Source organism: Streptomyces atriruber (genome assembly GCF_001418325.1).
GTDB classification, from domain to species: Bacteria; Actinomycetota; Actinomycetes; order Streptomycetales; family Streptomycetaceae; genus Streptomyces; species Streptomyces atriruber.
In genome coordinates, this window is the sequence record NZ_LIPN01000060.1 from 1 (window position 1) to 92767 (window position 92767).

The 92767-nt window shown below is 71.4% G+C and carries 68 protein-coding genes; 37 read left to right on the forward strand and 31 right to left on the reverse strand.

Annotated elements, in window-relative coordinates; translation table 11 throughout:
• Nucleotides 1-967, forward strand: a 967-nt coding sequence (locus AOK03_RS06675) for a glycosyl hydrolase family 18 protein (protein WP_055564234.1), incomplete at its 5' end; no start/stop codon positions are given.
• A 47-nt stretch (nucleotides 968-1014) separates the two neighbouring features.
• Here AOK03_RS06675 and AOK03_RS06680 read toward each other — a convergent pair.
• Nucleotides 1015-2442, reverse strand: a complete 1428-nt coding sequence (locus AOK03_RS06680) for an amidase (protein WP_055564235.1) — start codon at nucleotides 2440-2442, stop codon at nucleotides 1015-1017.
• Between the two features lie 171 nt (nucleotides 2443-2613).
• Here AOK03_RS06680 and AOK03_RS06685 point away from each other — a divergent pair, with 171 nt between their 5' ends.
• Nucleotides 2614-3648, forward strand: a complete 1035-nt coding sequence (locus tag AOK03_RS06685; RefSeq protein ID WP_055564236.1) for a LacI family DNA-binding transcriptional regulator — start codon at nucleotides 2614-2616, stop codon at nucleotides 3646-3648.
• 10 nt (nucleotides 3649-3658) lie between these two features.
• Here the strand turns inward: AOK03_RS06685 and trxA are convergent, their stop codons facing one another.
• Nucleotides 3659-4042, reverse strand: a complete 384-nt coding sequence (trxA, locus tag AOK03_RS06690) for a thioredoxin (RefSeq protein ID WP_055564237.1) — start codon at nucleotides 4040-4042, stop codon at nucleotides 3659-3661.
• A 165-nt stretch (nucleotides 4043-4207) separates the two neighbouring features.
• On the opposite strand from trxA, the gene AOK03_RS06695 reads away from it, so the two are divergent.
• A complete protein-coding gene (locus AOK03_RS06695; RefSeq protein WP_055564238.1) occupies nucleotides 4208-5632 on the forward strand; it encodes a dihydrolipoyl dehydrogenase family protein in 1425 nt (474 codons plus the stop codon).
• 47 nt (nucleotides 5633-5679) lie between these two features.
• Here AOK03_RS06695 and rph read toward each other — a convergent pair whose 3' ends face one another.
• On the reverse strand, nucleotides 5680-8313 hold the full coding sequence (gene rph / locus AOK03_RS06700) for a rifamycin-inactivating phosphotransferase (protein WP_055564239.1): 2634 nt from the start codon (nucleotides 8311-8313) through the stop codon (nucleotides 5680-5682).
• Between the two features lie 139 nt (nucleotides 8314-8452).
• Here rph and AOK03_RS06705 point away from each other — a divergent pair, with 139 nt between their 5' ends.
• Nucleotides 8453-8797 (forward strand): hypothetical protein, encoded by a 345-nt coding sequence (locus AOK03_RS06705; RefSeq protein WP_157868874.1) that lies wholly within the window; start codon nucleotides 8453-8455, stop codon nucleotides 8795-8797.
• On the forward strand, nucleotides 8798-9037 hold the full coding sequence (locus tag AOK03_RS06710) for a hypothetical protein (protein ID WP_055564241.1): 240 nt from the start codon (nucleotides 8798-8800) through the stop codon (nucleotides 9035-9037).
• Here AOK03_RS06710 and AOK03_RS06715 read toward each other — a convergent pair.
• Nucleotides 9016-9891, reverse strand: a complete 876-nt coding sequence (locus AOK03_RS06715; RefSeq protein ID WP_157868875.1) for an alpha/beta hydrolase — start codon at nucleotides 9889-9891, stop codon at nucleotides 9016-9018. The two genes, AOK03_RS06710 and AOK03_RS06715, sit on opposite strands and share 22 nt — an antisense overlap.
• Before the next feature lie 201 nt (nucleotides 9892-10092).
• Nucleotides 10093-13368 (reverse strand): bifunctional cytochrome P450/NADPH--P450 reductase, encoded by a 3276-nt coding sequence (locus AOK03_RS06720; RefSeq protein ID WP_055564243.1) that lies wholly within the window; start codon nucleotides 13366-13368, stop codon nucleotides 10093-10095.
• Nucleotides 13369-13574: 206 nt separating this feature from the next.
• Between AOK03_RS06720 and AOK03_RS06725 the strand changes: the two genes are divergently transcribed.
• The 5 genes from AOK03_RS06725 to crcB (AOK03_RS06745) all read left to right on the forward strand — a co-directional run bounded on the left by AOK03_RS06725 (nucleotide 13575) and on the right by crcB (AOK03_RS06745) (nucleotide 17703).
• Entirely contained in the window at nucleotides 13575-14384 is an 810-nt protein-coding gene (locus AOK03_RS06725) for a PAS domain-containing protein (protein ID WP_244177508.1), read from the forward strand.
• Between the two features lie 49 nt (nucleotides 14385-14433).
• Nucleotides 14434-15507: a M20 family metallopeptidase gene (locus tag AOK03_RS06730; RefSeq protein WP_079074534.1), complete on the forward strand. Its 1074-nt coding sequence runs from the start codon at nucleotides 14434-14436 to the stop codon at nucleotides 15505-15507.
• A gap of 75 nt (nucleotides 15508-15582) precedes the next feature.
• Nucleotides 15583-16695 carry a carboxylate-amine ligase gene (locus AOK03_RS06735; protein ID WP_055564246.1) on the forward strand — a complete coding sequence of 371 codons (1113 nt, stop codon included), beginning with the start codon at nucleotides 15583-15585 and terminating at the stop codon, nucleotides 16693-16695.
• A 217-nt stretch (nucleotides 16696-16912) separates the two neighbouring features.
• Nucleotides 16913-17332: a fluoride efflux transporter CrcB gene (gene crcB, locus AOK03_RS06740; RefSeq protein WP_055564247.1), complete on the forward strand. Its 420-nt coding sequence runs from the start codon at nucleotides 16913-16915 to the stop codon at nucleotides 17330-17332.
• The gene (gene crcB, locus AOK03_RS06745) at nucleotides 17329-17703 is read left to right on the forward strand and encodes a fluoride efflux transporter CrcB (RefSeq protein WP_055564296.1); all 375 of its coding nucleotides are present in this window, start codon (nucleotides 17329-17331) and stop codon (nucleotides 17701-17703) included. Before crcB (AOK03_RS06740) ends, crcB (AOK03_RS06745) begins: the two co-directional genes overlap by 4 nt.
• Nucleotides 17704-17733: 30 nt before the next feature.
• On the opposite strand, the gene AOK03_RS06750 is transcribed toward crcB (AOK03_RS06745), so the two are convergent.
• From AOK03_RS06750 to AOK03_RS06760, 3 genes are all read right to left on the reverse strand, one after another.
• Nucleotides 17734-18663 (reverse strand): glycosyl hydrolase family 18 protein, encoded by a 930-nt coding sequence (locus tag AOK03_RS06750; RefSeq protein ID WP_055564248.1) that lies wholly within the window; start codon nucleotides 18661-18663, stop codon nucleotides 17734-17736.
• Nucleotides 18664-18748: 85 nt separating this feature from the next.
• Nucleotides 18749-19312, reverse strand: coding sequence for a dihydrofolate reductase family protein (locus AOK03_RS06755; RefSeq protein WP_055564249.1), 564 nt, complete (start codon nucleotides 19310-19312; stop codon nucleotides 18749-18751).
• Between the two features lie 98 nt (nucleotides 19313-19410).
• The gene (locus AOK03_RS06760) at nucleotides 19411-19758 is read right to left on the reverse strand and encodes a tetratricopeptide repeat protein (protein ID WP_055564297.1); all 348 of its coding nucleotides are present in this window, start codon (nucleotides 19756-19758) and stop codon (nucleotides 19411-19413) included.
• Nucleotides 19759-19963: 205 nt separating this feature from the next.
• Between AOK03_RS06760 and AOK03_RS06765 the strand changes: the two genes are divergently transcribed.
• Entirely contained in the window at nucleotides 19964-20929 is a 966-nt protein-coding gene (locus AOK03_RS06765; RefSeq protein ID WP_055564250.1) for a pirin family protein, read from the forward strand.
• Nucleotides 20930-20963: 34 nt separating this feature from the next.
• On the opposite strand, the gene AOK03_RS06770 is transcribed toward AOK03_RS06765, so the two are convergent.
• Nucleotides 20964-21302 carry a thioredoxin family protein gene (locus AOK03_RS06770; protein WP_055564251.1) on the reverse strand — a complete coding sequence of 113 codons (339 nt, stop codon included), beginning with the start codon at nucleotides 21300-21302 and terminating at the stop codon, nucleotides 20964-20966.
• A 38-nt stretch (nucleotides 21303-21340) separates the two neighbouring features.
• Nucleotides 21341-22504 (reverse strand): PucR family transcriptional regulator, encoded by a 1164-nt coding sequence (locus tag AOK03_RS06775; RefSeq protein WP_055564252.1) that lies wholly within the window; start codon nucleotides 22502-22504, stop codon nucleotides 21341-21343.
• A gap of 87 nt (nucleotides 22505-22591) precedes the next feature.
• Between AOK03_RS06775 and AOK03_RS06780 the strand changes: the two genes are divergently transcribed.
• Both AOK03_RS06780 and AOK03_RS06785 read left to right on the forward strand, forming a co-directional pair.
• On the forward strand, nucleotides 22592-23647 hold the full coding sequence (locus AOK03_RS06780) for a ferredoxin reductase (RefSeq protein ID WP_055564253.1): 1056 nt from the start codon (nucleotides 22592-22594) through the stop codon (nucleotides 23645-23647).
• Nucleotides 23648-23654: 7 nt separating this feature from the next.
• On the forward strand, nucleotides 23655-24773 hold the full coding sequence (locus AOK03_RS06785) for a fatty acid desaturase family protein (protein ID WP_055564254.1): 1119 nt from the start codon (nucleotides 23655-23657) through the stop codon (nucleotides 24771-24773).
• A gap of 28 nt (nucleotides 24774-24801) precedes the next feature.
• Here the strand turns inward: AOK03_RS06785 and AOK03_RS06790 are convergent, their stop codons facing one another.
• Complete coding sequence (locus AOK03_RS06790; protein WP_055564255.1) at nucleotides 24802-26253, reverse strand: short-chain fatty acyl-CoA regulator family protein; 1452 nt, start codon at nucleotides 26251-26253, stop codon at nucleotides 24802-24804.
• Nucleotides 26254-26486: 233 nt separating this feature from the next.
• On the opposite strand from AOK03_RS06790, the gene AOK03_RS06795 reads away from it, so the two are divergent.
• From AOK03_RS06795 to AOK03_RS06805, 3 genes are all read left to right on the forward strand, one after another.
• On the forward strand, nucleotides 26487-28007 hold the full coding sequence (locus AOK03_RS06795; protein WP_055564256.1) for an MmgE/PrpD family protein: 1521 nt from the start codon (nucleotides 26487-26489) through the stop codon (nucleotides 28005-28007).
• Nucleotides 28007-28912, forward strand: a complete 906-nt coding sequence (gene prpB, locus AOK03_RS06800) for a methylisocitrate lyase (protein WP_055564257.1) — start codon at nucleotides 28007-28009, stop codon at nucleotides 28910-28912. The genes AOK03_RS06795 and prpB overlap by 1 nt, the downstream gene beginning before the upstream one ends.
• Nucleotides 28913-28982: 70 nt before the next feature.
• On the forward strand, nucleotides 28983-30125 hold the full coding sequence (locus tag AOK03_RS06805) for a bifunctional 2-methylcitrate synthase/citrate synthase (RefSeq protein WP_055564258.1): 1143 nt from the start codon (nucleotides 28983-28985) through the stop codon (nucleotides 30123-30125).
• A 31-nt stretch (nucleotides 30126-30156) separates the two neighbouring features.
• Here the strand turns inward: AOK03_RS06805 and AOK03_RS06810 are convergent, their stop codons facing one another.
• Nucleotides 30157-31668, reverse strand: coding sequence for an alpha/beta hydrolase (locus AOK03_RS06810; protein WP_055564259.1), 1512 nt, complete (start codon nucleotides 31666-31668; stop codon nucleotides 30157-30159).
• A gap of 208 nt (nucleotides 31669-31876) precedes the next feature.
• Between AOK03_RS06810 and AOK03_RS06815 the strand changes: the two genes are divergently transcribed.
• Both AOK03_RS06815 and AOK03_RS06820 read left to right on the forward strand, forming a co-directional pair.
• Entirely contained in the window at nucleotides 31877-33064 is a 1188-nt protein-coding gene (locus AOK03_RS06815) for a sensor histidine kinase (protein ID WP_055564260.1), read from the forward strand.
• Nucleotides 33065-33742, forward strand: a complete 678-nt coding sequence (locus AOK03_RS06820; RefSeq protein WP_055564261.1) for a response regulator transcription factor — start codon at nucleotides 33065-33067, stop codon at nucleotides 33740-33742.
• An 18-nt stretch (nucleotides 33743-33760) separates the two neighbouring features.
• Here AOK03_RS06820 and AOK03_RS06825 read toward each other — a convergent pair whose 3' ends face one another.
• From AOK03_RS06825 to AOK03_RS06855, 7 genes are all read right to left on the reverse strand, one after another.
• A complete protein-coding gene (locus AOK03_RS06825) occupies nucleotides 33761-35575 on the reverse strand; it encodes a hypothetical protein (RefSeq protein WP_055564262.1) in 1815 nt (604 codons plus the stop codon).
• The gene (locus AOK03_RS06830; RefSeq protein WP_055564263.1) at nucleotides 35568-40829 is read right to left on the reverse strand and encodes a hypothetical protein; all 5262 of its coding nucleotides are present in this window, start codon (nucleotides 40827-40829) and stop codon (nucleotides 35568-35570) included. Before AOK03_RS06830 ends, AOK03_RS06825 begins: the two co-directional genes overlap by 8 nt.
• Complete coding sequence (locus AOK03_RS06835; protein ID WP_055564264.1) at nucleotides 40826-44032, reverse strand: hypothetical protein; 3207 nt, start codon at nucleotides 44030-44032, stop codon at nucleotides 40826-40828. The genes AOK03_RS06830 and AOK03_RS06835 overlap by 4 nt, the downstream gene beginning before the upstream one ends.
• A complete protein-coding gene (locus AOK03_RS06840) occupies nucleotides 44029-45198 on the reverse strand; it encodes a Kelch repeat-containing protein (RefSeq protein WP_055564265.1) in 1170 nt (389 codons plus the stop codon). The genes AOK03_RS06835 and AOK03_RS06840 overlap by 4 nt, the downstream gene beginning before the upstream one ends.
• Before the next feature lie 82 nt (nucleotides 45199-45280).
• The gene (locus AOK03_RS06845; RefSeq protein WP_055564266.1) at nucleotides 45281-50053 is read right to left on the reverse strand and encodes a kelch repeat-containing protein; all 4773 of its coding nucleotides are present in this window, start codon (nucleotides 50051-50053) and stop codon (nucleotides 45281-45283) included.
• Nucleotide 50054: 1 nt separating this feature from the next.
• Nucleotides 50055-52649, reverse strand: coding sequence for a M64 family metallopeptidase (locus tag AOK03_RS06850; protein ID WP_055564267.1), 2595 nt, complete (start codon nucleotides 52647-52649; stop codon nucleotides 50055-50057).
• A 272-nt stretch (nucleotides 52650-52921) separates the two neighbouring features.
• Nucleotides 52922-53770, reverse strand: coding sequence for a LysR family transcriptional regulator (locus tag AOK03_RS06855; RefSeq protein WP_055564268.1), 849 nt, complete (start codon nucleotides 53768-53770; stop codon nucleotides 52922-52924).
• Between the two features lie 69 nt (nucleotides 53771-53839).
• Between AOK03_RS06855 and AOK03_RS06860 the strand changes: the two genes are divergently transcribed.
• Complete coding sequence (locus tag AOK03_RS06860) at nucleotides 53840-54157, forward strand: hypothetical protein (RefSeq protein WP_055564269.1); 318 nt, start codon at nucleotides 53840-53842, stop codon at nucleotides 54155-54157.
• Nucleotides 54158-54263: 106 nt separating this feature from the next.
• A complete protein-coding gene (locus tag AOK03_RS06865; protein ID WP_055564270.1) occupies nucleotides 54264-54680 on the forward strand; it encodes a hypothetical protein in 417 nt (138 codons plus the stop codon).
• Nucleotides 54681-54688: 8 nt separating this feature from the next.
• Here the strand turns inward: AOK03_RS06865 and AOK03_RS06870 are convergent, their stop codons facing one another.
• Genes AOK03_RS06870 through AOK03_RS06880 form a run of 3 tightly spaced genes read right to left on the reverse strand, consistent with a single transcriptional unit; the run spans nucleotide 54689 to nucleotide 57950 of the window.
• Nucleotides 54689-55135, reverse strand: coding sequence for an HIT family protein (locus AOK03_RS06870; RefSeq protein WP_055564271.1), 447 nt, complete (start codon nucleotides 55133-55135; stop codon nucleotides 54689-54691).
• A gap of 35 nt (nucleotides 55136-55170) precedes the next feature.
• Nucleotides 55171-56865, reverse strand: coding sequence for a TIR domain-containing protein (locus tag AOK03_RS06875; RefSeq protein WP_157868876.1), 1695 nt, complete (start codon nucleotides 56863-56865; stop codon nucleotides 55171-55173).
• Nucleotides 56862-57950, reverse strand: coding sequence for a toll/interleukin-1 receptor domain-containing protein (locus tag AOK03_RS06880; protein ID WP_055564273.1), 1089 nt, complete (start codon nucleotides 57948-57950; stop codon nucleotides 56862-56864). Before AOK03_RS06880 ends, AOK03_RS06875 begins: the two co-directional genes overlap by 4 nt.
• Before the next feature lie 532 nt (nucleotides 57951-58482).
• Here AOK03_RS06880 and AOK03_RS06885 point away from each other — a divergent pair.
• The 6 genes from AOK03_RS06885 to AOK03_RS06910 all read left to right on the forward strand — a co-directional run bounded on the left by AOK03_RS06885 (nucleotide 58483) and on the right by AOK03_RS06910 (nucleotide 67743).
• Nucleotides 58483-59694 (forward strand): FxsB family cyclophane-forming radical SAM/SPASM peptide maturase, encoded by a 1212-nt coding sequence (locus AOK03_RS06885; RefSeq protein WP_063792434.1) that lies wholly within the window; start codon nucleotides 58483-58485, stop codon nucleotides 59692-59694.
• The gene (locus AOK03_RS06890) at nucleotides 59691-60470 is read left to right on the forward strand and encodes a hypothetical protein (RefSeq protein ID WP_157868877.1); all 780 of its coding nucleotides are present in this window, start codon (nucleotides 59691-59693) and stop codon (nucleotides 60468-60470) included. Before AOK03_RS06885 ends, AOK03_RS06890 begins: the two co-directional genes overlap by 4 nt.
• A gap of 24 nt (nucleotides 60471-60494) precedes the next feature.
• Nucleotides 60495-64418, forward strand: coding sequence for an FxSxx-COOH system tetratricopeptide repeat protein (gene fxsT / locus AOK03_RS06895; protein WP_055564275.1), 3924 nt, complete (start codon nucleotides 60495-60497; stop codon nucleotides 64416-64418).
• Nucleotides 64419-64446: 28 nt separating this feature from the next.
• Nucleotides 64447-65274 (forward strand): CpaE/TadZ family protein, encoded by an 828-nt coding sequence (locus AOK03_RS06900; protein ID WP_055564276.1) that lies wholly within the window; start codon nucleotides 64447-64449, stop codon nucleotides 65272-65274.
• Complete coding sequence (locus AOK03_RS42445) at nucleotides 65271-66368, forward strand: hypothetical protein (protein WP_157868878.1); 1098 nt, start codon at nucleotides 65271-65273, stop codon at nucleotides 66366-66368. Before AOK03_RS06900 ends, AOK03_RS42445 begins: the two co-directional genes overlap by 4 nt.
• 133 nt (nucleotides 66369-66501) lie before the next feature.
• Nucleotides 66502-67743, forward strand: coding sequence for a cation:proton antiporter family protein (locus AOK03_RS06910; RefSeq protein WP_157868879.1), 1242 nt, complete (start codon nucleotides 66502-66504; stop codon nucleotides 67741-67743).
• Here the strand turns inward: AOK03_RS06910 and AOK03_RS40575 are convergent.
• The 3 genes from AOK03_RS40575 to AOK03_RS06920 form a co-directional block, all read right to left on the reverse strand.
• Entirely contained in the window at nucleotides 67672-67905 is a 234-nt protein-coding gene (locus AOK03_RS40575; RefSeq protein WP_079074531.1) for a helix-turn-helix domain-containing protein, read from the reverse strand. The genes AOK03_RS06910 and AOK03_RS40575 overlap by 72 nt on opposite strands.
• Nucleotides 67905-68453 (reverse strand): DUF2975 domain-containing protein, encoded by a 549-nt coding sequence (locus AOK03_RS06915; protein WP_244177511.1) that lies wholly within the window; start codon nucleotides 68451-68453, stop codon nucleotides 67905-67907. The genes AOK03_RS40575 and AOK03_RS06915 overlap by 1 nt, the downstream gene beginning before the upstream one ends.
• Before the next feature lie 448 nt (nucleotides 68454-68901).
• Complete coding sequence (locus AOK03_RS06920; RefSeq protein WP_055564280.1) at nucleotides 68902-69831, reverse strand: LysR family transcriptional regulator; 930 nt, start codon at nucleotides 69829-69831, stop codon at nucleotides 68902-68904.
• 189 nt (nucleotides 69832-70020) lie between these two features.
• Here AOK03_RS06920 and AOK03_RS06925 point away from each other — a divergent pair, with 189 nt between their 5' ends.
• Complete coding sequence (locus AOK03_RS06925) at nucleotides 70021-70926, forward strand: NmrA family NAD(P)-binding protein (RefSeq protein ID WP_055564281.1); 906 nt, start codon at nucleotides 70021-70023, stop codon at nucleotides 70924-70926.
• A 106-nt stretch (nucleotides 70927-71032) separates the two neighbouring features.
• Here AOK03_RS06925 and AOK03_RS06930 read toward each other — a convergent pair whose 3' ends face one another.
• Nucleotides 71033-72697: an amidase family protein gene (locus AOK03_RS06930; RefSeq protein WP_055564282.1), complete on the reverse strand. Its 1665-nt coding sequence runs from the start codon at nucleotides 72695-72697 to the stop codon at nucleotides 71033-71035.
• A gap of 552 nt (nucleotides 72698-73249) precedes the next feature.
• Here AOK03_RS06930 and AOK03_RS06935 point away from each other — a divergent pair.
• A complete protein-coding gene (locus AOK03_RS06935) occupies nucleotides 73250-74860 on the forward strand; it encodes a class I adenylate-forming enzyme family protein (RefSeq protein ID WP_244177509.1) in 1611 nt (536 codons plus the stop codon).
• 195 nt (nucleotides 74861-75055) lie between these two features.
• On the opposite strand, the gene AOK03_RS06940 is transcribed toward AOK03_RS06935, so the two are convergent.
• A complete protein-coding gene (locus AOK03_RS06940) occupies nucleotides 75056-75985 on the reverse strand; it encodes an NADP-dependent oxidoreductase (protein WP_055564284.1) in 930 nt (309 codons plus the stop codon).
• A gap of 102 nt (nucleotides 75986-76087) precedes the next feature.
• On the opposite strand from AOK03_RS06940, the gene AOK03_RS06945 reads away from it, so the two are divergent.
• The 3 genes from AOK03_RS06945 to AOK03_RS06955 all read left to right on the forward strand — a co-directional run bounded on the left by AOK03_RS06945 (nucleotide 76088) and on the right by AOK03_RS06955 (nucleotide 78320).
• A complete protein-coding gene (locus AOK03_RS06945) occupies nucleotides 76088-76465 on the forward strand; it encodes a winged helix-turn-helix transcriptional regulator (RefSeq protein ID WP_055564298.1) in 378 nt (125 codons plus the stop codon).
• Nucleotides 76466-76745: 280 nt separating this feature from the next.
• Complete coding sequence (locus AOK03_RS06950) at nucleotides 76746-77645, forward strand: GNAT family N-acetyltransferase (RefSeq protein WP_055564285.1); 900 nt, start codon at nucleotides 76746-76748, stop codon at nucleotides 77643-77645.
• Between the two features lie 171 nt (nucleotides 77646-77816).
• Nucleotides 77817-78320, forward strand: a complete 504-nt coding sequence (locus AOK03_RS06955) for a GNAT family N-acetyltransferase (RefSeq protein ID WP_167355583.1) — start codon at nucleotides 77817-77819, stop codon at nucleotides 78318-78320.
• A gap of 47 nt (nucleotides 78321-78367) precedes the next feature.
• Here the strand turns inward: AOK03_RS06955 and AOK03_RS06960 are convergent, their stop codons facing one another.
• The gene (locus AOK03_RS06960; protein ID WP_063792435.1) at nucleotides 78368-79873 is read right to left on the reverse strand and encodes an MFS transporter; all 1506 of its coding nucleotides are present in this window, start codon (nucleotides 79871-79873) and stop codon (nucleotides 78368-78370) included.
• Between the two features lie 125 nt (nucleotides 79874-79998).
• Here AOK03_RS06960 and AOK03_RS06965 point away from each other — a divergent pair, with 125 nt between their 5' ends.
• Nucleotides 79999-80736, forward strand: coding sequence for a TetR/AcrR family transcriptional regulator (locus AOK03_RS06965; RefSeq protein ID WP_244177510.1), 738 nt, complete (start codon nucleotides 79999-80001; stop codon nucleotides 80734-80736).
• 162 nt (nucleotides 80737-80898) lie between these two features.
• Entirely contained in the window at nucleotides 80899-83178 is a 2280-nt protein-coding gene (locus AOK03_RS40245) for a tetratricopeptide repeat protein (RefSeq protein WP_063792436.1), read from the forward strand.
• A 37-nt stretch (nucleotides 83179-83215) separates the two neighbouring features.
• On the opposite strand, the gene AOK03_RS06980 is transcribed toward AOK03_RS40245, so the two are convergent.
• On the reverse strand, nucleotides 83216-83770 hold the full coding sequence (locus tag AOK03_RS06980) for a TetR/AcrR family transcriptional regulator (RefSeq protein WP_055564290.1): 555 nt from the start codon (nucleotides 83768-83770) through the stop codon (nucleotides 83216-83218).
• Nucleotides 83771-83895: 125 nt separating this feature from the next.
• Here AOK03_RS06980 and AOK03_RS06985 point away from each other — a divergent pair, with 125 nt between their 5' ends.
• Together AOK03_RS06985 and AOK03_RS06990 are read left to right on the forward strand one after the other, a co-directional pair.
• Complete coding sequence (locus AOK03_RS06985) at nucleotides 83896-85077, forward strand: 4-hydroxybenzoate 3-monooxygenase (protein ID WP_055564291.1); 1182 nt, start codon at nucleotides 83896-83898, stop codon at nucleotides 85075-85077.
• Nucleotides 85078-85282: 205 nt separating this feature from the next.
• On the forward strand, nucleotides 85283-85930 hold the full coding sequence (locus tag AOK03_RS06990) for a hypothetical protein (RefSeq protein ID WP_157868880.1): 648 nt from the start codon (nucleotides 85283-85285) through the stop codon (nucleotides 85928-85930).
• Between the two features lie 102 nt (nucleotides 85931-86032).
• On the opposite strand, the gene AOK03_RS06995 is transcribed toward AOK03_RS06990, so the two are convergent.
• Nucleotides 86033-87394 carry an SLC13 family permease gene (locus AOK03_RS06995; protein WP_055564293.1) on the reverse strand — a complete coding sequence of 454 codons (1362 nt, stop codon included), beginning with the start codon at nucleotides 87392-87394 and terminating at the stop codon, nucleotides 86033-86035.
• A 278-nt stretch (nucleotides 87395-87672) separates the two neighbouring features.
• A complete protein-coding gene (locus AOK03_RS07000) occupies nucleotides 87673-88452 on the reverse strand; it encodes an IclR family transcriptional regulator (protein ID WP_055564294.1) in 780 nt (259 codons plus the stop codon).
• Between the two features lie 96 nt (nucleotides 88453-88548).
• Here AOK03_RS07000 and AOK03_RS07005 point away from each other — a divergent pair, with 96 nt between their 5' ends.
• Both AOK03_RS07005 and AOK03_RS07010 read left to right on the forward strand, forming a co-directional pair.
• Nucleotides 88549-89715 carry a pyridoxal-phosphate-dependent aminotransferase family protein gene (locus tag AOK03_RS07005; RefSeq protein ID WP_055564295.1) on the forward strand — a complete coding sequence of 389 codons (1167 nt, stop codon included), beginning with the start codon at nucleotides 88549-88551 and terminating at the stop codon, nucleotides 89713-89715.
• A 52-nt stretch (nucleotides 89716-89767) separates the two neighbouring features.
• On the forward strand, nucleotides 89768-92767 hold a 3000-nt coding region (locus AOK03_RS07010), incomplete at its 3' end, for an FAD-binding and (Fe-S)-binding domain-containing protein (RefSeq protein ID WP_079074532.1).

Consider the following 92767-nt stretch of genomic DNA (forward strand, 5'->3'; position numbering starts at 1 on the left):
CCGCTCCCCCGCGCCACCGCCCCGCACCGTCTCCGCCTGGCTCCCGTACTGGGACCAGGAAGCCGCGTACAAGAACGCCCTGCGCCACGCCGACCAGCTGCACACCGTCAGCCCGTTCTGGTACCGGACGCGGTCGGCCGGGCGTGTCGACCCGCACACCGGCGCGGGGGAGCGGCGGATCGTCGACGGGCTGCACCGGGCGGGCATCAAGGTCGTGCCGACCGTCATGGAGACCCTGCCGCGCGGCGAGCTCGCCGCCGTGGTGACCGACCCCGGCCGCCGCGCCACACACATCGAGGCCCTGCTCCGCACCGCCCGCAGCCGCGCCTACGACGGCCTCGACCTCGACTACGAAACGATCGCGCCGACCGGCGACGCCGCCTACGAGAAGGTCCGGGACGGCTACGCCACGCTGGTCACCGACCTCTGCCGTCGGCTCCACGCCCTGCGCAAGCAATGCGTCGTCACCGTCTCCCCGAAGACTGCGGGCACCGGACGCGTCTGGGACTACGAGCGGCTCGGCGCGGCCGTCGACCGGCTGCGCGTCATGGCCTACAACCTGCACTGGGCCGAGGGCACGCCCGGCCCGCTCTCCACCCCGGCCTGGTACGACGAGATCCTGCGCCGCGCCACCGCCGAAGTGCCCAGGCACAAGCTGGAGACGGGACTGCCCGCCTACGGCTGGGACTGGGCCGTCGGCAAGCGCGAAAGGGCCCGGCACGTGACCTCGCGGGAGGCCGAGGCGCTGCGCCGCAAGGTCGGCGCCCCCTACCGCATCGACCCCCGCTCCAGCACGCCCCACTTCACGTACAAGGACGGGCGGACGAGCCGGACCGTCTGGTACCAGGACGCCCGCGGAACCGCCGCGCACCTGCCCGTGCTGCGGCGGCACGGGGTGCGCAACACCGTGCTGTGGGCGCTCGGTTTCGAGGACCCCGGTCTGTGGCGGGAGTTGGCACGCTCATGAGCGAGCCGCAATCGTGCGCCCGCCATCGCCGCGAGCCCCCCCCGCGATCACGAGACCGCCACGTCCGGCAGGGACGTCGGCCACCGCTCGTACCACCGCTGGTCCGCCTCCAACTGCGCCGCCAGGGACACCAGGAGCGGCTCGCTTCCCGCGGGCCCGAGCAACTGCGCGCCGACGGGCAGCCCACCCGGTGTGCGCCCCGCGGGCACGTTGACGCCCGGCCAGCCGAGGACGTTCCAGGGCCACGCGTAGGGGCAGGCGGCGATCATCGCCCGGTCGGTCCGCCAGCCGCTCATCGCGGCGAGCGTGCCGACGCGCGGCGGCGGTGCGGCCGTCGTCGGGGCGATCACCACGTCGTACGTCGAGAAGACCGCCCCGACCCTGCGGTGCAGCGCGGCCTCCGCGCGGCGCGCCAGCCGCAGCGGCGCGCCGCCCAACAGCCGCCCCATGCGCGCCGCTTCCCGCGTCCGCCGGTCCAGGAGCGAGAAGTCGGGCACCTGCCGGGTCCACTCGGCGATACCGGCCGTCGCGCGCGGCACGAACGCAAGGCCGATCTGGCCGTAGCGCGGGTCGGCCTCCTCGACGTCGTGGCCGAGCGCGGCGAGCCGGTCGGCGAGCGCCACCACCCGGTCCCGCACCACGGGATGCAGCTGCTTGGGCGTCGCCGTGAACGGCATCCGCAAGGACAGGGCGATGCGCAGCCGCCCGGGATCACGGGTCGCGGCCCGCGCCGCCCGCACGGGTACCGGCCGGTGCAGGTCACCCTCGTGGCCGCCGCTCGCCGCGTCGAGGAGCAGCGCCGCGTCCGCGACCGTCCTCGCGAGCGGGCCGTTGACGGTGATGCCTTGGAAGGCCTCGGGCCACGGCCACGTCGATATCCGCCCGCGCTGCGGCTTGATCCCGACGAGATGGGTCCAGGCGGCGGGGATCCGCACCGAGCCCGCGCCGTCCGACCCCAGCGCCGCGGGGACGAGACCCGCCGCGACTGCGGCCGCCGAACCGCCCGACGACCCGCCGGGCGTGTGCCCCGGGTTCCACGGGTTGCGGGTGTCGCCGAAGCCCGGCCCCTCCGTGAACGGCCACTGCCCCAGCTCGCACGTGTTGGTCTTGCCGACGATCACGGCCCCGGCCGCCCGGAGCCGACGGACGGCCTCGGAGTCCGCCGTCTTCGGCGGGAAGTCGCCCCGGCACCCGAACGCGGTCGGCTCACCCGCCACGTCCATGTCGTCCTTCACCGCGAGCGGCACCCCGAGCAGCGGCCGCCCGGAGCCGGCCGCGCCCGCCGCGAGCTCCCGGTCGGCGGCGTCCGCCTCGGCGAGCGCGGCCTCGGCCCGCACCAGCTTGAAGGCGTTGAGCACGGGCTGTGCGGCCTCGATCCTGGCCAGCGTCCGCTCGGTCAGCGCACGCGAGGTCACCTCTCCCTCGGCGAGCGCGCGGGCGGTGCGCGCCAGGCCTTCGGCACGGTCGGCAGTCATGTGGGGGACACCTTCGCTCGACGACGGGTGTCCGAACGTTAACCGGCGAGTAGCTCGGCACGGAACGGCACCAACGCCGAACGACGGCAGGGAAGTTCACGCCACGGGCACGGCCCGGCTCCACCGCCCGCCTCCGGCCCCTCCGCCGCCGTCTGCAAAGATGCCCCTGTCATGGTGCAGATACCGAAGCAGCAGCCCACGCAGCGCTCCGTGCCGACGAGCGCCGACGTCGCCCGCCTGGCGGGGGTCTCCCGCGCGACCGTCTCGTACGTCCTCAACAACACCAGCGCCGTCCGGATCAGCGAACCCACCCGCCGCCGCGTCCACGAAGCGGCCAGGGAGCTCGGCTACGTCCCGCACGCAGCCGCCCGCAGCCTCCGCGCCGGGCACAGCCGCATGGTCCTCATGCCCACGTCGGAGATCCCGATGGGCCCGCTCTTCAGCCGGTTCTTCAACGAACTGCAGTGGGCACTCAGCAGCTTCGACTACACCGTCGTCCAGTACGCCAGCCTCGGCCTGACCGGCGAGGACGCGGCCCGCGCCTGGGCCGAACTGCGCCCCGTGGCGGTCCTGGCGCCCGACGCGTCCGCGCTCAACCCGCGCGGGGTGACGGTCCTGAAGCGGTCCGGCGCCAAAGCCGTCTTCACGCTCGGACCGCACCGCGTCGAGGGTGCGCACGCCCTGCTCATGGACGGCCGCAGGGTCGGCGAGGCCGCGGCCCTGCACTTCCTCGCCCGCGGCCGACGCGCCATCGGCGTCGTCGTGCCCGAGGAGGGCGGCCTTGAGCACTTCTCGCAGCCACGCCTCGAAGGGGTCCACCAAGCGGTGGAGAGGGCGCGGACCACCGGCGCGTCGGTCACCGAGCTGCCCCTCGCCTACGACGAGGAATCCGCCGCCCGGCTCGCCGCACGCTGCCGCGCCGAGGGCATCGACGCCGTCTTCGCCTACAACGACGAGTACGCGATGCTCCTGATGCGCGCCCTGCAGGACGAGGGCATCGACGTCCCCGGGGACACCGCCGTGATCGGCTCGGACGACCTGATGCTGGGCAGGCTGCTGCGCCCCCGCCTCAGCACCGTCCGCATCGAGCTGCCGTCCGGCCGCGGCCTCGCCGAGCTGGTCGACCGCGTGGTCCGGGACCCGGGCGCGGAACCCGAGGTGCACGACGTGCTCGGTGCGGACGTCGTGCACCGCGAGTCCAGCTAGGGTCCGTCTCCTACTGCCCCTGCTGCTTGGCCTGCTCCTCGGCGACCTGCCGACGGACCTCGTCCATGTCCAGGTTCCTGGCCTGACCGATGACGTCCGTGAGCGCGGCCTCGGGCAGCGCACCCGGCTGGGAGAACACCGCCACCTGGTCGCGGACGATCATCAGCGTCGGGATGGACTGGATGTTGAAGGCCTGGGCCAGCTCGGGCTGGGCCTCCGTGTCGACCTTGGCGAACACCAGGTCGGGGTTGGCCTCGGCCGCCTTCTCGTAGACGGGGGCGAACTGCTTGCAGGGCCCGCACCACTCCGCCCAGAAGTCGATCAGGACGAATCCGTTGTCCGTGACCGTCTGGTCGAAGTTCTCCTTGGTGAGCTCCACGGTGGCGCTGCTCATGGTGTGTCCCTACTTCCATGTATGGGGCGTGGCCGCTGTGCACAACGGCCGATCGTGCGGACGTATTCCGCCTGGTCGCACGCGCGGACGGGCCGCGCGTGCAGCGGCGTGTCTCGCGCGCGTACCCGTGTGGCCACGGCGCACACCTACCGACACACTGTCCTCATGACGGATGCCATCACGTACGACGTTGTAGTCATCGGAGCGGGCCCCGTGGGGGAGAACGTGGCGGACCGCGCCCGCGCCGCGGGACTGAGTGCCGCGATCGTGGAGAGCGAGCTCGTCGGGGGCGAGTGCTCCTACTGGGCCTGCATGCCCAGCAAGGCCCTCCTGCGCCCCGTCATCGCCCGCGCCGACGCCCGCCACGTCCCGGGCCTGCGCGACTCCGTGCAGGGCCCACTGGACGTCTCCGCGGTCCTCGCGCACCGCGACGACTACACCTCGCACTGGAAGGACGACGGCCAGGTCGGCTGGCTGGAGGGGGTCGGCGTCGACCTGTACCGGGGCCACGGCCGCATCGCGGGCCCCCGCGAGGTCACGGTCACCGGCACGGACGGCACCGGGCACACGCTCCGCGCCCGCCACGCGGTCGCCGTCTGCACCGGCACCCGCGCGGCCCTGCCCGACCTGCCGGGCCTCGCCGACGTCAAGCCGTGGACCAGCCGCGAGGCCACCAGTGCCGACCACGCCCCCGGCCGCCTCCTCGTCGTGGGCGGCGGCGTCGTCGCCGTCGAGATGGCGACCGCCTGGCAGGCGCTGGGGTCGCAGGTCACGGTCCTCGTGCGCGGCGGGGGCCTGCTGCCCCGCATGGAGCCGTTCGCCGGGGAGCTGGTGCGGGAGGCGCTCACCGAGGCGGGCGCCGAGATCCGCTCGGGCGTCTCGGTCACCGCGGTGCGCCGCGAGAACGGCACCGTGACGGCGACCCTGGACGACGGCTCCACGCTGGAGGCCGACGAGATCCTCTTCGCCACCGGCCGCGCCCCGCGCACCGACGACATCGGCCTGGAGACCGTCGGCCTGCGGCCCGGCTCGTACCTCCAGGTCGACGACAGCCTCCGCGTCGAGGGCAGCGACTGGCTCTACGCGGTCGGCGACGCGAACCGCCGCGCGCTCCTCACCCATCAGGGCAAGTACCAGGCCCGCATCGCGGGCGCCGCCATCGCCGCCCGCGCCCAGGGCGTCCCGATCCTGGAGACCGACCGCTGGGGCGCCCACGCCGCCACCGCCGACCACGCCGCGGTCCCGCAGGTCGTCTTCACCGACCCCGAGGCCGCCTCCGCGGGCCTGACCCTCGCGGAGGCGGAAGCGGCGGGCCACCGCGTCCGCGCCGTCGACTACGACATGTCCGGAGTCGCCGGAGCGGGCCTCTACGCCGACGGCTACCGCGGCCGCGCCCGCATGATCGTGGACCTGGACCGCGAGATCCTCCTCGGCGTCACGTTCGTCGGCCCCGGAGTGGGCGAACTCATCCACTCGGCGACGATGGCGATCGCGGGCGAGATCCCCCTGAGCCGCCTGTGGCACGCGGTCCCCGCGTATCCGACGATCAGCGAGGTGTGGTTGCGGCTGCTGGAGACGTACAGGGGCTGACCGCGCCCGCGCACATCGAGCCGTCGCCCGGATCGCCAGTCGCACGGTCAGTCGAGGATCTCCACGTACCCGTCGATCCCGTGCACCCGGATCCGCTGGCCGTCCCGGATGCGGCGCGTGGCGCCGTCCACGCCCACGACGGCCGGGAGGCCGTACTCGCGGGCGATCACCGCGCCGTGGGTCATCAGGCCGCCCGCCTCCGTCACCAGCCCCGCGACCGCCACGAACAGGGGCGACCAGCTGGGGTCGGTGAAGGCGGTGACCAGGATGTCGCCCGCCTCCAGGTCGGCCTCCGCGATGTCGTGGATGACACGGGCCCTGCCCTCGACCGTCCCCGCGGAGACGGGCAGGCCCACCAGGGCGCCGTCCGGCACGCCGTCGCGGCGGTACGCCCCGGTGATGGCCTCGCCGTCCGAGGTGAGCACCCGGGGCGGGGTGAGCGCCTCGTAGGAACGGAAGTCGTCCTTGCGCCGCCGGATGAGCCCCTCGTCCACCTGCTGCGAGACCGCGACCTGGTGGACCTCCTGGAAGGTGAGGTAGTAGATGTCCTCCCGCTCGGCGAGCACGCCCGCCCGCACGAGGCGGTCGGCCTCCTTCAACAGCGCCTGCTTGTAGACGAAGTAGCGGCTGACGATGTTGTACTTCGGGTACTCCCGGTAGCCGACGAAGGTGCGGACCCGGTCGATCATCCGCTTGGTCTCGTCGGCCTTCCGCTCCCCGTCCGGCAGCAGCCGCAGGCGGGCCAGCACGTCCTGTTCCTTCTTGTACGCCTCCTGCCGCCCCTGCTCGAAGCGGCGCTCGGCGGCACCGGGCCCGAAGTTCCTGACGTTGTCGAGGATGACGGGCACGAGCGCGGCGGGCCGCTCGCTCCAGCGCGGCCTCGTGATGTCGATCTCGCCGACGCAGCGCATGCCGTAGTGGTCGAGGTACGACTCGATGGCGTCGCGCGCCGCCGTCCCGCCCGGCAGTCCCGCCATGCGCTCCAGGAAGCCGATGCCCTCGGCGTCCCCGACGTTCCGCAGGAACGCGACCACCTCCGGGTGCGGGCGGACGGCGTCGGCGACGTCCAGCAGCGCGAGGCCCATCTCCGACGTGATGTTGTCGGGGGCCGAGAGCGTCAGCGTGTCAGCCGCGTTCTTCTCGCCCAGCCACTCCTGCAGGTTGTCGTTGAGCCACCACGTGGCCTCCATCCCCGCCATGATCGCCTGCATGCTCAGCGGATCGCCCAGCACCCGCTTGTGCTCATCGAAGGCCTCCAGCAGGTACGCGAACAGCGCGGGCCCGGACTTCGACCGGATGTCGCGCCGCAGGGCGTCGAGGGACGTCCGGCTGCGTTCGATCAGTTCGGTGACGACGGCGGAATCGGTGGGAATGGGGGCGGGTGCGCCACCGGGCCGCGGGCCGCCGGAGCCTTCGTCCGGGAGCGAGGGGACGAAGTCGCCGCGGTCGAGGACGGTTTCCAGCGCGTCCCGGATCAGCGGATCCCCCTTCCCGATGAGATCCAGGAGACCGGCACGGCTCGCGGGCGAGCCCAGGCGCCGGATGACGTCGACGAACAGCCGTCCGCCCGCGTGGTGCATCGGCACCATGGCCGTCAGCTGCCACATGGAGAGCCCCAACGGCTTCATGGCGTCGGTCATCATCTGCTGGTGGCCGGTGGAGACGTACAGGTGGTTGTCCTGGTCGTCGGTCTCGGGCACGGGGAACAGCGTCGTGATCGGCCGGCTCTGCACGATCCGGAACCCGGCGTCGGCACCGTCGCCGTCACCGTCGTCCCCATCGACCAGGCACCATTCGATGTCCTGCGGCCGCCCGAAGTGCGCCTCGATCCGCCGCCCGAGCCGCACGAGCTCCACGACCTGCGCGTCGGTGAGCGCAGGCTTCTCCTGCTGCTCCGCGTCGACGGCCGCTTCCCGCGTTCCCCCGGCCGGCAGGGCGTACAGGGCGCGCTCCTTCGCGGCGATCGTCCGCTCGACGATCTCACCGTCGCGCACCCGGTGGACGTCCGGGTTCACCAGGCCGGAGACCAGGGCCTCACCGAGACCGAATCCGGCGTCCACGGTGGCGACCTTCCGGTTGCCCGAGACGGGGTCGGCGGTGAACAGGATGCCGGAGGCGTACGGGGTGACCATGCGCTGCACGACCACGGCCATGTGGACCGCGTGGTGGTCGATGCCGTTGCGCCGGCGGTAGGTCACGGCCCGCTCGGTGAACAGCGAGGCCCAACACCGGCTGATGTGCCGGAGGATCGCCTCGGGTCCGATGACGTTCAGGTAGGTGTCCTGCTGACCGGCGAAGGAGGCCGTCGGCAGGTCCTCGGCCGTCGCACTGGAACGGACGGCGTAGGCGCCCCGCTCGCCGAGGCGGGTGATCTCGGCGGTGATCACTGCCGCGAGATCCTGCGGGACCGCGACCGCCTCGATGATCCGGCGGATCTCCGCGCTGAGCGTGCGGATCCCCTCCCGGTCGTCCGGGTCCAGCCGCGCCAGCCGGTCGAGGTGGTCGTCGAGGCGGGCCTGCGCCATGATCCGCCGGAAGGCGTCCGTCGTCACGCAGAAGGCGTCCGGCACCCGGATGCCCTCGATGCGCGACAGCCCGCCCAGGTTCGCGCCTTTTCCGCCGACTACCGCGAGCCGCGTCTCGTCGATGTCCTGCAGACCCACCACGTACCGCTCGGTCACTGAGCAACTCCCCATGCGTTCTTTTTGCACCACACTCACCGGTTGTGGCCTCGGCCGAGGATTGTGCGTCACGACCGGGGCCTTGCCGCAAGGCCCCCACCGCGCTATAAGTTAAGAGTGGCAAGGAGAGCAATTCTCCTTGCCTTCGTTGTTTTGCGGCCCGATCCGCCCGACCGGCCGTCACTGGTACGTCACCGTGGCCGTGACCGCCGTCCCGCTGATCGTGCTGGGCGTGGTCATCGCGGTGCAGCGGCTCGACAGCGCGATCGACGCGGTGGACACCGGCCACCCGTTCGCCGACGGTGACACCGTGACCCTGCGGCTGGAGCCGGAGAGCGAAAAGGCGATCTGGATCAAGGACCGGGGCCCGTCCGCCACCCAGGACTGCAAGATCACCGGCTCGGGCGCCCCCGCTCTCACCGATCCGGGAATCGACGTGTTTCTCACCCGCGACGAGACCTGGAACCCGCTCCGCACCATCTAGGTGTCACGGGCGGGCGAGTACGAGATCACCTGCTCGTCCCAGGGCCCGTCGCGGTACGCCATCGGGCATCCCGAAGGTCACGTCACCTTTGCGGGCGGGGTGGTGCTGGCCGTGCTTCTCTCGATCCCGGGGATCGCCGTCGGCACGGCCATCGTTCTGGTCACTGCCGTTCGCCGCCACGGTCATCGCAAGCGGCTGCTCGCGGACCGGTCACGCTCCTACCACTTCTCGCACCAGTAGAGGGCGTTCATCGCGACGCGGGCGGGAGCCGCGCCGGTCCGGTCGTGTCCGGGCCGTTCGGGCACGTTCTGGTACCACTGCGGATAGACCCCGGTGGTTATCTCGTTGAGATTCTCGTGGGTCCAGCCGTCGGTGGCGTCGGTTTCGGGATACCAGACCCGATGGTCCGCCGACATCGCCAGGGCGGACCATTTGATCTTCCAGTCTGATTCCGCTCCGATGAGGGTCCAGTCGGTTCCCTGAGCGGACTGCGGGTTGTCGTTCGTCCAGTCGAGGAAGCCGGAGCCCGGCCTCATCTCACGGCACTGGGTGGTCGGCTCGAACGGGTCGCAGGCGTAGGCGAACGTGGTTCCGCCGTGCGGCCCGGCGACGCTGGCCACGTCCTCGACGTAGATGTAGGGCGGCCATCCGGTCTCGTGACGCTCGACCCCGGTGATGGCCGCCTGCGCGATCAGCCCGCCCATGGAGTGGGAGACGATGTCCACGGACTGACCGACCTGGGAGTACGAGCGATAGATCTCCCAGGCGAGCGCCTTGCCCAGTTCCTTGAGGGAGGTGTTCTTGGTGCCTCCGTCGAGAAGCGGGGTATTGCAATTCTTGTCGCCGGCGTAATACCCGACGAAGTGGCGCGGACCGGTCCAGTCCGCCTCGTCGAAGAGTTTGTCGGCGGGGCCCCAGGCATCCATGCAATCGCTGCCCGTCGCATCCGACGACGCGCCGAGGTAACCCTTGAGGAAGTAGACCGGCTCATCGGACGTGTCGTTCCGAGGCGGCACCGCGGCCGCCTTCCCCGGGGCGTTGCCGGACAACGCGGTCGCTGCCGTCGCCCCGCCGATGGCCAGTGCTGTCAGCACGGCCAACAGCACGGATATCAGGCGCGGTAATCTGTGAGCTCTCACTGAATTCCCCCTGTGCTTGTGACGGACACGGTCGCCGCCGACGGTATTGCGGCGAGTAACAAGGCCGCATCCAACGGGCGTTTGAGCCCGGAGCCAACCCAGCGCGGTAGCGGGTAAACCAGCGTGGTATTCGGGGGATCTTCTGTACCGTCGCGGTCAGGCGCTCACGTAGACGTCCTCCACGTACCTCCCCTCGGCGACGAGCCCCTGCCACCAGGCCTCGGCCCGTTCAGGCGAGTCATCGCCCGAGTGCTTCACGTGGAGCTGCCGGAAGGCCTCGCGGACGCCGGGGGCCATGCGGGCGCCGTCGCCGCAGACGTAGACCCGGGCTCCGGACTCCAGGAGGTGCCAGATCTCCTGGGCCTCGGCCGCGATGCGGTGCTGGACGAAGAGGAGTTCGCCCTCGGGGGCCCGGGAGTACGTCGGGCGCATCGACACCGCTCCCGCACGCTCCGCCGCTTCGAGTTCCGCGCGGTGGAGGTAGTCGACGTCGGGGTGGTCGCAGCCGAAATAGCAGAGGGCGGGGGCGAGCGGGGTGCCGTTGCGGAGGAGTGCCACGCGGTCGGCGACGGCGCCGCGGAAGGGGGCGAGACCCGTGCCCGCGCCGATCATGATGACGGGGGTCCGTGCGTCCGCGGGGATCCGGAAGACGTCACGGCAGGGCTGTACGCGCGCGTGGAGCGTGTCGCCGGGCCGCAGGCGGTGGAGGTGCGAGGAACCGGTGCCGCGGTACGTGCCGCGGCCCGAGCGGTCCGGTGCCGAGAGGAGCGACACCATCAGGTCGGCACGGCCCGGCGCGGCGGCGGGCGACGACGAGATCGAGTAGTGGCGGGCGCGGATCGGCGGCAGCAGTTCGAGCAGGACGGGCCAGGGGAGTTGCCCGCGCAGGGCCGGATGGTCCTCGACCAGGTCGAGGAGGTTCCCGGGCCGCGCGCCCAAGGCCCCTGGGTCGGCTGCCAGTTGCTCCAGGGCGGCGCGCTCGGGCGGGCACGGGTTGTGCTCGGCGAGCAGGGCGACCTGGGCGGCTGTCGGGGCGTCCCGCAACTCGACGTAGCGGCCGAGGAGTTCACGGACGGCCACGGGCCGGTCCAGCGGCAGGGTGGTGCGGCCGGGCCGGTGCGCCCGGATGTTGAGCACCGCGTCCGGGTCGACGCCGAACAGCGACGCCGCGCGCTCGACCGACTCTGGGGCGTTGACCGGCAGTACCGCGAGGTGGTCGGCGGTGCGATAGGTGACGCCGTCGGGGAGCGCCACCCGCAGGAACCGCTTGGCGCGGGCGAGCGGATGGGTGAGGTCGACGAGGTCGGACGCCTCCGTGACCGTCATCGGCACCGTGCCGTGCCGGGCGTCCAGCGCGTCCAGCGGCCCGCCGGAGACCTCCACGACGTCGTAGCCCCTGGTGGCCGGTGCGGGGGCGGTGGTCCCGGCGCTCTCCGGGTCGCCGTACTGCCGCAGCAGCGTGTGCCGCAGCGTTGCGGTGAAGCGCTCCACCGACCCTGCGAGGTCCCCGGAGGCGTCGGCCTCGGCGCGCTCCAGGAGGCGGATCGCGCCTGCGGCGGCGAGCCCGTCGTCGATGAGCGTGGGCACCCGCTGATAGGTCGCCGCCCAGTTGCGGTCGCCGACGCCGAGGACCGCGTACCGCACACCGGCGGCCGCGTCCGGCGCGGCCCGGGTCAGCCAGGAGACGAACTCGCCCGCGTCGTCGGTGGGCCTGCCGTTGTAGGACGCGGTGACGATCACGACGGGGGAGTCGGCGGGCAGTGCGCGCAGCGCACCGGCGGCGTCGTCGAGCGGGGCGACGCGTGCGTCGAAGCCGAGGTCGGCAGCGAGGTCCGCGAGCTGCTCGGCGTATCCCCGGCAGGTCCCGAAGTTGGAACCGTGGAGCAGCGTGAGGGCGGTGCCCGGCATCGCGCGGGTGGGGAGGCCGTCCTCAGGCCGACCGGCATCCGGGCGTGACGTCCGGGAGAGCTGTGCGGTGCCGCCGAACGCGCCCCCGGCACCGGCCCTGCCGCGCGCACGGTCCGCGGCGGTCCGCGCCGCCAGCGTCATCGTGAAGCCCTCGGGCTTGAGGGTGAGGGTCTCCTTGACCTTCAGGCGGTAGTCGGCGCGGTCGATGAACCGGTAGCGGTGCACCAGCATGCCGAGCAGCATCGTGGCCTCGTGCAGCGCGAACTGCCGCCCGATGCAGGCGCGTTCACCGGTTCCGAACGGCTTGTACGCGTGCGCGGAGCGGGCCGCCTCCGTCTCCGGGGCGAAGCGGTCGGGGTCGAACTCCTCGACGTTGTCGCCCCAGACCGGGTCCCGGTGCAGCATCGGGGTCAGCACCACCACGTACTGTCCCGCCTCGATCGGATGCCCGCCGAGAGTCGTGTCGGCGCGGGCCCTGCGCTGGAACGCGGGCGCGGTGGGCCACAGCCGCAGCGCCTCGTTGAGCACCTGGCGCACGTAACGCAGCTTGCCCACGTCTTCGTACGTCGGTTCGGGGTCGGGATCGTCGCCCCACAGGGCGTCGACCTCGGCCTGGGCGAGGTGCAGGACCGCCGGGTTCTTCATCAGGTGGTGGAGGGCGAAGGCGAGCGTGCCGGACGTCGTCTCGTGCCCGGCGATGAGGAACGTGATGACCTGGTTGCGGATGTTCGCCTCGTCCAGGGTCTCTCCGCTGCCGGGGTGCGGGGAGTTGAGCATCAGGCCGAGCAGGTCGTCGGCGGTCGTGTCGCCCGATGCCTTGCGGGTCTCGATGACCTCGTCGACGACCCGGGCGAGGAAGGCGGCGTCGGCCTCGAACGCCGCGTCGTCGGCGGCGTAGTCCCCGGCGGGATCCCGGGCCAGCTTCGCCTGACTGTGTGCCAGGCCCCGTACGAGAGCCTGTACGAAGGGGTGCGGATCGGTGCGGCCGAACGACTCGAAGTCGTAGCCGAAGCCGGACAGGCCGATGGTGTCCAGCGTCATCCTGGTCATGTCCTCGGAGACCTCCACCGGCGCGGACTCGGCCGCGCCCGGCGCGAACCGGCCGTCCCAGGAGGCGATGAGGCGCCGGGCCACGCGCAGCATGTGCGGGTGGTACGTCCGCATCGAGTTCATGGCGAACGCGGGGAGCAGGATGTCGTGCGCCTTGGCCCAGTTGGGCTCGTCGTCGTACGCCGTGAACAGGCCGTCGCCCGCGATGCCGCGGACGTTCTGCAGCGCGGGGCCGACCCCCTTGGCGAACCGCGTCTCGTCCGACAGCTCCTCGACCAGTTCCAGGGAACCGGCCCAGACGGTCTCGCGCCCGTGGTACCTGCGGACGTACAAGGGCCCGTGCACCCGCGCGAGCTCCACGGCCTGCTGGATCGGAGTGGCGGTCGGCCCGGCCGCCGTCACGTCGACGGTGGGCAGTACGAGGTCCGGGTGGTCCTGGAGACCACAGACCTCGACGGTGTGTTCTTCGCTCATGGCGGCAGTGCCCCTTCCCTTGGACACGAGGGAGTCGAGCGCCCGGCAGGTGGGGCGCGGTATCCACGGTGGCCTTCGTCGAGGGGCCGCTTCGGGCGAGAACTACATAATCTTGTAGGGGGCTTTTCCGCCCCGGCGCTTGCGCGGTGGGCACGAGTGCTGTGGGTGCGACGGACGAGGGCGCGAACGTGAAGGGAGCGAGGTGCGTGGGCGGGGAAATGGAGCGCGGCGGTGAAGAAGTCGGGGACGAGGCGGGGAAGGCGAGAGAGGCGGACGCGGCGGGCAAGGCGAAGGAGGCGGACGCCGCCGTGTGGCGCGGCCGTTTCCTCACCCTGCTGGACCGCTCCCCGACGCCGACCGCGATCGCCGGTACGAACGGCCTCGTCTCCGTCGCCAACCCGGCCTTCGCCAGTGCGCTGGGGCTCCAGCCGGGCCGGGTGGCGAACCGGCTCCTGCTCGACCTGCTCACCCCCACCAACAGCGATCAACTCCGCAAACTCGACGAGGCCATGCGCTCCGGCCGCCGGTCCCGCTACCCGGTCGAGGCGTGCTGGGCGGCAGGCGGCACGACCCGCCACGGACAGGTCACCGTCGAGCCCGTCACCGACCCGTTGGAGGACACCCCGCCCCTGATGGTGACCCTGCGCGTGGCGGAGGAGCGCGATGGGCCCACGAGGAACGGAGCCGCCGCCCGCACCGGCGGCCCGCGAGCGGTGGACGCGGGGGAGGAGCTCGCCCACCCCGCCCTGAACGCCCAGGAGGCCCGCATCCTGCGGCTGGTCGCGGGCGGCGCCACGACGTCGGTCGTCGCGCGCACCGTCGGCATCGGCGTGGACGGGGTCAACTACCACCTCACGCGGCTCTGCCGCCGCCTGCACGTCCCCAACCGGACGGCGCTGGTGGCTCGGGCCTACGTACTCGGACTGCTGGACGCGCAGGCGTGGCCGCCGCAGGTGTCGGGCCCGGCCGGGCGCCGCGGAGGTCCCGCCAGGGGCGGTTCCGGAGCGCGCACGTAACCTTGCGGGCGTGACGAAGCGCGAGCCGGTCGACGTGAGTGTCGACGCGATGGTCGAGGACCTCAGGACACTGGTCGAGGTGGAGTCGCCGTCGCGCGATCTCGACGCCCTCACGGAGTCGGCGAAAACCGTCGCCGGGGTCGTCGAGAACCGGCTCGGCGGACACGCCGTGCTCGTCGCGAGCGAGGCGGGCCCGCACGTCCACTGGTCGGCCGGCGGCGACCCCCGCGTACTGATCCTCGGCCACCACGACACGGTGTTCCCGCTCGGCACCCTCGCCCGCCGCCCCTTCGCGGTCGCGGACGGGCGTGCGACCGGCCCCGGCGTCTTCGACATGCTGGGCGGTCTGGTGCAGGCCGTGCACGGTCTGGCGGCGCTCGACGACCTGTCGGGCGTCGAGATCCTGGTGACCGCGGACGAAGAGGTCGGCTCCCGCTCCTCCCGCGCCCTCATCGAGGAGCGCGCCCGTGCCTGCGGCGCGGTCCTGGTGTTCGAGGGCGCCGCAGACGGCGGGGGAGTGAAGACCGCCCGAAAGGGCTGCGGCACGTTCGAGGTCGCCATCACGGGCCGCGCCTCGCACGCGGGCCTCGAACCGGAGGCCGGGATCAACGCCCTGGTCGAAGCGGCGCACCAGGTCCTGGCCATCGCCGCGCTCGGCCGCCCCGACATCGGCACGACCGTCACCCCGACCGTCGCGTCCGCGGGCACCCTGGACAACGTCGTCCCCGCGGAGGCGACCGTCGTCGTCGACGTCCGGGTCGAGTTGCCCGAGGAGAAGGAACGCGTCGAATCCGCGTTCGCCGCGCTCCGCCCCCGCCTCGCGGGGGCGGAGATCACCGTCCGGGGTGGCGTCGGGCGCCCGCCGATGCCCGAGTCGGCGGCGGCCGGGCTCTTCGCGATGGCCCAGCAGCTCATCCCCGGCCTGGAGGGCAAGGCGGTCGGCGGGGGCAGCGACGGCAACTTCACGGCCGCGCTCGGCGTGCCGACGCTCGACGGCCTAGGGGCGGTCGGGGGCGGCGCGCACGCCGATCACGAGTACGTGGTGGTCGAGGCGATGGCCGAGCGCGCGCGCCTGGTGACCGGCCTGGTGCGCGCGATCCGGAACGCCGGGGTCGCGTCCTAGCCGGTCGGCCCGGATCTTCGGCCGTTTCGTGCGGCCCGGCGGAGCCGTGCCGCCCACCGTGAGAAGCTCGCGTCCATGACGGGTGAGCGGCGGCTGTCCGTAGGGGTGGAGGAGGAGTACCTCGTCGTCGATCCCGTGTCGCGGACGGTGCGCCCGTACGGCGAGCAGGTGGCCGCGGCGGCCGCCGAGCGGCTCGGCAAGGAGCGGGTGGGCGATGAGATCACCCGATTGCAGGTCGAGGCGAGAACGGAGCCGCACACCTGTCTCGGCGAACTCGCCGACGACATCGCCGCGATGCGTGGCGCGGTCGCGGACGCGGCCGGGCGCCAAGGGCTCGCGGTCGTCTCGTCCGGGTCGCCGGTGCTCGGGGAGGTGTCGCCGTTCCCCCTCACCCCCGGCCCGCGCTACGCCGCCAGTCTGGCGGCGTTCCGTGCCCTGGACGACGAGCAGTGCACGGCCGCCTGCCACGTCCACCTGGGCATCGCGGACCGGGCGCTGGCCCTGAAGGTGAGCAACCGGTTGCGCCCGTGGCTGCCGGTGCTGGTGTCGCTCACCGTGAACTCCCCCTACTGGGCCGGTCGGTGGACGGGGTACGCGAGCTGGCGGACCCTGTCCTGGGCGCGCTGGCCGGTGGCCGGACCACCGCCGTACTTCGAGTCCGTGGCGCACTTCGAGGAACTGGTGGGCCACCTGCACACGGCCGGGGCGGTCATGGACCCGGGCGGCCTGTACTGGGACGTACGCCCCTCGTCCCATGTGCCGACGCTGGAGATCCGCGTGGCCGACGCACAGATGACCGCCGGGGAGACGGTCCTGCACGCGGCGCTCGTGCGCGCGTTGGCGCAGACGGAGCTGCGCGCCGTCCGGGCCGGTGAGCCGGTCGTGAACCCCGCGCCGGAGGTGCTGCGGGCCGCGTACTGGCGGGCGGCCCGTGACGGCCTGCGCGGCCACGGCCTCGATGCGCACACCCAGCGGCTCCGACCGGCTCCGGTCCTGGCCGAGCGGCTCTATGCGCACGTCAGCGCGGCCCTGGAGGACAACGGCGACGGGGCGCGGGTCCGGGCGGCCTGGGCGCGGCTCCTGGCCCGCGGCACGGGCGCCGAGCGGCAGCGGGCCGCCCACCACAAGGACAACCGCCTGGCGGACACGGTGGACGCTCTGACCGGCTGTTTCGACGGCGTGGGGTGATCCGCGGCGGCGCCCGCACCGGCTTGGCACCAGGCAGACGACGCGGCGACCGGCCGCGCCGGTTAACCTGGGGGCAGCGGTGATCTTCCGGGCGGCCCCGGACGCGCCGCACGGCGGTGGGGCTCGCCGTACCCGAACCGCGGCGACGGACGCCGCCAACGGTCCCTACTTGCGATCGAGTGCGCCCTGCGACGGGCGACGGCGAGTAGGAGGAACGTTGACGCGGGACGAAGGCAAGACCGTCGCTGTGGTGGCCGCGGGCGGCGGCATCGGCGCGGTGGCCCGGTACGCGGCAGCCGTGGAGTGGCCGGCCGCCTCCGACGGATTCCCCTGGACGACCCTCGTGGTGAACGCCGCGGGCTGCGCCGCGATCGGCGTCCTCATGGTGCTGGTCACGGAGGTCGGGACGGCCCACCCCCTGGTGCGGCCCTTTCTCGGCACGGGCGTCCTCGGCGGCTTCACCACGTTCTCGACCTACGCGGTGGACATCGAACGCCTCGTGCGCGGCGGCCACGCCCGCACGGGCCTGGCCTACCTGGCCCTGACCCTGGTCGCGGCGCTCGCCGCGGTGTGGGCCGCGGCATGGACGACGCGCCGGGTGGCGGCCGCCCGCACGGCCACCGGGAGGCGGGCATGAACTGGCTGCTCGTGGTCGTCGGCGGCATGATCGGCGCCCCGCTGCGCCACCTGACCGACCAGACCCTGCGGAAGCGGTACGGAACCGACTTCCCCTGGGGCATCCTCACCGTCAACGTCGTGGGCTGTCTGATCCTCGGCGCGCTGACCGGAGCGGTCACGGCGGGCGCCGCGTCGTCGCACACCCAGCTGTTCCTCGGCACGGGCCTGTGCGGGGCTCTGACGACGTACTCGACCTTCTCGTACGAGACACTGCGGCTCGCCGAGGGCGGCATGCGGTTCCACGCGGTGGCCAACGCGCTGGGGAGCGTCGTCGCGGGCCTCGGCGCGGCCTTTGTGGGGGTGGCCGTCGCCGAGGCCCTGTGGCTGTGACGTCTCCGGGGCGGTCGCTTGGGCGCGGCGTCAGCGCTTGAGCGCCGCCGACACCTCGGCCGCCCACTTCCAGGGCGCGGACGTGCCGCTGGGCTCGGAGTTGAAGTACTCCCAGCCGGCGACACCCCCGAACCCGGGGTGCTTCGAGGCGAGCGCGCCCAGCGTCGACTTGAGGGTCGCCATGTCGACGAATCCACTGCCGCCGTTGGCCGGGGAGGTCAGCGCGCCCGCGACCACCTTGTCCGCGGGAATGAGCCCCCGGGCGATGATGGCGTCGTAGTCGGTCGTCGCGTTCATCTCGCCCCAGCCGTTGTAGAACTGGGCGTTGAACCACGAGATGTCACCGCCCCGGCTCCGGTAAAGGGCGTCGTAGTCGAAACCGGAGAGATTTCCGCCGCCGCTGAGCGCGCTGCCCACCGGCGCGAGCGTAATGAGGAAATCGGCGCCGAAATCGGCGCGCAGCGCGCTGATGACACGCTCGATTCCCGCGAGCGACATGCTCTCCTCGACGTCCAGGTCGACGCCGTCGAGTTCGTGGTCGCGGATGAAGTCCCGCAACAGCGGGTAATACGTGTCGAATTCGGTGTCGAGCCGTGTGAAGCTGCCGGGTGCCGCGCCGCCGACCATCGCCAGCACGTGCACGCCCTGGCCGCGCAGGGTCTTGAGGTCGCGCCACAGCTGCTCGTACTTGGCCGCGTTCGGCGGGTCGTCGTTCAAGTGGATCGGGGCGTGCGGGCCGTTGAGGTCGTTGATGTGCACGGCGGCCACCAGCACGTCCGTCACGCCGGTCCGGTTCTCGGTGAGCGCCAGCGGCGACACGTATGCGTCGTTCGCGTACTGCGTCTGGTAATAGACGACCACGCGCTTTCCTGCCGCCGCCGATTTCCGTGCCGCCATGGCCGGACCGCCCGACGCGGCGGTGAGCGCCAGTGCCGCGAGCAGGACGCTGCGCCTCTTCATGCTCATCTCTCCCCTGGATCGAAGTCGCCGCAATTCTTACGGGGGGCGACCGGGAATGGCTAGGGAGAGTCGGCACTAATGCGCATTAGTTCGTGAGCTCGTAGCGGAGCAGGACGACGCCGTTGCCGAACGTCCGGGTCGCGGCGAGCCTGAGGTCGGCGGTGACGTCCGACGCCTGGAACATGGCCTTGCCCCGGCCGATCACGACCGGATGGACGTAGACGTGGATCTCGTCGATGAGGCCGAGCCGCAGGAAGGTCGCCGCGAGATCGGCGCCGCCGACGCCGAGGTCCCCGTTCGCCGCCTCCTTGAGTGCCCGGATCTCCTCGGGCACCACGTCGCGCAGGATGGTGGTGTTCCAGCCGGCCTGCTCCAGCGTCCGCGAGAACACGTACTTGGGCATGGACCGCCAGATCCCGGCGAACTCCCGCACCGGCCCGGGGCTCGACGGATCGGCGTCGGCATCCGGCCAGAACGACGCCATGAGCTCCCAGCTGACCCGCCCGTCCAGGAACGCGCCCATGGCGGCCGCCTGCTCATTGAAGTGACGGTGCAGCTCGTCGTCGACCAGATGCCAGCCGATCTCGCGACGCGGCCCCTCCATGTAGCCGTCCAGGGACATGGACATCGCCCAGATGATCTTCCGCATCGCGATCCTCGCCGTCATGGGGGTGGCTTGAGTGGCTTGAGGCAGGGGGCACCCCTACGACGGGGTGCCCCCTTCTCTGCCTACCACCGATCGCGCGCTCAAAGCTGCGCGAACTCCCCGTTCAGCGCGGCGGCCATGCGCAGATGGGGCGCCGCGTCGTCGGCGCGGTTCTGCCGCTGGAGCGTGCGCCCGAGCATGAGCCGGGCGTAGCTCTCGACCGGGTCGAGCTCGATCACCCTGCGCAACGCGCTCTCGGCGCGCAGCAGTTGGGCCGAGTGGTAGTAGGCGCGGGCGAGCAGCAGGCGCGGGGCGACCTGCTCGGGCACCTCGTCGGCCAGGGCGTCGAGGATGCGCGCCGCCGTGGCGTACTCCTTGGCCTCGAAGAACAGCCGCGCGCGCTCCCAGCGCTCCGCCACCGTCCCGTGGTCGAAGTAGACCGTGTCCACGTTCTGCGCCACGTCGTTCTGCTGCTCCACCTTGTTCTGCTCCACTGTCTGCCTCCTTCGGGGCCTGTAACGAGGTCATGTAGTTGAATATTCCACGACTGGGATTTCGTGACTCTCGTACGGGGCACGTCCGGCCGGTGGCGAATGGGCCGGTGGCGGATAGCCGACTGCCCTCCGAAGGGTCCACAGGGCTAGGTTGTGCGGCATGAGCAATCTTGATCGCGAAGCGGTTCCCTCCCTGTGCGGTGGCCGGGGCTTCGTCGTCGCGGAACCGGTACGGGAACTCCTCAGCCCGCGGCGGGTGAAACTCGGCGAGTCCACCGAGGTCCGCCGTCTGCTCCCGAACCTCGGACGCCGCATGGTCGGCGCCTGGTGCTTCGTCGATCACTACGGTCCCGACGACATCGCCGACGAGCCCGGCATGCAGGTCCCGCCCCACCCGCACATGGGTCTGCAGACCGTCAGCTGGCTGCACGACGGCGAGGTGCTGCACCGCGACTCCACCGGCAGCCTGCAGACGATCCGCCCGCGCGAGCTGGGCCTGATGACATCGGGCCGCGCGATCTCCCACTCCGAGGAGAGCCCGCGGTCGCACGCCCGCTTCCTGCACGGCGCGCAGCTGTGGGTGGCCCTGCCCGACAGCGACCGGCACACGGCCCCGCACTTCGAGCACCACGCGGACCTGCCCCAGGTCACGGCACCGGGCCTGACCGCGACGCTCCTCCTGGGCGACCTGGACGGCTCGACCTCGCCCGGCACGACGTACACGCCCATCGTCGGCGCGGACCTCGCACTCGCCCGCGGCGCGGACCTGCGCCTCCCGCTGGTGCCGGACTTCGAGTACGCGGTCCTGTCCATGTCCGGCGAGGCGCACGTCGACGGCGTGCCCGTGCTGCCCGGCTCGATGCTCTACCTCGGCTGCGGCCGCACGGAGCTCGCGCTGCGCGCGGAGTCGGATGCGGGCCTGATGCTCCTGGGCGGCGAGCCGTTCGAGGAGGAGCTGGTGATGTGGTGGAACTTCGTGGGCCGCACGCACGACGAGATCGCGACGGCCCGCCGCGACTGGGCGGAGAGCACCCGCTTCGGCGAGGTGAAGGGCTACGACGGAGCGCCGCTGCGGGCCCCTGAGCTGCCGCCGGGGGCGTTGAAGGCGCGGGGGAGGGTGCGCTGAGCCGGGCGTCGCGGCCACGTGCCGCAGCGGCCGCTCAAAGGTGGTCGGCCAGGAGCTTCCGCACCTCGGCGGCGGTCACCGGCCCCGTGCCGTGGGCCACCGCCTCTCCCTCCTTCAGCAGGACGTAGGAGGGGGCTCCGGTGATCCCGTATCGCCCGGTCGCGGCCGGACAGCGCGTGATGTCGGCGCGGACGGCCGTCAGGCGGCCCGTGTAGTCGTCGGCGATGCCGCCCACGACGAGGTCCATCACCCGGCAGGGCTCGATCGCCTTGGGCCATGTCCCGGTGAAGTAGGCGAGGACCGGCACCTGGCTCATCCCGAGGATGAAGTCGAACTCCGCGTCCTCACGGGGTCGGTGCACCCGCTTCGCCATGGCAGCTCCTGCTCTCGCGGTCCGTCGTTCCGTCCCCATCATCCCTCGTGCGGTGTGCCGGGCCGGCCGGTCCGGAGACCGAGCGCCAGCGTCAGTTCAAGGACCCGTTGCGGCGATGCGAGATCCGGAAAGAGGTCCCGCAGCTGCGACATCCGGTACCGGACCGTCTGGGGATGGACGAACAGCGCGGCCGCCGCCTCGTCGCGCCTGCCCTGGTGCAGGAGCCACGCCCGCAACGTCTCCTCCAGCCGCTGTGCGGTCGCGACGGGCAAGGCGCGCAACGGTGCGAGGGCCCGGGCGCGCAGGTCCGCGAACGCGTCCGCGTCGGCGCTCAGCACCAGCTCGGGCAGGTGGTCCTCGGTGTCGCGGATGTCGGCGGAGAGGGAGCGCGCGCGTACGGCTCGTGCGTACGAGGCGGACGCGCGAGCCCATGGCCGGGCCGGGCCGACCACGGCGGCACGGTCGGTCAGCTGCCGCAGGAGACGTGATCGGTCGGCATCGGGGACGAGCAGCACGCCGGTGGCGTCCGGCAGATCGTCGAGGACGAGGGTGCTCGGGTCGAGCGCGCGGTAGGTGGGCCGGGCCTGGGCGGCGGGGAGCAGGACCGCGGTCAGCGAAACCGGAGGCTGCCACCCGGCGCGTTGCACAGAGGCCACCAGCACGTCCGGGCTCGCGCCGGCGAGGAGGTCGCGGGCCAGGTGTTCCAGATGGAGCTCGTGGGCCCTGCCCCGGGCGGCCAGCTCGTCGGCGTGGCCCGCGGCGCTCGCGGCGGAGAGCTCGTCGATGTAGGCGAAGGTCAGCTCGGCGAACTTGGCGACCTCGGCGGCGGGCAGACCTGCGGGCACGGCACCCGCCGCCAGGCATCGCCAGGCCACACGGGCGCCGACGCGGTAGGCGCTGAGCAGGGCGTCCATCGAACGGCCGTCGCGCACCTCGCCGCGGCCCAGCTCGTAGGCCGCGTCACCCGCGTCGCCGCCCGTGGCGTTCCCGCTCGCGAGGTCCAGGTAGTGCCCCAGGGCGGTGCGGACGGCTCGGCGGATGGTGCCGCCCATGCGGCCCGAAAGGGCGTTGGCGTAGGAAGGGACCTCGTCGATGATCGCCTGGACGATCTCGTCGGCGGTGGTCTTCAGCGCGGCCCGAAGCGCGGTGACCGTCGTCTCGTCCAGGGCCAGCTCGCTGACCCTCCGGATTGCATGACTCACGTTTTTGTTCCCTGCGAACAATTCAGTCGACCAGATTTACGTCCTGCGGTCAGGACTTTACGCCCTGAGGCGCAGCAAGCTGGGGTCATGACGAGTACAGCCCTCCGCAGCAGGGCGTGGAAACTGCTGGAGATGGTCACGACGCCGCTGCTGCCGTCGGACTACCTCGACCTGGTCAGCCCGCTGCGTGCGGGCGCCGACCTGCGTGGGCGCATCGAGGCCGTGCACCCCGAGACGGGCGACGCCGCGACCGTCGTGATCAGGCCGGGACGGGGCTGGCGCGGCCACACGGCCGGTCAGTACGTGCGGATCGGGGTCGACGTCGACGGGGTGCGCCTGTGGCGTGCCTACTCCCTCACCTCGCCGACGGACCGCCGGGACGGCCGCGTCACGATCACCGTGAAGGCGATCCCGGACGGCAAGGTCAGCAACCATCTGGTCCGCAGGGCGCAACCGGGCACGCTGATCCAGCTCGACCACCCGACCGGTGACTTCGTGCTGCCGCGGGCCAAGCCCGCCAAGGTGCTCTACCTGACGGCCGGCAGCGGCATCACTCCCGTGATGGGCATGCTGCGCGACACCGAGTTCGACGACGTCGTCATGGTCCACAGCGCGCCACGGCCGCAAGACGTGATCTTCCGCGACGAACTGCACGACCTGGTCGCGGACAAGAAGCTGCGGCTCACCGAGGTGCACACCGACACGGACGGCATGCTCGACGTCGCCCGTCTCGACGAACTCGTGCCCGACTGGGCCGAGCGCGAGACGTGGGCCTGCGGACCCGCGGGCCTGCTCGACGCCGCCGAAGAGCACTGGACAGGGCACGGCGTACCAGAGCGCCTGCACACCGAACGCTTCCGCCCCGCCATCGTCGTCACCGGCGACGGCGGCGAGGTCACGTTCAGCGCCACCGGCAAGGCCGTCGACGCGGACGGCGCCACGCCGCTGCTGGACGTCGGCGAGGAAGCCGGCGTGCTCATGCCCTCCGGGTGCCGCATGGGCATCTGCTTCGGCTGCGTCACGCCGCTCAAGGCGGGCGCCGTCCGCGACCTGCGCACCGGCGAGATCACCGAGGCCGAGCCGGGCGTCCTCATCCAGACCTGCGTGTCCGCCGCGGCGGGCCCCTGCGACATCGAACGGTAGGAGCACCTTGACCGCCATCGACCCCACCGCCCACCTGACCGCGGAGCAGATCGAGGAGCTCGGCCGCGAGCTGGACGCGATCCGCGACGAGGTGATCGCCGGCCGCGGCGAGAAGGACGCCGCGTACATCCGCAAGGTCATCTCGGCGCAGCGCAAGCTCGAGCTGGTCAGCAGGGGCGTGCTGCTGTTCTCGATCTTCCCGCCCGCCTGGCTGATCGGCACCGCCGGGCTGTCCGTGGCGAAGATCATGGACAACATGGAGATCGGTCACAACATCCTGCACGGCCAGTGGGACTGGATGCGGGACCCGAAGATCCACTCCACCACCTGGGAGTGGGACCACGTCTCGCCCTCCGACCAGTGGAAGCACTCGCACAACGAGCTGCATCACACGTACACCAACGTGATCGGCAAGGACAACGACCTCGGCTACGGCATCATGCGCGTCGACGAGGACCAGAAGTGGCACCCGTTCCACCTCGGCCAGCCGCTGTGGAACTTCATCAACGCCTGCTTCTTCGAGTACGGCATCGCGGCGTACGACCTGGAGCTCGGCAAGAACCTCAGCAAGCGCCGCCGCAAGAACCCGGAGTTCCGCGCGCGGGCCAAGGCCGTGGGCCGCAAGATCCGCAAGCAGGTGCTCAAGGACTACGTGGTCCACCCGCTGCTGTCGGGCCCGTCCTTCCTCCCCACGCTCGCCGCCACGTTCACCGCGAACCTGGTCCGCAACATCTGGTCCCACTCGGTGATCATGTGCGGGCACTTCCCCGAGGGCGTGCAGGTCTTCGAGCGCCGGTCGATCAAGGGCGAGACGCGCGGTCAGTGGTACCTGCGCCAGATGATGGGCTCGGCGAACATCAGCGGCAGCAAGGCCATGCACTTCATGACCGGCAACCTGTCGCACCAGATCGAGCACCATCTGTTCCCGGACCTGCCGAGCAACCGGTACGCCGAGGTCGCGGTGAAGGTGCGCGCGCTGTTCGAGAAGTACGAGCTGGACTACGTCACCGGGCCGCTGCCCAAGCAGGTGTTCTCCGCGTGGCACAAGGTCTTCCGGCTCTCGCTGCCGAACAAGAAGCCGAAGTTCAAGACGCCGGACCGCGAGCGGGAGCTCGTCGCGGCCTGATTCCCCGTTCGCGGTACGCCGTCATCTGCTAGCCGCCCGAAGCGTCCACCGGGTAGGGGACGTAGGTGCGTCGGTCGGGGTCGACGGCGAGTCGTCCGCCGGCCGGCGGACGGGCCCGCTGGGCGCAGTCGCGGCGCTCACAGATGCGGCAGCCCAGGCCGATCGGGGTCGCGGCCCGCGGGTCGTCCAGGGCGATGCCCTCCGCGTAGACCAGGCGGTGGGCGTGGCGCAGTTCGCACCCCAGGGCGACGGCGAATTCGGCGCGCGGCGCATGATGCCCGGCGCCGCCCCGGGTGACGGTGCGGGCCACCCAGAAGTACCGCTTGCCGTCGGGCATTTCGGCGACTTGGGTGAGGATGCGGCCGGGGGCGGAGAACGCCGCGTACACCGTCCACAGCGGGCAGCTGCCGCCGAGGCGGCTGAAGTGGAAGTCGGTGGCGGACTGCCGCTTGGAGACGTTGCCCGCGCGGTCCACGCGGAGGAAGGAGAAGGGCACTCCGCGCCGCCCCGAGCGCTGGAGCGTGCTGAGGCGGTGGCAGACCGTCTCGAAGCCGACGCCGAAGCGCGCCTGCAGCAGTTCGATGTCGTAGTGCAGCTCTTCGGCGGCGGACTGGAACGCCGTGTACGGCATCAGCAGGGCCCCGGCGAAGTAGTTCGCAAGCCCGATGCGGGCCAGGGCCGCGGCCTGCGCGGAGGTCAGACCGGCCGCTTCGACCAGCGTGTCGAGCAGCGGGCCGCACTCCAGGAGGGCGATCTGCGTGGCGAGTTGGAAGGCCCGCTGGCCCTCCGTCAGCCACGGGGACAAGAACAGCAGACGGCTCTTCGAGTCGAAGCGGCGGGCATCGGCCGAGCGCTCGGGCGCCGCCTGCACCACCGTGACCTTGTGGTGGTCGGCGAGCCTCTGCCGCAGGATGTCCGCCGTCGGGCGCGCCGAGCCGAGGCCCCAGTCCAGCGCGGCGTGCTCCGCCGCGCTGTCGAGCGGCTCGATGTGGTTGTGATGGGCGTAGAAGAAGTCGCGCACCTCGTCGTGCGGTTCAGCCGGCGGCAGGGTGGACGCCAGAGCTGCGGGAGTGTCGGCGGAGGCGGACGCCAGCGCGGCGACCTGCTCGGAAGCGTCCCGGTAGCGGTGGTGCAGGGCCACCAGGGCGCGGGCCACGTCGGGATGGTCGCGGGCCACCTCCACCGCCTCCGCCATCGAGGCGGACACGCCGGTGGCCTCGTCGCCGAGGGCCGCACGCAGGTCGGTCGCGAGACGCTCCTCGTCGGCCTCGGAGAAGAACTCCGGGTCCACGCCGAGGACTTCGGCGATGCGGAGCAGGACTGAGGCCGTCAGAGGGCGCTGGCTGTGCTCGATCTGGTTGAGGTAGCTCGTCGAGATGCCGAGCGAGCGCGCCAGCTCGACCTGGTTCAGGCCGTGTTCGGTGCGCAGCCTCCGCAGCTTGGCGTGTGCGTAGATCTTCCGCCCTGGAGACCGTGCCATGGGTACTGCGCCCTCCGTCCCGTTTCCGCTCTGTTCGGGTCCGCCCGGACCCGTGGCTGCGAAGTTACCATCCGCACATTTTGCAGGTTTCGCAGTTTTACAGCTTCTGACGGTGCGGATTTCGCAGATTGGAGCCGTCGCCGACGGGCCCGGCGGTGGGAATGATCGATGCCGAAGGCGCGAGACCTCCGGCGAGGGAGGCCGTCGCTCGTCCGCACACCGCGAGGAGTCCCGTGATCGACCACCAACTGCGCGTCCACCCCAGCACCGACCGGCTGCCCCGCGAGGAGCAGCTCGCCTGGAAACTCGCCACCGTGGCCACCGGCACCCAGGAAGCGGCCGAGCTGGACCCGGCGGCGGCCGCCATGGCAGCGAACCGGGTGATCGACAACGCCTCGGTCGCACTCGCCTCGCTGCGCCGCCGCCCGGTCGCGGTGGCCCGCGCGCAAGCCCTCGCGCACTCGACCGGGACCGGTGCCTCGGTCTTCGGCACGCGGCCGGGGCTGCGGGTGTCGCCCGAGTGGGCTGCCTGGGCCAACGGAACGGCGGTGCGCGAACTCGACTTCCACGACACCTACTTGGCGGCCGACTACTCCCACCCGGGCGACAACATCCCACCCCTGCTGGCCGTTGCCCAGCACACGGGATGCTCCGGCGCCGACCTGCTGCGCGGCATCATCGCCGCCTACGAGATCCACGTCGCTCTCGTGAAGGGCATCTGCCTGCACGAGCACCGCATCGACCACGTGGCGCACCTGAGCGCTGCCACCGCCTGCGGGCTCGGCGCGATGCTGCGCCTGCCGACGGAGACGGTGCACCAGGCCGTCGGGCAGGCGGTGCACACCACCACCGCGACCCGGCAGTCCCGCAAGGGCGAGATCTCCAGCTGGAAGGCGTTCGCCCCGGCCTTCGCGGGCAAGGCGGCGATCGAGGCCGTGGACCGGGCGATGCGCGGCGAAGGCGCGCCGGCACCGATCTACGAGGGCGAGGACGGCTTCCTCGCCTGGCTGCTCGACGGCCCCCAGGCGTCGTACACCGTCTCGCTGCCGGAGCCGGGCGAGGTGCGCCGGGCGATCCTCGACACGTACACGAAGGAGCACTCCGCCGAGTACCAGGCCCAGGCGATCATCGACCTGGCGCGGGGGCTGCGCGACAAGACCGGCCCCTTGGACCGGGTGAGGTCCATCGTGCTCCACACCAGCCACCACACCCACCACGTCATCGGTTCCGGCGCGAACGACCCGCAGAAGTACGACCCCACCGCCAGCCGGGAAACCCTCGACCACTCCGTGCCGTACATCCTCGCCGTGGCCCTGGAGGACGGCACCTGGCACCACGAGCGTTCCTACGTTCCCGAGCGCGCCGGGCGGCCAGGGACCGTGGCGCTGTGGCAGAAGATCTCCACGGTGGAGGACCCGGAGTGGACCCGCCGCTACCACGACCCCGACCCCCGGCGCCGTGCCTTCGGGGGCCGGGCCGTGGTCACCCTCGACGACGGCACGGTCATCGAGGACGAGCTCGCCGTCGCCGACGCCCACCCGGCCGGTGCCCGCCCCTTCGGGCGCGACGGTTACACGGCCAAGTTCCGCACCCTCACCGAAGGCGTCGTCGCGCGGCCCGCGCAGGACGCCTTCCTGGACACGGCAGGCCGTCTGCCGGAGCTGGGCGTATCGGAGCTCACCGGCCTCTTTCCCGCCGTCGGCACCGACGCCATCGCCGCGTACGACGCGCGGCTCCCGAAGGGACTCTTCTGATGCTGCACACCCGCACCACCCCCGCTGAACGCCGCCGGGCGCTGCGCGAACAGCTCGCCTCGGGGCGGCTGTTGCGGATGCCGGGCGCGGTCAATCCGTACACGGCGAGGCTGATCGAGGAGCACGGCTTCGAGGCCGCCTACCTTTCCGGGGCGGTCCTGGCCGCCGAACTGTGTCTGCCCGACATCGGTCTCACCACATCGACCGAGGTCGCGGACCGCGCCCAGCAGGTCACCCGCGTCACCGACCTGCCGGTCCTCATCGACGCCGACACCGGATTCGGGGCGCCGGTCAACGCCGCCCGCACCGTGCAGCTCTTCGAGGACGCCGGCCTGGCCGGGATGCACCTGGAGGATCAGACCGGCGTCAAACGCTGCGGACACCTCGACGGCAAGACCCTCGTGACGCGTGACGAGATGGTGCGACGCGTCCGTGCCGCGGCCGACGCCCGACGCGACGACGGCTTCCTGCTGATGGCTCGTACCGATGCCCGTGGAGTCGAGGGCCTGGACGCCGCGATCGACCGGGCGAAGGCGTACGTCGATGCCGGTGCCGATGCCGTATTTCCCGAAGCCCTCGTCGACGAGACCGAGTTCGAGGCGTTCCGCAAGGCGCTGGACGTACCGCTCCTCGCCAACATGACCGAGTTCGGCAAGGGCCCGCTCCTGACGGCCGCTGCCCTGGAGAACCTCGGGTACAACATCGCCCTCTACCCGGTCACCCTGTTGCGCCTCGCCAACGGCGCCATCGAGGACGGGCTGCGGACACTGGCCGCCGAGGGCACACAGGAGTCCCTGCTGCCCCGCATGCAGACCCGCTCGCGGCTCTACGAAGTCCTTGGCTACGAGGACTACGCCGCCTACGACTCGGCCGTCTTCGACTTCACGCTGCCGCCCGGCGTCTGATCCACCACCCATGTCCACCGCCCCGGCCCGTTCCCCGAGCCGGAGCGCGCCCTCGTCACTGGAGGACCGCATGACCTCTGCCCCGCCCGTCGCACCGGCCGTCCACCGCGGTCTCGCCGGTGTGGTCGTCGACACCACCGAGATCTCCACTGTCATCCAGGAGACCAACTCCCTGACCTACCGCGGCTATCCGGTCCAGGACCTCGCCGCCCGCTGCTCCTTCGAGGAGGTGGCCCACCTCCTCTGGCACGGAGAGCTTCCCGACGCCGGACAGCTCGGCGCATTCACGGCCCGCGAGCGTGCCCTCCGCCCGCTGGACCGCACCACCGCGGAGCTCCTGGGACGCCTGCCCGGGACGTGCCACCCCATGGACGTCCTGCGTACCGCCGTCAGCCTCTTCGGCGCCGAGGACCCCACCGAGGACGACGACAGCGCGACAGCCAACCGGACCAAGTCCCTTGCCCTGCTGGCGAAACTGCCGACCGTGGTCGCCGCCGACCACCGCAGGCGACACGGACTCGCGCCCCTCCAGCCCGACCCGTCCCTCGGGTACGCCGAGAACTTCTTCCACATGTGCTTCGGGGAGATCCCCGAGCCGGAAGTGGTCCGTTGCTTCGAGATCTCCTTGATCCTGTACGCCGAACACAGCTTCAACGCCTCGACGTTCACCGCCCGCGTCGTCACCTCGACCCTCTCCGACCTCTACAGCGCCGTCACCGCGGCCATCGGCGCTTTGAAAGGCCCCCTGCACGGTGGCGCCAACGAGGCCGTGATGCACATGCTCAACGAGATCGGCGACCCGTGCCGGGCCGAGGGATGGCTCGACGAGGCGCTGGCCGCCAAGCGCAAGATCATGGGATTCGGCCACCGCGTCTACAAGCACGGCGATTCACGTGTGCCGATCATGCAGGAGGCCACCGACCGTCTCGTCGCACGCGCGGGCGACCCCGAAGTCACCCGGCTGGCCACGCTGCACGCAGCCCTGCGACACGCCATGGTCGGCCGCAAGGGCATCCACCCCAACCTCGACTACCCGGCCGGGCTCGCCTACCACCTCATGGGATTCGACATCCCCACCTTCACCCCGATCTTCGTGATGAGCCGCATCACCGGGTGGACGGCCCACATCACCGAACAGCTGGACCACAACGCCCTGATCCGTCCCCTGGGCGCCTACACCGGACCTGACCAGCGGACCGTCCCGGCCCTTTGACGAGTCCAGGGCCGGGACGCCTGCCAGGTCGTTACTTGTCCGGCTCCGCCGCGCAGGCGATGTCCTCGGCCGGACGCCGTCCGTCGGCCAGGAAGGCCGTCACCGAGTTGTTCGCGCACATGTTGCGGCCGAACGGGTAGACACCGTGCCCGCCCTGATCGGCGGTCACCATCGTGGCCCGGTCGCCGAGTGCCCTCCGCAGCTTCATGGCGCCGACGAGGGGGGTTCCGGGGTCGCGCTCGTTCTGCACCATCAGTACGTTCGACGGGCCGCTGTCACCGATCCGCACCGGCGGCTCGACCCGGCTGTCCGGCCAGTACGCGCAGGGCTTGATGCTTCCGGTGCTCCCGCCCAGCTTCGGGTACTTCAGCCGGTCGATCGCGGCGTTGCGCTGGTAGTCCCGGACCTTGCCGGGCCAACGCGAGTCACCGCAGGTCACATAGAAGTGACTGGCCAGGAGGTTCTCCGAGAGCGGCGGCGGAGGCGGCAGCGGCTCGCCCTTGTCCAAGGCACGCCATTCCTCGGCCAGTTCGGGCATGAGGCCGTCGACGTAGAGACGATCGAACGTCACCCCGCGGAACAGCGTCCCGTCGATGCCGCCGACCGGTTTGGCGTCCAGCCGCTTCGCGAGTTCGAAGAACTTGGCGGTCACCTGCTTCGGTGTGCTGCCCAGCCCGTACTCGGGGTGCGCGGCCGCGTGCGCCGCGAAGTCCGGGAACCGGTCCTCCATGCCGCGGCCGAGCAGGCGGAAGTTCCCCAGGTCGTAGCCGCCGGGGCCCATGTTGCTGTCGAGCACGATCCGGTCGCTGCGCCCGGGGAACAGCGTCGTGTACACCGCGCCGAGGTAGCTGCCGTAGGAGGCACCGAGGTAGGAGGCCTTCGGCTCGCCCAGTGCCGCGCGGATCCGGTCCATGTCGCGTGCGGTGTTCGCGGTGGTGGTGTGGGGCAGCATCCACGCCGTCCGGGACGTGCCGCACTGTTCGGCGATGGTCCGCGCGTAGGGCGCCTCCTTGGCGACGTCCGCCGCGGTGTGCGCGTACGGCGGGAAGTTGCCGCGCGCCTGCTGCCGCGGGGTCAGGTCGCAGGTGACCGGCGTGCTGCGGCCGACACCACGCGGGTCGAAGCCGATCACGTCGTAGGAGTCGAGGACGGCCTTCGGCAGCCCGGCACCGGCGAGCAGTGCCGGGTAGTCGAGCCCGGAGCCACCGGGGCCGCCCGGGTTGGTCAGCAGCACACCGCGGCGCTTCGAAGGGTCCCGGCTCGCCAGCCGGGAGACGGCGATCTCGATCTGCCTGCCCTCGGGGGCGCGGTAGTCCAGCGGGACGTCGAGCGTCGCGCACTCGAGACGGGGCGCGGCGGCGTCCTGCGCTCCTGTCTTCTGCGCTCCTGTCTTCTGTGATCCTGCCTTCTGCGGACACGGGCCCCACTTCAGGGAGTCCGTCGTGGCCGTCGGTGTGTCCGGAGTTGCCGCTGCCGGGGCTCCCGACATCGCGGCCGCGGCGACTGCGGTGGCGGCGAGGGCGAGGGACAGGGTCTTGCGCATCTGGTGTCCTCCTGGGGCGACGCACGCGGTCGTGCGCCGGAACGAGCGGGTGACGGAGGTGAGTCTGTTCATCCGGCGTCACCGGCGCATCGGCCCTACGGGTCGAGTCACCTTCGACCGAAGTCGAAGTGGTGATCCGACTCCGGGAGGGGGCGGGACTGGCCCAGGGGCTGCTGCACCGGCCGCACAGCTTCGCGACAATGACCGGATGAACACGGACGTCGCGCCACGGCTCGGGGGGTGGCAGCAGACAGGGCGGCTGGTCGCGGCCGCCGCCCTGGGCATCTTCTTCTGGCTCTCCACCGGCGCGGCGCTGCCGCGGGGGTGCGCGACCGGCACGTGCTCCTGGTTCGTCACCGGTGATCCGCTGGTGGCACTCGGCTGCCTGACGGCGCTCCTGTGGCGCCGACGGTTCCCGCTCGCCGTCGCCATGACGGTCGCTGTCGCCTCGGGTGCTTCGGTACTCGCCATCGGCGCCGCGCTGCTGGCTCTGTGCTCCATTTCCACGCATCGCCGTCCGGCGCGGATCGGAGTCGTCGCGCTCGGCTTCGTGGCCGCGTCGCAACTCACCCTCGTGTTCTACCCGGTCACGAGCCCGCCCGGCTCGGTATGGCTCCAACTCGCACCCACGGCACTGTGCGCGGGCATCGCGGTGGCCGTCGGCGTGGCCATCGGCGCACGGCGCGTCGAGATGCAGTCCTTGCGGGAGCGGGCGGAGAGCACGGAACGGGAACAATCCGCGCGTGCGGCCCAGGCACGGGCCCTGGAACGGAACCGCATCGCCCGGGAGATGCACGACGTGCTCGCGCACCGGATCTCCCTGGTCGCCATGCAGGCCGGAGTGCTGGACCACCGCGGGAACCTCAGCGCCGAGGAGAACCGCATGCTGATCCGCGGCATCGCCGACGGCTCCCACCAAGCGCTGGAAGAACTACGAGACGTCCTCGGCGTGCTCCGCGCCGTCCCGGGCCGCCCGGAGCCGCCGCAGCCCTCCCTGGACCGGATCCCGGAGCTGGTGGCCGACGCCCGCGCTTCCGGAGTGGACGTCACACTCACCACCACGGTGACGGGGAAACCGTCCGACGTCGTGGGACGAACCTGCTACCGGGTCATCCAGGAAGGACTGACCAACGCGGCCAAACACGCCCCGGGCGCCCAAGTGCACGTCACCGTCGAGGGAACAGCCGGTGACGAACTGCTCGCGAGCATCCACAACTCCCCGGCCACCAGGACGACGACCGCTCGACCGCCCGCATCAGGATTCGGCCTGCTCGGCCTCGCCGAACGCATCACCCTCGCCGACGGAGAACTGAGCCACCACCCGACACCCGACGGCGGATACGTCCTCACCGCGCGGCTACCCTGGCCGCACCACGACCACGGAAAGAGAAGCTGAGTGGAGAGCGAGCGGGAGCCGGTGCGTGTCGTCATCGTCGACGACGAACAACTGGTGCGCCTGGCGCTTCGCCTCGTCATCGACGGCGAACCGGACCTGACCGTCGTCGCGGAGGCGGCCGACGGGGACGCCGCGCTCACGGTGGTGGAAGAGCATCGGCCGGACGTCGTGCTGATGGACATCCGGATGCCCGGCCGTGACGGCCTCGACGCGACCCGGGAACTCCTCGCCCGGCCGACGCCGCCCGGGGTGCTCATGCTGACCACGTTCGACTCCGACGACCTGGTCCTCGGCGCGCTGCGCGCCGGAGCCCTCGGGTTCGTCCTGAAGGACACCCCGCCCGCACAGATCCTCGACGCGGTGCGCACGGTCGCGGGCGGGAACCCGGTGCTGTCCCCGGCGGCCACGGCACGGGTGATCGCCGCAGCCACCGGGCCGCAGTCCCCCGGGACCCGCCGCTCGTCCCGCCGAGCCGCGCGGAAACAGTTGTCCGCGCTGACCGAACGGGAACTCGACACCGCCCGGGCCATCGCGGACGGTCTCGGCAACCCGGAGATCGCCGAGCGGCTGCACATCAGCGTCGGGACCGTCAAGGCACACACGGGCAGCCTGTTCGCCAAGCTGGCGGCCGAGAACCGGGTGCAGATCGCGCTCCTGGTCCGCGACGCGGAGGAATGACCGGCCGCGCGCGAAGTGTCAGACGACGGTATCGGTCAGAACGTCGAAGGTGAGGCCGCTGGAGCGCTCGCCGTGGCCGGTGGCGCGCTGCGCGGAGAGCCAGACGACGACGCGGCCGTCCCGCCACCGGGTCCTGTTGAAGGCGACGGTGATCCGGGTGCCGGTGCGCGCGACCTCCTCCTCGTTGATGAAGTACGGCCGCCCCGCGTCCAGTCCCTCGCGCAGCAGGGCCGTGCGTGGCCGGACGGGGGTGCCGTCCACCTCGCTGGGCATCGCGGCGCGCTGGAGTTGCACGCTCCGGGTGTCCCCGGGCACGTGTACGGGGATGAAAGGGATCCAGTTCTCGGGGACGGGGCTCGCGATCTTGTAGGCGACGTCGGCGTGCGGTTCGTCGACGGGCCCCGGTGGGTGCAGCCTGCGCCGCTGGGCCAGGTGTTCGGCGGCTGCCTCGTCGCCGCCCCGCGGTCCGCCGTCCGCCAGTTGGACCGTCTGCTCGATGCCCCAGACGAGGTTGGCGTTCTCGTCCCGTACGAGCGCCACGTCCTGCAGCGCCGGGCCCGTGGCGACCTTCGGGGTGCCGGGCGGCAGGAGCAGGCCGGTCCCGCCGTCGGCGCCGAGCGTGAACATCGACCAGCGCTGCCAGTCCTGCCGCTCGCCCGTGCCCGCCGGGGTGATCCATCGGCGCTGTCCGAAGACGTCGGTGACCGCCAGTCCCTGGACGGTGGCGAGCGTTCCGGCGGGTACGTCGCAGGGGAGCTGGTACCAGTCGTTGCTGAAGACGAGTGCGAACTCCAGGAAGACGAGCCGGGCGAGGTCGGTGCTGTCGGGGGTGACGGCGGCGAAGTTCGTGTTCCCGTCCTCCAGCGCCCACCAGCGCGGCAGGGGCATCCCGGCGTAGCCGACGGGTGCCGGGAATACGGTGCGTCCCGCCGGTACGGGCGTCGGGCCCGTCCCGCCGAGCGAGCCGCCGGGATCGGTGGAGAAGGCGTACCAGTCGAGCTCACCGCCCGGGTACTCGGCGGCCGTCAGGACCTGCTCGCCCCCGCCGGGGGCGGGAGCGGAGACGGCGAAGGAGTGCTCCAGGCGCCGGGCGTTCCAGGTGGCGTCGCCGTCGGGCCGCTCCGCGGTCACCCCGGTCGGCTGGTCGATCAACTGGTCGAACCAGGACGTCAGCCGGGGTGCGAGCGCGTCCAGGGCCGCGCGGTGCGGGCCGGGCAGATCGATGCCGTCCGAGGCCCGCCCGCCCGCCTTGAGGTGCTGGTAGAGCAGGTAGCCGTCCATGCGGCGCCCGGCGAGCGCCTGCATGGTCGCCCAGACCTCCGGGTGCGCGACCAGTGCGCTGTCGGCCTCGTCGGCGGGGTCGGGCAGCGCCACCGGGTAGCGCGCGGTGAACTGCTCCGGTACGTCGTGCGCGCGGAAGACCGGCGGGTCGGACACCAGCTTGCGCCAGCGGCGGCCCAGCGCGAGGCGCAGATCGAAGGAGGTCCGCTCGGAACCGGACACGAAGGGCAGCGGACGGCGTTCGGCGACCGTCTCCAGGGGCCGGTCGGCGGGCAGCGGCTCGGCCGGCCCGCCCTCCGGACGGAACCGGCCCGGCGTGCTGGTCGTGATGGCGTACCGCGCGGTCACCGGCGAGCCCGCGTCGGCGCCCTGGAACTCGCCGAGCTGCCACTGGCGGGTCAGCAGCCACAGCGCGTCCCGTACCTCCGCCCGCAGCGCGCGGTCGAAGTCGGTGGTGCGCGGCCTGCCTTCGAGCCGGTTCCAGACGCCGACGGCGGGGTGCGCACGGTCCCGGAGCGCGCCGGCCAGATCCGTGATGCGTGGCTCAGTCATGGTCGGCCTTCCAGCGCACGTTGGCGATCGAGAGATCGGTGCTGATGGTGATCGGCTGCGTGGTCGCGGACATGAGCGTGGCGGGCAGCAGGTGCCCGTACGCGCTGTCCTCCAGGTGTACGGGCTCCACGGCGCGGGCCCTCGCCATGTCGAAGGTCTCGTGGACCGCCGCCACCAGGTCGGAGGTGTCCCAGGTGCCGGTCCGTACGGGCGGTACGACGAGCAGCATCGCCTGGGGCGGTTCGGAGTCGGGACGGTCCACGTCTGCGGTGATCGCGGTGGTCTCCAGATCGGCGGGAATCACCTCGGTCCACTCGTCGAGCAGCAGTCCGCAGTGCGGCTCGTCCTCGTCCGCGCCGTCGGCGTAGTGCGCCGTGAACAGCAGCCTGTCCTCGGTGATCGCGGCACCGGGGGCGAACTCCATGCCGAGCCAGTGGTCGTTCTGGCGGAACGGGAGCTGGACGGGCGTCAGCCCGGGCTCCTCCTCGTCGTCCCGCAGCGCGGAGCCGAGCAGCACCGCACGCTCCCACAGCCGGGGCATCTCGCGGACCCGGGCGAGCCCGTGGATCCAGTCGTCCAGCGGGAAGTCCCGCTTCACGGGCGCCCGGGTCAGGTGCTCCACGAGCTTGTCGCTGTCCCTGCGCGCCTTGGCCCACTCGGCGGTGAGCGCGTCGGGCGGCGCGAACTCGGGAACGGCGAGGACTTCGGGGCCGAGCATCGCCCGGAGCGCCTCGGTGGCCGCCGCGACGCGGTCGGGGCCGGTGATCGCCCGGTCGTACTCGGCGAGCGCGGCATCGGCCGCGGCGAGCCGGACGGCGATGTCGGCACGCAACGCGCTTGCCCGGTCGAGCAGTTGCCTGCCGAAGGCGACGACCCGGTTCTCGACGGGCGTCAGGTCGAGCCCGGCGGGGTCGAAGCCGGTGAGCGGCAGCAGGTCGGTGACGTCGTCGAGCAGTGCGCCGAGCGTGCTCCGCGTCGTCCGTGCCTGCTGGTTCAGTGCCTGGAGGCGGTTGCGGAAGCTGGTGCGGCGGTTGCCGACGATGCCGCGCAACTGTCCGGGGCTGCTGGGGAGGGTGGCGGTCGGTGTGGTGGTGAGGAGCCGTTCGGCCTGCTGGAGCACACGGAAGCGTTCGCTGACGGGGGTGTTGGACGGCAGCGTGTCGTACTGGGCGAGGAGTGCGTCGGCGTCGGCCAGCGCCCTTGTCATGCGTGACGCGGTGGTGGCGACGGCGGCGAGCACATCGGCGTACGCGCTGCCGCGCCACTGGACGAGTTCGCCCCAGCCGCTGCGCACCATCCCGAACCCGGCCGCCGTGGTAGCGAGTTCGGCGTAACGGGTGAGGAAGCCGTCGATGGCGGCGAGCACCGCGGCCCGTGACGGCTGCGCGGGCGGGTCCGGGTAGAGGGGGGAGAGGTCGTGGACGAAGTCGGCGGCCTCTTCGTCGAGGTCGGCGAGGGAGCCGCGGACGGCGGCGGGCCGTGCGCGGGACAGCGACACCGCGTCGTCGGCGGCGCGGTCCACGGTCGCGGTGCCCGCGGCGGGCACGAGGTCGCTGGTGCGCAAGGGGCGTGAGGTGGTCAGCAGGGTGCGCAACGCGGCGATGAGCGGGGAGAGTTCGAAGAAGGTGACCTTGCCGGGGACGCGGACGGTGTGGCCGATGGTGAGGGCGGCATCGGGGCGCGGATGGTCCTTGTCGACCACGGTGCCGATGATCCGGTCCTCCAGGTCGGTCATCGCCTCGGCGCCCACTGAACGGACCGTCCACAGCAGGTCGATCGGGTCGAGCCCGAGGTCGTCGAGGGCGACGACGCGGCCCCGGGCCTGCCCGCTCACCGGGTCGGTCCAGGTGACGCGCGCGACGACGTCGTCGGCGTCGGGCAGCATCCCCGCCAGCCAGTCGTCGACTGCGGGTTCGGCCTGCGCCCTGGGGGTGGCGCGGCTCTCCGGGCGCAGCCCGGGCCGCAGCCGCAGTCCGAAGCGGTGGGTGAGGGTGGTGCCGCTGCGCGGGGTCTCGACCACGGAGGGCTGGGGCGGGAACCCGGCCTTGGCGTAGGCGTCGAGAGTCGCGGAGGCGCGCTCGGTGTTCCCGGCCAGCGCCTGATGGGCACTCTCGGCCACGGCGAGGTCGGCGAGGGCGTCGTGCACGTCCAGGAGCGCGTGGACCTCGGCGGTGACGGCCGCGGCCTGGCCGGCAGTGGCGGGCGGCAGTACGTCGCCGAGGCCGAACGGGTAGCTGTCCGGCACCCCGGTGCGGGTCACGTGCCGGACCAGGGCGAGGCCGTCGACGACGTTGCGTGCCTCGACCTGCTCGATCGGCACGGCATCGGAGGGATCGATCGCCGTCTGGGGGATCTTCCCCGCGCGCAGGGGGAACCGTTCGCGCAGCGCGGTGATGAAGCGGTCGACCTCCGCCTCGACGTGCCGGTCGTGCAGGCCGCGCTCGAGGCGGTAGCCGAGGAGCGCGCCGAGCGGCTGGCCCTGTCGCAGCCCGTCGAGCAGGCTCAGCGCGATCCGTACCCGCCGCGAGCCGAGGTCCACGGCGAAGGTGCTGGGGTTGTCGGGGCCCGCGTTGGCCGTGTACCCGGCGCGCAGGACGGCGGCGGTCCTGGCGTGGCCGGGCGAGGGGGCGTGGACGAAGCCCGCGTTGTCCGGGTCGTGCAGGAGCGGCGCGCCACCGCTGAAGATCTCCGCGAGCTTGCCGGTCAGCTCCACCGGGGTGAGCTGCGCCGCGCCGGGCCGGACATCCTCCAGCCAGCCGTAGGCGCCGAGGTGCAGGCCCGGACGGGGCACCGTGGAGCCGGTGGCGCCGAACCGCAGTTCCTCCAGGCGCGCGGTGGCCAGGCCGGTGCGCCAGGCGTCGAGCCGGTAGGTGGCCAGGTCGAGGTGTTCGGCGAGCAGCCGCTCCAGGCGGGCTGTGGGCAGGTCGGCGAGGATGCCGAGTGCCGTGATCTGTTCGGCCAGTTCGGCGGTGGCGGGGGTGCTGCCGAGCACGCCCGGGATGAAGTCGGCGAGGAGCTGGTCGGGGCTGCCCGTCACGGCGGGCTCCGGCGAGTACAGCCTGCGGAAGCGGCTTTCGCTGGGCAGCGTCTGGCCGGGATCCGGTATCCGTACATGCACGAACGGCGGGTCGGCCGTGAGTTCGTCGGGGGCGGCCGCACCGGCGGCGACGGCGAGGTTGCGGGCGGCGTCGGCCCAGCCGACGAGCACCGCGTGCCGCAGCAGCAGGTACAGCAGCGCGGAGGGCGGGGCGTCGTCGGTGAAGCCGAGTTCGAGGCGGACCGTGTCCAGGCCGTGGGCCGCTTCCTGAGCGAGCCAGCGCAGGTAGTTGCGGCCGTCGGGGGTGCAGGCGTGCACCGGGTCGGTCTCCGACAGGGGCCGGTCGTCGATCAGCGGTGCCAGCAGCGGCTGTTGGAAGTCGGTGAACAGTTTGCGCAGCAGGTCGGGGTCGTGATCCGGGCTGCCGTTGTGGTGCCCGAGCCTGGCGAGGAGCGCGCGCAGCGGTCCCGGCATGTTCAGCCGGTCCAGGGCGGGGAGTACGGCGGAGCCCCGGCCGCCCAGGTTCTCGCGGTTGAAGATGTCCTCGACGCTCTGCGCGTACCGCTGGTGGTACTCGGCCGAGGTGGGGTGCAGGGCGAGGATGTCCAGGAGGAGCTGGTGCGGGTCCTTGGCATCCTCACCGGGTTGCGGGGGCCTGCCGAGACGGGCGACCTTGTCGGACGCCGCCCGCCAGTCCTGTGCCGCCTCACCGAGCAGCCGGTCCAGGCCGCGTATATGGACCGCCGATTCGGGCCAGGTGAGGCGGGAGAACGCGGTGGTGGGCAGGATGCCGTAGGGCTGGCCGCCGACCCGGACGGCCGGGACGGGGCCCCGCCCGGAGACGTAGCGCAGGAAGAAGTCCCTGGTCTCGCGGACGGTCTCGGCGTCGAGGACGGGGTGCAGGGCGGTCCGGAGGAAGGAGCCCCACGTCACCGGCCACAGCGCGGTGTTGGCGGCACGCGCCTCGCGCTGGTCGGTGCCGTCCGCGTGCGGCATCCCCTCGACGACGGCGGGCGGCAGGCCGAGCAGGTCGGTGAAGCGCCGCCCGTCGGTCCCGGTGGTCCAGTCGGCGGGCCGTGCGGCCTGTGCCGCCCCGGGACGCAGGGCCGATTCCGCCTCGTCGGCGTCGCTCTGTCCCGCCGGCATCCGTTCGGTGTTGTTGGTCGGGGTGCCCTGCGGCAGCAGCGCGTAGCCGTCGGGGCCGCGCAGTTGCTGCGTGATCAGGCCGGAGAGCTGCTGCGCGGACTTGACCGGGTCGGGCTGTGCGCGCAGGCCGAGGACGAGCAGCCGGTCGAGGCCGCCGCGCGTGCGGTCGTCCAGCGGAACGCGCAGTCCCATGCCGACGGCGACGGCGCGCTCGAAGTCCGTGAGCCAGCGCAGTTCGTCGGGGACGTGCAGCGCCCCGGTGACCGGATCCACGGAGACCTGGTCGGTGGCGGCGGGGTCGGGGCTCACGGGCAGCGTCTCGGGCACGGCCGCGCCGGTCGCGGACAGCACCTGAGCTCCGCCGACGTAGCCCAGTACCTGGAAGCGGTCGGGCAGCAGACGGGCACGCGCGGCGCGGGTCCAGGAATCGGGATCCGTGGCACCGGCCGCGGGCGGCGGCAGGACCAGGAAGGCCACTTGTACGGCGTCGCCCGTACCGACGGGTGCTCCCTCGACGCCCGAAGGGCGCAGGGCCCGGATGGCGGCGGCCCGGGTGGCGCCGACCGCGGTCTGCAGCGCGGCGTCGGCCTGCCGAAGGAGGCGGCGGTCACCGTGCGCGCGCCAGACGGCGGTCCAGTACGCCACCGTCGGCCGCCGGTCCGCGGCGGCCACCGGCTTGGGGCCGACGACCACGAGCACCGTCGTGCCCGCGGGGACGGCGTCCGGCTCCTCGGCGGGGTTGGCCGGAACCCGCTGACCAAGGAGCCAGGCGGCGCGCCCCGGGGCGATCCGTCCCGCCAGTTCCTGCCGGGCGGCGCGGAGTGCCGCCGGGTCGCGCGCCGCGGCCCAGCGCGCCGTCCAGTAGGCGTCGAGGGCCGCGATCTCGGCCGGGGTGGGCCGGGATTCGAACTTGTCGACGGCCCATTCGTCGGGGAACACCCGGATCAGGAGCTCGGTCGGGGTGAACCGGGTCTCGATCCGTACGGGCGCGAGGAGGACGGGAAAGTCGTCGCTGAGCTGCGTCGTGGTCTGCTTAGGCGACGTGGCCGGGGGCGTTGTCGAGTGCGTCATCGCGGCAGCATTTCCTGTGCGTGGGCGGCCACCAGGACCGGAACCTGGAAGAGGATGTAGGCGAGGTCGGCGGAGCTGAGCCCCGCGTGCCAGAGCGGCAGGTTCTCGTCCTCGGCGCGCTGTTCCCGCTTCTCCTGGTCGTCCTCGGAGCCGTCGAAGCCGACCAGGGGAACGGTGACTCGGGGATCGAGTTCCAGGAACCCGCGTGCGTGCGGATCCACGTCGGTCCACGACAGGTCGTTCCACACCTCCACCGGGGTGGGCGCCGCGTCGTCGACCCCGAACCTCGGATCTCCGGGGCGCTCCTTGAGGATGAAGAACCAGCCCGCGTCGGCGGGCGGATCACCGCGCGCCTCGTCCGCGTCGAGGTCGAACCCCAGGAGCGTGATGTCGGGGTCGATCTTCGCCTCGTACAGCGGAAGACGTACCAGCGAGTGCGGTGGCCTGTCCTCGCCGGGAAGGGTGACGGGCACCCGCTCCTGGGTGCGGTCGGGCAGGCCGTCGGCGCCGGTCGGCCACTCGGCCCGCTGCGCGTAGACGGCGGCCGTCGGATACCGCTTGAGCAGTTCGCCCCGCACGACCAGGACCAGGTCCTCCTTCTGAGGACCCGAGCCGACGGGTCGGTTGGCGTTCTGGCCGAGCCGTGCGGTGGTCGGCCAGGTGTGCAGCGGCGGGATGTCGTAGCACCGCTCGCGTCGGCGTTCGGCGCTCTCTCCCGGCCTGAGCTGCGCGGTCCGGGGGTCCCAGAACTGCCGGAAGGGACTGCCCCGCTGGTCGGTGGGGTACTCCCGCCAGAGCAGTTCGCGGGCCATCTCGTGGTTCAGGCCCGCGAGGTAGGCCTCGATGAACTCGCGGTTGTTGGCGAGCAGCGTGATCGAGTTCTGCGGAAGGAGGCCGAGGTTCGGGACGAACGCGTCCACCGACTGGTCGAGGATCGCCTGATAGGTGGGCAGGTCGAAGACCGGGTACGCCATCGCCTCGATGAAGTCGTCGGCGAACGGACGCAGCCGCTCGGGCAGTCCGACCGAGCCCAGCAGCGTCCTGGGCACCGTCGTGTCGGCGCGCAGCGCGGACAGCACCGAACCGGTGGCCAGGGCGACTTCGAGCCGCGCGCGTGGCGGGGTCTTTCCCACGGCGGTGGCGACGTTCAGGCCCTGGTACAGCTCGCGCAGCGCACCCTTGAAGCGGGCCGCCTCGGGGCTGTCGGTGGCGCCCTGTCCCGGCACCACCGGGTCGTTCAACTCGCGCAGCCGGAAGTCGGGGCTGTGCGGCAGGCCGTCGACCGGGTCCGTCGCGGGAGCCCCGGGGTGCAGCTCCTCGGCGAGCCGTTCCGCCGTGACGATTCCGGCCGGGGCGGTCTTGGCAGGTGCGGCCGTCACCGCCGCCGCAGGGTCGTCCATCCGGGGCACGAGCGCGTCCGGCGGGCGCTCCGGGGTGAAGGGCAGCGTCCGCATCAGCCGCGATCCGGGCCGGGTGATCCGCCGCATCGCCGGGGAGAGCGGCGCGCCCGCCACCTTGCTGGCGGCCACCCGGAACCCGATCGCGACCTTCTCCGCCTGCCCGTTGAGCGCCGCGGCCGCCGCGGCCGGGGCCACGGCGGCCGTCACCCGCGAGTGCGCGGGCGCCGTCAGCCGGAGCGAGCGCCCCGACGGGGCGGCGGCCGGCTGCGCCACGGAGGTGCCGCCCGCCGGGTCCAGGTGTTTGGTCTGGAGTACGTGTCCGACTTCCCGCGCCAGTTGCGCGGCGCGGATCCGCGCGTTGGCGGCCAGCACATCGCCGACCTGCGCCCAGGCCGCGGCCATCAGCTCTTCCTGGCGTGCCCGGACGGCCTGCGTGCCCAGCTGTGCGGCGACACGGAAGCGCGGGTCGAGGTTGAGCCTGTGGACCCAGTTGCGGTTCTCCGGCGAGGGGACGGGTGTGCCGTCCTGACGGGTCAGCAGCCTCGGGGTGAGCGCGTGCCACCTGCCGTACAGCGAGGGCGTGAGGAGAGGGTCGGACGCCGCTGCGAGCGGCGGGGCGGTGATCGGCGGCGCCTCGAGCGCGGCGTGCGCCGCGGCCGGGGTGTGGCGCTGATAGTCGTCCGCCAGGTTGACCAACGCGGCCAGGGCGCTCTGGAAGGGGTGCGGGTACGGGGCCGCGGGCGGTGGCCGGTCGTGGAAGTTGTCCCAGTTCTCCGCGTCGTCGGGCGGCGCGCCCGGCGGCTGCGGCACCTTGAGGGCGCCGCCCATCGGCAGCACGCCGCCGAGTGCGGCCGGTGTCAGGATCCCGGGCAGGCCGAGGCCGGGCGAGCGGTGGACGTCGATGTCCCTGCGCCCCACCCGCGGGTCGGGCCGCTGGGGCCGCAGCAGGCGTACGAGGGCCTCGAAGTCGCCGGTGCTGCCCGTGGTGAACTGCCAGCGGTGGTAGTACGGCAGGCGCCCCGAGGCCGGTCGGCCCGGGTAGGGCGGGCCCCACGCCAGGTACACGGCGCCGGGTGAGCCCGTCGGATCGAGGCCGAGCCCGGCCAGCCGGCCGGTCTCGAACGCCGGTACGAGGAAGGCCTCGTACGCGGTGTCCGGGCGGAGCCTGCGCGGACACATCAGCCGCGAGCAGGCGTTGTCCGCGTCGGCGCGGAGCACCTCGGCGAGCGCGGCAAGGGCGTGTGGCGTGCTGTCGGAGGCGACCGGACCCGTCAGTGAGCCGTTGACGTGCACATGCGCCCAGGCGCCGAGCTGCTCGGGCCGGGGCAGGGTGGTGGCGGTGTCCCGTACGGCGATCACGGGAAGCGGCCCGTTCCCCTGCGGGCTCTCGGTGAACTCCGGGGCCGCGCCGTCCGCTCCGGTCCCGGCGGTGAGTACGACGAGGGCGAGCCAGGGGGCGAGCCGCTTGGTGACGTCGTCGGGCGGGGCCGGGCTGTAGCGCCAGGGGAAGTCCTCGTCGCAGAACTCGATGTGGGCGAGGTAGTTCGGCTCGTAGTTGGTGGTGGAGGGCCGCGGTTCCGTACGGGAGATCGCGCGCGGGTCGATGCCGATGACGTCCCCGGGGCCGTAGAGCTGCACGTTCCGTTCGATCTCCTGCACCAGCGGTCCGCCCTTGAGGGGCTCGCCCGAGACGCGGAGCCGGACCGGGACGGCGGCGCGCGCCGAGGTGCCTGGGTCACCCGTGATGCGGGTGGCGATCCCGGCACGCAGCCAGGGCAGGAACGAGTAGGCGTTCGCGGTCATGAGGCGCCGCCCGCGGTGAAGATCTCCGTGCTCGCCGTCAGCTCGGGCACGTCGGGGTCGGCGGCGGCCGTCCCGGTGCGGGCCGTGCCGCCCGTGACGAGGACCTTCCCACCGGGCAGCGGAGCGGCGGCGAAGGCCCACCGGCCCTCGGCAAGGCCCGCGACAGGGGACCAGGCGTCCGCGTCGGCGTCGTAGAGGACCGCGCTGCGGTAACCGGCCTCGTCCTTGTCGTCGGCGGCGCCCCCGATGACGAGGACCCCGTGCTCACCGAACGGGAGCGCGCGGTGCAGGGCCCGCCCCGACGGCATGTCGGTTGCCGGACTCCACGTCCCGGAGGTGAGGTCGTACAGCTCGGCGGTGCGCTGACTGAACGGGTCGAACGGGCCGCCGCCCGGTGCTCCGAGCGCGGTGCCGCCGGTGACCAGGACCTCGGTGTCCGAGAGCTTCGTGGCCTGATGGTGACTGCGGGGCGCGCGCAGGCTGCCGGTCGGTGCCCACTTCTTCGTGCCGGAGTCGTACAGCTCGCAGAAGGCGAGGGACGGGTCGTCGGCGCTGCCGACCGGGGCGGTCCCGCCACAGACCAGCACGGCACCGCCCGCGAGGGGCACGGCGGTGTGTCCCGTACGGGCCTCCGTCATGGCGCCCGCCGCCGACCACGTGCCCGCCACCGGGTCGTACAACTCGGCCGTGTGCAGGGCCCTGGTGGTCTGCGCCGACCGGACGGTGGTGCCACCGGCGACGAGCACCTTGCCGTCGGCGAGCAGGACCGCGCTGTGGCCCGCGCGGGGCCCCGCCATGCTGCCGCCGAGGGTCCAGGCGCGTGTCGCCGGGTCGTACAGCTCGGTCGTCGCGAGCGCGGGCGCGCCCCGCGAGGCACCGCTGGTACCACCGGTGGCGAGGATCTTCCCGTCGGCGAGAAGGGTCAGGGTGTGCAGCCGCCGGGGGGTGTTCAGGGCGCCGACCGGGACCCACGTCCCGGCGGTGGCGTCGCGGACGGCGGCCTGGCTGACGGCTGCACCGGCGCTGTCGGCACCCCCGGCGACCAGCAGGGCGCCGGTGTTGGAGAGGGGGACGGCGTTGTCGTGCTGCCCGTACCAGGTGACGGCCTCGGGCAGGGCCGACGCGGACGTCCAGGACCCGGCGGCCCGGGTGGAGATGGTGGTCATCGAAGCTCCTCGGGTACGCCGTCCGTCGTACGGATGGTGGTGCCTGCCGGATCGGGGGGCTCCCCGTGCCGGGTCCGGGCAGTCATGGGATCAGCGCCTCCCCGGTGGCCGCGAGCTGGAGCGGCCCGGGGCCGGGCGCCGCAGCGCCCGCCGCCGCGATGCCTCCGGTCACCAGCACACGGTCGTCGCCGAGTTCGGCCACCGCGGTGGACCACCGCCCCTGGGAGAGGCCCGCGATCCTGGTCCAGGCGCCCGCGGCCGGGTCGTACGCGAGCACGCTCCGGAAGCCCGCCGTGCGGCCGGGGCCCGTGGTACCGCCGATGACCAGGACGTCCCCCGCGCGCGTGAGCAGCGCGCGGTGCCGGGCGCGGCCACCGGGCATGGGGACCGCGGGAGTCCAGGTGCCGGAGAGGGGGTCGTACGACTCGGCGGAGGCCAGGGCGCGGGGATCGAACGTACCGTCCGCCGCGACGACCGCCTCGCCGCCCGTGACCAGCACCCGGCCGTCGGGCAGCAGCGTCGCCTGGTGACTCGTGCGGGCCGTGTGCAGGCTTCCGGTGGGGCTCCAGGTGCCACTGGCCGGGTCATAGAGCTCGCAGTGCGCGAGCGCCGCGTCACCCGGGCCGCCCGTGGGCAGCGCTCCGCCCACGACCAAGACCCGGCCGTCGCGAAGGAGAACGGCCTGATGGCCGGTACGGGCGTCGTTCATCGGCGCCGTGGCCGTCCAGGCGCCGGTCGCGGGGTCGAACAGCTCGGCGGAGCGGAGCGCGCCGAAGCCCTGCCCGCCGCCCCGGGCGGCACTGCCACCGGCCGCGAGCACCCGGCCGCCGGACAGCCGCGTCGCGGAGTGCGCGAACCTGGCCGCGCCCATCGGCCCCGACCGCGTCCATGCCACGGCGGGCGGGTCGAACACCTCGGCGGAGGCCAGGGGAGTGCCGTCCGCGCCCCGCCCTCCGGCCGCGAGCACCCGGCCGTCGGAGAGCCGCGTGACGGTGTGCAGACGGCGGGCGGCCGCCATCGCGACCGACGCGGTCCACACACCGGCCGTGGGGTCGAAGAGCGCCGTCGCGGCAACGGCCGTACCCGCGGCGCCGGTTCCCCCGGCGAGCAGCGCCTTGCCCGTGGCGAGGAGCACCGAATCCACCTGCGCCACCGGGGTGGGCAGCGTCCCCGTGTCCGCCCAGGTGCCGGGGACGAAGGGCGCGACCGCCGCCTCGGAGGCGGGGATGACGTGCAGCAGCCCGTCCAGCGCCGGGTCGGCGGCGACGAAGTCGGCGAGGGCGTCGGCCGCCGTGGCCTGGTTCCGGAAGTCCACCGGGGCGCCCGCGGCTCCGCGGCCGAGCGTGCGCGGCGGCAGCGCGGGCACGTTGCTGCGTACGTACGCGACGACGAACCGCTGGTCGGCGACGCGCACGGTGTCGGCCGTCGCGAACGGCTGGCGCAGCAGCGCCTCCCGCCTCGACAGCGGTGACCTGCTCGTGCTGCTTCCCTGGAGCAGCCCGTCGAAGACGGCGGGGCTGACGCTGTGGAACCGCTTGGTGCGCCCGGCGGAGAGCCGCGCGGGCGGTTCGGTCCCCGGGCCGTCGGCGTCGGCCGCTCCGCGCGCACCGTTCGCGGCGGGCGCGCTGTCGAGGATGTGCAGCTCGTAGCGGGCACTGCGGCGCACCACGCGTGCGGACGCCAACGTGCCCGCGGCGGCGGTGAGTTCGAGACCGGTGTCCTGTGTCTCGTACGCGGGACTCGACAGTTTCGCCGCGTCGCTCATGTCCTGATACTGGGCCATGGCGAACTTGTCGCCGGTGTCGGAGACGCGTACGAGCCCGCTGCCGGGCGCGGGCGCGACGGTGAACCGCTTGCCGTCGGCCGTGCGCCGCGGGCCGACCCTGTCGAGGCGGACGTTGAGCGGCAGCGCCCGTTGCTGGACGGACAGCGTGCCCAGCGGATGCAGCACGAGGTCGTCGGACGGGGGCAGTTGGCGGAGGCTGACCAGGGGCTTGCCGCTGCCGGTGGGCAGGCGGGTCTGCCAGCCCTCGGTCTTGCGCAGTTCGGCGGCGAGCAGCGGCAGTACCAGGACGGGCGGAAGCGTGGTGGTCAGGCTCTCGCCCCAGGTGATGTCGAAGTTGGCGGAGATGGAGAAGAACAGGAACCCGATGGATCCCCTGCCGTGCGCCCGCCAGGGCGCCGGGCCTTCGAGCCGGAACCGCAGGTCGATGCTGAACACGCCGACCCCGAACGCCTTGAGCGAGACCGAGGCGCTGATGGCGATGTCGAACCGGAACGGGTTGAACTGGAACAGCGCGTCGAAGCTGAGGTGCCCCTCGATGCCGAAGCTGCCGAAGCCCAGCCGGAGTTCCGCCTTCGAGCCGAACTGCACGGTGTTGCTGGTGATGGCGAAGTAGCCCGAGATCCTTATCAGTTGCCTGTCGCGGTGCAGGATGTCGAGGGACACCCGCTCGGGCACGGGGAAGGGCAGCGGCGGCGCCTTGTACGAGGGGTGGAAGCCGCCGACCGTGAGCACCAGGTCAGGATTGTCGCCCCAGGCCACCAGGATGCCCATGCCGCCGTCGAGAGGCATGGTCAGCACGTGCGAGTCCACGAGCCGGGCCTCGAACCAGAGCCGGTTCTTGCCCGGTTCGAGGGCGCCGAAGAAGTCGACGCGCAGATCGAGGAGGGGCAGCTTCAGGTTCGGCAGGGTGGCGCGCAGGGTGCCGAGGACGGCGATGTCGCCGGGGATCTCGATGATCAGCCCGAGGGAGATGCTCACCAGCGTCGGAGTGGCCCAGCCGATCTTGGCCATGGGGCCGATGAGGAACGTGCCCTGCTCGGGCGGGAAGAACGCGTTGAGGTCCGACAGGACGCGGGGCGCGTTGGCGATCACGTCGCGCGGGAACATCACGGACTCGATCGAGCCCGTCCGGATGCCCTCCGCGAGCGCCTGGAGGTTCATGCCCCGGTTCAGTCCGATCAGGCCGCCGACCGCGAGCAAGGTGAAGCCGTAGCCGAGCTGGATGCCCTCGCCGAAGTCGGCGGTGAGCACGACGAGGAGCGAGAACCCCTTCGAGCCGTCCGGCATCCTGGTGCTCACCAGGCCGATCGCCTTCAGCGCCAGGAAGTCGGCGAACTCCAGCTCCATCGCGCCCGCGTACTCGCCGCGCGCGGCGTCGAAGGCGAGGAAGCCGCCACCCCGCACCACGCTCGTGTCGATCGAGAGGCCCGCGCCGCCGGGCGGTTTGAAGCCGAGCGACACGTCGAGCGGGCCGAGGTTCCCGTCCAGCCCCGGGCGTCCCTCGAACAGGGCGGTGAGGCCGACCTTGTCCACCACGGCCGTGACGGGCCCGAGTTGCGCCTTGAACGTCGCGCCGAGACCGACCGGCACGGCACCGCCCGAGGGCGACACGGAGATGCTCAGGCTCTGCACCTCGACCGGACCGATCCGTCGGCCCACCGGGATCTGGAGCTCCAGATTCGAGGTGCCGCGGAAGTACAGGCCGTCGCGGTGCGAGACGCCGAGGGTCAGGTCGCCGCCGATGCGGAACCCGTCGGCGGGCAGGACGGCGGCGAGGAATCCGTCCGCGTCCTCACCCGCCTTGAACACGAACTCAAGCCCTTGGAGGTCGAACTCGGCGAAGACGTCCACCGGGTCGTCCTGGCCGCCGTCGATCCGGACGCCGCCCGTGCCCGAGAGCGCGCGGAACTGGAGCCGCGTACCGTCCGGGGTGCCCAGGAGCAGCACGGGCTGCCCGTCGGCGGCCATGCTCTCGGCCGTGACCTCGATCGCACCCTTCGCGTGCCCGGGTGCGCCGCCCGACTCGAAGCCGGTGATCACGTCCACGCCCTCGCCGGGCCTGGCGAGGAGCGCCACTCCGCCCTGGAGGTCCAGCGCGCTGCGGACCGTGACGGCGATGCCGCACGCCAGCTCGAACCGGAGGCCGAGCGAGCCGGTCAGCGAGGGGAGCAGCGCGAGCCCCGGCGCCCCGCCGGTCACGGCCGGAGGCACCCGTACGAGCCGGACCGCGCCGCGCGCCCGCCCCTCGCCCTCGTCGCCGCCCACGGACTGGTCGAAGGCGGCGAAGGTGAGCGCGGTCGCCGTGGGGCCCAGCGGGTCCTGGCGCGGACCCTGCACCGCGGTCTGCGCGCCGTCGGACAGCGCCGCGATGCGCACGTCGAAGCCCATGGCCAGGAAGAGGTTGTCGAGCTGGGAGGCCAGCTCGTCGAAGTCGAGGTCGGGGCCGCCCCAGCCGTAGGCGTTCTGCAGCACGAGCGACGGATCGTCGAGCACCTTGGGCACGTCGGCCACATCGAGCGTCATCCGGGTGTGGGACGGACGGCTGCCCGTGGGCGGCACGTAGGCCGTCTTGATGATCCCGAACGCGCGCAGCCCGAAGCCCACGGAGGGGTGGAAGCGCTGGAGGTAGGTGATGACCAGATGGTCGAGGAGCTGCCGCGGGAACCGTTCGCGGAACCCGTCGGCCCGCAGATGCGCCGGGATGGCCGAGTCGGGAGCGTCGGCGATGGCGCGGATGGCGGTCACCAGGCCCTGGACGGCGGCGAGTACGCGGGCCGCGTCGTCGGCGGAGACGTCGGCGGCGCTCTCCGACTTGGCGGGCACCGAGGCGCGGAGTCCGGGCGCGCCCTCGTTGAGCCCGCCGTCGCCGAGGAGTCGGCGCAGGCTGTCGAAGAGCGTGTCCACGGCGGTGCCGAGCGCGCGCAGCGGGGCCGGGGGTTCGGCTGCCGTCCAGCCGAGTTCGTTCAGGAGGCCGACGAAGGCCTCGGGGGAGGCGACCGCCTCGCGCAGGGGCAGCAGCGCCTGCCCGATCTCGGCGACGAGCTTGTCGAAGGTGCCCTGTTCAGCCATGTCATGCCCTCGGGTACTGGTGCGCGTCGAGCGGGGCGTGCTGGGCGGGATCGATGAGGTTGACGATCAGCCACTTGCAGAGGAAGCAGAACATGCCCCGCAGGTCCGCGTCGTTGGTCGTGCCCTTGTCCTGGCCGCGCATCTTGCACTCGCCCGACGCCCGGTAGAAGCCGCCGGCGAAGTGGTTGCCGCCTTCGAAGATCCCCACCATCTGGTACGCGAACTTCGGTGGCACGAAGCCCGGTATGCCGATGGGCAGATCCGTCTCCTCCTCCCGCTTCCCGAACGGCTTCGTGGTGTCCCGGTTCCTGTTCAGCGGGCCGTGGCTGCGCTGGTTCGCGGGGGCGGGGTCGGCGACGAAGTCCCGTACCTTCTTGTCCACCACGAAGACCGGAAGCCCCGAGAGGTCGGTCCGCTGGACGAAGACCGCCGAGCCCTTCTTGAAGACCGGCAGCTGAGCGACGGGTCCCGGGGTCTGGAGGAAGAGGGTGCCCTGCTTCTCGTCGGGCCTGGTGGCGATGGTCAGGTTGGCCAGCACGTCACTGGGCGTCGCCTTCAGCGGAAGCTGCCGGTTGTCGGCACCCGTCGAGAAGTCGTGCACGGTCACCTTGGCGTTGTCCTGCCACGCCTGGACCCATTTCGCGATGTCGGCGGTGCCGACCGTGACTTCGAAGATGTCGGACACCAACGGCACCGAGGGCACCAGGAGTTTCCCGGATACGCGCATCCGCGGCACGGCGAACCATTTGATCTTGTCGGGGTTGAGCTTGCGGTCCTGCGGGGGCGCTCCCTGGTGCAGGAAGGTGAGCTTTGCCAGATTGTCGAACGGCAGGTCGCGGGTGGGGTCGTTGTCCCCCTGCTGGTCGCCCCCGAAGTCCTCGTACTCGTCTCCCAGGTTGAAGGAGTGGGCGAACTCGTGGGCCACCTTGTTGACGAGGTGGTCGATCTCGGTGATGCCCAGGGGATTCGTCGGCAGGACGGGCGGCGGTGTCCTTGTCCGCACCGGCCTGGCCCCCGGCACGGCGGAGAACTCGACTTTCCCCTGCCGGCCCACTGTCGAGGCCGTCAGAGTGCCCCGGTTGAAGGCCGTGCCGCCGAGGAGCGGGTCGTACGCGATGATCGCGACCATCCCCCGGCTCTTGCGGAATTTGGTGTCGTCGGGCACCCAGTTCTTCCCGATGGGAGGGTTCGGCGGCTCGGAAAGACGGAGCCCCTCCAGATATCCGAGAACGAAGTCTCCCGGATTCGTCGCGTTGCTGTTCGCGTACACCTCGGGAGCGTGCCTGCGCGGATCGAGTTCCAGCGTCTGATGCCCGTCGACCCGGTAGAACTCATAGACCCGGTCGATGAATTCCTTCAGATTCGGCGCGTTCGGCGTATCGCTCGCAGGAGGCTGGACCGCGGGCTCCCCCTGGCCGTTGAACCTGCTCCGGTCGGCCCGGCGGCGTCCCAGATACAGTCCGTAGAAGGTGTCCGACGCCTCGATGAATCCCTCCGCCTGGTGCTCCTTCCAGGTCGCGATCACCAGATCGGTCGCCTTGCCCTCGACGAAGTCGGTCAGGCCCTGGCCCTTCCAGAGGTCCCTCAACTGCTGTGGACTCCGGCTCTCCCCACGTTGGGGAAGGCCCACGCGCTCGACCAGTTGCTGGACGCTGTAGCTGTTCTCCGGAAAGCCGCTCTGATCCGACTCGGGAATGCGCCGGCCGATGAAGTCGCGTCCCGCCTGTCCGGCCCTGTCCACGACGCGGGGACCGCAGGTGACGAGCTGCTGCTCGGACGGCTCGAACACGGAGAAGACGTTGAAGCTCTTGCTCAGCAGTCCGTACGGCTGATGCCGCGGCTTCTCGAACATGTCGCGCACGGTGCGCTGGACGATTCTGTCGAACAGCTGGGCGTCCTTGGCCTCGAATCCCTCCGCTACGAAGACCATGTTGACCTGGTCCTCGTGGTTCACCACGTCCGTGGCCCTGACCCGCTTCAGCGTGGTCCGCGGCTTCGCGTGGTCGACCACGCGCACCGGCAGGGTGTTGCTGATGGCCGTGCCCTTGAGCGTTCCCGAGACGGTCACCGGAGCCGTCGTCTCCGCCGTTCCCCGCAGCCTTCCCCGCGGAGCGATCACGACGTTCGGACTCGGCGACGTCAGATCGATGTAATCGTGGCCCGTGATGTCGCCGACCGCGTCGGTGCCTGCCGCCGGGTGTTCGCTGAACCGGGCGTACAGCGAAGGCTGTGCGTGTGCGAAATTGCTGTCCTTCGTCGTCGTGATGGATTTGTTTCCGAACCACCAGTCCTCGATCTTCTCGTGCACCTGGAGCCTGCCCACGACCACCCCGAAGCCGCCGTTGACGGTGATCTGGAAGAGATAGACACCCGGCTCGGTGGCCGTGACGATTCCGGAATTGCTGACCGAAGGAAGATTCGTGAGCCGACTTCCCGTCGGGTGATACGGCGCGAAGAAGTGGAAAACGCTGCCGTTCGTCCGGTCCGTCAGCACGAACGGCTTGGGCGCGGCCTCGGAGAAAGTACGGCTGAAAACCTGAATCTTGAGCGGGAGATTTCCGGTGAGCACGAGGTGCAGATCAAGGTGCGGAAACACCGGAAGATCCGCAGTGATGGGAACCGTACTCGACATGATCGCTCCCGGCGGTCGATCTTACGGACGGCGAAGGGTTCCGATCCTCCCACCGCCCTCAGATCAACAGAAGAGCTAATGCGGCGTTGTTTGAATATTCGGCAAGGCCGGGAAACGTCTTTGCCTGGAATTTATCGCTCCAGTCGGAACAGAACACTCATTCAACAGCGCTATGAGCTGCCTGCCTCGTGCACGGCGCCCCTCCCGGCAGGGCTGGGCGAGGCCCACCACTTCTGTCAGGAGCCCTGAGGCTTCGACCCCACCGCCGCGGCCACGAACGCCGCGACCAGAGGCCGACGGTCCCGCTCGTTCCAGGCGAGCACCAGGCGGCTGGGCGGCGCGTCGGTCACCGGCACGCAGGCCAGGCCCTGCGGGACCGGCTCGACCAGGGAGCGGGGCAGCACGCCGACCATCCGGCTCACGGTGATCATGTGGAGCATCTGGGTCACGTCCGCGACCTCGGGCCCGGTGCCGTCGCCCCCGGGCACCCCTTTCCAGCGGGGCAGCGCCTCACCCGCCAGATCGGACATCCGCACGGAGGCGTGCCCGGCCAGCCGGTGCCCGCAGGGGACGATCGCCACGCGGTCCTCGGCGTGCAGCGTCTCGTGGGCCAGGCCGTCGAGGTCGTCGAACGGCGCGTAGAGCAGGCCGACATCGGCCCGGCCGTCGTGGAGGAAGTCGGCGCGGTCGGCCGGACCGCTGAACAGGATGTCCACCCGGCGGGCGTCGGGCCGACGGGCGTACTCGGCCAGGATCCCGGACAGCAGCCCGGCGTCGCCGCCCGGCTTGAGCACCAGCCGCAGATGGTCGTGCGCCTCGCCGGCGCGCCTGGCGTGCCGGACGGCGGCGCTGACGGCGTTGAGCGCGTGCCGTCCGTGTTCCCGCAAGGCCTCCCCGGCGGGGGTGAGCTCTACGTGCCTGCTGGACCGGATGAACAGGGGCACACCGAGTCGGCTCTCGATGCGCCGGATCGCCTTCGAGAGCGCCGGCTGGGCGATCGAGAGCCGGACCGCGGCCCGGCCGAAGTGCAGCTCGTCGGCGAGCGCGACGAAGTACTCGAGCTCGCGCGTCTCCAGTTCAACCATGCCGTGAGGTTATCGCCGAATGCCGAACGGATCTTGGACGCGAAGGCGGACGCCCTTGAGAATTGCCCCATGATTCACCACACGATGATCGTCTCCTTCGACCGGTCCCTGCCCGCCGAGGAGCTCGACCAATACCTGACAGACATCGAACAGGCCATGCTCGACTCCGACACCGTGCTGTCGGTCGCGGTACGCCGTCACATCCCCGTCCCCGGCGAGGAAGCCATCCCGGCGCTCGTCGCGACCGCCATCGTGCAGGTCGCCGTGGCCGACACCGACGCGCTGGCGAAGGCGTTCGCCGCACCCGGCCTGCACGAGGTCATCGACCACTGGCAGTCGCGGCACCCGTACAAGGTCGCCTGGGCGAACCACGAGCCGCTGACGTGAAGCGGCCTGAAGCGGCGTGAAACCGTGTGATCCGGCATGAACGCCGTTGGCCCGACCGGGAGCACTGACTAAGATCCCCAGAAGGCCAGTTGTCACGGGGGGACACATGTCGGCGGGGCTGGACGAGGGCCGGATGCGGCATCTGGAGCTGATCCAGACGATCGTGACCCGGATGGGCAACAACTCCTTCCTCATAAAGGGGTGGTCGCTGACGGTGACGGGCGCCCTGCTCGCCTACGCCGTCGGGAACGACAAGAGCGCCATCGCACTGGTGGGGTTCGTACCGGTGCTGGCCTTCTGGGCCCTGGACGGCTACTTCCTCTATCAGGAGCGGCTGTTCCGTCGCCTCTACGACCGGGTGCGCAAAGCCACTCCCGCCGACGCGATCGAACCGTTCGCCATGGACGTGAGGCCGGGCAGGGAGAAGGCAGGTGTCCTGAAAGCCGCAGCCTCCTTCACCCTGTCCGGCTTCTACGGAGGCCTCGTCCTGGCCCAGGCGTTCGCACTCATCTTCGTGCTGTGAGCGCTCCGCTATTCGTACTTCGAGTCCAGTGCCGCACGCAGGCGACGCACCGAGTCGTCGAGCAGATCCGCGTCCGTCTCGGCCGCCTCGGGCCACAGCCGCGGCATCCTGTCGCCCGTGAAGCGCGGCACGACATGGACGTGGAGGTGGAACACGGACTGGGTGGCGACCGCGCCGGACGACTGGATGACGTTCAGTCCCTCGGGGCGGTGAGCCGCCCGGACCGCGTGGGCGGCCCTGAGCACCGCCGTCCCGACGGCCGCCGCCGTCGCCTCGTCCAGTCCCCAGATGTCCGCGACATGACGCCGGGGCACGACGAGGACGTGCCCGGGGTGGACCGGGTTGAGGGGAAGAAGGGTGAGGGTCTCCGCGGCCCGGGCGACGATACGGGCCGGTCGGGTCCCTGCGTCGACCCCGCAGAAGACGCAGTCGGGGTCGTGGTGTTCGGCGCTCATGGGGCGAACGATAGGCGCGAGGAGCGGTCTGGCCCTCAGACGGCGCGGTCGTTGACGTCGCGGAATGCCAGCGGGAGCTTCTTCACGAGGTCCCTGTCGAGGTGGGGCAGGCGTGTCCTGGACAGGGCGACCATGGACTGGGCGAGCGTGGAAACGTAGTTGTTGAGCTCCTCCTTGTCGTCCGCCACCAGGTCGTACACGTCCCCGTCGTACTCCGGCCTGCCTCCCGAGTGCACCGAGTGCTGGTACGGCCCGAAGTCGGCCGGCATGTCCCAGCCGTCGAGGGGCCTGACCCAGAACACGGGAAGGATGGCTATGGGCTCCTGGCCCGGGTCCGCGTTGAGGTTCGCCATGCGCTGCACCATGACGGCCCACTCGCGCCTGCACCACTCCCGCTGGAAGTACCCCTCCGTGATCAGCGGGACCATCAGTCGCGTGGTGCGGATCGCCTCGATCAGCTTGGGCTCCCACGTCGCCCCGTGCTGCATCATCTTGTCGAAGAAGCCGGACCGCGTCACCCGCCCACCGAGCTTGGCGGTCACCCGCTTCTCCAGCAGGTTGTGGAACTTGAGCGCCTCGTCGAAGTCGACGTCCCGGTTGTGCCAGCTGGTGAAGAAGAAGCAGGAGGGCACCTCGGCCGGTTCCGCCGGGGACGCCTGGCGGGATCCCTGCCAACGCGCGGCCAGTTCCTCGGCGATCGCTCGTACGCTGTCGGCCATCTGACGGCCGGTGCCCGCCGCATCGGTCTCCGCCGCCACTGTGTCGGCCAGCGCCAGCACGAATTCGGGGTCCTCTTGCTCGAACACCGTGTCGAGCAGCAGGTCGACGCGTTCCGCCATGGACAGGTTCACGGTCACGGCTTCGGGCAGCACGGTCGCCGTCGGCCGCAACCGCAGCGCCGCCATCCAGCGCCGGTAACTGCCGGAGTCCCTGCACACCGTCGAACGCAGCAGGCTGGACCGCAGACTCGTGCGTGCCCGGTCGGGCACGTCGGCCCGGTACTGAGCGGGGAGTGCGGGCGACGGTGTGTGCCGGTCGGGAGGTGGGGGCGCCATGCGGGCTATCTCCGTGACGGTGGTGACCTGTTCCACGGTGACCTTGCCCGCCAGAACGGCTTCTCCGGCGCGCACGATCTGATGCGGATGCCCGTCGAAGGTGTCCGCGAGCCGTGCGGCCTGTCGCTGATCGAGGCCCATGTTCTCCATGAGGAGCCTGACCGCGTCAGGGCGGGCCAACGGGCCCACGAGCAGCCGGGCGTTCGGCTCCCACTCACCGGTCTTGCGCGAGGTGACCAGAATGCGCGCGTTGCCCTCCGGGAAGTGCGGCCGGAGGCCGCCCGGGTCCTCCGCATTGTCGAAGATGTAGAGCCAGTCGGCCGCCGTGGGACCGTCCAGCGGTCGTCCCAGGTCCTTCTCGAACGCCTCGTGCAGCCGCTCCGTCTCCTCCGCCAGACGGTCCGCCAGGCGGACCGGGTCCGGGTCCCTGGCGCAGTCGAAGACCCACATCAGTTCGTAGTGCTGGGTGTAGAGGTGGCCGTAGGAGATGGCCAACTGCGATGTTCCGTACCCGTACTGGCGGTCCTCCGGGTCGTGTACGAGCACGGCGCGGTGGTCCATGAGCAGCCGGTGCGCGTCCGCGATCTCCTCGTCCCTGCCGACGAACGGGGCCGGCAGCGGCGGGAGGTTGTTCATCTGGGGCAGCTGCCGGGGCGGGCGCCGTGACGGACTCACCGGCCGCTCCCACGTTCCGCCGACTGCTGAGGGGTCTCGGGCAGCACCTGTTCGATCAACTGCTCGGCCTCCGCCGGGTCCGCCCCGGCCAGGACGACGACTTGCGCGTCACGGACGAGCAGCGGCCGGGGTGCCGCGTCGATCTGCACCAGGACGGCTTGGGACGGCCGGCCGGGGGAGCCGACGAAGGTGTCCGCCCACTCGGTGGGGTCGGTGTTCCCGGCGGCGAAGTAGTTGCGCGAGAAGATGACCAGCATGCGCTCCGCCGCGGCCCGCGCCTGGGCGACCGCGTCCTTGAGGCTCTCCTGGCTGGCCCGCCAGCGGCGCTGCACGACGCCGTGCCCCCGTTGCACCAGCACCTCGGACATCCAGTCGGCCCAGGGCTGGTCGGCGCCGACGTAACTGATGGCGACCGAGCCCGGCTCGCGCTGCAGCGTCCCGGTGTCCAGGATCTCGCGCAGGTGTGACCACCCCTCCACGCGGGTCTCGGCCAATTGTCCGGCTTGCACCGCGCTCTCGCTGCCGAACGCAGGATCCAGGTCATGGGCGTCGGCCAGGTCCAGTGGTTCCAGCTCCGTACGCCCCGCCTCGGCAATGGTTTTGGCCAATTGTTCGAGCAGCGCGTAATACCGTACTTCGTCCTCCGCACGCGGTGAGGCGGCCAGGGACTCCAGTCCGTACTGCCGCAGCCAGTCGAAGGCTCCGGGCCCCTCCACCGATGTGCGTACGTTGTCCGGCACCTGTTCGTCGGCCACGGGCTTCCAGCACAGCGGGACGAGACAGCCACGCGCGGAGACTCCCCGGATGCCCTCGTGGTGCCGCATACGGGCGTCGAAGACCGCCCATTCGAGTCCCGCGCCGCGGTCGGTGAAGTACCGGGAGGAGTACAGCACGATCATGACTCCGGCCCTGGTCACGCCGCCTTCGCGTGCCGACTCGGGCTCTTCGACGGCACCGAGCAGGCCGCTGACGCCGAACCCCTCCTGGATCCGCAGTTGGTACTCCAGGTCGGTGTGGAAACGCGTCAGCGCACGCCAGCCATCAGCACGTACACAACTCGTATAGAAGAAAGCGGCTGGATCCACGCGCCCCTCACAAACTTCCGCCACGGTCCGGCGTGATGGACATTCGCGCAGACTCGGTGAGAACGGATGGCCGGTCGGTCAGCGGCGGCTCCTCCGAGGCCGGTTCATACTCCCTCAATACCCCAGAGGATAGGCTTACTTGGCCCCGGTCGATATACTCACAGGCATCTGGTGGGAGCGCTCGGTGAGCGCACCGACGCATTCACGCGCGGGGGGACGACCGGTCCGAGGATGCACGAGCCCCGGACTGTAGCAGGAGCCACACCATCCCCCTCAGCACCACATTCGTTCGACCGTGGAATGTTGGTCGGCCTCCGCTCGTCGCGGAGCCGGAGCAGTCGGGGGGGAGCCTGCGTTATGGGACGTGACGCGGCACAGCACACGGCACACGGAGTCGCGTTGTCCGCGGACAACGCGCCCCACGGCCCACCCGACTCCCTCGCCCTGAGCCGACTACCGCGCAGTGCGCTCGTCGAGGCCCTGCTGCGCAACGCCGGCCGAGCCGCCGGCCCCGTGCGGCCGAGGTGGGAAAGTGCGGTGTGAGACCGCACCCCGCGCCGCATCGCCACCCGACGAACCCGCGCCGACGTTCACGCAGTTCGTCGTAAAGCTGTACAGCCGCTGCAACTTCGGGTGCCCGGACTGCTACGTCTACGAGCACCGCGACCGCGGCTGGACCGAGCAACCCCTGGTCATGGGCCCCGCGGTGATGAGACGACTGTGCGGCAGAATCGCCGAACACCTGAGCCGCCATCGCCCGGTACGGGCCCAGGTCGTCCTGCACGGGGGCGAACCCCTGCTGGCCGGCCCCGCGATCCTGGAGCGCTTCGCCCGCCGCCTGCGCGCCGACTGCAAGGACCTCGCCACCCAGGTCGAACTGCTCGTCCAGACGAACGCCTCCCGGCTCGACCGGACCTTCCTGGAGATCTTCCGCCGCTACGGCGTCACGGTCGGCGTCAGCGTCGACGGCACCGCCGCGTCGCACGACCGGCGGCGCCCCGACCGGGCCGGCCGGGGCACGTACACCGAGGTGGCCCGCGCGCTGTCCCTGCTGCGCACGCCGCGCTACCGGTCCTTGTACGGCGGGCTGTTGTGCGTCGTGGACATCGACGCCGACCCCGTGGAGACGTACGAGGCGTTACTGGAACACGAGCCTCCGTGCGTCGACCTGCTGCTGCCGCACGCCACCTGGCAGTTCCCGCCGCCCCGGCCCCCAGGTGCGGACGAGGCGCCGTACGGCCGCTGGCTGGCCGCCGTGTTCGACCGCTGGTTCGACGCCCCCCGGCGGGAGACCTCGTTACGGCTGTTCGATTCGCTGCTCGACCTGCAGCTGGGCGGTACCAGCACCAGCGAGATGTGGGGTCCCTACGGCTCGGACGTCGTGGTGATCCAGCCGTCCGGGCTCATCGAGTACAACGACATCCTCAAGACGGTGAGTGCACGGGCCGCCCGGTCCGTACTGCACATCGGGGCCCATGACTTCGACCGTGCGGCCGCCGACCCGGGGTTCGCCGCCGAGCGTGCCGGGCTGAGCGGGCTCTGCGCGCAGTGCCGGTCCTGTCCGGTCGTCGACATCTGCGGTGGCGGTCTGCGTGCCCACCGCCACCGCCCGGACAACGGCTTCGACAATCCGTCGTGCTTCTGTGCGGATCTGAGGTTCCTCATCGACCATGTACGGGAGCGGCTGGCGCACGGGGTCAGCACGCTGCGCACGCGCCTTGACCGAGAGGGGTGGAGCGCATGACCGCGCACCGCAGTCCAGACGCTCCCTACTACTACATCAGCCACGCCCTGCCGACGCCGTCGGACCCCTGGCTGCGGGCGTTCCACAGCGACGTCCAGGCCGAGATGCACCGCCGCCTGGGACCCGGCACCGGTCACACGGGCCTGCTGTCGGACCCCTCCCGAGAACCCGTGGAGGCGGACGGCGCGGAGCTGACGCCCGCCATGCGCTGCCGAACGCTGCTCGTCCTGCTCACCGAGCGCTACTACAAGGAGCCGCGCAGCCTGCGCGATCTGGAGGTGTTCCGCCGACGGCTGCTGTGGGGACAGCACCAGACCGGGGAGCGGTCACCCGCCCTGGTGCTGGTGCCGTGGAACACCCAGGGGCTGCCGCGGCGCCGGGAACCCGACACCCTGGCCGTGCCTGTCGGCGACTACACGAGGTCCGGCCTCGGCGGACTCGTAGGGGCCCCGCACGCCCGAGGCGGCTATCTGAAGGTGCTGCGGGCGGTGGTCGAACGAATCCTCACCGGTGCCCGTCACTCGCCCCCCGTGATGATGCCCGAAGACCTGTACTTCACTGTTTCCCCAGGCGTTCCTGGAATGCCGAGAATTCCGCTCTCAGCCAGGAAATTCCTAGATAGGAAGTTCGCTCCGGTGCGGGTACCGTGGCAGCCAACGCACGCTGCACCACCGTCCCGCCCTGCCGAAGCATGGTGGGAGGCAGCCCCTCACCGTTCCTGGTTCTCCACTCCGGAGAGCGACGAACGGCCCATCCTCCGGGGGCCTCACAGCTGACGCACCCACGCTGGAGCGACATCGATGAGCAGTGCCGAGCCGTCCGGTTCCGTACGTGGTGAGAACCAGGCGACCGTCGTCACCTTCTACTCGTACAAGGGCGGAGTCGGCCGGACCATGGCGATGGCCAACGTCGCCTGGCTGCTGGCCGACGCGGGACACCGTGTCCTCGTCATCGACTGGGACCTGGAGTCACCCGGGCTGCACCGGTACCTGCGCCCCTTCCTGCGCGACCCCGAACTGACCGACTCCACCGGTGTGGTGGAGATGGTCCAGGACTACGGCCGCGCCGTCGAGGCCCTGGCGGCCGAGGACCTCCCCGACACCGAGAAGGAGGCCAGGCTGGCGGAGTTGCTCGTGCGGCACACGCAGGTGGGCATGCACACCGACCCGCTCGCCTACCGCTTCACGAGCCCCGCGGGCAGGATCGACTTCCTCGGCCCGGGCTGCCAGGACGGTCTCTACGGCCGGCGAGTCGCGACCTTCGACTGGGCCCGGTTCTACCTGGAGCAGAGCGGACGGCTCTTCGCGGAGGCGCTGCGGGAGAGCCTGCGCGCCGATGGCTACGACTACGTGCTCATCGACAGCCGCACCGGTCACTCGGACAACGCGAGCCTGTGCACGCTCCTCCTGCCCGACGTGGTCGTCGTCGGCTTCAACTCCAGCAACCAGTCCATCGAGGGATCCGCCGCCGTCGCCCGTCAGGTGCGGGAGCAGTCCGGGGGCCGGATCAGGGTCCTGCCGGTCCCGATGCGCGTGGACCGCTCCCATCCGGAGCAGGCCGAACGCCGCCTGTCCCGCGCGAGGGATCAGTTCGCCGGCGTTGCCAGTCCGATCCTGCTCACCAATGAGGAGCAGTACTGGCGCGAGGTCGAGGTGGCCCACGTGCCGAGCGTCGCGTACGAGGAAGTCCTCATCCCCTTCGTGCTGCAGAACTACGAACCCTCGCTCCAGAAGCAGGCCTACGAGCGTCTCGGCCAGGAGATCAGCGGCGACGCCGAGCTGCGCTTCGCCCCCATCGCGGCCCACGTCCGCGAGAACTACGCCGAGGCGTTCGCCGAGGTGCCGGCGGCCGCACGTGCCGTACTCCTCGTTTTCGAGCCGCAGGAGCGCCGGTGGGCGGACTGGATCCGTGCCGAGCTCTTCGCGAACGGGGTGATGTGCGAGTTCGACCGCGGATCCGGTGAGCGGGCCGCCCGGGGCGACACGATGGTCACCTACCTGGTCCTGATGTCCTCCGTCATGGTCGGCTCCTCCCGCCTCACCGGTCTGACGGCACACCTGAATCCGGACGGGCTCATCGGCCGGCGGAAGGTCGACGTGGCCTGGCTCGAGGACGTCGAGGTGCATCCGCCGTTCCGGGGCAGGCCGGGCCCCAAGCTGTACACGCTCGAGGAGGAACCGGCGCGCAACGCCCTCCTGACGCACTTCCTCCCCGGCGACCGTCGCGGTGTCCCGTGGGCGGACCGGTCCGGACACGGGCCGCGGTTCCCCGGCCGGCACCCCCAGGTCTCGCACGTCCCGCCCCTCCGCCGGGGGGAGTTCCTGGGCCGGGAGGACTGTCTGCAACAGGTGCGGAACGCGCTGCCCCCCGGCCAGGCTGCGAGGAGGCCGGTCGTGCTGCACGGCCCGCCCGGGGTGGGCAAGCGGACGTACGCCCTGGAGTACCTGAACCGGTTCCGGGCCGACTACGACATCGTTTGGTGGATGCCGGCCGACAGCTCCGAGAACGTCGTGCGGGAACTGGTGCTGCTGAGCGAGCAAGTGGGTGCCTCCCGGCGCGCGTCGCCCCGGGCCGTGGACGCGCTGCGCGAGCTCCTGGAGGGCAGGCACGGCGGACCCGAGCGGCTGCTCCTCGTCTACGAGGACGCCCGGCACCCCGATGAGATCGAGAGCCTGCTCTTCACCAGCAACCGGGTGCACACGCTGATCACGTCCGAGAACCCGGACTGGGGCACGCTGGCCCACCCGATCTGCATCGAGCCGCCCTCCGCCGAGGAGGCCGTACGGTACCTGCGGCGCAAGGCGCCCCAGCTGACCCGCGAACTCGCCGGGCAGTTGGTGGACCTGGGAGAGCCGCTGCCGCAGCTCCTCGACCAGATGGCCGCGTACCTGCAGAACACCGCGCGCCCGCCGGAGGCGGCGGTGGCCGAGTTCGTGCAGGAAGTCGGCAACCGGCAGGCCCTGGGCCTGGAGCTCCCCTCGGCGGTGTGGCAGAGCGTCGTCGAGGACCTGGGCAAGGAGCGCCCGGCCTCGCTCGACCTGCTGAGGATGCTGACGGCCCTGTCGCCGGAAGGCGCGGGCTGGGATCTGCTGGAGTCGCAGGCCTCCCTGGAGTTCCTCGGGCTGCCCGCGGGCGTGGAGGGCCGACGACAGCTCGGCTATGCGGCCCGCGGACTGCTCAGCAGGTCCCAGGCGCGTCGCGGCCAGGACGGCAGACAGCTGACGGCGTCCCGGATGATCCTCGCGGCGCAGCTCAGGGAGCTGGAGCCGACGGAGGCGGCGGAGATCGCCGCCGGTGTCCGTCGCGTTCTGGCCGCCTACGCGCCCCCGGACGACCGGGTCGACGACCAGGACATGTACCCGCGCTACGCGGAGCTCGACCTCCACGTCGAGCCGTCGGGAGCGATGCGGGACGACAGCCCGGAGGTGCGCCGCTGGCTGGTCAACCAGGTGCGCTACCGGCGCCGCACCCAGTGCCTGGACGCCGCGTTCACCCTGGCCCAGCGGCTGGAGGAGGCGTGGACCGCCGAGGCGGCCCTCGATGACGAGCGGCGGCTCCTCCTGCTGCGCCTGCGGGTGGAACTGGCCAACATCCACACCGATGCCGGACGGTATCCGGAGGCCAACCGGGTCAACGGCGCGGCGCTGGGGGAGCTGCGCAGGCTGCAGGATCTGGACGGCGAGTTCGCGTTGCGCAGCGCGCTCGGCCGGGGCGGTGAGCTGCGGGCCCTGGGCCGCCCGCAGGACGCGCTCGCCGAGGACCTGTCCGTGGAGGACATCCTGCGCTCCAAGTACGGCCCGGAGAATCACTTCACCCTCATGGCGGGCAGCAACCTCGGGCTCTCGCTGGACATGGTCGGCCTGCCGAACGACTCCCTGGAGCAGCACAAGGAGGTTCACGAGCGGCGGGTGCGGGTGCTCAGCGAACAGCACGAGCTGACCCTGCGCAGCTCCGTGCACGTGGCCAGCAGGCTGCGCGAGATCGGTCGATACGACGACTCGCTGACCCGGCTGCAGGAGATCTACCGGCACACCCAGGAGAACGACGGGCTCGGCTGGGCCCATATGACGACGCTCCTCACGGCCTGCTCGCTGGCCTCGACGCTGCGCCACATCGCCACGTTGTCCCCGGGGCTGTCCTCGCGGACCCGGCGGGAGAACGCGGACTCCGCCCGCATGCTGAACACACGGGCGCGGGACGCCTTCGTGGTCTACGGCGGCTCGCGACACCCCGAGGCCCTGGTCTCGGGCGTGGGACTCGCGGCCGACCTGCGGTTCCTTGGCCGGATCGACGGGGCCCACGGGGCGAGGGCGCTGGCGGAGGAGCATCTCGCGGCGTTCCGTGAGTGGGGAGAGGACCATCTCTTCACCCGCATCTGCGAGGTGAACCTCGCCCTGGTCCTGCGCGACGCGGAGGACGAGACCGCCGCCGAACTCAGCGAGCGGGGTCTGCGCGGCCTCAAGCAGATCCTCTACGTGGACCCGCATCATCCGCTGATCCTGACCGCGTCCCTGTGCCACGCCAACATGCTCGTCTTCGCGGGCGATTCACGGGCGGCGCGGGAGCTCGACGAGGTGACGCACCAGGGCCTGCTGGAGAAGTTCGGCCCCGACCATCCCCTCACACTGACCGTGGCCGCGCATCTGGGGCTGCGGGCGGACGCCGGGGGCCACGCGAGTCCGGACAACCGGATCAGCATCGAACTGGACGTACCGAAGATCTGAGCGAACAGCACGAAGCAAGGAGGATCCGATGGCGCATCCGTGGACGGGGTCGATCGGCGTCCCGCACGCGGTGGCGGTGCTCTCCACGGCACGCGGCTGCGGCGCGACGCTGCTGACGGCCGCGGCCGGCCTGCTCGTCGACGACGCGGTGGGGCGCGTCGGGCAGACGGTGGTGCTGATGGACGCAGACACCGACTGCGGTGGCCTGACCGACCTGACCCGGTACTGGAACGCCACCTCCGCGGCCGGGGTCGACGGCCTCCGCGGATTCGCCGAGGACCCCATCGATCTGGCCAACCGCTCCGTGCACGGCTACCTGCGGCACGTGCACACCGGAGACGCGCGGCGCCAGGACATGGCCGTGTTCCCCCTGGGCCCCGGGGACAAGCCGGGCGAACACCTGCCGACCAACGGGACGCTCCAGGAGACCGTCGGTGCCGCGGTCGAACGGCTGATGGAACTTCAGGGCTGTCTGTTCGTCGACTGCGGTGTGGTCCGCACCCCGGTCACGCTCGAGGTGTGCCGACGGGTCCAGCACATCATCCTGGTCGGGCAGTCGGAGCCGACGAGCGACGTGGAGACCGCCGAGTTCATGACGTGGCTGACGGAGCGCGGCCTGCGCGAAAAGATTCTGGGGTGGGTGTGCAACGACCCGAACGGCGCGCGGTCCGGGACGGTCGAATCCGCGGGAGTCCCTCCCGCGCTGATGCAACTGCCGTACGACCGGGGCGGCGCGGCCAGGATCGCCCAGGGACGGCTGCCGGGCCCCGGCAGTCCGCTGGTCCGGGCATTGCGCGAGCAGATGCTGGCGCTGTGGCCGGACGTCCTCAACGACGGGGCCATGGGGGCGAGATGAGCGATGACAGGAACGTGCCGGGCGCGGGGACGGGGATCCCGGATCCCCGACGTGCGGGGTCGGCCCCCGCACCACCGGAGCGGCGAGCGCCCGACCGGCCGCCGGAAGTGCGCCGCGCGACGCATGTGACCGACGACAGCGACGCGTTCGTCGACCTGTGCGCGAATGCGCTCAGCGAGACCGGGCTCCATCACGTGGCCCAGTACCGCTGGGGCGTCTTCGGCTACTCGGTGGACATCCTGGACCGGCTGCCCGAGGCCCAGGGCAGTGGGTTCGGCGGGCCGGGAGGCAAGGAACAGGACGCCAGGCGCGAACGGTTCGTGCGCCTCGGACGTCAACTGCACTACGTCCTGGGCCGGATGGACCACGTGCTGCGCTCGGTCGACAGCGGCAAGCTCATCCGCAGCGTGCTCCAGGTCGGTGACGGCGCCGTCTTCCACTACTACTTCCGTGCGGACGACTGTCTGACCGGGGTCTCGCTGGGCGCCGACACCGTGGACGCGGGCGACCGCGCCATGGCCGAACTGGTCGGATCCTTCCGCCGCGAGATCGGCCTGCCCCCGATGAATCCGGGCGGCTTCGAATCGGAATCGTCGCTGCCGGTGGTCGAGCGGACGAACTGGAAGGAGCCCCACCGCGTCGTGGAGGGGTACTGGGGGACGACGGAACCCGAGCTGCTCGAGCGTTGCGCCGAGTCTGTCTCGCCCCACGGGCTGCACTACGCCGGATACGTCGCTCCGGGCACCGGCCGGCTCAGCGCCGACGTCTTCAACGACCCGGAACTGTCCCGCTTCTTCGGCGGCGGTCTCACCCGGGACGAGCGGCGCACCCGCTACACGGAGCTGGGAGAGCGTCTGCACTACGTCGTGGCACGGCTCAATCAGTCCTTGCGCGCGGTGATGCCCGGCCGACTCTCACGGGTCGTCCTTGACGTCGAGGAAGGAGCCCTGTTCTATGTCGACCGGCCCGAGGACCACTTCCTGCTCGGCGTCACCCTCGACCAGAGCCAAGTGGCGCGGGCCGACCGGCGGATGAACGGTCTGGTGCACCTCGTATCCGACGTGATCGGACAGGAACCGGACGACAAGCTCTGAACTCCGAAACCGTGGGTGACCATTCACTCGCACGGGTACAGCGCTGGTACGAACCGCGGGCATTCGGTCCCGGCGCGCGCTCCACTGCTGGGATGCTCATCGCCGTAGGCAGTCGGCCGGACGGGAGCGGGGCATGGCAAGGACGCTGAGAGCGGCGTGCCACCTGTGGATCATGCTCGCCGTCCTCGGTTTCGGGTGGGCGCTCTCGACCGTCACGGGCACCGACCTCCTGACCGACTCCGCGGCCTACCCGGTGACCGTGTCGCTGCTCCTCGCCGTCGGACTGTACGGCTCGACATCCGGCATCGACCTCGCCGAGGCACGCGACGATCTGCGCACGCTGCTCCTCGCGGTCACCGTCGGTGTGCTCGCCAAGGCCGCACTGATCGTGCCGGTGCTGTGGTTCGCGGTCAGAGAACCCGCGTACCTGATTCTGGCGATCGCGGTCGCCCAGATCGACCCGCTCTCGGTGGCGGCCCTGCGCTCGCGCAGCCGTATGTCGGAGCGGGGCAAGACCGTGCTGTCCGTCTGGTCGTCCTTCGACGACCCGGTCACCGTTCTGCTCACGGCCTATCTGGCCCCGGTGGCGCTGAGCGCGCTGAACGGTGCGAAGGACTCCTCCGCGCTGCCGGTCACGCCGGACGCGTACGCCTTCACGATGCTGGGGAACGTGGCCTTGGTGGCTATGGCCGGGCTCGCCTGGTTCCTGCTGCGACCACGGCCGCGAACGCAGCGGTGGGGAGACGGGAAAGCGGCTCTGCTGCGCGCCTCCGTGAGCCTTCTCGTGCTCGGCGGTGTCCTCGTCGCGGCCACGGCGTACGGCCTGATGCTCGGCGTGGCGATCGTCGGCCTGTTCTACCGGCCGCCCCTGCTGCTGCCGGTGATCGGCCCGGTGCTGACCACCGCGTACTACCTGGCGCTGGTGGCTCTCGGGCTGTTGCTCGTCGACGGTGTCGAGCCGGGGCCCGGGATCGCCCTGGGGGCCGCCGCCTTCGGCGCGCAGATGGTCGTCGGATGGCTCATTGCCCGGAACCTGGACCGTTCCGACCGGGTCTCCTTGGCGCTGGGCCAGCAGAACGGAGTGACGGCGGTCGTCCTCGCCCTGTCCCTCCAGCCGGCCTTCCCGCGCACGGTGGCGATCGTCGCGCCCGCCGTCGTCACCGTCAACGTCGTGCACTTCCTGACGAACGAGCTGTGGAACCGTCGGCAGCTCACGAGGTCAGCCCCATCGCCCCCGTCCGGTGTCGGTTCTGGCGTCCGCCTGGCGGCAGCCGACGGCCCGTCGCCGCCGGTCACCCCCGGGTCAGGCCCGCCCCTCGGCGTCATGTGTGATCAGATCCCCCGGCTGGCACCCGAGGACCTCGCAGATCCGTGACAGGGTCGAGAAGCGGATGGCCTTGGCCCGTCCGTTCTTGAGCACGGACAGGTTGACGACGGTGATCCCCACCTTCTCCGACAGTTCGGTGAGCGTCATGCCGCGCTCGGCCAGGAGTCGGTCCAGGTGGATCCGGATCGAGTGAAGTTCCTCTTCGGGCATCAGATGGTCCCTTCGAGATCCTCTCGCATGCGTACGCCCTCGCGCATGATCTTTCCCATGATCACGGCGGCGAGACCGGCGAGGACGAGTGCCTGCGGCCCGGCGACCGTCGGGTCCGAACCCACGATCGGCGCCATGCTCCCGACTAGCCAGGAGTGCGACCAGCCGACGACGAGACCGGCGATCGGTGTGCCCAGGGTGACGAACCAGCCGAGGGCGGAGAGCCGTCGCGACACCACATCGGTGAACGGCCCTTGCAACAGGACGCCCTTGAGCAGCCGGGAGAAGAGCAGCAGCGTCAGGGCGCCGAACAGCAGCCAGGGCAGTCCGCCCCCGAGGTCGGCGGCGCGCTGTCCCACGGACGGACCATCCTGGCAGAGGCGGGCGGCACTGCTGCTGGCGTCCACGCCCTTGTTGATCGGCAAGGGGGCCTCCGTCGCCAGCGAGGCGTTGTGCCAGAAGTCCGTCTCCACGCAGACCGCCCCGTCGTCGAGCATGTGCGTGACCGCCGTGCCGACGAAGGCGAGCCCGCTGAGCACCGCCAGCATGAAGGTCACTGATGCCAGGGCCCTGGTAAGTCGCGTGTTCACTGCATCCCATCCCATCGTTTATCGATATGCCTCAGGCTAGAGGAGCATATCGATAAACGACAAGTCCGTGAGGTCGTGAGTCCGCGAGCGGGGCGGGAGGCGTCGGTGTGCCCGAGGTGCGGTCGGCGGCTGGTGGGTGCCAGGGCAGGAGGCTGCGGCCGGTGTCGTGGAGGTGCTGCGCGCGGCTGTCGGCGGCGTGCCGTTCGAGGGTTCCCGTCAGTCCTTGCAGGGCGCGCCCAACACCGCCTGGTTCGGCGGCCGGGCTGGTGCTCTCCGCTTCGAGCACGGAGGCCTCATGGGCGATCTGGTCCCGGCGCTCATCGCTGATGCCGCCCCGTGGTGCGGCCGCGAGGGCCTGGCGGGCGAGGTCCGCGAACCGGGAGGGGGCGAAACCGAAGGTGTTGTTCTACGTGTTGCCGGAGCCGACCTGAGCCGTGCCGCCGTGGATGTTCGTGGTGTACGTCGGGTGGTGGCGTGCGGCGGCCGCTGCGACCGCGGCGCGCACGAAGGCGGCGACGGCCGGCGACCGCGCGTCCTGGGGCCAGGCGACGGCCAGCGTGGCGTCCGGCAGATCGTCGACCGGTCGATAGGCGATCTCGGGTCGCGGGTAGCGTCGGGCCACCGAGGCCGACGCGAAGAACACGACGTTGCCCGTCTCGACGAGGCTGAAGATTTCCGACAGGTTCGAGGCCTGCCGCGCCCCCGACCCGGACCAAGGCGCGAGGGGGCGGCCGTTGCGGGCCGGGGAGCCGTCGGGGAGCTTGCGGTCGGCCAGGTCGGCGAGGCGTAGCCGAGGCCGGGCGGCCAGCGGGTCGGCAGCGGCCACGGCGAGCAGGACCGGTTCGGTCAGCATCGGCTCGCTGTCCAGGCCTCGGTCGTCGAAGGGGAGCTGCACGAGTGCCACGTCGGCGAGGCCGTCGCGAAGGGCCTGCGGCTGCTCGCCGAACCCTCCGAGCAGCAACTCCGTCGGCAGGGCGGCACGTTCGGTGCCATAGGCGTCCAGGATCTGCGGCAGCAGGCCGCCGTCGATGTCGGCCTTGAGCGCGACCCGCAGCCGCGGCGACGCGCTGCCCGCCTGCCGGGCCCGCCGGGCTGCGGCGGTGACCGCCTCAAGGGCGGTCCGGGCGTCGCGCAGCAGGACGTCCCCGGCCGGGGTCAGCTTCACCTGCCGGGTGGTCCGCTGGAACAGCTCGACACCGAGCTGCCGTTCCAGGACCCGGATCGCACGGGACAGCGGGGGCTGCGCCATGCCCAGCCGGGTGGCGGCGCGCCCGAAGTGCAGTTCCTCCGCGACCGCGACGAAGTACCGGAGCTGCCGCACCTCCAGGTCATCCATACCGCCAGGGTATCAATGGCGACCGAGACGGTCCTTCACCTGCGCTGTTGCGCCCGGTTGACTCGGCAGCATCCGGCGACGCCCGCTGAGGCCCCGTCGTCGGCTCTCTCCCACCTCTCTCTCGGCGCTCTCTCAGCTTTCTCTGAGTCTCTCTCGGCTCTCTTCCAACTCTCTTTCACGGAGGCACTCGTGATCGTCGTCACCACACCGACCGGCGCCATCGGCCGACAAGTCCTGGACCGGATCCTGGACAGCGGCCAGGCGGTCCGGGTGATCGCCCGCGACCCTTCGCGGCTGTCGGCCCGTGTGCACGCCCACGCCGAGGTGGTGGCGGGCTCCCACGGCGACGCCGACACCATCATGAAGGCGCTCGATGGCGCCGACCGCATGTTCTGGCTCGTGCCCCCGGCCGGGCTGGACCACGCCGACAGCGCCAGGCGCTACTACTTGGAGTTCACCGGGGCTGCCTGCCGGACGGCCGCGAGCCGGGGTGTGCGGGTAGTGGGCGTCACGTCCCTCGGCCACGGGTACCGGGGCGAGGCCGGGCTCCTGTCGGCCGCGCTGGCGATGGATGAGCTGTTCGAGAGTGCCGGTGTGCACTATCGGGCGCTGGCCCTGCCGTTCTTCATGGAGAACCTGCTCCATCAGGCCAGGGCGATGGGAGAGCGGGGGACGTTCGTCCTGGCGAACGCCGCGGACCGGCCGCTGCCGACCGTCGCCACACGGGACGTCGCCGCCGCGGCGGCAGCGCTCCTCCTCGGCACCGGCTGGACCGGCCGGGCCCGTGTCCCTCTGGTCGGCCCCGACCGCCTGACGCCCGATGCCATGGCCGAGGTCATCTCCGACACCCTGGACCGTGCGGTCCATTACCGCCGGATCCCGCTCGCGGACCACCGGTCCGCGATGGTGCGGCGCGGCGCGAGTCCGGCGACGGCGCAGGACTTCGTGGACATGGTCGAGGCGCAGAACGACGGGATCTACGACGCCGAACTCCGCGACCTGGGCTCTGTCACCGGCACAGGAGCTGACACCGGCACCGGCACCGGCTTCCGCGCGTGGTGCCAGGACACACTCGTACCGGCTGCACGGTCCTGACACCACGCCGGTCGGCTGGGTTGGGGCGGTAGGGGTGCCGGATCGACTGTTTCACCGGCACCTCCGGCACCTCCGGCACCCCACCCACGGGATCAGCGCCCCGTACTCACCGCGTCGCGCCGCCCCCCGTCGTAGGCAGGTAGCGCGGGGCCCGCCACGCCTTCAGGCGCTGCTCCACCGAGGCGCCCAGCGACAGCAGTTGGGCGTCCTGGTGGTTGCCGGCCATCAGGAGCAGGCCGACCGGCAGCTCGCCCACGGAACCCGCGGGAACCGAGAGGGAGGGGTATCCGGAGACCGCCGCGGGGGTGGAGGAGGGGATGACGTCGTTGTCGCCGCGTGCGCAGTCCGTCGTCCAGGCGGGCGGATTCGTGGGCGCGGCGATGGCGTCCAGGTCGTGGGTGGCCATCGTCTCGTCCAGGGAGCGCTGGGAGAGGTCCTTCAACTCGGCCCGCATCGCGCGGTACTTGGGGTCAGTGGTCGGCGGCGCGGCGAGCGCCTGCTCGAAGAGCTCCTGACCGGCGAAGCAGCTCTGCTCCTCGGGGTGGGTGCGGTTGAACTCGACCAGTTCGGCGAGCGTCCGCGGACCCTTGCGCGTCGCGAGGTACGCGTCGATGTCCCGGTGGAACTCGCTGAGCAGCGCCGGGAATTCGAGCTCGGCGAGCCGCGCCTGGTAGGGGGGCGTCACCTCCACGACCACGGCTCCCGCCTTGCGCAGCTTCTTGGCGGTGCTCGTCATCAGCGCGTCCACGTCGGTGCCGAGTGAGGGCAGGCGCCACAGCCCGATCCGCTTGCCGCGCAGACCGGTTCCGTGGTCCGCCGCGCCCGGACGGCTGTGGAGGCCGGGGAAACCCGGCAGGCCCTGAAGGCCGTCGCCCGGTTGGGCGCCGCCACGCGAGCCCTTGCCGCCGCCGTCGCCATCGCCATCGCTCAGCACCGACAGCGCGAGCGCGGTGTCGGTCACATTGCGCGCCATGGGTCCGGCGGTGTCCTGCTCGGCGGAGATCGGAACGACGCCCGACTGGCTGACGAGACCGAGGCTGGGCTTGTGCCCGACGACGCCGTTCATCCCGGCCGGACACACGATGGAACCGTCCGTCTCGGTGCCGATCGCCACCTGCGCCAGCGACGCGGCCAGCGCGGCCGCGGAACCGGACGACGATCCGCACGGATTCCGGTCGAGGACGTAGGGGTTGTTGGTCTGACCGCCCACCGCCGACCATCCCGATGTCGGTTTCGCCGCACGGAAGTTGGCCCACTCGGACAGGTTGGTCTTGCCGAGGATCACCGCCCCCGCCTTGCGCAGCCGGGTCACGAGCACGGCATCGGTGCCGGGCGGGCTCCCGGCGAGCGCGAGCGACCCGGCCGTCGTCGGCATGTCGCGGGTGTTCACGTTGTCCTTGAGCAGGACGGGGATGCCGTCCAGCGGCCCGAGGGACTTGCCCTGCCGGTGCCTGGCATCGCTGGCGGCCGCCTCGCGCAGGGCCGTCGGGCTGGTGCGCAGCACCGCGTGGATCTTGGGGTCGACCTTCTCGATGCGCCGCAGGTAGGCCCGGGTCAGCGCCTCCGAGGTCAGCGCACCCTTGGCCATGCGCGCCTGTAACTCCGGGATGGTCACGGTGTCGAGGTCGACCCCGGGCAGCCGTGCCGACCTGGGCGGCGACGCGCTGTCGGCGCCGTGCTCGGCGGCCTGCGCACCCGTACTCGGTACGCCCGTCAGAAGGGACCCCGCGACAAGGGCGGCGGTCATCGTGGCAATGCTTCTCTTCCCCATGCGGATCAGCGCACTACAAGGGCACCATCCGACGCAAGGGGTACGAGGTGTCCGCGACGTGAATCGACACGGGCCGTGGACCACGGTCACGCGATCCGGTTGCCCCGACGTGCAACGCGCGAGGCGCGACGTGTGACGTATCGAAGGAGCGCCGGGGCCGCGCACCGAACAGGTCATAGTGCGTGGACGAAGGCTCAGCTCGGAAGGCATACGCAAAAGCACAGCTCTCAGTGAACACGCGGAGGCATGAACGTGTGACGAGTGGGTGACGGGCCCCCAGGTCTGACCTGCATCGAGGACCTGCCGGACGCGGCGGTACGAAGCGACGCGCAGTGGCCCCGTGCTCGGTGGTCGAGACGGGAGGGGCCCTACGGAGGCCCGGCGAGGTCCGGAGGGGCAGCATTCCTTGCCCCCCGAGCCACCTCACACTGCTCACATAGCACACCGAGAGCTGATGACCGCCATAAAACGGGGCATAGCGCGTTGCCGGTGGATGGCCGAAGGTCCCCCCTGTGCCGCCGCGACCACCGAGCCGCGTGTTTGCATGTGTCCATGATCGTTAATGCACAGCAAACATCCGAGCCGCGGACGTACGTGGACCGCATCCTGGAGCAGTGGCACGAGGACGAGGGTGCCGAGGCGCTCGTCCAGGGTGCGCAGCGACTGACCCGGGGAGAGGCTCGGCAACGGCTGTTCGGTCTGGGGCAGGCGCTGCGTCGACAAGGGCTCGAACCCGGCGACGGAGTGGGATTGTTCCTGGCGAACCGCGTGGACTCCGTTCTGGTGCAGCTCGCGGTCCATCTCATCGGCTGTCGTGTCGTGTTCCTGCCGCCGGAGCCGGGCCCCGGCGAACTCGCCGCGCTGGTCGAGCAGTCGAAGGCGCGCGCCGTGATCACCGACCCGCTCTTCGCGGACCGGGCCGCCGACGCGGCAGGCCGCAGTGTCCACGCGCCCGTACTGCTCAGCCTCGGGCCCTGCGAGGAACAGTGCGCGGACCTGCTGGCCCTGGAGGCCGAGTGCCCGACGGTACGCCCCGACGGCATACCTGCCCCGGCAGCGGACGAGCCCGTCACCGTTCTCTACACCGGCGGCACCCTGGGCCGCCCCAAGCTCGCCGCGCACAGCCACCGGCTCTACGACACGCTCATGGGCCTGGCGGAGGACACCCCGCAGGACGACTCCCGCACCAGTTTCTTCCCGACCATGGCTCCGGGCACGGACCGCGTGCTGGTCTCCACGCTGCTCACCCACGGCAGCGGTCACCTCACCTCGATCCAGGCACTGGTGACCGGGGCACCCCTCGTCGTACTGCCCGAGTTCGAGCCGGGCGCGGCGCTGACGGTGCTGCGTGAGGAGCGCATCACCGCCACGATGTTCGTACCGCCCATGCTGTACGCGCTTCTCGACCACCCGGAGTGCGTGCCCGGCGCCCTCCCCGAGCTGCGGCGGGTCGTCGTCGGCGGCGCGGCCTCGTCGCCCAGCCGACTGCAGCAGACGGTCGATGTCCTCGGGCCCGTGCTCAGCCAGGGATACGGACAGTCGGAGGCGCTCGGCATCGCCGCGTTCGGCGCGGACGACCTCGCCTCGGAAGGGGCCCGGCGACCCGAGCTCTGGCGCAGCTGCGGTCGCGCGATCACCGACACCCGGATCGAGATCCGCGGCGAGGACGGCACGGCGGCGCTGCCCGTCAGGCAGGTCGGCGAGGTGTGCGTCCGGGGCGAGACGGTGATGCTCGGCTACTACGAGGATCCGGAGCGCACCGCGGAAGCGATGCACGACGGCTGGCTGCGCACCGGGGACATGGGCTACCTCGACGAGGAGGGGTACCTCTATCTCGTCGACCGGGCCAAGGACATCATCGTCACCGGCAGCACCAGCGACAACGTCTACTCCCGGGTCCTGGAGGACTTCCTCCTCACGCTCCCCGGCGTGCGCAACGCGGCGGCGCTCGGCGTGCCGGACGAGGAGTTCGGTGAGGCCGTACAGATCTTCCTGGCCACCGCCGAGGGCACGGACGTCGACCCGGACGCGGTGGGCGCGGCGGTGACCGCCGAGCTGGGAGACCTGTACACGCCCCGGAAGACGATCCTGCTCGACCAGCTGCCGACGACGAAGGTCGGCAAGGTGGACAAGAAGGCGCTGCGCGCGGCGTGGGCGAGCTGACCGCGCGCTAGAGAGCTCGAGAGACGGACGGCGGCCATAGGTCGTGACCGGAGCGGGCACGGCAGCCCACGGGGGAAGCGGGGGAGGGGCTGCCGTGCTGGTCGACGACCAGGGCGCGCCGGAGCCCAGGAGGGCCGCTGGAGTGAACGACGCGCGCCTACGACGTGCCCCCCTGACAGGGGCCCTACGGCGGGATCAGAGGGTGAGGACGAGCTTGCCCTGGAGGTGCCCCCTGTCGATCAGCCGATGTGCGTCGGCGACGCGCTCGAACGGGAACGTCTCCTGCACGTGGACCCGGAGCCTGCCCTGTGCGACGAGTTCGACGAGACCTCGCAGGCCGACCGGATCGGGGTCGACCGCGATGCCGCTGAAGCGCATACCGGCCGCCTCGAACTCCGCGATGAGCCGCACGTCCTCCTCGGCGACCGCCGTCACCAAGTGACCACCCGGGCGCAGCACTTCGAGCGACCGCTCGACGGTGTCGCCGCCGATCGTGTCCAGCACGACGTCGATGTCGCGGACCGTGTCGGCGAAGTCGACCGCCGTGTAGTCGATCACCTCGTCGGCGCCGACCTCCTCGACGAACTCCCGCTTGCTCCCGTCGGCCGTCGTGATCACGTACGCGCCGAACGCCTTCGCGATCTGGATCGCCACGTGGCCGACCCCGCCACCACCGCCATGGACCAGGACGCGGTCCCCCTCGCTCACGCCGCCGAGGTCGACGAGTCCCTGCCAGGCCGTCAGCCCGACGAGAGGCAGCGCCGACGCCTCGACGTGCGAGAGCGAGGTCGGCTTGCGCGCCAGATGCAAGGCGGGCGCCGACACGACCTCGGCGTACGCGCCCGCCGCCCGCGGGAAGAGCGGCATCCCGAACACCTCGTCCCCGGGTCTGAACCGCCATGTCTGCGGCCCTTCCTCGACCACGCCGCTGATGTCCCAGCCGAGGACGAACGGCGGCGGGCCGAGCAGCGGGAACTCGCCCGCGCGCAGGCGGGCCTCCAGCGGATTCAGCCCGATCGCCTCGACGCGGACGAGAACCTCGGTCGGAAGCGGCTCGGGCTCGGGCGCAGCCACGATGGTGAGCACCTCGGGACCGCCGAACGTCTGCTGTGTGATGACGCGCACGACTCTCCTGACTCTCCGGGCTTTGGAAGGTGGGGGAGAGGACCCAGGCTAGGTTTCCGACAGGAACCAGCAGGTACCTGCAGCGCGGGTACGTTGGGCGCCATGAGCGGTTTCGGTCCCGGCGATCCCTTTCTCGCCGACTGCCCAGCGCGGCTGGCGGTCGAGCTGATCGCCGACAAGTGGACGGTCGTCGTGCTGTACGGCCTCAGCAGGGGCCCGGTGCGCCACGGCGAACTGATCGAGCTGATCGGCGGAATCTCCCGCAAGATGCTCACCCAGACGCTCCGACGCCTCCAGGCACACGGACTCATCCACCGCCACGCCCACGCCACGGTGCCACCCCGCGTCGAGTACGAACTCACGGCGCTCGGGGCAACCCTGATCGATCCGATCCACATGCTGACCGAGTGGGCGAGGGCGAACGGCGACGCGGTGCTCGATGCGCTCGACGCCAGGTCCGACCGCCACTTGAACCAGTAGCCGATCCCAGCGAGTCGATTTCGAGTCCCCGCGTCAAACCACACCTCACCGACAACCCGCCGGACATCCTCCAGAAGCCCTCCTTCAAGGGGGGGCGCGGAAATCCGTGGACGGGTCCACGGAAGATTACGTACTGTGTGGCTCCACGCCCTGAGACGAACGGAAGGAGGCGAGTGCCGTGCGGTTCACACCTTTCCAGCGCTCCCTCTTCCGCTGTCCCGGCGTGCTTCGTCAGTTCTGACCGGGAGCGCTCCAAGCAGCCTGTATCCCGGAGGAATTCATGACCGGTCCGGTCATCCGCGCGCTCTCCGCGAGCGACGCTCATCTCTTCGACGCACTCCCCGACCCCCTGGGCGCCCGTGAAGGCCATCGGCGCACGCAGTTCCGCCCCGACTGGAAGCGCGTCGCCCTGCGCGACGGCGAGGTCGTCGCACGCGGTGCGTGGTGGGGCGGCCCCGACGACTCGGCGCCCATCAACATCAACTGGTTCGACGTGGCCGAGGGCGAGGAGGAGGCCGGGGCCGAACTCCTGCGCTCCGCTCCCTGGCAGGTCGAACTGGAGATCAACCTGCCCAGCGACTGGCGGGAGAAGACCGACCTGCGCGCCGACGCCGAGGCACGCTTCACCGCCGCGCGAGCCGCAGGGTACGAACTCCTGGTGGAACGCTTCCTGTACCGCTGGACCCCGGAGCAAGGCCTGCCCGAGCGGCCCGGACGCCTGCGCTTTCGCGCCGAACCCGACGACGCCGTGTTCTTCGACGCGCTGCGCCGCATCCACTCCGTCACCCTGGACGCCCACGCGCTCAGGGCCATCGAGGAGGGTGGCCTCGACCAGGCCGCCCAGCAGGAACTCGACTTCTTCCACTGGTGCCCCTCCCCACGGGAGTGGTGGCAGATCGCGCACACGCCGGAGGGTGATCTGGCCGGCCTCCACATCCCGGCCCACAACTCCTCGGGCCCGACCGTCGCCTTCATCGGAGTCGTCCCGGAACAGCGCGGTCGCGGCTACGCCTACGACCTCCTCGCGGAGTGCACCCACTTCCTCGTCGAGCAGGGCGCGGAGCTCATCACCGGAGCGACCGACCGGGCCAACTTCCCCATGGCCGCGAATTTCGCCAAGGCAGGCTTCCCCGTCGTCCGTGAACGCATCAACTTCCACCCGGTGGGCCCAGCGGCCTAGCGAGGAGCAGCACGCGGTGAGCGGTCCGGTCCGAGGGCGGGCCCGGACCGCCTCGTCCTCGGGTTCCCGGTCCTCCGGGTGGCTGCGTCAGCTCTCAACCGAGCGTTCGTAATTCACGGGCAACCTTGGTGGCAGGTCTCGTACGGTGCCGTGATGTGGACTGTACGAGCTATGACGGAAGCCGATGTTCCCGCTGTCTCGGCGATACGGGTGACCGGCTGGAAGTCCGCGTACGCCGGAATCGTGCCCCGGTCCTTCCTCGATGACATGACGGTCGAGGCGGATATCGAGCAGCGTCGGCAGTACTTCAAGCGGGCGGGGGAGGGCGTGACCAATCTGGTAGCGGTCGATCCCCATGGGCGGGTCGTGGGCTGGGCGTGCCTCGGACCCCTTCGCCGTGGTGGTTCAAGTGCGGCTACAGGTGAGCTTTACGCCCTGTACGTCCAGCCCTCGCTCACCGGGTCGGGAATCGGTCGCATTCTCCTCGACGCCCTGCACGCGCGTGCTCACGCGGATGGCTTTGACCGGGTGCTGTTGTGGGTCCTTGCTGACAACTCCGGGGCACGGCGGTTCTACGAACGAGCCGGATATGTCGCCGACGGTGCGGTCCAGGCTGACGACTACGACGGAGTGTCCGTACCCGAAGTGCGGTACCAACGGCAGCTGTTGAAGTGAGGACCCGACGGGGACGAGGTCGGTGCAATCGCGGGGAAGGTCCTCGGTCAGGCGCTGGTCGGCAGCGCCTCGGTGGGCTCGGGGTCCTGTCGGTCGTCCGCGACGCGGCGGGTGCGGCGCATCGCCCAGCCGACCAGGGCCGCGGACACGACGGTGAGGACTGTCCCGGAGACGGTGACCGCCTCCCGGAACTGCCCGGTCTGCTGCGCGCTCCAGTGCCCCGCGGCGACGTTCCCGGCGAACACGGCGGCGAGCACGGTGCCGACCACGGCGACCCCGACCGCGGCGGTGACCTCGGTGGCGGTGTCGACCAGTGCCGCGCCGGTGGAGGTGCGGTTGCGGGGCAGGCCGTTGAGTACGTTGACCGCGGCGGCGGCGCCGACGACCCGCATCCCGGCGGCCACGAACACCAGCGCGACCGCCACCCAGGGGTACCCGAGGTTGCCGAACAGGGTGTAGACCGCGAGCCCGGCCACGACCGAGCCGGCACTGATCCATGCGGCACGGTCGATGCCGACCCACTCGACGAACCGGTGGACGAACGGACCCCCCGCGATCAGCACGACGACCTGGGGCAGCATGCCGACGGACGCGAGCGTGGGCGACCAGCCCCAGTCCAACTGCAGTTGCAGCGTCACCAGGTAGGCGAGCCCGGCGTTGGCTAGGCCGGCCGCCGCCTTGTAGGCCAGCCCGCCGGAGACCTGGGGCCGGGCGACGAGCACGAGGTCGAGCAGCGGGTGCCGAGTCGATCGCTCGCGTACGACGAACAGGGCCGCGGCCACGACGACCCCGGCGACGGCGGCCCACGGCGCCCACGACCCGGCGCCCAGGTCCTCGAACAGGGTGGGTGCGACGAGGGCGAGCACGATGGTCGCGGTGCCCAGCACGCCGCCGGTCAGATCCGCGGGGGCCCGGTGCAGGTCGGCGGGGTCATCGGCCGGGACGCCGATCCGTATACCGGCGATCGCCAGCGCCACGATCGGCACGTTGACCAGCAGCAGGACCTGCCAGGGGGCGAAGGAGAGCACGAAGCCGCCCACGGTCGGGCCGATCGCGAGACCGGCCATGCCCACGGTGGAGATCAGCGTGATCGCCCGGACCCGCAGGCCCTCCTCATCGAACAGCCGGAAGGCCATGGCCATGGTCCCCGGCGTGGTCATCGCGGCCGCGAAACCCATCACCGCGCGGACGGCGATCAGCTCGTCCGTCTCGGTCACGGCCATCGACGCCAGGCTCGCGGCGCCGAGCAGGGTCAGCCCGGCGAGCATCACCCGGCGGCGACCGAGCCGGTCGGCGACCACGCCGAACACCAGCATCAGCGCGCCGAACACGACCGAGTAGCTGTTCGTGACCCACTGCAGGGCGACCGTCGGGGCCGCCAGTTCGCGGCCGATGGTCGGCAGGGCGACGTTGAGGACGGTGGTGCTCATCATCTCGAACAGGAAGATCGCCGAAAGGCCGGCCAGGGCCACCCACGCCTCGCGCAGGGAACGGAACGATCCGGATGGCCCGGCCGCTGCCGGGCGCTCCTGGGTGACATGTGGGGGCGACATGGGCTTCCTCCCGAAGGATGACACGAACGCTGTTCGTTGAACGAACATTGTTCTACCTAGGAACGGTGTTCGGGTCAAGCTATGCTGTCGACATGGGCAACAGGCGGGCTTCGGATCGAGCCGAGATGCGTGACGAATGGGCGGCGAAGGTTGCGGCTCTAGGGGGCGGGCCGGGCAGGGGCGAGCGGTCCGGCAAGGCCCCCATCACGGTCGCGCGGATCATGGACGCGGCGTTCGGGCTCGTCGAGACCGAGGGCTTCGACGCCCTGACGATGCGCCGGGTCGCCGCCGCGCTGCAGACCGGTCCGGCGTCGTTGTACGCGCACGTACGCAACAAGGCCGAGCTGGACGAGCTGCTGATCAGCGACCTGTGCGCCAGGGTGCCGGTGCCGGAGCCGGACCCCGCGCAGTGGACGGAGCAGATGCTGACGATCTGCCGGGCGCTGCGCGACGAGTACCTCCGCTACCCCGGCATCTCGCGCGCCGCACTGGCCGCGGCCCCGAACAGCCTGGACGCACTGCGGCTGAGCGAAGGCATGCTGACGATCCTGCTGGCCGCCGGAGTGCCGCCGCAGTCCGCCGCGTGGGCGATCGATGCCGCGTTCCTGTACGTCTCGGCCTACTGCTTCGAGGTGTCGTTGCGGCACGACCCCGGCAGCGGAGTCGACCAGCGTGTCCTGGACCGGGACGCTCTGGTGGAGCGGTATCGCATGCTGCCCGCCGATACGTTCCCGAGTACGGTCGCCCACATCCGCGAGCTGACCTCCGGCGAGGGGCACGAGCGATTCGAGTTCACGCTCACGGCGCTGCTCGGCGGCCTCGCCCCGGGCTCATCGCGCCCGCGGTCGGCGACCGGGGAGTAGCCACCCGCTCCGCACCGGCTGCGGGCGGTCTGTCCCACCCGCCGGCCGTCTCTGCGCAACCGCGGGTCGGGCCGCCTTCACACACCGCTGGTCATCCATCACAATGTGCGATCCCGGATCCGGATGGAGCGGGTGAATGCCCGGAGCGCGAAGCGGGGCGGCATGTCGAGACTCCTGCGCGGCTCACGCACGGCGACGGTCATGGCCGCGGCCGGGGGTGCCGCGCTCTGCGCCGCCGTTCCCGCGGCGCTCTCCGGAGCGGCGGCCACCTCGTGGTGGTTCATCGCGCCTGCCACGGTGCTCGCCGCGGTCGCGGGCACACTCGCCCCCGTACTCTTGGCTGCCTTGCAGCGCGGATGGGAGCGAGCGGAGGCACGTGACCTCGTGCTGATGCAGGACTGCGTGGTCTCACCGGCCGGGCAGCTGCCCTTCGTCCGTGAAGCGACGGACCCGATCCTGTTGGGAGTACATCCCGCCCGGGACGCCGACGAGGCGGGTCTGTGGGGCGCGTCAGAAGTGGAAGGACCCCCACGGAACCGGGACGGCCCTCGGGTTCCTCCGTACGTTCCGCGGGACGTTCACCATCGGGTCGTCGAACTCGTCGCGGCCGGCGGCTTCGTGCTTCTCATCGGCGAGTCCACCGCGGGCAAGTCCCGCCTGGCCTACGAGGTGATGCGGGCAACCCTGCCCGATCACGTGCTGGTCGCCCCCTTGAGCCGAACGGCACTGGCTGCGGCGGTCGACCGGGCCTCCCGGCTCGCCCGGTGTGTGCTCTGGCTCGACGACGTGGAGCGTTTCCTCGGCCCGGAAGGGCTTTCGCGGTCGGGCATCGGCCGTCTGACCTCGGGCGGTGGCCACCATCGCGTCATCCTCGGCACGCTTCGCTCCTCGGAGATGACGCGCTACATGTCCCACCCGCACACGCGTCCGGCGGACGACACGGCGCCCTCCGAAGCGCGCGAAGCCCTCGAACAAGCCACGCAGATCCGGTTGGCACGCCTCTTCACCACGGATGAATGCGAGCGGGCGCACACCAGGGTCTGGGACTCCCGGATCGCCGACGCACTCGCCCGCGCGGGCGAATACGGAATCGCCGAGTACCTCGCGGCCGGACCGGAGCTGCTCGGTGACTGGCACGACGCATGGGACGTGGGCAACCACCCACGGGCCGCGGCACTGATCTCCGCCGCGGTCGACTGCCGGCGCGCAGGTCTGACCCGACCACTGTCCCGGCGGCTCCTGACCGCCTTGCACGACGCCTATCTGGAGGAGCGGGGAGGCGCTCGGCTGCGCCCGGAACCGCACGAGGACGCCTGGGAATGGGCCACGCATCAGCGCCGTGCCACCACGGCACTGCTCACCCCCGTAGAGGGCCCGGAACCGGCGGGGTCCGTGAACGTCTTCGACTATCTGGTGGACGTCAGCCAGCTCCAGACCGCTCCGGCGAAGCGAGTCCCGGATCGGGTCTTCACCGCGGCCCTGGCGCACGCCGATGGGAACGAAGCCGCACGCCTTGCGTCGACAGCCCACGACTATGGGCTGTACGCCATCGCGGCAAGGGCATACGACCGTGCGGTCCAGGAATACAGATCGCGCCTCGGCGCCACGCATCCCAAGGCGTTGATCAGCCAGAGCAATCTGGCCATGCTGCTGCGTAAACTGGGCCGCTTGGAAGAGGCCGAGCACTGCGCCCGGACGGCGTTCCAAGGCATGCGGGAGGTCCTCGGCTCCGATCACTCGGAGACGCTGACGGCGGCCAATCACCACGCCACGTGCCTGTTCGAGCTGGGCTACCTGGAACAGGCCGAAGCGGCCCATCGATCCGTCCTGGACGCTCGGCTGCGCGTGATGGGGGCCGAGCACCCGAACACGCTGGCCAGTCGTGCGGATCTGGCCCTGGTGCTGTGCCAACTGGGCAGTCTCGACGAAGCCGAGGCGCAGCATCGCATCGCGCTCGACACCCGTACGCGGCTCATGGGGCCGGAGCACCCGGACACCCTGAGCAGCCGCGGCAGCTTTGCCGGACTGCTGCGCAGGTTGGGACGGCTGGCGGAAGCGGAACGCGAGCACGCCGCGGTCCTGGAGGCCCGCCGACGCACCCTCGGGGACGAACACCCCAAGACCCTCACCAGCCGAGCCAACCGTGCATCCCTCCTGCGCCGGCTGGGGCGCTGGGAGGAAGCGGAACGCGAGCACACCGTCGTGCTGGAAACCCGCCGACGCATCCTCGGGGACGAACACCCCAAGACCCTGACCAGCCGCAACAACGTGGCGCTCGTCCTGCGTGATCGGGGCCTGTTCGAGCAGGCAGCACGAGAACAACGAGCCGTCTTGCGGATGCGGATCCGGGCCCTGGGGCCCGAGCACCCCAAGACCCGGATCAGCCGCAGGCATCTGGCCGCGACGTTGGAGTGCCTGGAGCGTGGCGGTGGACCCGGGTGACGTACCGGGATCGAGCCCGAGTCCGCGGTGTCCGGTGTCAGCGCGGTACGCCGAGGCCGTCCAGGACGATGCCCATCGCCCGGTCGAGCGCCTCGCCTTCGCCGAGGTCGGTGGCGTATGCGAGGGCTCGCAGGAGGAGGGAGACGTCGGCGCCGGTGACCTCGGGGCGGGCGGCGCCGACGGCCTGGGCGCGGTGGAGTGCGCCGTTCAGGGCCGAACGGAACGCGTCGGCCGCCTCGGTGACCGGTCGGGACAGGCCCGCTCCGTCGTCGCCGTGCGGAGGCAGCAGGTCCAGCAAGGTCATCTTCACCGGACCGGCCGCCGCGAGGGTCCTCATCAGGGAGGCGAAGGCCTTGCCGGGGTCCGGGTCGTCGGCCAGGCGCAGCGCTTCGGCGGTCAGTTTCTCCAGGTAGCGGCAGGCGGTGGCCTCGATCAGGTCCTGCTTGGTGGCGAAGTTCCGGAAGACGGTGGCGATGCTGACCCCGGCCCGTCGCGCCACCTCCTCGGTGGAGGCGGCGGCCCCCTTCTCGGCGAACACGTGCTCGGCTGCCAGCAGGACCTTCTCCCTGTTGGCGGCTCCATCGCGGCGCATGGCTGACCTCGTCCCTCTTACAAGCGTAGTGTGCACTACGTATTATTCGTAGTGAAGACTTCGTTTAAGGGTAGGGCGTCACGACGCGGCGCGAGCCCTTACGGGAAAACCAAGGAGCACCCTCCATGTCCGTTACGTATGAGAACACCACTGTCGTCATCGTGGGCTCGGGTGTCGCCGGGCTAGCTCTCGGCAACTTCCTTCTGCGCAGCGGGATCGACTGTGTCGTCCTGGAGCGACGCAGCCGCGAGTACGTCGAGCGGCGCCAGCGCGCAGGGGTCATCGACACCCGCGCGGCGCGCATGTTCCGCGAGTGGGGCCTCGCGGACAGGGTCCTCGGTGGCGCCCCTTTAGAGCCGGTGCTGAACTTCCGCATCGACGGCCGGACACGGCCCTTCCGGTACGTGACCGACGATCACGGCGACGGACGCTTCTGCCCCCAGCAGGTGCTCGTGCGCAACCTCATCGACGTGTTCGTGCGTGATGGCGGGGACCTCCGCTTCGAAGCGGAGGATGTGGAGTTGCAGGACATCAGTGGTCCCCGGCCGCGGGTGCGGTACCGGGACCGGGCGGGGGTGACGCGGACCGTCGCATGCGACTTCATCGCGGGCTGCGACGGAGACCACGGGGTCAGTCGGGCGAGCATCCCCGAGGGTGCGCTCACCCGCCACTCCCACGAGTACGGGTACGCCTGGCTGACCGTGCTGGCCGAGGCACCCGCCAACCACCAGTCCATGATGGCGATCCACCCCCGTGGCTTCGCCGGGCAGTTCGCCCGCGGACCCCGGGCCAGCCGGTTCTATCTTCAGTGCCCACTGGACAGCTCCGTCGAGGAGTGGCCGGACGACCGGATCTGGGAGGAGACCGAGGCGCGCTTCGGCGAACCGGTCGGGGTCAAGGGCCGCATCTCGAGCAAGACGCTGGTGCCACTGCGCAGTGTGGTCCACGCCCCGATGAGCCACGGGCGTCTGTACCTGCTCGGGGACGCCGCGCACATCGTGCCGCCCATGAGCGCGAAGGGGATGAACCTTGCCCTGCACGACGCCGACGTGTTCGCCGCCGCCGTCGTGAAGCAGATCAAGGAGCAGGACGCGGGCCTGCTGGAGGCGTACTCCTCGACCTGCCTGAAGCATGTATGGAACTACCAGGCCTTCGCCGCATGGTTCACCGATCTCATGCACGACGCGGGAGATGCCTCGTACCACGGTGAATTCCGGCGCCGCCGCGCGCGTGCCGAGTTCGAGCGCCTCTACGACTCGGAGACCGCCAACCGGCTCTTCGGTGAATTCCTCACCGGCCTGAACTGAGCCCGGCCGGAGGCGGTGCCGTGCACGCGATGCCGCCGATCTCTGCGCGCATTGCTGTTCTTCATCGGGAGCCGAACTGGCACTCTTGCGGCCGGTGTTCGGTTCACGCACACCACCACTGCCTGCCCGCCCCATGGATGACCTGGGGGACGACGACAGCACGGTTTCCACGGGGCAGGGCACCGGGGATCATGGAGGGGAACACATGAAACGTCGCAGAATCGCCCGCAGCATAGGCGTCATGGCCGCCGCGGTCGGCTTGGCCTTCACGAGCAGCGGCCAGGCCGGCGCCATCGCACAGACCGCGATCACCTACGACGGCCCGTCCTGGTGCATCTACGGCCAAGCCGCCGTCGACGCGGCCGCATTCTCCGGAGCGGTGACCTTCGCAACCCACCCCGGGTGCGGCGGGTACAAGACGATGCCTGCTCACACGCTGTCCGTCGAACGGGTGCTGCTGGCCTACGACATGCCCAACAACAGGTGGTACGAGTGCAACCGCACCACCCCCGTCCAGAACACCACCGCCTCCTACTACGTCAACTCGAACAGCAGCGGCCATGCCACCTGTGGCCTGGGTCAGTGGTACGCCTCGTTCACGGCCGCCTACGCCTGGGACGGCACCGCCTGGCGCGGCGCCTGGGTCGGCTCCAACAACCAATGGGTGCCGGTGTCCCTCGCCGCGAAGAGCGCTGCGGGCAGCGCCGCCAAGACGAGTGCGCCGCCCTCGGCGCCGAAGACCAGTGCAGCGGACGCCGTCAAGCGCGGCGAGGTCCGCCGTGGCAGCTCCACCGGCCCCAGGATCGCCACCGACGAACTGCTGAGGGCGCCCACGGCCCCCGGCGGCAACTGACCCGGTGAGTGAACAGGAGTTCCCGCTCGCCCTGAGCGGGAACTCCTGGGATGTCCTGTTCCATGCCTGCCGCAGGCGGTTGTCGTGCCTGCCGGCGTGGGTTCAGAGCGAGCTCGGCACCACGAACAACCCCCAGGTGACCAGGGGTCCGACCAGGCTGATGCCGAGTCCCCAGATCATGAGGCGGCGAAAGACGAAGTCGCGTTGGTCCGCCGGGGTGTTGGCGGTGACGAGTGCTCCGCTGGTGGAGAACGGTGAGGCGTCCACGACGGACGAGGAGATGGCCAGTGCCGTGATGAGTCCGACGGCTCCCACCTCGCCCGCGAGCAGGAAGGGTACGGCGAGTGGGATCAGCGCGCCGAGCATTCCGGTCGTCGAGGCGAAGGCGGAGACCAGGGCGCCGATGAGGCAGATCAGGAGGGCGCCGACGAGCGGGGCCTGGATGGACGCGACCTGCTTGCCGAGATAGTCGATGGTGCCCATGCGCTCCATCTGGCTCACGTACGTGACGATGCCGCAGACAAGGAGGACCGTGGACCACGCGCACCGGTCCACGGCACCGGTGACGGACTTCGGCGAGACCAGGGACAGGACGACGGTGATGGTGAGCGCCATTAGACCGACGTCGAGGTCGAAGAAGAGCGCTCCGGCGACCAGGCTGAGCAGGCCGAGCAGGGTGAGCGTGCGCGGGCCGTCGAGCCTGAGGGGCTCTTCCTGCGTCGTGGGTACGGCGGTCGTGGTCGTGGTCGTGGTCTCGGTGGCGAGGGTGTGACGCGGTGTCGCGCCCGCCTCGGCCAGTTGGGCACCGGGGCCGGGCGGCGCCATGGTGCCGGGGTCCTTGTGTGTCTCCGCACGTTGCCCGAGCAATTGTCGACCGTCGAAGGCGAAGAACACGATGACGCACAGCGCCACGTTGAACAGGAATGACGCGGTGAACAGGAGGGTCGGGTTGCCCGGCAGGTCGTTCCGCTCGACCACGTTGTTCGTGATGCTGCCGAACACGCCGATCGGCGAGAAGCCGCCCGCGCTGGCCCCATTGGCGATGAGCAGGCCCATGAGCACGGGGTTGATGCCGTACGCGGCGGCGAAGCCGAGGCCGATGGGGGCCACGATGCCGACCGCGGCCGGGGTGACCGCACCGACCGCGGTGAGGACGGCGGTGACGAGGAACATCACCCAGGGGATGAGGGCGATCCTGCCCCGCACGGCCTTCACGGCTGCGTCGACGAGCCAGTCGACCGTGCCGTTGTTCTTCGCTATGGCGAAGAGGAGCGTGACGCCCACCAGGACGACGAACAGGTCGCCGGGGAAGCCCGCGAAGAGGTCGTCCGTCGACTCGTCCGCCACGGTGGCTCCGACGATGAATGCGGCCACCAGGGCGAGGACGCCCAGGTGGACGGCGGAGAAGGTGGCGATGGCGAAGACGAGGACCAGGGCGATGATGGAGATGACTTGATCTGACACGAGGGCTCCCTTGCCGTCGGCCGATGGTCATTCGCGGAGCGCCGTGGCACGTGACGAAGGGTGCGCGTGGCGCAGGGGAGTGCGCGGCGGCTGATGGCGCGCACGGACGTCCGCCCACGGGTCGAAGGGGCCCAGGGGGATGCACAGCTACGCATGGGGATGCCTCATTCCGTATGTCGGAATGGGGCTTTCGCAATGGGGAGTATTGGAGTGGGCTTCCCGGGGCGTCAAGAGGGCCGTCCGAACCGCCCGAACGCGTCGCGCGGTGCCGGAGGCCGCTAGGGCCCCGCCTCGGAACTGCCCGCTCCGCCCGACCGCGGGTGCCCCAGAGCCGCGCTGACCTGCCGTGCCGTCTCGCTCACCAGGGCGCCGTACGCGACGCTCGCCTCCCGTGTCATCCGGCTCGTCGGCATGTTGACGCTGATGCTGGCGACCGGCGTGCCCGACTCGTCCCGCACGGCGGCCGCGACCGCGGACACGTCGTCCCGCCACTCGCCGCCGTTGGTGGCGTACCCCCGCTCCCTGATCCGCGCGAGCTCGGCGAGCAGCCGTTCCTTGTCGGTGATGGTCGAACCCGTGAACCCCTCGAGGCCGGAGTCCAGGTGACGGGCTATCACTTCACGGGGGCTGGCCGCGAGGACCGCCTTGCCGTTCGCGGAGGCGTGGACGGGCAGTTGGGTGCCGAGGGCCAGGATGATCCGCACCGGCTTGGAGGTCTCCAGGCGCTCGATGAGCACCACCTTGTCGTCGTCCGGCACGGTCAGGTGAACCGTCTCGTCGATGCGCCGCCGCAACTCCTCCATGAGGGGCAGGGCGACGTCCCGCAGGCTCAACTCCCCGGTGGCGCGGCGCCCGACCTGCAGCGCTTTGGTCGTCACGACCCAGCGGGTGACCTCGCCGGCGGCCGGGCGGATCCAGCCCGCCTCGTGCAGGGTGCGCAGGGCGCGCTGCGCCGAACTCTTGGGCAGTGCAAGGCGTCTGGCCACGTCGGCGACGCCGATCGGCTGCCGTGCGGCGACCTCTTCCAGTACGCGAAGTGCGTTGAGAACGCTCTGCATCCGTTGACTCCCCACCAGGGCGGCCCTACGCTCCCCGTGCCACCTTACGACACACCGTGCCACAATACGGCACGCACATCAAGGGAGTTGGCCACTGTGACCTCTCGACCCGGGCGGCACTTCCTGCAGATCCCAGGTCCCACCAACGTCCCCGACCAGGTGCTCCGCGCCATGTCGGCGCCGACCATCGACCATCGCGGCCCCGAATTCGCCGCGCTCACCACGGAGTTGCTCGACTCGCTGCGGCCGGTCTTCGGCACCTCGGGCCCGGTCGTCGTCTTCCCCGGCTCAGGCACCGGCGCCTGGGAGGCGGCCCTGGTCAACACGCTCAGCACCGGGGACCGCGTGCTGCACGTGGAGACCGGCCACTTCGCCACGCTCTGGCAGCAGATGGCCGCCGCTCTCGGCCTCTACGTCGATTTCCTGCCCGGCGACTGGCGCCACGGCGCGTCCCCGGAAGCCGTCGCCGAACGCCTGGCGGCCGACACCGCTCGTACGATCAAGGCCGTCTGCGTGGTGCACAACGAGACGTCGACCGGTGTGACCAGCAGAGTGCCCGAGATCCGGCAGGCCATGGACGCGACCGGCCACCCGGCGCTGTTGCTCGTCGACACGATCTCCTCGCTGGGCTCGATCGACTACCGGCACGACGAGTGGGGCGTGGACGTCACGGTCGCCGGGTCCCAGAAGGGCCTGATGCTCCCGCCGGGGCTCGGCTTCAACGCGGTGAGCGAGAAGGCCCTCGCCGCCTCCCGCACGGCACGGCTGCGCAAGTCCTACTGGGACTGGCAGCCGATCATCGAAGCGAACCGGCGCGGCTTCTTCCCGTACACCCCCGCCACCAACCTCCTCTACGGCCTCGCCGAAGCGCTGCGGATGCTCCGGGCGGAAGGACTCCCCGCGGTCTTCGCCCGGCACGACCGGCATGCGACCGCCACCCGGGCCGCCGTGCACGGCTGGGGACTTGAGGTCCTCTGTGCCGACGACCGCGAGTACTCGTCCTCGCTGACCGCCGTGCTCGTGCCCGAGGGACAGGATGCCGACAAGGTGCGCGAGATCATCCTCGAACGGTTCGACATGTCCCTGGGCGCGGGCCTCGGCAGACTCGCCGGACGGGTCTTCCGCATCGGCCACCTCGGCCATCTGAACGACCTGACGCTCGCGGGCACGCTCGCCGGGGTGCAGATGGGGCTGCAACTGGCGGGCGTACGCATCGACCCCGGCGGTCTGACCGCCGCCCTGGACGTCCTGCGCGCCGAGTGACGGCGGCCGCGCGCCCGCCGAGCTCCCCATCCAGCCGAGGAGGCCCCCGAACATGACCGTCACCGAGGGCGACAGCCCCACGCACGGCAGCCCCACGCACGAGAGCCGCGAGCACGACAGCGCCGAGTCCGACGATCGGGCCCGTGGGCTCCGGCGGGACCTGGTCCGGGATCTCGACGGAGAGGTCCAATTCGACGCCTACACACGGCATTTGTTCGCCAGGGACGCGAGCATGTACGCCATCACACCGATGGGCGTGGCCTTCCCCCGGCACGCCGACGACGTCGCCGCGGCGGTCGCCGCCGCGGCGGCACACGGGGTGCCCGTCGTGCCGCGCGGAGCCGGGACCAGCCTGGCGGGCCAGACCGTCGGCCCCGGCCTCGTCCTCGATCTCTCCCGGCACATGAACCGCATCGTGGAGCTCGACCCGGCCAGCGGAACGGCCCTGGTCGAGACGGGCGTCGTACAGGACCAGCTCAATCGCGCCGCGGGCCCGTGGGGGCTGATGTTCGGCCCGGACACCTCGACCAGTAATCGCGCCACCATCGGCGGGATGATCGGCAACAACTCGGCAGGCAGCGGGTCGGTGCGTTACGGCATGACCATCGACCACGTACGCGAACTGGACGTCGTACTCGCGGACGCCAGCAGGGTGCCCCTCGGCCGGGTCGAGGAGGCCGAACGCGTCCACCGCGCCGAACAGCCGACCCTGGAGGGCGCCCTCTACCGGGAGCTGCCCGAGATCGTGCGGGCGAACGCCACGGCCATCGCCGAGGGATTCCCGGAGCACTGGCGCCGCGCCTGCGGCTACCGCCTCGACCGGCTGGCCCGCGAGGACACCCCCTTCGACCTCGCCAAGTTCGTCGTCGGCTCCGAGGGGACGCTCGCCGTCGCGACGAGCGCCCTCGTCGACCTGGTGCCCAAGCCCCGCCGCACGGTGATCGCCGTCGGCCACTTCACCTCGGTGGCGGGAGCCATCGCCGGTACGCAGGACGCGCTGGCCTGCGATCCGGCCGCCGTGGAGCTCATGGACCGAACGATCCTCGACCTGTCCCGGCGCAAGATCGAGTACGCGGCGCTCGGCGACATCCTGGAAGGGCGACCCGAAGCCCTCCTCTTCGTGTCCTTCACCGGCGACGAGGAGCGCGAACTCCTGGACCGGATGGGCCGCCTCACGAAGCTCTGGTCCCGGAACGGACACGGCTACCACACCCTCCAGGCGATCACCCCGGCCCAGCAGTCGTCCCTGCTGAAGGTCCGCAAGGCAGGGCTCGGGCTGCTCATGGCGGCCAGCGAGGGCACCCGGCGCCCGCTCGCCTTCGTCGAGGACACCGCGGTCGACCCGGCGCATCTCGCCGACTACACCCGCAGGTTCAAGGACGTCCTCGACCGGCACGACATGACGGCCGGGTTCTACGGCCACTGCTCGGTCGGCTGTCTGCACATCCGGCCCTACCTCGACCTCACCGACCCGGCCGACATCGGCCGGATGCGGTCCGTCGCGGAGGAGATCAAGGATCTGGTCGCCGAGTACGGAGGGGTGAACTCCAGCGAGCACGGTGACGGACTCGCCCGCAGCGAGTTCAACCGGGAGATCTTCGGGGAGCAGTTGTACGAGGCGATGCGCCAGGTCAAGCGGCTCTTCGACCCCGCAGGCATCCTCAACCCGGGCAAGATCGTGGACGCGGCGCCGATGACGGAGAACCTGCGGGACGCGGCCCTGCCGCCCGCCGAGCCCTTGCGCACCCGGCTGTCCTTCGAGGTCGTAGGAGTCGGTGGTGGCGATGGTGCTGGTGGCGGCATGCGCGCGGCGGCCGACCGGTGCATGAACATCGGCCTGTGCCGCAAGTCGGGCAGTGGCGCGATGTGCCCCTCGTACATGGCCACCCGCAAGGAGGAGGACTCCACCCGCGGACGGGCGGGAGCCCTGGTCAAGGCGCTCTCCGAGCCCGACCCGAAGGCCGCGCTCGGGGACGAGCGGCTGCACGAGATCCTCGACCTCTGTCTGATGTGCAAGGCGTGCAAGAGCGAGTGCCCGCTCGGCGTCGACATGGCCACCCTCAAGAGCGAGACCCTCTCGCACTACCACGACATCCACGGAGTGCCGCTGCGCACCCGCCTGTTCGGAGCGATCCGACTCCTCAACCGCCTGGGATCGGCGACGGCACCGCTGTCCAACCTCCCGGGCCGCATCGCACCGGTACGTCGGCTCATGGACCGACTGGTCGGCATCGCTCCCCAGCGACCGCTGCCGGTGTTCGTACGCCGCAACCTGCTGCGCTGGCACAAGCGTCGGCGCCGGACGTCCCCGCCGCACCCGGTCACCCAGGGCACGGTCACCTACCTCGCCGACTCCTTCACCACGTTCACCGAGCCCGGCATCGGCCGTGCGGCCATCCAGCTCCTGGAACGGGCGGGCTGGCGGGTGCGCGTGGAGAGCGGCGGCTGCTGCGGCAGGTCCAGCCTCTCCAAGGGCTTGGTCGACGACGCGAAGAACAAGGCACGCCAACTCGCCCACACCTTGCGGCAGTCGACGGAGGCCGGCTCGCCGATCGTGGGCTGCGAGCCCTCATGCCTGATGACACTGCGGGACGAACACCGGTCACTGCTGCCGGACGACACCGCCGTCAAGGACGTCGCCGGAAGGGTGCGCCAGGTCGAGGAACTCCTCGTGGAGGCCATCGACGAGGGGCGACTTCGACTGCGCGACGACTCGTGGCTGGCCGGGCGCAAACTGCTCTACCACGGTCACTGCCACCAGAAGGCAGAGGTGGGCACGGCGGCAACCATCGCGCTGCTGAACCGCATCCCGGGCGTCACGGTGTCCGAACTGGACGCCGGATGCTGCGGGATGGCGGGTTCCTTCGGCTTCGAGTCGGAGCACTACGAGGTGTCGATGACGGTCGGCGAGGACCGCCTGTTCCCCGCGATCGCGGCGGAGACGGCCGACACGGTCGTGGTCGCCACGGGCGTCTCCTGCCGCCAGCAGATCTTCCACGGGACCGAGCGGAACGCCTGGCATCCGGTGGAGTTGGTGGGGGAGGCGGTGGAG

What these genes read in the sequence shown, in the direction of transcription:
- AOK03_RS06680 (WP_055564235.1), bottom strand. Translation starts at nt 2,442, where the DNA reads ATGACTGCCGACCGTGCCGAAGGCCTGGCGCGCACCGCCCGCGCGCTC.
- AOK03_RS06685 (WP_055564236.1), top strand. Translation starts at nt 2,614, where the DNA reads ATGGTGCAGATACCGAAGCAGCAGCCCACGCAGCGCTCCGTGCCGACG.
- trxA (WP_055564237.1), bottom strand. Translation starts at nt 4,042, where the DNA reads ATGAGCAGCGCCACCGTGGAGCTCACCAAGGAGAACTTCGACCAGACG.
- AOK03_RS06695 (WP_055564238.1), top strand. Translation starts at nt 4,208, where the DNA reads ATGACGGATGCCATCACGTACGACGTTGTAGTCATCGGAGCGGGCCCC.
- AOK03_RS06720 (WP_055564243.1), bottom strand. Translation starts at nt 13,368, where the DNA reads ATGAGCGAAGAACACACCGTCGAGGTCTGTGGTCTCCAGGACCACCCG.
- AOK03_RS06730 (WP_079074534.1), top strand. Translation starts at nt 14,434, where the DNA reads ATGGTCGAGGACCTCAGGACACTGGTCGAGGTGGAGTCGCCGTCGCGC.
- AOK03_RS06735 (WP_055564246.1), top strand. Translation starts at nt 15,583, where the DNA reads ATGACGGGTGAGCGGCGGCTGTCCGTAGGGGTGGAGGAGGAGTACCTC.
- crcB (WP_055564296.1), top strand. Translation starts at nt 17,329, where the DNA reads ATGAACTGGCTGCTCGTGGTCGTCGGCGGCATGATCGGCGCCCCGCTG.
- AOK03_RS06750 (WP_055564248.1), bottom strand. Translation starts at nt 18,663, where the DNA reads ATGAAGAGGCGCAGCGTCCTGCTCGCGGCACTGGCGCTCACCGCCGCG.
- AOK03_RS06755 (WP_055564249.1), bottom strand. Translation starts at nt 19,312, where the DNA reads ATGCGGAAGATCATCTGGGCGATGTCCATGTCCCTGGACGGCTACATG.
- AOK03_RS06765 (WP_055564250.1), top strand. Translation starts at nt 19,964, where the DNA reads ATGAGCAATCTTGATCGCGAAGCGGTTCCCTCCCTGTGCGGTGGCCGG.
- AOK03_RS06770 (WP_055564251.1), bottom strand. Translation starts at nt 21,302, where the DNA reads ATGGCGAAGCGGGTGCACCGACCCCGTGAGGACGCGGAGTTCGACTTC.
- AOK03_RS06780 (WP_055564253.1), top strand. Translation starts at nt 22,592, where the DNA reads ATGACGAGTACAGCCCTCCGCAGCAGGGCGTGGAAACTGCTGGAGATG.
- AOK03_RS06790 (WP_055564255.1), bottom strand. Translation starts at nt 26,253, where the DNA reads ATGGCACGGTCTCCAGGGCGGAAGATCTACGCACACGCCAAGCTGCGG.
- prpB (WP_055564257.1), top strand. Translation starts at nt 28,007, where the DNA reads ATGCTGCACACCCGCACCACCCCCGCTGAACGCCGCCGGGCGCTGCGC.
- AOK03_RS06805 (WP_055564258.1), top strand. Translation starts at nt 28,983, where the DNA reads ATGACCTCTGCCCCGCCCGTCGCACCGGCCGTCCACCGCGGTCTCGCC.
- AOK03_RS06810 (WP_055564259.1), bottom strand. Translation starts at nt 31,668, where the DNA reads ATGCGCAAGACCCTGTCCCTCGCCCTCGCCGCCACCGCAGTCGCCGCG.
- AOK03_RS06815 (WP_055564260.1), top strand. Translation starts at nt 31,877, where the DNA reads ATGAACACGGACGTCGCGCCACGGCTCGGGGGGTGGCAGCAGACAGGG.
- AOK03_RS06825 (WP_055564262.1), bottom strand. Translation starts at nt 35,575, where the DNA reads ATGACTGAGCCACGCATCACGGATCTGGCCGGCGCGCTCCGGGACCGT.
- AOK03_RS06830 (WP_055564263.1), bottom strand. Translation starts at nt 40,829, where the DNA reads ATGACGCACTCGACAACGCCCCCGGCCACGTCGCCTAAGCAGACCACG.
- AOK03_RS06835 (WP_055564264.1), bottom strand. Translation starts at nt 44,032, where the DNA reads ATGACCGCGAACGCCTACTCGTTCCTGCCCTGGCTGCGTGCCGGGATC.
- AOK03_RS06840 (WP_055564265.1), bottom strand. Translation starts at nt 45,198, where the DNA reads ATGACCACCATCTCCACCCGGGCCGCCGGGTCCTGGACGTCCGCGTCG.
- AOK03_RS06845 (WP_055564266.1), bottom strand. Translation starts at nt 50,053, where the DNA reads ATGGCTGAACAGGGCACCTTCGACAAGCTCGTCGCCGAGATCGGGCAG.
- AOK03_RS06855 (WP_055564268.1), bottom strand. Translation starts at nt 53,770, where the DNA reads ATGGTTGAACTGGAGACGCGCGAGCTCGAGTACTTCGTCGCGCTCGCC.
- AOK03_RS06860 (WP_055564269.1), top strand. Translation starts at nt 53,840, where the DNA reads ATGATTCACCACACGATGATCGTCTCCTTCGACCGGTCCCTGCCCGCC.
- AOK03_RS06865 (WP_055564270.1), top strand. Translation starts at nt 54,264, where the DNA reads ATGTCGGCGGGGCTGGACGAGGGCCGGATGCGGCATCTGGAGCTGATC.
- AOK03_RS06870 (WP_055564271.1), bottom strand. Translation starts at nt 55,135, where the DNA reads ATGAGCGCCGAACACCACGACCCCGACTGCGTCTTCTGCGGGGTCGAC.
- AOK03_RS06890 (WP_157868877.1), top strand. Translation starts at nt 59,691, where the DNA reads ATGACCGCGCACCGCAGTCCAGACGCTCCCTACTACTACATCAGCCAC.
- fxsT (WP_055564275.1), top strand. Translation starts at nt 60,495, where the DNA reads ATGAGCAGTGCCGAGCCGTCCGGTTCCGTACGTGGTGAGAACCAGGCG.
- AOK03_RS06900 (WP_055564276.1), top strand. Translation starts at nt 64,447, where the DNA reads ATGGCGCATCCGTGGACGGGGTCGATCGGCGTCCCGCACGCGGTGGCG.
- AOK03_RS42445 (WP_157868878.1), top strand. Translation starts at nt 65,271, where the DNA reads ATGAGCGATGACAGGAACGTGCCGGGCGCGGGGACGGGGATCCCGGAT.
- AOK03_RS06910 (WP_157868879.1), top strand. Translation starts at nt 66,502, where the DNA reads ATGGCAAGGACGCTGAGAGCGGCGTGCCACCTGTGGATCATGCTCGCC.
- AOK03_RS40575 (WP_079074531.1), bottom strand. Translation starts at nt 67,905, where the DNA reads ATGCCCGAAGAGGAACTTCACTCGATCCGGATCCACCTGGACCGACTC.
- AOK03_RS06915 (WP_244177511.1), bottom strand. Translation starts at nt 68,453, where the DNA reads ATGCTGGCGGTGCTCAGCGGGCTCGCCTTCGTCGGCACGGCGGTCACG.
- AOK03_RS06920 (WP_055564280.1), bottom strand. Translation starts at nt 69,831, where the DNA reads ATGGATGACCTGGAGGTGCGGCAGCTCCGGTACTTCGTCGCGGTCGCG.
- AOK03_RS06930 (WP_055564282.1), bottom strand. Translation starts at nt 72,697, where the DNA reads ATGGGGAAGAGAAGCATTGCCACGATGACCGCCGCCCTTGTCGCGGGG.
- AOK03_RS06935 (WP_244177509.1), top strand. Translation starts at nt 73,250, where the DNA reads ATGATCGTTAATGCACAGCAAACATCCGAGCCGCGGACGTACGTGGAC.
- AOK03_RS06945 (WP_055564298.1), top strand. Translation starts at nt 76,088, where the DNA reads ATGAGCGGTTTCGGTCCCGGCGATCCCTTTCTCGCCGACTGCCCAGCG.
- AOK03_RS06950 (WP_055564285.1), top strand. Translation starts at nt 76,746, where the DNA reads ATGACCGGTCCGGTCATCCGCGCGCTCTCCGCGAGCGACGCTCATCTC.
- AOK03_RS06955 (WP_167355583.1), top strand. Translation starts at nt 77,817, where the DNA reads ATGACGGAAGCCGATGTTCCCGCTGTCTCGGCGATACGGGTGACCGGC.
- AOK03_RS06960 (WP_063792435.1), bottom strand. Translation starts at nt 79,873, where the DNA reads ATGTCGCCCCCACATGTCACCCAGGAGCGCCCGGCAGCGGCCGGGCCA.
- AOK03_RS06965 (WP_244177510.1), top strand. Translation starts at nt 79,999, where the DNA reads ATGCGTGACGAATGGGCGGCGAAGGTTGCGGCTCTAGGGGGCGGGCCG.
- AOK03_RS40245 (WP_063792436.1), top strand. Translation starts at nt 80,899, where the DNA reads ATGTCGAGACTCCTGCGCGGCTCACGCACGGCGACGGTCATGGCCGCG.
- AOK03_RS06980 (WP_055564290.1), bottom strand. Translation starts at nt 83,770, where the DNA reads ATGCGCCGCGATGGAGCCGCCAACAGGGAGAAGGTCCTGCTGGCAGCC.
- AOK03_RS06985 (WP_055564291.1), top strand. Translation starts at nt 83,896, where the DNA reads ATGTCCGTTACGTATGAGAACACCACTGTCGTCATCGTGGGCTCGGGT.
- AOK03_RS06990 (WP_157868880.1), top strand. Translation starts at nt 85,283, where the DNA reads ATGAAACGTCGCAGAATCGCCCGCAGCATAGGCGTCATGGCCGCCGCG.
- AOK03_RS07000 (WP_055564294.1), bottom strand. Translation starts at nt 88,452, where the DNA reads ATGCAGAGCGTTCTCAACGCACTTCGCGTACTGGAAGAGGTCGCCGCA.